This is a genomic window from Campylobacter aviculae (genome assembly GCF_005406215.1).
GTDB lineage: Bacteria > Campylobacterota > Campylobacteria > Campylobacterales > Campylobacteraceae > Campylobacter_D > Campylobacter_D aviculae.
In genome coordinates this window covers 57,672-161,920 of the sequence record NZ_NXMA01000003.1, presented here as the reverse complement: position 1 = coordinate 161,920, position 104,249 = coordinate 57,672, and the positions used below count along the sequence as shown (strand labels likewise).

Annotated in this window: 105 protein-coding genes, 3 tRNA genes, 1 other RNA gene and 3 pseudogenes (1 of these 112 only partly in view); 54 read left to right on the top strand and 58 right to left on the bottom strand. The window is 28.9% G+C overall.

The features are described 5' to 3' along the window. From CQA76_RS02535 to CQA76_RS02525, 3 genes are all read right to left on the bottom strand, one after another. The coding region (locus tag CQA76_RS02535; protein WP_137621879.1) for an ATP-grasp domain-containing protein at nt 1-625 on the bottom strand (625 nt) is incomplete at its 3' end. Nucleotides 626-661: 36 nt separating this feature from the next. Continuing rightward, nucleotides 662-1,153, bottom strand: a complete 492-nt coding sequence (locus CQA76_RS02530) for a hypothetical protein (protein WP_137621878.1) — start codon at nt 1,151-1,153, stop codon at nt 662-664. 43 nt (nt 1,154-1,196) lie between these two features. Continuing rightward, on the bottom strand, nt 1,197-2,378 hold the full coding sequence (locus tag CQA76_RS02525) for an ATP-grasp domain-containing protein (RefSeq protein WP_137621877.1): 1,182 nt from the start codon (nt 2,376-2,378) through the stop codon (nt 1,197-1,199). Between the two features lie 94 nt (nt 2,379-2,472). Between CQA76_RS02525 and pseA the strand changes: the two genes are divergently transcribed. Genes pseA through CQA76_RS02510 form a run of 3 tightly spaced genes read left to right on the top strand, consistent with a single transcriptional unit; the run spans nt 2,473 to nt 4,956 of the window. Continuing rightward, a complete protein-coding gene (gene pseA, locus CQA76_RS02520) occupies nt 2,473-3,609 on the top strand; it encodes a pseudaminic acid biosynthesis protein PseA (protein ID WP_137621876.1) in 1,137 nt (378 codons plus the stop codon). Continuing rightward, nucleotides 3,606-4,208, top strand: a complete 603-nt coding sequence (gene hisH, locus CQA76_RS02515; protein ID WP_137621875.1) for an imidazole glycerol phosphate synthase subunit HisH — start codon at nt 3,606-3,608, stop codon at nt 4,206-4,208. The genes pseA and hisH overlap by 4 nt, the downstream gene beginning before the upstream one ends. A 1-nt stretch (nt 4,209) precedes the next feature. Beyond that, entirely contained in the window at nt 4,210-4,956 is a 747-nt protein-coding gene (locus tag CQA76_RS02510) for a HisA/HisF-related TIM barrel protein (protein WP_137621874.1), read from the top strand. Between the two features lie 55 nt (nt 4,957-5,011). Here CQA76_RS02510 and pseH read toward each other — a convergent pair whose 3' ends face one another. The 7 genes from pseH to CQA76_RS02475 form a co-directional block, all read right to left on the bottom strand. After that, nucleotides 5,012-5,470 carry a UDP-4-amino-4,6-dideoxy-N-acetyl-beta-L-altrosamine N-acetyltransferase gene (gene pseH / locus CQA76_RS02505; protein ID WP_137621873.1) on the bottom strand — a complete coding sequence of 153 codons (459 nt, stop codon included), beginning with the start codon at nt 5,468-5,470 and terminating at the stop codon, nt 5,012-5,014. After that, a complete protein-coding gene (gene pseG, locus CQA76_RS02500) occupies nt 5,467-6,291 on the bottom strand; it encodes a UDP-2,4-diacetamido-2,4,6-trideoxy-beta-L-altropyranose hydrolase (RefSeq protein ID WP_137621872.1) in 825 nt (274 codons plus the stop codon). The genes pseH and pseG overlap by 4 nt, the downstream gene beginning before the upstream one ends. Beyond that, entirely contained in the window at nt 6,275-6,982 is a 708-nt protein-coding gene (locus tag CQA76_RS02495) for a WbqC family protein (protein WP_170999701.1), read from the bottom strand. The genes pseG and CQA76_RS02495 overlap by 17 nt, the downstream gene beginning before the upstream one ends. Then, the gene (locus CQA76_RS02490) at nt 6,979-7,650 is read right to left on the bottom strand and encodes a methyltransferase domain-containing protein (RefSeq protein WP_137621871.1); all 672 of its coding nucleotides are present in this window, start codon (nt 7,648-7,650) and stop codon (nt 6,979-6,981) included. Before CQA76_RS02490 ends, CQA76_RS02495 begins: the two co-directional genes overlap by 4 nt. 8 nt (nt 7,651-7,658) lie before the next feature. Next, a complete protein-coding gene (locus tag CQA76_RS02485) occupies nt 7,659-8,339 on the bottom strand; it encodes a methyltransferase domain-containing protein (RefSeq protein WP_232364882.1) in 681 nt (226 codons plus the stop codon). Beyond that, nucleotides 8,330-9,034 carry a pseudaminic acid cytidylyltransferase gene (gene pseF, locus CQA76_RS02480; protein WP_137621870.1) on the bottom strand — a complete coding sequence of 235 codons (705 nt, stop codon included), beginning with the start codon at nt 9,032-9,034 and terminating at the stop codon, nt 8,330-8,332. The genes CQA76_RS02485 and pseF overlap by 10 nt, the downstream gene beginning before the upstream one ends. 455 nt (nt 9,035-9,489) lie before the next feature. Beyond that, on the bottom strand, nt 9,490-10,350 hold the full coding sequence (locus tag CQA76_RS02475) for a 3-oxoacyl-ACP synthase (protein WP_137621869.1): 861 nt from the start codon (nt 10,348-10,350) through the stop codon (nt 9,490-9,492). Between the two features lie 153 nt (nt 10,351-10,503). Between CQA76_RS02475 and CQA76_RS02470 the strand changes: the two are divergent. Continuing rightward, nucleotides 10,504-11,546: pseudogene (locus tag CQA76_RS02470) on the top strand (acyl carrier protein). Nucleotides 11,547-11,565: 19 nt separating this feature from the next. Here CQA76_RS02470 and CQA76_RS02465 read toward each other — a convergent pair. The 7 genes from CQA76_RS02465 to CQA76_RS02435 all read right to left on the bottom strand — a co-directional run bounded on the left by CQA76_RS02465 (nt 11,566) and on the right by CQA76_RS02435 (nt 15,090). Next, on the bottom strand, nt 11,566-11,793 hold the full coding sequence (locus CQA76_RS02465; protein ID WP_137621868.1) for an acyl carrier protein: 228 nt from the start codon (nt 11,791-11,793) through the stop codon (nt 11,566-11,568). Next, nucleotides 11,780-12,508 (bottom strand): formyltransferase family protein, encoded by a 729-nt coding sequence (locus tag CQA76_RS02460; RefSeq protein ID WP_137621867.1) that lies wholly within the window; start codon nt 12,506-12,508, stop codon nt 11,780-11,782. The genes CQA76_RS02465 and CQA76_RS02460 overlap by 14 nt, the downstream gene beginning before the upstream one ends. Then, nucleotides 12,508-12,918, bottom strand: a complete 411-nt coding sequence (locus tag CQA76_RS02455) for a GNAT family N-acetyltransferase (RefSeq protein ID WP_137621866.1) — start codon at nt 12,916-12,918, stop codon at nt 12,508-12,510. Before CQA76_RS02455 ends, CQA76_RS02460 begins: the two co-directional genes overlap by 1 nt. Next, entirely contained in the window at nt 12,915-13,244 is a 330-nt protein-coding gene (locus CQA76_RS02450; protein ID WP_137621865.1) for a hypothetical protein, read from the bottom strand. The genes CQA76_RS02455 and CQA76_RS02450 overlap by 4 nt, the downstream gene beginning before the upstream one ends. Beyond that, nucleotides 13,231-14,745, bottom strand: coding sequence for an AMP-binding protein (locus tag CQA76_RS02445; protein ID WP_137621864.1), 1,515 nt, complete (start codon nt 14,743-14,745; stop codon nt 13,231-13,233). The genes CQA76_RS02450 and CQA76_RS02445 overlap by 14 nt, the downstream gene beginning before the upstream one ends. Nucleotides 14,746-14,927: 182 nt before the next feature. Beyond that, nucleotides 14,928-15,003, bottom strand: a tRNA-Met gene (locus tag CQA76_RS02440). Nucleotides 15,004-15,015: 12 nt separating this feature from the next. Then, nucleotides 15,016-15,090 (bottom strand) — tRNA-Gln (locus CQA76_RS02435). A 121-nt stretch (nt 15,091-15,211) separates the two neighbouring features. Here CQA76_RS02435 and CQA76_RS02430 point away from each other — a divergent pair. The 3 genes from CQA76_RS02430 (at nt 15,212) to lpxD (ending at nt 17,753) form a co-directional block, all read left to right on the top strand. Continuing rightward, nucleotides 15,212-16,231 (top strand): bifunctional 3,4-dihydroxy-2-butanone 4-phosphate synthase/GTP cyclohydrolase II, encoded by a 1,020-nt coding sequence (locus CQA76_RS02430; RefSeq protein WP_137621863.1) that lies wholly within the window; start codon nt 15,212-15,214, stop codon nt 16,229-16,231. A gap of 13 nt (nt 16,232-16,244) precedes the next feature. After that, a complete protein-coding gene (locus CQA76_RS02425; protein WP_137621862.1) occupies nt 16,245-16,688 on the top strand; it encodes a GatB/YqeY domain-containing protein in 444 nt (147 codons plus the stop codon). Between the two features lie 111 nt (nt 16,689-16,799). Next, the gene (gene lpxD / locus CQA76_RS02420; protein ID WP_137621861.1) at nt 16,800-17,753 is read left to right on the top strand and encodes a UDP-3-O-(3-hydroxymyristoyl)glucosamine N-acyltransferase; all 954 of its coding nucleotides are present in this window, start codon (nt 16,800-16,802) and stop codon (nt 17,751-17,753) included. Here the strand turns inward: lpxD and queA are convergent, their stop codons facing one another. The 3 genes and pseudogenes from queA to tatB all read right to left on the bottom strand — a co-directional run bounded on the left by queA (nt 17,754) and on the right by tatB (nt 19,915). Continuing rightward, entirely contained in the window at nt 17,754-18,782 is a 1,029-nt protein-coding gene (gene queA / locus CQA76_RS02415) for a tRNA preQ1(34) S-adenosylmethionine ribosyltransferase-isomerase QueA (protein ID WP_137621882.1), read from the bottom strand. Then, nucleotides 18,782-19,513: a twin-arginine translocase subunit TatC gene (gene tatC / locus CQA76_RS02410; protein WP_137621860.1), complete on the bottom strand. Its 732-nt coding sequence runs from the start codon at nt 19,511-19,513 to the stop codon at nt 18,782-18,784. The genes queA and tatC overlap by 1 nt, the downstream gene beginning before the upstream one ends. Next, a pseudogene (tatB, locus tag CQA76_RS02405) lies at nt 19,506-19,915 on the bottom strand (Sec-independent protein translocase protein TatB). Before tatB ends, tatC begins: the two are co-directional and overlap by 8 nt. 109 nt (nt 19,916-20,024) lie before the next feature. Here tatB and CQA76_RS02400 point away from each other — a divergent pair. After that, a complete protein-coding gene (locus CQA76_RS02400; protein ID WP_137621858.1) occupies nt 20,025-20,588 on the top strand; it encodes a GNAT family N-acetyltransferase in 564 nt (187 codons plus the stop codon). On the opposite strand, the gene hemW is transcribed toward CQA76_RS02400, so the two are convergent. Beyond that, the gene (hemW, locus tag CQA76_RS02395; protein ID WP_137621857.1) at nt 20,577-21,638 is read right to left on the bottom strand and encodes a radical SAM family heme chaperone HemW; all 1,062 of its coding nucleotides are present in this window, start codon (nt 21,636-21,638) and stop codon (nt 20,577-20,579) included. The two genes, CQA76_RS02400 and hemW, sit on opposite strands and share 12 nt — an antisense overlap. 100 nt (nt 21,639-21,738) lie before the next feature. Between hemW and CQA76_RS02390 the strand changes: the two genes are divergently transcribed. Genes CQA76_RS02390 through cmoA form a run of 10 tightly spaced genes read left to right on the top strand, consistent with a single transcriptional unit; the run spans nt 21,739 to nt 30,869 of the window. Beyond that, entirely contained in the window at nt 21,739-22,209 is a 471-nt protein-coding gene (locus tag CQA76_RS02390) for an RNA pyrophosphohydrolase (protein ID WP_137621856.1), read from the top strand. Further along, nucleotides 22,210-23,412, top strand: coding sequence for an aspartate kinase (locus tag CQA76_RS02385; protein WP_137621855.1), 1,203 nt, complete (start codon nt 22,210-22,212; stop codon nt 23,410-23,412). Continuing rightward, nucleotides 23,409-23,945 (top strand): HobA family DNA replication regulator, encoded by a 537-nt coding sequence (locus CQA76_RS02380; protein WP_137621854.1) that lies wholly within the window; start codon nt 23,409-23,411, stop codon nt 23,943-23,945. The genes CQA76_RS02385 and CQA76_RS02380 overlap by 4 nt, the downstream gene beginning before the upstream one ends. A 3-nt stretch (nt 23,946-23,948) precedes the next feature. Continuing rightward, a complete protein-coding gene (locus tag CQA76_RS02375) occupies nt 23,949-24,554 on the top strand; it encodes a DNA polymerase III subunit delta' (protein ID WP_137621853.1) in 606 nt (201 codons plus the stop codon). A 1-nt stretch (nt 24,555) separates the two neighbouring features. Continuing rightward, complete coding sequence (folP, locus tag CQA76_RS02370; protein WP_137621852.1) at nt 24,556-25,698, top strand: dihydropteroate synthase; 1,143 nt, start codon at nt 24,556-24,558, stop codon at nt 25,696-25,698. A gap of 1 nt (nt 25,699) precedes the next feature. Beyond that, nucleotides 25,700-27,640 (top strand): NAD-dependent DNA ligase LigA, encoded by a 1,941-nt coding sequence (gene ligA / locus CQA76_RS02365; protein ID WP_137621851.1) that lies wholly within the window; start codon nt 25,700-25,702, stop codon nt 27,638-27,640. Further along, nucleotides 27,637-28,611: a hypothetical protein gene (locus tag CQA76_RS02360; protein ID WP_137621850.1), complete on the top strand. Its 975-nt coding sequence runs from the start codon at nt 27,637-27,639 to the stop codon at nt 28,609-28,611. The genes ligA and CQA76_RS02360 overlap by 4 nt, the downstream gene beginning before the upstream one ends. Next, nucleotides 28,608-29,354, top strand: coding sequence for a 23S rRNA (cytidine-2'-O)-methyltransferase TlyA (tlyA, locus tag CQA76_RS02355; protein WP_137621849.1), 747 nt, complete (start codon nt 28,608-28,610; stop codon nt 29,352-29,354). Before CQA76_RS02360 ends, tlyA begins: the two co-directional genes overlap by 4 nt. After that, nucleotides 29,320-30,168, top strand: a complete 849-nt coding sequence (locus CQA76_RS02350) for a bifunctional riboflavin kinase/FAD synthetase (protein WP_137621848.1) — start codon at nt 29,320-29,322, stop codon at nt 30,166-30,168. Before tlyA ends, CQA76_RS02350 begins: the two co-directional genes overlap by 35 nt. Further along, nucleotides 30,165-30,869: a carboxy-S-adenosyl-L-methionine synthase CmoA gene (gene cmoA, locus CQA76_RS02345; protein WP_137621847.1), complete on the top strand. Its 705-nt coding sequence runs from the start codon at nt 30,165-30,167 to the stop codon at nt 30,867-30,869. Before CQA76_RS02350 ends, cmoA begins: the two co-directional genes overlap by 4 nt. Nucleotides 30,870-30,872: 3 nt before the next feature. Here cmoA and CQA76_RS02340 read toward each other — a convergent pair whose 3' ends face one another. The 4 genes from CQA76_RS02340 to nth all read right to left on the bottom strand — a co-directional run bounded on the left by CQA76_RS02340 (nt 30,873) and on the right by nth (nt 33,083). Next, complete coding sequence (locus tag CQA76_RS02340; RefSeq protein WP_137621881.1) at nt 30,873-31,079, bottom strand: EexN family lipoprotein; 207 nt, start codon at nt 31,077-31,079, stop codon at nt 30,873-30,875. An 88-nt stretch (nt 31,080-31,167) separates the two neighbouring features. Further along, nucleotides 31,168-31,800, bottom strand: coding sequence for a trimeric intracellular cation channel family protein (locus tag CQA76_RS02335; RefSeq protein WP_137621846.1), 633 nt, complete (start codon nt 31,798-31,800; stop codon nt 31,168-31,170). A gap of 9 nt (nt 31,801-31,809) precedes the next feature. After that, complete coding sequence (locus tag CQA76_RS02330) at nt 31,810-32,460, bottom strand: DNA/RNA non-specific endonuclease (RefSeq protein WP_137621845.1); 651 nt, start codon at nt 32,458-32,460, stop codon at nt 31,810-31,812. Further along, the gene (gene nth, locus CQA76_RS02325; RefSeq protein ID WP_137621844.1) at nt 32,457-33,083 is read right to left on the bottom strand and encodes an endonuclease III; all 627 of its coding nucleotides are present in this window, start codon (nt 33,081-33,083) and stop codon (nt 32,457-32,459) included. The genes CQA76_RS02330 and nth overlap by 4 nt, the downstream gene beginning before the upstream one ends. Before the next feature lie 86 nt (nt 33,084-33,169). Between nth and CQA76_RS02320 the strand changes: the two genes are divergently transcribed. The 5 genes from CQA76_RS02320 to CQA76_RS02300 all read left to right on the top strand — a co-directional run bounded on the left by CQA76_RS02320 (nt 33,170) and on the right by CQA76_RS02300 (nt 38,395). Next, nucleotides 33,170-33,991 (top strand): peptidylprolyl isomerase, encoded by an 822-nt coding sequence (locus tag CQA76_RS02320; RefSeq protein ID WP_137621843.1) that lies wholly within the window; start codon nt 33,170-33,172, stop codon nt 33,989-33,991. Next, on the top strand, nt 33,991-35,055 hold the full coding sequence (fbaA, locus tag CQA76_RS02315; protein ID WP_137621842.1) for a class II fructose-bisphosphate aldolase: 1,065 nt from the start codon (nt 33,991-33,993) through the stop codon (nt 35,053-35,055). Before CQA76_RS02320 ends, fbaA begins: the two co-directional genes overlap by 1 nt. 87 nt (nt 35,056-35,142) lie before the next feature. Further along, a complete protein-coding gene (locus CQA76_RS02310) occupies nt 35,143-36,573 on the top strand; it encodes a MotA/TolQ/ExbB proton channel family protein (RefSeq protein WP_137621841.1) in 1,431 nt (476 codons plus the stop codon). Then, entirely contained in the window at nt 36,570-37,523 is a 954-nt protein-coding gene (locus tag CQA76_RS02305) for an OmpA family protein (RefSeq protein ID WP_137621840.1), read from the top strand. Before CQA76_RS02310 ends, CQA76_RS02305 begins: the two co-directional genes overlap by 4 nt. A gap of 11 nt (nt 37,524-37,534) precedes the next feature. Next, nucleotides 37,535-38,395 carry a 1-aminocyclopropane-1-carboxylate deaminase/D-cysteine desulfhydrase gene (locus tag CQA76_RS02300; protein ID WP_137621839.1) on the top strand — a complete coding sequence of 287 codons (861 nt, stop codon included), beginning with the start codon at nt 37,535-37,537 and terminating at the stop codon, nt 38,393-38,395. 3 nt (nt 38,396-38,398) lie between these two features. On the opposite strand, the gene CQA76_RS02295 is transcribed toward CQA76_RS02300, so the two are convergent. Next, on the bottom strand, nt 38,399-38,854 hold the full coding sequence (locus CQA76_RS02295; RefSeq protein WP_137621838.1) for a low molecular weight protein-tyrosine-phosphatase: 456 nt from the start codon (nt 38,852-38,854) through the stop codon (nt 38,399-38,401). Nucleotides 38,855-38,910: 56 nt separating this feature from the next. On the opposite strand from CQA76_RS02295, the pseudogene CQA76_RS02290 reads away from it, so the two are divergent. Beyond that, nucleotides 38,911-40,096 (top strand): annotated as a pseudogene (locus tag CQA76_RS02290) (MFS transporter). Between the two features lie 16 nt (nt 40,097-40,112). Here CQA76_RS02290 and CQA76_RS02285 read toward each other — a convergent pair. The 6 genes from CQA76_RS02285 to CQA76_RS02260 all read right to left on the bottom strand — a co-directional run bounded on the left by CQA76_RS02285 (nt 40,113) and on the right by CQA76_RS02260 (nt 48,261). Beyond that, nucleotides 40,113-40,598 (bottom strand): DNA-deoxyinosine glycosylase, encoded by a 486-nt coding sequence (locus CQA76_RS02285; protein WP_137621837.1) that lies wholly within the window; start codon nt 40,596-40,598, stop codon nt 40,113-40,115. Continuing rightward, the gene (locus tag CQA76_RS02280) at nt 40,595-42,763 is read right to left on the bottom strand and encodes a polyribonucleotide nucleotidyltransferase (RefSeq protein WP_137621836.1); all 2,169 of its coding nucleotides are present in this window, start codon (nt 42,761-42,763) and stop codon (nt 40,595-40,597) included. The genes CQA76_RS02285 and CQA76_RS02280 overlap by 4 nt, the downstream gene beginning before the upstream one ends. 68 nt (nt 42,764-42,831) lie before the next feature. After that, complete coding sequence (locus CQA76_RS02275; protein WP_137621835.1) at nt 42,832-44,880, bottom strand: LPS-assembly protein LptD; 2,049 nt, start codon at nt 44,878-44,880, stop codon at nt 42,832-42,834. Next, on the bottom strand, nt 44,870-45,322 hold the full coding sequence (locus CQA76_RS02270) for an RDD family protein (protein WP_137621834.1): 453 nt from the start codon (nt 45,320-45,322) through the stop codon (nt 44,870-44,872). The genes CQA76_RS02275 and CQA76_RS02270 overlap by 11 nt, the downstream gene beginning before the upstream one ends. Continuing rightward, on the bottom strand, nt 45,319-46,569 hold the full coding sequence (gene purD / locus CQA76_RS02265) for a phosphoribosylamine--glycine ligase (protein ID WP_137621833.1): 1,251 nt from the start codon (nt 46,567-46,569) through the stop codon (nt 45,319-45,321). Before purD ends, CQA76_RS02270 begins: the two co-directional genes overlap by 4 nt. Before the next feature lie 231 nt (nt 46,570-46,800). Then, nucleotides 46,801-48,261 (bottom strand): coiled-coil domain-containing protein, encoded by a 1,461-nt coding sequence (locus CQA76_RS02260; protein ID WP_137621832.1) that lies wholly within the window; start codon nt 48,259-48,261, stop codon nt 46,801-46,803. 167 nt (nt 48,262-48,428) lie between these two features. Here CQA76_RS02260 and CQA76_RS02255 point away from each other — a divergent pair, with 167 nt between their 5' ends. After that, nucleotides 48,429-48,986, top strand: a complete 558-nt coding sequence (locus tag CQA76_RS02255; protein ID WP_137621831.1) for a class I SAM-dependent methyltransferase — start codon at nt 48,429-48,431, stop codon at nt 48,984-48,986. Here the strand turns inward: CQA76_RS02255 and guaA are convergent, their stop codons facing one another. Further along, complete coding sequence (guaA, locus tag CQA76_RS02250) at nt 48,987-50,522, bottom strand: glutamine-hydrolyzing GMP synthase (RefSeq protein ID WP_137621830.1); 1,536 nt, start codon at nt 50,520-50,522, stop codon at nt 48,987-48,989. It abuts the gene before it with no gap. Nucleotides 50,523-50,661: 139 nt separating this feature from the next. On the opposite strand from guaA, the gene CQA76_RS02245 reads away from it, so the two are divergent. Together CQA76_RS02245 and uvrC are read left to right on the top strand one after the other, a co-directional pair. Then, entirely contained in the window at nt 50,662-51,138 is a 477-nt protein-coding gene (locus CQA76_RS02245) for a hypothetical protein (protein WP_137621829.1), read from the top strand. Next, nucleotides 51,131-52,948: an excinuclease ABC subunit UvrC gene (uvrC, locus tag CQA76_RS02240; RefSeq protein WP_137621828.1), complete on the top strand. Its 1,818-nt coding sequence runs from the start codon at nt 51,131-51,133 to the stop codon at nt 52,946-52,948. The genes CQA76_RS02245 and uvrC overlap by 8 nt, the downstream gene beginning before the upstream one ends. 2 nt (nt 52,949-52,950) lie before the next feature. Here the strand turns inward: uvrC and CQA76_RS02235 are convergent, their stop codons facing one another. The 7 genes from CQA76_RS02235 to CQA76_RS02205 form a co-directional block, all read right to left on the bottom strand. Next, entirely contained in the window at nt 52,951-53,853 is a 903-nt protein-coding gene (locus tag CQA76_RS02235; RefSeq protein ID WP_137621827.1) for a radical SAM protein, read from the bottom strand. Then, the gene (hemE, locus tag CQA76_RS02230; RefSeq protein WP_137621826.1) at nt 53,850-54,872 is read right to left on the bottom strand and encodes a uroporphyrinogen decarboxylase; all 1,023 of its coding nucleotides are present in this window, start codon (nt 54,870-54,872) and stop codon (nt 53,850-53,852) included. Before hemE ends, CQA76_RS02235 begins: the two co-directional genes overlap by 4 nt. Nucleotides 54,873-54,936: 64 nt before the next feature. Then, nucleotides 54,937-55,446, bottom strand: a complete 510-nt coding sequence (locus CQA76_RS02225) for a hypothetical protein (RefSeq protein ID WP_137621825.1) — start codon at nt 55,444-55,446, stop codon at nt 54,937-54,939. 4 nt (nt 55,447-55,450) lie between these two features. After that, entirely contained in the window at nt 55,451-55,768 is a 318-nt protein-coding gene (ciaC, locus tag CQA76_RS02220; protein WP_137621824.1) for an invasion antigen CiaC, read from the bottom strand. Nucleotides 55,769-55,822: 54 nt separating this feature from the next. After that, nucleotides 55,823-57,013: an MFS transporter gene (locus CQA76_RS02215; protein ID WP_137621823.1), complete on the bottom strand. Its 1,191-nt coding sequence runs from the start codon at nt 57,011-57,013 to the stop codon at nt 55,823-55,825. Then, nucleotides 57,000-58,127 (bottom strand): 4-hydroxythreonine-4-phosphate dehydrogenase, encoded by a 1,128-nt coding sequence (gene pdxA, locus CQA76_RS02210; RefSeq protein ID WP_137621822.1) that lies wholly within the window; start codon nt 58,125-58,127, stop codon nt 57,000-57,002. Before pdxA ends, CQA76_RS02215 begins: the two co-directional genes overlap by 14 nt. Next, nucleotides 58,105-58,893, bottom strand: a complete 789-nt coding sequence (locus tag CQA76_RS02205; RefSeq protein WP_137621821.1) for a pyridoxine 5'-phosphate synthase — start codon at nt 58,891-58,893, stop codon at nt 58,105-58,107. Before CQA76_RS02205 ends, pdxA begins: the two co-directional genes overlap by 23 nt. 56 nt (nt 58,894-58,949) lie before the next feature. Between CQA76_RS02205 and CQA76_RS02200 the strand changes: the two genes are divergently transcribed. After that, nucleotides 58,950-59,909, top strand: a complete 960-nt coding sequence (locus CQA76_RS02200; protein ID WP_137621820.1) for a Ppx/GppA phosphatase family protein — start codon at nt 58,950-58,952, stop codon at nt 59,907-59,909. Here CQA76_RS02200 and CQA76_RS02195 read toward each other — a convergent pair. From CQA76_RS02195 to CQA76_RS02160, 8 genes are read right to left on the bottom strand one after another with little or no spacing between them, the layout of a single operon-like run. Further along, entirely contained in the window at nt 59,904-60,854 is a 951-nt protein-coding gene (locus tag CQA76_RS02195; protein ID WP_137621819.1) for an SAM-dependent methyltransferase, read from the bottom strand. The two genes, CQA76_RS02200 and CQA76_RS02195, sit on opposite strands and share 6 nt — an antisense overlap. Further along, the gene (gene pgp3 / locus CQA76_RS02190; protein WP_137621818.1) at nt 60,844-61,674 is read right to left on the bottom strand and encodes a peptidoglycan metallopeptidase Pgp3; all 831 of its coding nucleotides are present in this window, start codon (nt 61,672-61,674) and stop codon (nt 60,844-60,846) included. The genes CQA76_RS02195 and pgp3 overlap by 11 nt, the downstream gene beginning before the upstream one ends. After that, the gene (gene glyS / locus CQA76_RS02185; protein ID WP_137621817.1) at nt 61,671-63,662 is read right to left on the bottom strand and encodes a glycine--tRNA ligase subunit beta; all 1,992 of its coding nucleotides are present in this window, start codon (nt 63,660-63,662) and stop codon (nt 61,671-61,673) included. Before glyS ends, pgp3 begins: the two co-directional genes overlap by 4 nt. A 60-nt stretch (nt 63,663-63,722) precedes the next feature. Then, nucleotides 63,723-64,346: an HAD family hydrolase gene (locus CQA76_RS02180; protein ID WP_137621816.1), complete on the bottom strand. Its 624-nt coding sequence runs from the start codon at nt 64,344-64,346 to the stop codon at nt 63,723-63,725. After that, complete coding sequence (locus tag CQA76_RS02175; RefSeq protein ID WP_137621815.1) at nt 64,343-64,672, bottom strand: hypothetical protein; 330 nt, start codon at nt 64,670-64,672, stop codon at nt 64,343-64,345. The genes CQA76_RS02180 and CQA76_RS02175 overlap by 4 nt, the downstream gene beginning before the upstream one ends. Before the next feature lie 9 nt (nt 64,673-64,681). Next, complete coding sequence (locus tag CQA76_RS02170) at nt 64,682-66,307, bottom strand: cation:proton antiporter domain-containing protein (protein WP_137621814.1); 1,626 nt, start codon at nt 66,305-66,307, stop codon at nt 64,682-64,684. Between the two features lie 6 nt (nt 66,308-66,313). Beyond that, nucleotides 66,314-66,688, bottom strand: coding sequence for a heat shock protein transcriptional repressor HspR (locus CQA76_RS02165; protein ID WP_137621813.1), 375 nt, complete (start codon nt 66,686-66,688; stop codon nt 66,314-66,316). A 10-nt stretch (nt 66,689-66,698) separates the two neighbouring features. After that, nucleotides 66,699-67,583: a DnaJ C-terminal domain-containing protein gene (locus CQA76_RS02160; protein ID WP_137621812.1), complete on the bottom strand. Its 885-nt coding sequence runs from the start codon at nt 67,581-67,583 to the stop codon at nt 66,699-66,701. 258 nt (nt 67,584-67,841) lie between these two features. On the opposite strand from CQA76_RS02160, the gene htrA reads away from it, so the two are divergent. From htrA to dccS, 6 genes are all read left to right on the top strand, one after another. Then, nucleotides 67,842-69,260, top strand: coding sequence for a serine protease HtrA (htrA, locus tag CQA76_RS02155; protein ID WP_137621811.1), 1,419 nt, complete (start codon nt 67,842-67,844; stop codon nt 69,258-69,260). An 83-nt stretch (nt 69,261-69,343) separates the two neighbouring features. Then, nucleotides 69,344-70,018: a response regulator transcription factor gene (locus CQA76_RS02150; protein ID WP_137621810.1), complete on the top strand. Its 675-nt coding sequence runs from the start codon at nt 69,344-69,346 to the stop codon at nt 70,016-70,018. Beyond that, complete coding sequence (locus CQA76_RS02145) at nt 70,015-71,262, top strand: ArsS family sensor histidine kinase (protein ID WP_137621809.1); 1,248 nt, start codon at nt 70,015-70,017, stop codon at nt 71,260-71,262. Before CQA76_RS02150 ends, CQA76_RS02145 begins: the two co-directional genes overlap by 4 nt. 70 nt (nt 71,263-71,332) lie before the next feature. After that, nucleotides 71,333-71,407, top strand: a tRNA-Asn gene (locus CQA76_RS02140). Between the two features lie 130 nt (nt 71,408-71,537). Continuing rightward, entirely contained in the window at nt 71,538-72,203 is a 666-nt protein-coding gene (dccR, locus tag CQA76_RS02135) for a two-component system response regulator DccR (RefSeq protein ID WP_137621808.1), read from the top strand. Continuing rightward, the gene (dccS, locus tag CQA76_RS02130; protein WP_137621807.1) at nt 72,196-73,386 is read left to right on the top strand and encodes a two-component system sensor histidine kinase DccS; all 1,191 of its coding nucleotides are present in this window, start codon (nt 72,196-72,198) and stop codon (nt 73,384-73,386) included. The genes dccR and dccS overlap by 8 nt, the downstream gene beginning before the upstream one ends. 43 nt (nt 73,387-73,429) lie before the next feature. On the opposite strand, the gene groL is transcribed toward dccS, so the two are convergent. Together groL and groES are read right to left on the bottom strand one after the other, a co-directional pair. Further along, entirely contained in the window at nt 73,430-75,067 is a 1,638-nt protein-coding gene (gene groL, locus CQA76_RS02125) for a chaperonin GroEL (protein WP_137621806.1), read from the bottom strand. Between the two features lie 17 nt (nt 75,068-75,084). Next, nucleotides 75,085-75,345: a co-chaperone GroES gene (gene groES, locus CQA76_RS02120; protein ID WP_137621805.1), complete on the bottom strand. Its 261-nt coding sequence runs from the start codon at nt 75,343-75,345 to the stop codon at nt 75,085-75,087. A gap of 162 nt (nt 75,346-75,507) precedes the next feature. Between groES and CQA76_RS02115 the strand changes: the two genes are divergently transcribed. Genes CQA76_RS02115 through CQA76_RS02100 form a run of 4 tightly spaced genes read left to right on the top strand, consistent with a single transcriptional unit; the run spans nt 75,508 to nt 79,527 of the window. Then, on the top strand, nt 75,508-78,051 hold the full coding sequence (locus CQA76_RS02115) for a translocation/assembly module TamB domain-containing protein (RefSeq protein WP_137621804.1): 2,544 nt from the start codon (nt 75,508-75,510) through the stop codon (nt 78,049-78,051). A 9-nt stretch (nt 78,052-78,060) separates the two neighbouring features. Beyond that, a complete protein-coding gene (gene ribE, locus CQA76_RS02110; protein ID WP_137621803.1) occupies nt 78,061-78,675 on the top strand; it encodes a riboflavin synthase in 615 nt (204 codons plus the stop codon). After that, nucleotides 78,639-79,319, top strand: a complete 681-nt coding sequence (locus tag CQA76_RS02105) for a polyphenol oxidase family protein (RefSeq protein WP_137621802.1) — start codon at nt 78,639-78,641, stop codon at nt 79,317-79,319. Before ribE ends, CQA76_RS02105 begins: the two co-directional genes overlap by 37 nt. Nucleotides 79,320-79,323: 4 nt before the next feature. Continuing rightward, nucleotides 79,324-79,527, top strand: a complete 204-nt coding sequence (locus CQA76_RS02100) for a hypothetical protein (RefSeq protein WP_137621801.1) — start codon at nt 79,324-79,326, stop codon at nt 79,525-79,527. On the opposite strand, the gene pgp5 is transcribed toward CQA76_RS02100, so the two are convergent. Then, nucleotides 79,524-80,684, bottom strand: coding sequence for a peptidoglycan metallopeptidase Pgp5 (gene pgp5, locus CQA76_RS02095; RefSeq protein WP_137621800.1), 1,161 nt, complete (start codon nt 80,682-80,684; stop codon nt 79,524-79,526). The genes CQA76_RS02100 and pgp5 overlap by 4 nt on opposite strands. A gap of 118 nt (nt 80,685-80,802) precedes the next feature. On the opposite strand from pgp5, the gene CQA76_RS02090 reads away from it, so the two are divergent. Genes CQA76_RS02090 through CQA76_RS02080 form a run of 3 tightly spaced genes read left to right on the top strand, consistent with a single transcriptional unit; the run spans nt 80,803 to nt 83,735 of the window. Further along, entirely contained in the window at nt 80,803-81,537 is a 735-nt protein-coding gene (locus tag CQA76_RS02090) for a plasminogen-binding N-terminal domain-containing protein (RefSeq protein ID WP_137621799.1), read from the top strand. After that, the gene (locus tag CQA76_RS02085; RefSeq protein ID WP_137621798.1) at nt 81,534-82,916 is read left to right on the top strand and encodes an FAD-linked oxidase C-terminal domain-containing protein; all 1,383 of its coding nucleotides are present in this window, start codon (nt 81,534-81,536) and stop codon (nt 82,914-82,916) included. The genes CQA76_RS02090 and CQA76_RS02085 overlap by 4 nt, the downstream gene beginning before the upstream one ends. A gap of 12 nt (nt 82,917-82,928) precedes the next feature. After that, nucleotides 82,929-83,735, top strand: coding sequence for a YihY/virulence factor BrkB family protein (locus CQA76_RS02080; RefSeq protein ID WP_137621797.1), 807 nt, complete (start codon nt 82,929-82,931; stop codon nt 83,733-83,735). Here the strand turns inward: CQA76_RS02080 and CQA76_RS02075 are convergent. From CQA76_RS02075 to CQA76_RS02060, 4 genes are read right to left on the bottom strand one after another with little or no spacing between them, the layout of a single operon-like run. Continuing rightward, nucleotides 83,679-84,941, bottom strand: coding sequence for a ComEC/Rec2 family competence protein (locus CQA76_RS02075; protein ID WP_408608970.1), 1,263 nt, complete (start codon nt 84,939-84,941; stop codon nt 83,679-83,681). The two genes, CQA76_RS02080 and CQA76_RS02075, sit on opposite strands and share 57 nt — an antisense overlap. After that, on the bottom strand, nt 84,938-85,495 hold the full coding sequence (locus tag CQA76_RS02070; protein WP_137621795.1) for a DedA family protein: 558 nt from the start codon (nt 85,493-85,495) through the stop codon (nt 84,938-84,940). Before CQA76_RS02070 ends, CQA76_RS02075 begins: the two co-directional genes overlap by 4 nt. Nucleotides 85,496-85,504: 9 nt before the next feature. Continuing rightward, entirely contained in the window at nt 85,505-87,058 is a 1,554-nt protein-coding gene (rny, locus tag CQA76_RS02065) for a ribonuclease Y (protein WP_137621794.1), read from the bottom strand. Continuing rightward, a complete protein-coding gene (locus CQA76_RS02060; RefSeq protein WP_137621793.1) occupies nt 86,973-87,605 on the bottom strand; it encodes a 5-formyltetrahydrofolate cyclo-ligase in 633 nt (210 codons plus the stop codon). The genes rny and CQA76_RS02060 overlap by 86 nt, the downstream gene beginning before the upstream one ends. Nucleotides 87,606-87,664: 59 nt before the next feature. Here CQA76_RS02060 and CQA76_RS02055 point away from each other — a divergent pair, with 59 nt between their 5' ends. From CQA76_RS02055 to CQA76_RS02035, 5 genes are read left to right on the top strand one after another with little or no spacing between them, the layout of a single operon-like run. Continuing rightward, nucleotides 87,665-88,240, top strand: coding sequence for a TlpA family protein disulfide reductase (locus CQA76_RS02055; protein ID WP_408608968.1), 576 nt, complete (start codon nt 87,665-87,667; stop codon nt 88,238-88,240). Beyond that, nucleotides 88,240-89,106, top strand: coding sequence for a signal recognition particle-docking protein FtsY (gene ftsY / locus CQA76_RS02050; protein ID WP_137621791.1), 867 nt, complete (start codon nt 88,240-88,242; stop codon nt 89,104-89,106). Before CQA76_RS02055 ends, ftsY begins: the two co-directional genes overlap by 1 nt. Next, on the top strand, nt 89,107-90,447 hold the full coding sequence (gene radA / locus CQA76_RS02045) for a DNA repair protein RadA (RefSeq protein ID WP_137621790.1): 1,341 nt from the start codon (nt 89,107-89,109) through the stop codon (nt 90,445-90,447). Continuing rightward, nucleotides 90,447-90,893 carry a DUF2147 domain-containing protein gene (locus CQA76_RS02040; RefSeq protein WP_170999700.1) on the top strand — a complete coding sequence of 149 codons (447 nt, stop codon included), beginning with the start codon at nt 90,447-90,449 and terminating at the stop codon, nt 90,891-90,893. The genes radA and CQA76_RS02040 overlap by 1 nt, the downstream gene beginning before the upstream one ends. Then, nucleotides 90,886-92,406, top strand: coding sequence for a phytoene desaturase family protein (locus CQA76_RS02035; protein WP_137621788.1), 1,521 nt, complete (start codon nt 90,886-90,888; stop codon nt 92,404-92,406). Before CQA76_RS02040 ends, CQA76_RS02035 begins: the two co-directional genes overlap by 8 nt. Nucleotides 92,407-92,422: 16 nt before the next feature. Here CQA76_RS02035 and CQA76_RS02030 read toward each other — a convergent pair whose 3' ends face one another. Further along, nucleotides 92,423-93,316 carry an FHA domain-containing protein gene (locus CQA76_RS02030; protein WP_170999699.1) on the bottom strand — a complete coding sequence of 298 codons (894 nt, stop codon included), beginning with the start codon at nt 93,314-93,316 and terminating at the stop codon, nt 92,423-92,425. A gap of 2 nt (nt 93,317-93,318) precedes the next feature. Beyond that, a complete protein-coding gene (tssM, locus tag CQA76_RS02025) occupies nt 93,319-96,849 on the bottom strand; it encodes a type VI secretion system membrane subunit TssM (protein ID WP_137621786.1) in 3,531 nt (1,176 codons plus the stop codon). Between the two features lie 105 nt (nt 96,850-96,954). Between tssM and CQA76_RS02020 the strand changes: the two genes are divergently transcribed. Continuing rightward, complete coding sequence (locus tag CQA76_RS02020; RefSeq protein ID WP_137621785.1) at nt 96,955-97,470, top strand: Hcp family type VI secretion system effector; 516 nt, start codon at nt 96,955-96,957, stop codon at nt 97,468-97,470. A gap of 356 nt (nt 97,471-97,826) precedes the next feature. On the opposite strand, the gene rnpB is transcribed toward CQA76_RS02020, so the two are convergent. Further along, an RNA gene (gene rnpB, locus CQA76_RS02015) (RNase P RNA component class A) lies at nt 97,827-98,150 on the bottom strand. A 105-nt stretch (nt 98,151-98,255) separates the two neighbouring features. On the opposite strand from rnpB, the gene efp reads away from it, so the two are divergent. From efp to CQA76_RS01980, 7 genes are all read left to right on the top strand, one after another. Continuing rightward, complete coding sequence (efp, locus tag CQA76_RS02010; protein ID WP_137621784.1) at nt 98,256-98,825, top strand: elongation factor P; 570 nt, start codon at nt 98,256-98,258, stop codon at nt 98,823-98,825. Between the two features lie 95 nt (nt 98,826-98,920). After that, the gene (locus tag CQA76_RS02005; RefSeq protein WP_137621783.1) at nt 98,921-99,598 is read left to right on the top strand and encodes a DUF969 domain-containing protein; all 678 of its coding nucleotides are present in this window, start codon (nt 98,921-98,923) and stop codon (nt 99,596-99,598) included. 4 nt (nt 99,599-99,602) lie between these two features. Continuing rightward, nucleotides 99,603-100,556 carry a DUF979 domain-containing protein gene (locus CQA76_RS02000; RefSeq protein WP_137621782.1) on the top strand — a complete coding sequence of 318 codons (954 nt, stop codon included), beginning with the start codon at nt 99,603-99,605 and terminating at the stop codon, nt 100,554-100,556. 10 nt (nt 100,557-100,566) lie between these two features. Next, nucleotides 100,567-101,571, top strand: a complete 1,005-nt coding sequence (locus CQA76_RS01995) for a DUF2891 domain-containing protein (protein ID WP_137621781.1) — start codon at nt 100,567-100,569, stop codon at nt 101,569-101,571. A 119-nt stretch (nt 101,572-101,690) separates the two neighbouring features. Beyond that, nucleotides 101,691-102,986 carry an SLC13 family permease gene (locus CQA76_RS01990; RefSeq protein WP_137621780.1) on the top strand — a complete coding sequence of 432 codons (1,296 nt, stop codon included), beginning with the start codon at nt 101,691-101,693 and terminating at the stop codon, nt 102,984-102,986. Beyond that, nucleotides 102,987-103,784 (top strand): amidohydrolase family protein, encoded by a 798-nt coding sequence (locus CQA76_RS01985; RefSeq protein WP_137621779.1) that lies wholly within the window; start codon nt 102,987-102,989, stop codon nt 103,782-103,784. Nucleotides 103,785-103,876: 92 nt separating this feature from the next. Further along, nucleotides 103,877-104,249, top strand: partial view of an NAD(P)-binding domain-containing protein gene (locus CQA76_RS01980; RefSeq protein ID WP_137621778.1) — the start only. Its footprint extends 563 nt past the window's final position; only the first 373 of its 936 coding nucleotides appear in the window; its start codon is at nt 103,877-103,879; its stop codon lies off the right edge, out of view.

The window sequence follows — 104,249 nt, the reverse complement described above, 5'->3', positions numbered from 1 at the left end:
TTTCAGGATCCTCATCCTTTGAAATTTTCAAATAATAATAACCCTTAGAATCCATTAGTGATGAAGAATAAGAAAATTCTTCATCATTTTTAACATAAATTCTTTCTTTAACTATCATTTGAGGTTTTAAAGCTTTTAATTTCTTATAAAACTCATAATCTTCTTTGGTAAAAATCATTTTAACCAGACAAAAATTTTCAGCTTTTGTATTTACTTTTTTTAATTCTTGTTTTAAAGAACTTTGGATTAAAAGTTGTAAATAGTCAATGTTGTAAGAGTAATACACTAATACATCACGCCAACCTCCTACGCGGGTTGCGATCTCTATGACGGATAGCTTGCATTTTTCGAAATCCCCCCCCCCGTCAGTTTCAAATTTCACTTCTATGTGGGAGGCTCCAAAGTTGATATCAAAGGCATTTAAGACTTTTATAATCTCATTTTCAATAAAATCCTTTTCACAATTAGTTACTCTAGCAGGAACTAAATGTTGCGTCTCTAAAAAGTCATCTGCAAATTCACCCTCTCTTAAATATTCCTCTGTAATGGTTACGATTTGATGTTTGCCATGAGAACTTATCGTTTCTACGCTAAATTGTTTGCCTTTTAAAACCTCTTCAGCCAAAACGATTTTATTGTAAGATAGTTCCTTAGCTTCATCTTAACGCTTTTTTAAATTCTCTTTATCAAATACCTTTACCACTCCTCTTCCAGCACTTCTATCGCTTGGTTTTATGATAATAGGAAATTGAGTGATTTGCTCTAAATCTTTTTCATCTTTGAGTATGAAGTATTTGGCATGATTGATATTATGTTTTTCAAACACTTTTTTCATCAAGCTTTTATCGGTAGTATTTTTAGCACATTCGTAAGAATTAGTTCCAAGATTGAGTTTTTCTCCGATATAACACACCGTTAAATTTCCAAGTTCTGTAGCAGCAGTAGCAACGCCTACGATATTAAATTTTATAGCGAGTTCTAGAATTTTTTCTTTATCTGCAATGGAAATAGGGTGAAAATAATCTGCTAAGTCTTTACAAAAACAATTTTCATTATAGTCAAAAACGTGGGTGATAAAATCTTTTTTTACACTCAAAACTAAGTCTGCTTGTAAATCACCACCACCGATAATAAAAAAATGTTTGTTTTTCATGAATTCTCCTAAAAAAATCCGTTAAAAGATTTTTACTAGGAGTTTAGAAGCGAAGATCTCCTTTTATATAGTTTTCAGGATCCTCATCCTTTGAAATTTTCAAATAATAATAACCCTTAGAATCCATTAGTGATGAAGAATAAGAAAATTCTTCATCATTTTTAACATAAATTCTTTCTTTAACTATCATTTGAGGTTTTAAAGCTTTTAATTTCTTATAAAACTCATAATCTTCTTTGGTAAAAATCATTTTAACCAGACAAAAATTTTCAGCTTTTGTATTTACTTTTTTTAATTCTTGTTTTAAAGAACTTTGGATTAAAAGTTGTAAATAGTCAATGTTGTAAGAGTAATACACTAATACATCACGCCAACCTCCTACGCGGGTTGCGATCTCTATGACGGATAGCTTGCATTTTTCGAAATCCCCCCCCCCGTCAGTTTCAAATTTCACTTCTATGTGGGAGGCTCCAAAGTTGATATCAAAGGCATTTAAGACTTTTATAATCTCATTTTCAATAAAATCCTTTTCACAATTAGTTACTCTAGCAGGAACTAAATGTTGCGTCTCTAAAAAGTCATCTGCAAATTCACCCTCTCTTAAATATTCCTCTGTAATGGTTACGATTTGATGTTTGCCATGAGAACTTATCGTTTCTACGCTAAATTGTTTGCCTTTTAAAACCTCTTCAGCCAAAACGATTTTATTGTAAGATAGTTCCTTAGCTTCATGATAACGCTTTTTTAAATTCTCTTTATCAAATACCTTTACCACTCCTCTTCCAGCACTTCTATCGCTTGGTTTTATGATAATAGGAAATTGAGTGATTTGCTCTAAATCTTTTTCATCTTTGAGTATGAAGTATTTGGCATGATTGATATTATGTTTTTCAAACACTTTTTTCATCAAGCTTTTATCGGTAGTATTTTTAGCACATTCGTAAGAATTAGTTCCAAGATTGAGTTTTTCTCCGATATAACACACCGTTAAATTTCCAAGTTCTGTAGCAGCAGTAGCAACGCCTACGATATTAAATTTTATAGCGAGTTCTAGAATTTTTTCTTTATCTGCAATGGAAATAGGGTGAAAATAATCTGCTAAGTCTTTACAAAAACAATTTTCATTATAGTCAAAAACGTGGGTGATAAAATCTTTTTTTACACTCAAAACTAAGTCTGCTTGTAAATCACCACCACCGATAATAAAAAAATGTTTGTTTTTCATGAATTCTCTTAGATTAGTTTAGCTTTATTATAGCAAAATATTAATAAAATAAAAATATAGACGATATTTAAGAATAATTTTTTTAAGGAAAGTGATGAAATTTTGCAAAAAGTGTGTAATGCCAGATACTAAACCTGATTTACATTTCGATGAAGAAGGGGTTTGCGATGCCTGTCGTTCTCAAGAAAGTAAAAATAGGGAAATCAATTGGCAAGAAAGAGAAAAAGAATTTTTAGAACTCATTAAAAAATATAAAAAACATCCTATTTATGATTGTGTAATAGGAGTGAGCGGGGGTAAAGACTCTACTTTTCAAGTGATTAAAATGCTTGAGCTTGGGCTAAATCCTTTGTGTGTTTGTTTTGAGCCAAGCATTCCTACTAAAATAGGACGTAAAAATTTAAAAAATCTTAATAATTTAGGCGTTGATCTCATCCACATCAAAAGAAATCCAAAAGTCTATAAAAAGCTTGCAAGAGAGGCTTTTATAAGAACAGGGGACAATGAATGGCAAAACCATTTGGGAATTTTTACTTCTGTACCAAGAATCGCAGTTAATTTTGATATCCCTTTGATTATATGGGGTGAAAGTCCGCAAATTGAGTATGGAGGCCCTGCAAGTAGTAAGGATAAAAATGTTTTAGGAAGAGAGTGGCTTGAGGAATTTGGTGGACTTTTGGGCAATCGTGCTTCAGATATGTTAGGAGTGGGTGGTATCAATGAAAAAGATTTGTATCTTTATACTTATCCAAGCGATGAAGAGCTTAAAAGAGTTGGTGTTACAGGATTATTTTTAGGATATTATTTTAAATGGGATTATAAAAACAATCTTGTAATTTCTCAAAAAAATGGTTTTAAGACAAGTGTTAAACCGGTTGAAACTACTTATGAAAATTTTGAAAATTTGGATTGTTATTCTAATCATGTGCATGATTATTTAAAATACTGCAAATATGGCTTTGGAAGAGCAACGGACAATGCGTGTTTGGATATTCGCTTAGGGTATATTACCAGAGAAGAGGGTGTGAGACTTGTACAAAAATACGATGGAAAGCCACCTAAAAAAGCCATTAAAAAATACCTAGAATTTAGCGGTTTTAGTGAGGAAGAATTTCAAAAAATCGTGGATTCTTTTACCAATAAAAAAATTTTTAAACGTAATGAAAAAGGCGAGTTTTTAAGAGATATTGATGGTTCTTTGGTTAGAAAAGAAGAGTATATTTTAAAATGATAGGCGTGATTGATTATAAGGCAGGAAATTTAAATTCAGTTTTAAAGGCTTTAGAAAAAATAGGAGCTAAAAGTTTTTTAATCCAAAAAAAAGAAGATTTTTCTAAAGCACAAAAACTTATTTTGCCAGGCGTTGGATCTTTTAAAGAGGCGATGAGGCATTTAGAAAAAATGGAATTTATAGAGCTTTTAAAAGAGGAAGTTTTACAAGCAAAAAAGCCTATTTTAGGAATTTGTCTTGGTATGCAACTTTTTTTAGAGAAAGGTTATGAGGGTGGAATTTGCAATGGTTTTGGTTTTTTAGAAGGCGAGGTTGTTCCTTTTGAAAAAACTGATTTAAAAATTCCTCACATGGGTTGGAATGATTTGGAAATTTTAAAGCAAGAGCCTTTGTATCAAGATATTCCCTTGCAAAGTGATTTTTATTTTGTGCATTCTTTTTATGTCAAATGCGATGAAAAATTCATCAGCGCAAAAGCACAATATGGCCATCAATTTACAGCGAGTATCCAAAAGGACAATGTTTTTGGTGTGCAGTTTCACCCTGAAAAAAGTCAGAATTTAGGCTTAAAACTTTTAGAGAATTTTACAAGGCTTTAAAATGCTAAAAACTAGAATCATTCCTTGTGTTTTACTAAAAAATGGACAACTAGTAAAAAGCATAGGATTTAAAGATTTTCGCACCATTGGCCATCTAACTTCAACGATGCGAATTTATAATGCACGTAATGTTGATGAGTTGATTATCTTAGACATTGACGCTTCTAAAACTGGAGAAATAGATTTTGAAAGCTTAGAAGATCTCGCTAAAGAATGTTTTATGCCCTTAACTATAGGAGGTGGGATCAAAACCATTGAGGATATACAAAAGATTTTAAATCTTGGAGCGGATAAAATCGCTATCAATTCTAAGGCTTTGGAAGATCCTAGTTTTATTGTTAAGGCGGCAAATCGTTTTGGATCGCAATGTATCGTTTGTTCCATTGATGTTAAAAGAAAAGATGATCGCTTTTGTGTTTATAGTAAAGGAGAATTATTAGACATTGATCCTTTAAAATTTGCTTTAGAGTATGAAAAACAAGGGGCGGGCGAAATTTTACTCACTTCAATAGATTTTGAAGGAAAGGCACAAGGGTATGATTTAGAACTTTTAAATCTTTTTAAAGATAAACTTCAAATTCCACTCATCATCAATGGAGGATTAGGAAAACCAAGTGATGCAAGCAAGGCTTTAAATTTGGGTGCAGATGCCCTAGCAGGCGCTTATATCTTCCACTTTTCTCAATACACCCCAAAAGATATCAAAGAAGAATTAGCTAAAGAGGGTTTTGCTGTAAGGATGAATTAGAAATTTGTTGCTATAGTTTGGTAAGCGTATGGATTAAAAAGTTTTTTAAAAATTGCTAACTTATAGAATTTCTTAATATTATATAGAAAAAATTTTCATCCTCTTTGTCAATTTGAAAATCATTTTTAAAATAAAGTTTCAATGCTTTTTTGTTTTGTTTTAAAACACAAGCTTTTAGCTTTTCAACTTTTAAAATTTCAAAGGCATATTTTTTAACTTCATCCATTAGAACTTGACCCATTCCTTTTAAATCAGGTTTTGCATAAAGTCCAAAATAACAATCTTGTTGATTGATGTGGATAAAATCAATCACTCCTATAGCTTCTTCATCATTAAAAACTAAAAAATATTTTTTAGTTTTATCTTGCTTTAAACTTTGAATAAAATTTTTATGCTTCTTAAGATCAAAATTTTTAGTATGCATAAACTGATTGACTCTTTTATCGTTTCTCCATTGCCAAACCAGTATCATTTCTTCATCATTAAGTTCAGTAAAATTTTTTAATCTAATCAAAATTTATACTCCACTTCATAGCCTTTTTTTGCAAGCCAATCAGCGGTTGGCCTTTGATTTTCGATGTAGCAAATCGCTTTAAATTTAGCTTTTAAAAGCAATGCTTCATTGATCAAAGAACTTGCACTGATGATGAGTTTTTCACTTTCGTTCATAAGTTTAGCTATATTGTCATGATCAATAAAAAGTTTGATATTGGGGTTTTCCTCGATCAGCTTTTGAAGTTTTTTGATATTTTTATTGGACGAACTTGTAGCGATGGCGATTTTTTTATCCTTTGGCAGATCACTTGCGATCTCCATAGAAAGATTTTTTATATCTGTTCCTCCTAAACAAATGAAAAAATCCCAAATTTTCTCTCTTTTTTCTTTAGCTTCAATATAAAATTCATCCCTAATCAAAGCGTAAGAAAAACCACATCTTAACTCGCATTTAAAAGGAACTAAACCCTCATAATCACTTGCCTTTGCACAAGCATTGACATTGAGTAAGATATCGCAATGGTGAGGATTTACTGTATCATCAAAGCTTAAAATTTTAATTTTTGTTTCAAGTTTGATGAGTTTCTCATCATCAGCTGTAATATCATAATGATCGATCACAAGTAAGTCAAATTTATGCTCTTTGATAAGATAGATAAGCTCATAAATACTAGCGCTTTGTAGTTCAAAAACAGGATAGGGAATTTCATCGATTAAAGAGCCTTCTAAAGGCAAACAAGCAAAACTGACATCATCATATTGTTTTGCTAAAACAAGATCACGTTTTATGTGGCCAAAACCTATTTGAGTGGAACTATCACTTCTAAATAAGACTTTCATTTTTTTTAATCACTTCTTTAAATTTTAATATCGGATTTTTTTCATTAAACATAAAATCTAAAATACCTAGATAAGCAATGAAGGTATTTCCTTGTTGAAAATAAACAGGATGTACAAAATCAAAATATTCGATATTGATATTTTGCTCTTCAAATAATTTTTTGGCATTTTCAAGGTAGTTCTTAGAACCTTCAGGAGACAAATAGTAATTTGCTTTTAAATTTTTGCAAATATTAAGCAGTAGTTTTTCTTTTTTTTCTAGGGTTATATCCATAGAAGAAGCTCTGTAAATAGGTGTTTGTATGTTTAGATCTTTGCAAATTTTTAAAATTAAATTGATATTAAAATCAACCAATTTTTTTTCTTGATAAAGACTTTGTTCTAAAAAATGATAGTATTTTTTAAAATTTATGCTTTTAGAATAGGCATGATATAAAGTTTTTAAAAATTTTTCTTTCCATTTTTGATCATTTTCTAAGAATATATCCGCTAAAGAAGTTTTTTGGGATGCTTTTTTTATGATTAAATTCAGCATAAAAATTTGATTTTGGAGTTTAATTCTATTTCTATTTTGCCATGATCTTCTTTCAAATTGGACATTGTCTAAAAATACAAAAGCATCTACTTTGTGTATCATATATATATATCCTAGCCATGGATTAAAAGTGGGTTGCATGATGGCTATTTTCATTTAATTTTTCCATAAATTACTATATCGCTATCAAGAATATTGATATCATTTTTCATTATATTATTAGCCTCATAATTTAAAACTTTAAAATCATATAAATTTAAATATTCTTTAAGATATTCCACCAGTTCGTATTCTTGATATAGAGTATTAATACAACCCAATTCCCCAGTTGTATCATCATCGGTAATTTTAAATGTATTGTGGGCTATTTTTTCTCCAAAGCCGTATCTAAAATCTTTAATACTTCTAGTTCTTAAAAAGAATAGAGCATTATCTTTATATGCTTGATATTTTTTACAATCTTTTAAAAGATTTAAAAAATCCTCCCTTCTTAGATAATTTACAATATTGGGTATTAAAAAAATATCTGCTTGAATATTGGGGTTTTTTTGACAAAAATTCAAAATATTTTCTTCAAAAAATTGAAATTGTTTTGCTTGAATAACATTTTCAAAATTATAATAAGCATTTTTAATATTATCAGGGTTAAAATCTACCCCAATACACTCATAGTCATAGTTTGCAAACAAGGAAAGATTATTTCCGTTTGAGCAGCCGAATTCTAAAACTTTTTTATGTGAATTTTGATGTAAATTGTTTTTGAAAAAAAATTGAATAATAGCTAAATCTGGAAATTTTAAACCTTTTAAATCTCTAATATACATTTACTCTCCTAGCAAATTTTTCCATAAATTATAATATCACTATCTTTAATGCAAACTTGATTTTTCATATTGATATTTTCACTACTTATAACTTCAAAATCATATAAATTTAGATATTTTTTTAAATATTCTACCAATTCATATTCTTGATAACAAGTACAAAGACAATTTTTTTCTCCGCTAAATTCATCTTTATCTAAGATAAAACTACCATTTTCTAGAGCATATCCTAATTTATAGCGATGATCTCTAATGCTTCTTGCTCTTAAAAAGAAAAAAGAAAAATACCCCGCCCCATACTTATAAAGATGATTATCTCTGCTATTTTTAAGCAAATTTTTAAATTCCTCTCTAGTGATAAAATTGATTACATTAGGTATTAAAAAAACATTAGCACAAATATCTTTAAAATTTTTGGCAAAATTTAACATATTATCATTAAAAAATTGAAATTTTTTATATTTTAAAACATGATTAAAATTATATTGTGCATTTTGGTAATGAAGCTCACTAAGTTCTACTCCAATACATTCATAGTCATAGTTTGCAAACAAGGAAAGATTATTACCATTGTGTGAAGCAAATTCTAAAACTTTACCATCTTTTAAATCATTTAATTTATTTTTAAAAAACCATCTGACAAGTTCCATATCAGGATATTTAAACCCTTTTATTTCTTTTATAAACATTTTTTTTCCTTGTAATTTACCCTATAAAGTATCTTTGCAAATTCTAAATCTTGAGGTGTGTCTATATCGCAAACCAAATTTCTTGGCAGTAAAAATACACTAGAATGCGGTCTAAACATAAAATCATTTTCAAGCCAAGCTTTGCTAGTACCAAAATAAAAAGCTCCCGCATCATGATAAGCTTTAGTAAGATCTTGAGAGCGGCTTTGGTAGTATTTTTCATCAAACATATAAACTTGTTTTTTTTCATCCAAATAAAAAGCTCTTTGTATAGGATAGTAAAATTCACAAGCGCTAAATAAAAATTGGCTTTTATTTTGTATAAAATTTTCAAAGGCTTGTTTTAAGATATCAGCGCTGATAAGCGGTGCTGTAGCATAAAGACAACAGACATGATCATAATTTTGCCCTTGTTTTTGCAAAATTTGTATCACATCTTGTATCACAGCAGTGCTTGAAGCATAATCATCGCTTAAATGAGCGGATCTTTTAAAAGGTGTTTTTGCGCCAAATTTTAAAGCTGTTTCAATGATTTCTTCATCATCGCTTGAAACGATAACTTCATCAAAAATTTGCGAATTTAAAGCACTTTCTATACTATAAGAGATTAAAGGTTTTCCTAAAAAATCTATGATATTTTTTCTAGGAATTCTTTTTGACCCTCCGCGCGCAGGTATAATGCAAAGATTTTTCATTTTTTGCCTTGAATTGATTTTAGGGTTTATTTTACCAAATTTTAAGTATAATCATCTTTAAAAATCCCAAAAGGTTATTAATGATCGTTGATAAAACTTATGAAATACCTTCTTGTGATGATGTAAAGCTTAATACCATAGGTGTTTTAAGCAACTTAACTTTAATGTGAGTTTGAGGAGATAGATGTAAATTCATCAAAAATGCAGAATAGGGTTTAAAAATAACAGATGGAACTTAAAAAAAGAACTTCTCTTGATATTTGAAGCTAAATTAATATTTCAAAGAAAGATCTATTTCTTATTTTTGCAAAAACAAAGCTTTTGAATTTAAAGATAGTAAATAAATTTATATTGGAAATTCTTTAATTTCTATAAAAGTTTGTAGCATTTTAAAATCAATATGTAAAGCTATTATATTAAAGATAATTCCGGCTCCATAACTTGAAAGGATATATTTATTCCCCCCCCCCTTTTTTTTGTGAAGCTGTGCCTATTTTATCGTTTTGTTTGTAAAGACATAATTCTATAGGCAAATTGCTTATTTTACAATCCCCATATGTTCTAAATACCTGATGGAAGCATGGAAAATTATTTAAACATAAGTTTTCTAACATTTTTTGAAGAAAAAATTCATTTGGAGTGTGAAAAAAGAAGTTTGCTATTTGTGTTTTATCTATGTCAAAATATTCAAAAAAATCATCAAAAAATTCAGGATAATTTTTTGATGCAAAATCAAAAAATAAACCATTGTTGATATATAAATATTCATTAAAATTGGTATTATAAGCATTTAATGGCAATGTTTCTTCTAATGCATATTGGCTATATATATTTTGAGAGAAAAAAGTTTTTTGTGATGTGTCTTGAGATTTTTCGATTAAAATTGCACACGCACAATCACTATGTGTAAGGTAAGATATTTTATCATTTTTTATATCGATTTTTTTACTTTTTACAAGACTTGTAAGTATGACTATTTTGTGAATATTAGGATTATCTAACATCAGGAAAGCTTGCATCAGTGTTTGCAAAAAACCGGAACAAAATGCTGTTGTATCTATACATATAGTTTTTTTATTTAAATTCAATTTTTTATGTATAATGCTTGATGTTTGAGGTGCAAAAAAATCAGGAGTGTGTGTAGCAAGAAATATAACATCTAATTCTTCTTTTGATAACACATCATTTTTTAGCAATGTGTCTAAAGCTTCAATAGCTAAATCGCTAGCAAACGTATTTTCATTGGCTATATAGTGTGATGAAAAATTACAAGTTTTTTGAAAAAGATTAAATTTAGTTTGAGTTAATCCACACAATTGTAATTCTTCATCTATTAGATCGGTTATTCTTTGGAAAAATGACGCTGATAGCTTTGATAGTATGAGAATTTAACACTAGTTTCATATTTATAAAATCCTTAAATAATTTTATATTATAATAGCATAGATTTTTATTTTTTAAGGTAGAAAATGATAGCGTATTTACATATTGGCAATCCCAAAACAGGTAGTACTGCGATACAAAGTTTTTTTGCTCAAAATGAAAAAAAACTCTTAGAAAAAGGTTATATTTATCCAAAAAGCCTTAGAGTAGCAAATAGACACTAGATTTTAGTGGATATAGTTTTAGAATTGATCAATAAAGAAAAGTTAGACCAAGATATTCTAAAGGATTTAAGTGATGAAAAATTATTAGGTGCTATAGAAATTTTTAAAGCTGAAAGTGCTTTGCATAAAGATAAAAAATTCATTTTTTCAGCTGAAGGTATAGTTTGGGATTTTTCTACTAAAAAACATGTTGAAATTTTAGAAAAAATTATGAGAGAATTGGGCTTTACTCAAATTTATATTATCGTATATTTAAGAGATACTTTGGGGTATTTGAATTCGCATTGTTCTCAAGATCATAAAACAATATAGGTTATTATTCCGCTGATTTTACGCCTTTTAATCATCCTAGAAAGTATATTTTTGATTATAAATGGATTTGTCAAACTTACGCAGAGGTTTTTGGAGAGGAAAATTTGATCGTGAGGCTTTTAAATGAAGATTATGTTGGTGGAACTTTACTGAAGGATTTTGCGTATCACTTAGGGCTTGAGTGGGATGAGGATTTTATTTTAAAACAAACCAAGAATGAAAGTTTTAATCTTTTGGGAATGGAGCTTATGTCAAGGCTTAATCAAAAAGATTTACAGCAAGATAATTTAAATTCTTTGCTTTTTATGGCAAGAAGGAAATTTGAAGGTGCTCAAGAAAAAAGATTAAAATTTGCGGTTCAAAAAGATATAGCTAAGGCTTATGTGGATTATTTTTCACCCTCTTTAGAGTGGGTAAAGCAAAAATATTTTCCACACAAAAGCACTCTTTTTGCTCCTATAAATTGGGACGAATATCAAGAAAATTATACCTTAAGGGATATTAAAAAAGAAGATTGGGATAATATAGTCGATTTTATAGCTCAAATCATCGTTTCTAAAAATAAAATCATTCAATCTTTGAAAGAGAATTAAGACAAGTTTTTAACTTCTCTTAATCCTTCATAGCAAGTTCTAGCATTTTTTTGATGCTTTCAAAACTTTCAAAGTTTTCAGGAGTTATAAATTCAGCCTTCAAAGGTTTTTTATAATATTTTTCTATTTCGGCAACTAAGGCTATGATGTCTATACTATCAATAAGATCTCCACTGACTAAATTTGTCATCTTTTCATCTATATCAGTTCTTTCTATGTTTATAAAAAATTGTTTAACAATTTGCATTATTTTCCTTTGTAATTTTCAAAATCGTATTATCACTTAAATTTAAAATTAAGTCAAATTCATTGATTTGATAAAGTAAAATTTCTTTTTCTGTGCCAAGAATTTTGATTTTAGCCTTTGTCAATCCGCCACAATCTAAAGCTCTTAAAAAGCGATCAATTTTTTCTATATCCCAAGAGAGTTCCAAAAAGCACTCGTTGGGAAATTCCGATTTTTTGTGATACCCCCCCCCATAGCTAGTTTGAATTTTAAATCGTTTATTTTTTAAATTTTGCAAAGCTTTCTTAAAAGAATCAATGGCGAGTTCGTGTTGCTTTTGTAAAAGTTTAAGAGCTGTAAAATGACGCTCTATTTTTAATTTCTTTTGGATTAAAATGGCACCTGTGTCTATATTTTCATCCACTAAATGCCAAGAAATTCCACTCTCATCATCATTTTCCCAAATACTCCAAAGGTGTGCATTGCATCCTTTGTGTTTTGGCAATAAGGCGTTGTGATAGTTAATGATGGTATTGTTTAATACGCATTCTTTTTTAAAAATGTAAAAATTATTAGCACTTATTATAAGACAATCTTTTAAATGCTTGAAAAAATCATCTAAATTCTGATTATAGGGTATCAAAATGATCTCTTGATCAAAAAAATCCCAAGCGATTTTTTGGCACATTTTAGCAACCCTGCCTGTGCCTAAAATGTAAATGTTTGCATACTGCATTAAAAATTCCTGTAAAATTTTAAAATTGTATCATTGAAACTAAACCCAGATCTTTTATAAAATTTGATGGCTTTTTCATTTTTTTCATCTACGAAAAGTTTCAATAAGGGATGTTTTGAATTTGTTATGTAATTTAAAAGTAGAGCAAAGGCTATATTTTTATATTTTAAATCAGACTTTATGGCTAAAAATTCTAAAAAATTTACACTAAAAGAATCACGGTAAATCAAGGCACCACAAATTTTGTTCTGTTCTTTGTAGATGAATATATTTTGTTTTAAATTTTCTAATTCTTTAGCATCAAATAAAAATAAATAATTTGGATCAAAAAAATGCTTAAAAAAAGCTATGATTTCATCCATATCTTGTAACTTAGCTTGTGAAATAAAATCACAATTTATTTTTTTCAAAGTTCCAATCCCCCCCCCCTAGACATTTGCAAAAAATTTTGGTGAATTTTAAAATTATTTTTTTCTAAAAATTCTTGATATTTTATAAGGGTTCGATCGTTTTTGATGATTATCCCTGTATAGCTTGGCTTTAGATTGAATTTTTTATTGTTTTGGATGAAAAAATAAAGCTTTTGATTTTCATAAAAGAAAAAATTATTTTCATCTTTTTGAAGAAGCATTTTGCCATGGTTTAATTTTTTTTCTAAAGAGAAAATATCATCATAATAATTATGAAGCCAAAAGCCTTTTTGGTATTCTTGTTGAAAATTTTCAAACCAGTTCATTTAAATAACCCCTATCAATCTTACCATTTTGATTGAGTTTAAAACTATCTATTCTTTTAAAATGTTTAGGTATCATATAAAGAGGTAATTTATCTTTTAAAAACATTCTAAAATCAATTTCTTCTTTACTCTCATAAAAACAAATGATCTCTTCTTTAAAAATACAAGCAGAGTTTCTTACTTTATCATGAGAATTAATAATACTTTCTATTTCTCCTAGTTCTATTCTATGACCCATGTATTTGATCTGATTATCTGCTCTTCCATAACACAATAATTCTTCAAATTTATTATAAGCAACGATGTCTCCTGTTTTATAGACTAAGTCTAAATAATTATCATGTAAAGGATTTTGTAGAAAAGCTTTTTTAGTTTTTTCTTTATCATTGTAATATCCTAAAGATAAAGAAGTTCCTCTTATATATAATTCTCCTTTTTTGCCTATTTCTTTAGGACTTATAAAATTCATATCTTCATCAAAGACTAAAAGTTCTGTATTTTTACAAGCTTTACCTATAGGTAAGAGTTCATCATCTTTGAAAGGGCGGTTGATGATGTAGTAGGTGCAAACATCTGTGATTTCAGTAGGGCCATAAAGATTGGCAAATAAACTTTGAGGTAAATGCTTTCTCCAAAGGTTTAATTGTTTATTGGGCATGATTTCACCACAAAAGAGTATTTTTTTGAGCTTTTTCAAAGAAAAATCATCCAAAGCTTGAGTGTTTGCAAAATAAATCAACACTGAAGGCACCCAAAAGATCGTGCTTACTTTTTCTTGTTCTAAGTATTGTAATACTTTAGCAGGAAAAGCAAAAAGATGATTGGGGATGATGTGTAAGCTTGCGCCTACTTTTATACTTGAAAAAATATCTAAGATACTATTGTCAAAATAAAATGGAGCTTGATTGGCTAGAATTTCATTCTCATCAAAATGAAAGGTTTTGCATACCCAAAAGGTATAATCCACCACACTCTTATGAGCTATACTTACTCCTTTAGGAATTCCAGTGCTCCCACTGGTAAAAAGTACATAAAGTAAATTGGTATCGATATGGTTTTCTTTAGCTTTAGTGATTAGATTTTCATCGATATTAAAATTTTGAAAATCTTGTGTATGAAGAGTGGGTAAATTTAAGTCTAATTTTAATTCTTTAGAAGTGATTAGAAGTTTTGGTTTTAAAACTTCTATAACTTTTTCTATTCTTTCTTTAGGACTTTTTTCATCTAAGAGCGTATAAAAGTTTCCACTTAAGGCTACACCAAAAAAAGAAATCAAACAATCAATGCCTTTAGGTAATATAATAAGAATGGCTTTTTGTAAAGGTAGGGTATCATTATTTAAAGTTCTTAAAATTTCACTAGCAACTTTTTTAGAATAAAGATCAAATTCTTTATAAGTAATTTCCTTTCTTCCCTCTTTAGCAAAGGGTTCAACAAAGGCTATTTTTTCACTAAAGTTTTCAACACTTTTTTCTAAGAAGTCATAGATGTGGGTGAGCAAAAAAATCCTTTATGGTGAAATCAAAAAATGATTATACCCCCCCCCAGTTAATGTAGGCTTAAAAAACAATAATTTAGATTCACTAAGTATAATTAATATTGATAATTTAAATTAAGTTTAATTAGTTAGATTTACAATATAGAAGATATGATTTGGTATAATGTATAAAAAGAGTTTTTTAATGGTTGCGAAGGGAAGATTTGAACTTCCGACCTTCGGGTTATGAGCCCGACGAGCTAACCACTGCTCTACTTCGCGATAAGTAAATTATGGATGGGGTAAAGGGATTCGAACCCCTGAATGACAGGACCAAAACCTGTTGCCTTACCGCTTGGCGATACCCCAGTGTGCTTTGAATGTGTATTTTTATAAAGATTTTTAAGAAAGAGATTATATTAAAATTTAATTTATTTGTCAAGCAAATAAAGTTATAATTTTCGTAATTTTAATATTGTATGGAGAAAATATGAAATTTATAGACATCGAGCAAGCTATTGAGGACTTAAAACAAGGCAAAATGCTTGTAATGGTGGATGCAGAGGATAGGGAAAATGAAGGAGATTTAATTTTTCCTGCCCAATTTAGCACAAAAGAAAAAGTTAATTTTATGATTAAAGAGGCAAGAGGTGTTGTTTGTGTAGCACTTGGAGAAGAACTTGCAAAAAAATTTGAACTCCCTTTGATGGTGCCAAAAAATACTTCCAATCACGAAACAGCTTTTACAATAACCGTTGATGCAAAAAATGCTACAACTGGAGTGAGTGCTTATGAACGTGATATGACTATAAAAATTTTTGCTGATGAGAATGCAAAGGCAAGTGATTTTGTTCGTCCAGGACATATTAATCCTTTGATTGCTAAGAGCGGAGGGGTATTAGAAAGAACGGGTCATACAGAAGGAACGGTGGATCTTTGTCGTTTGGCAGGCCTTAAAGAAGCTTGTGTGATTTGTGAAATCGTTAAAGATGATGGAGATATGGCTAGAAGAAATGATTTGGAAGAATTTTGTCAAAAACACGATTTAAATATGATAGCGGTTTCTGATATTATAGAATATAGATTAAAGCATGAAAGTCTTATTAAGCTACAGGATAAAAGTGATAGTTTTTTGGCAGGTTTTAAGGCTCAAAAATTTATTTTTCTTGATCATAATAATACACAGCATGTTGTTTTTTCTTTTGGAGAAATTCAAAAATGCACCAATGTAAAATTTTACATTGGTGGAAATGATTTTGAGCTTTTAACTTCAGATAAATTTTCAAAACTTTTAGAACAAATTGAATTTTTATATAAAAATGGTGGAGTTATAATTTTTATGCAAGGCGAGAAAACGAGCGTGACTCAATTTAAAAATTATGGCATAGGGGCACAAATTTTAAGGTATTTTAAAATAGAAGAGATTAAGCTTTTATCTCAAAGTTGCGATAAAGATTATATAGGTTTAGAAGGTTTTGGTTTAAATCTTAAAGCTTGTAATTTCAATTAATTAAGGATAGAAAATGACACTTAAAGAACAAATTTTAAATGATATTAAAGAATCGATGAAACAAAAAGACGATTTCAAACGAGATGTTTTAAGGACTTTAAATGCTGCATTGAAACAAGTTGAAGTGGATGAAAGAATCATTCTTGATAATGAAAGAATTTATAAGATTATATTAAGCGAAATAAAAAAGAGAAAGGATGCGGCAGAACTTTATATTAAGGGCGGAAGAGAAGATTTGGCTCAAAAAGAAAATGATGAAATTGCTATTCTTGAAGTTTATTTACCAAAACAATTAAGTGATGAAGAATTAAAATCAGCATTAAAAAACTTGATTGAGAAACTAGGGGTAAGCTCTTTAAAAGATCAGGGACTTGTTATGAAAGAAGCAAAAGAGCAATTTGGAGCAAGGGTTGATGGGAAAAGATTGAATACAATTTTAAGGGAAATCTTGCATTGATTTTTAAGATTACATAGAAAAAGTTAATTTTTAGAAAGATTATCGTGATATGATTTTAATGATTGATTTATCTATAAAATTAAATTATTACAATTTTTTACGAGGAATAAAATGAAATTAAAAGAAATAGCGGAATTTTTAAGTTTAGAATATAACGGAGAAGATATTGAAATCACTGCTTTAAATTCTCTATTGAGGGCAAATTTTACAGAGCTCACATATTGTGATGGAGAAAAAAATGCTAAAGATATTCCTAATACTGGAGCCGCTGCGATATTAGTAACTAAAGAATATGAAAATTTGGTTCCAAAAGATACAAAAGTGTTGATCACTCAAAACCCACACTTAAGTTTTGCTTTTTTAAGTAAGCTTTTTGCAAAGCCTTTGTTTGAACAAGTTAAAGAAAAAAAGCAAAATATTGCTAAGAGTGCTAAAATTATGCCTAATGTTTATATAGGCAATAATGTTGATATTGGGGAAAATGTAGTCATTATGGCTGGTGCTTATATCGGGGATAATGTCAGCATTGGAGATGAGAGTATCATCCATCCTAATGTAGTGATTTATAATGATACTAAAATTGGAAAAAAATGCCATCTTTTAGCAAATTGTGTTATAGGAAGTGATGGTTTTGGTTATGCCCACAATAAAAACGGAGAACATTATAAAATTTATCACAATGGTAATGTTATTTTGGAAGATTTCGTAGAAATTGGAGCTTGTACGACAATCGATAGAGCGGTATTTGATAGTACAATTATTAAAGCAGGAACTAAAGTAGATAATCTTGTTCAAATAGGACATAATTGCGATATCGGACAAAATTGTATTATTGTGGCGCAAACTGGTATTTCAGGTTCAAGTCAATTAGGAAGAAATGTGGTTATGGGCGGTCAAAGTGCTACAAGTGGGCATTTGAAAATAGGGGATTTTAGCACAATAGCCGCACGAGGTGGAGTGAGTAAAAACCTTGAAGGAGGTAGAGTATATGGAGGTTTTCCTATCATGCTTCAAAAAGATTGGCTTAAGCTTCAAGCTAAAATTGCTATGAAATTTAAAGAGTAGCTATAAAATAAGCATAGCATCGCCATAAGAGTAAAATCGATATTTTTCTTTTATGGCTAATTCATAAAGTTTTAAGCATTGCTCTCTGCCTATAAAAGATGAAACAAGCATAATAAGAGTTGATTTAGGTAGGTGAAAATTAGTTAAAAGATAATTTTGTCTTATGGGTGGATTATTAGGATGTAAAAATAAATCACAAAATCCACTTTCTTTATGCGTTCTTGCATAGTATTCTATAGTTCTTGTAACGGTGGTTCCAATACCTAAAATAGGTTTTTTTGAGTCAATAATTTCACAAGCTTTTTTTGGAATATTAAAAAATTCGCTATGCATTTTATGTTCTTGTATATTTTCGCATTCTACATTTTTAAAAGTGCCTGCACCTACGTGTAAGGTTAGATGATAGATTTCGTGTTTTTTATTAAGATCATTAATCATATCTTCGCTAAAATGCAAACTTGCCGTAGGAGCTGCCACTGCGCCTAAATTTTTAGCAAATATGCTTTGATAATCCTTAATATCATCGGTATTATCTGTTCTTTTGATATAAGGAGGCAAGGGAATATGTCCTATTTGATCAAGAAGTTTGTAAAGTTTATTTGTATCTAAAATTTTATCATTTTGATAAAAACAAACTTTACGCATTCCATCTTCTAGAATTTCAATAATTTCTGCTGTTAAGTTTTTTTCAAAATATAAAATTTCATTGATTTTTACACGCCCTTTAATCTGAACCATAAAGTTTGGTTTTTCTGAATTTAAAAAAGGTTGATGTAAAAAAAGTTCTATTTTACCACCGCTTGATTTTTTTCCATAAATTCTTGCTTTAATCACCTTTGTATCATTAAAAAAGATAGCACAATCGGGTAAAATATCTTTTAAATTTGCAAAGGTTGTGTGAAAAATTTTTTGACTTTTTCTTTCATAAACTAAAAGTTTAGCATTTTCTTTAGGATTTACTGGATAATTTGCTATAAGTTCTTGTGGTAAAATATAATCATAGTATGAAAGAATAAGATCTTCATTTATCACTTTTCATCTTCTTTAGGAGCTGGATTGACTTTTTGAACGATTAAAATAGAAAGTCCATAGAGTCCGCAAAGTGGTCCTGCCATTAAAAATTGGGATAAAAAATCAGGTGGCGTCATAAAGGCAGAAAAAATAAAAATAACTAAAACAGCGATGCGAAAATGACGCTTTAAAAACGCATCATCAATCAAACCTATTTTAGCAAAGAAAAAAGCAATAACGGGCATTTCAAAAGCTAATCCAAAAGCGATGATAACTTTAATAAAAAAATCAACATAAGTCCCTAAAGTAATGACAGGATTAAAACCTTCATTAAGGCTAAAATTGATTAAAAATTTAAAAGCCAAAGGTACAACGATAAAATAACAAAAACAAGCACCCAAAGCAAACATAATACTTGCAAAACTTACAAAAGGAATTACAAGACGTTTTTCATTATCATAAAGTCCAGGGGAGACAAATTTCCAAAATTGCCAAAAGATAATAGGAATACCAAAAACAAAGGCAGCAAAAAAACTCACTTTAATAGTTGTAAATAAACCTTCTTGCATTTCTATAACGTTGATGTGTTTTGAAAATTCAGGTAAAACTTCCACAAGAGGGGTTTTTAAAATTTCTAAAATATAATTACGAAAGCCAAAACATATTAAAAATAATACGATAATAGCAACAACGCTGATAAAAAGACGTTTTCTAAGTTCTATTAAATGGGGTTTTAATTCTTCAAACATTTATTTTTCCGTTTTTTCTTCTAATGAAGTTAGATTAGGTTTTTCATTGGGGGTTAAATTTTGCCCACTAAGATTATTTGAGGAGCTATTTTCTCTACTATCAAAAGTTAAATCCACCTTAGTTTTTTCAAGTATATCTTTTTTTAAGTCATCAAATTCTTCAAAACTAAGTTTTTTACGTATATTTTCATTGCTTGAAGAAAATTCATCTTTATATTTTTTAGCTTCTTCTTTGAGTTCATTGATACGAATTTCTTTTTCTATGCTTGATTTTGCATCATCTATATTTTTCTTTAAAGCCTTTAAAATTTTAGCTATTTGCATAATAGCTTCAGGAAGTTTATCAGGACCTAAAACTAAAATTGCTACGATTAAAATGATTATAATTTCACCAAAACTCATTTATAACTTCTTTATTTTAAGGAATGAAAAAGAATTTTACATTAATTTTAATTACTTTAAAATTAATTGCGTTAAAATATTTAGAAAATAGAGTAAGGATTAAGAAAATATGATTATTTTAAGACCTTTTGAGTCTAAGGATTTACATCATTTGCATGATTTATTAAGCAATGAAAGAGTTAATAAATATTTACCTTGGTTTGTTTTTGAAAGTATGGAACAAACTCACAATCATTTGGAGCAATTTTATCTTAAAGCAGATAAGCAAAAATCCAAATATCGTCTCGCAATATGCTTAAAAGAAAATGATGAAATGTTAGGTTATATACACTTAAATCTTGAAAATCAAGCTAATGATCTAGGTTATGCCTTAAGAGAAAAATTTCATAAGCAAGGCATTGTAACTTCTGCTTGTAAAATGTTTTTAGAGTATCTGAAAAAAGAAGGTGAAATTGACTACATAACAGCTACGCATGATATAAATAATATTGCTAGCGGTAGGGTAATGCAGAAAATAGGTATGACTTATCAATACAGCTATCATGAGTTTTGGACTCCTAAAAATATAGAAGTGATTTTTAGAATGTATCAATTCAATTTTAAAGAAGGACAAAAAATTTACGAGGCTTATAAGGATAATCATAAGCATTTTTATGAAGATTTAAAAGTATAGAGCAAGTTCGTCGCTGATTAAAAAATTATGGTTATGGTATTTTCCTTTTTTAAATTCAAGTTTTTTTTCTTTTACAAGCAAATCAGCTTTTTGTTTTTGAGCTAAACTTAATTTTTTTTCTTCAATGCCTACTATACTTCTAAGTCCTAAAAATAGATGTTCTAAATTTAAATCTTGCGGACTTAGTTTTTCTATATTTCTAAAAGTAGGATTTTCTATATAGGATTTTAAATTTTTAGCCGTATAAAAACGTTGATTTTTATGAAATCCTACCGCACTCAAGCCACAGCCTATATAATCTTTACCTTTCCAGTAGCTAAGGTTGTGCTTGCACATTGAGTTTTTATTTTTAGAAAAATTACTGATTTCATATTGAAAAAAGCCAAGTTGTATTATTTCTTGAATAAAAAATTTCATTAGATTAGGGGCATTTTTTTTAAAATGTTCTTTTTTGGCAAAAGCAGTTTTTGATTCTATAGTGAGATTGTAAGCACTTAAATGGGTGATCAAGGGTTTTATTTTTTTTAAATTTAAAAGTTCAAATTCAAGCATTTTTTTATCATCCATTTTAGTATCATAGATCAGATCTAAATTAATATTGGTAAATCCTGCTTTATGCGAGTTTTCTAAAGCTTTAAAAATCATTTTTTGATCGTGAATTCTTCCAAGAAATTTTAATTTTTCAGAATGAAAGCTTTGTGCCCCAAAAGAAATGCGATTAACCCCTATATTTTTCATGGCTTTAAGCCAATTTAAGGTCGCTGAATTTGGATTAGCCTCACATGAAATTTCAGCATTTTTGGCTAAATAAGGATGTAAAATTTCAAAGATATATTCATAGTTGCTTGTATGGATACAACTTGGAGTTCCGCCACCTATAAACAGCGTTTTTATTTGATTGTGATGGATTTTAAATTTTTTAAGATGAAAATTTATGTCACGACTTAAAGCTTTAAAATAAGATTTTTCATAATTTTCTTTTTTTAAACTTGTAAAAGCGCAGTAATGACATTTGCTCTCACAAAATGGAATATGAATATAAAAATGCATAAAAACCTTAAAACATTTTGATTAAAATTAGTAAATTTTAATCAAAAATTGATTTGATTTTGGTTAAAATTATTTTCCTTGAGTAGGTTAAGGAAAGAAAGTGGAAAAAGAAAAAAAATATAGACCAAATGTAGCTGCTATCATTTTATCAAATACTTATCCTTTAAAATGTGAGCTTTTTATAGCAAAAAGAAGTGATATGGATAATATTTGGCAATTTCCACAAGGAGGTATTGATGAGGGTGAAGATACTAAAAGCGCTTTATTAAGAGAATTAAAAGAAGAAATTGGTACAGATGAGGTTGAAATCATCGCTGAATATCCAGAATGGTTAAGTTACGATTTTCCTGAAAGAGTTGCTAAGAAAATGTATCCTTACGATGGACAAATTCAAAAATATTTTTTAGTCCGCTTAAAGGATAATTCTAAGATTAATATACAAACAAAACATCCCGAATTCAGTGCTTATCAATTTGCTAGTGTAAAGCAAATTTTTGAAATGATCCATCATTTTAAAAGAAATATCTATATTAAAGTGATTAAGTATTTTAAAGAGAAAGGTTATATCTAGATGCTTATAGTTCAAAAATATGGTGGAACAAGTGTTGGTAGCTTAGAACGCATTGAAGCGGTTGCAAATCGTGTTATAGAAAGTGTAAAACAAGGACATAAGCTTGTTGTCATAGTTTCTGCAATGAGTGGAGTTACAAATACTTTAATAGAGCAAGCACAATACTTTAGCAAAAATCCAAATGGTAAAGATATGGATATGCTTTTAAGTAGTGGAGAACGTGTTACAAGTGCCTTACTTTCTATTGCTTTAAATGAAAAAGGATTTAATGCTGTTTCGTTTTCAGGAAGAAAAGCAGGCATTGTCACTGATAATATTTTTACCAAGGCAAAAATTTCTTATATTGATTCTAAAGCTATAAAAGAAGCCTTAAATGAAGGAAAAATTGTCGTTGTAGCAGGTTTTCAAGGAGTTGATGAGGAAGGAAATGTAACTACGCTAGGGCGCGGTGGAAGTGATTTGAGTGCTGTTGCAGTAGCTGGAGCTTTAAATGCGGATTTGTGTGAAATTTATACTGATGTTGATGGAGTATATACGACAGATCCGCGTATAGAACCTAAGGCTAAAAAGCTTGATAGAATTTCTTATGAGGAAATGCTTGAGCTTGCAAGCTTGGGTGCTAAGGTTTTACAAAATCGTTCAGTTGAACTTGCTAAGAAATTAAATGTAAATTTAGTCACTAGAAGTAGTTTTAATAACAATCAAGGAACAATCATTACAGAAGAGGATAAAATGGAACAAGCTTTAGTTAGCGGTATTGCTTTAGATAAAAATCAAGCAAGAATAACTTTAAGAAATGTAGAAGATAAACCAGGAATTGCAGCTGAAATTTTTTCTGTTTTAGCAGATGAAAATATCAATGTAGATATGATTATTCAAAATGTGGGAGTAGATGGAGCGACTAATTTGGGCTTTACTGTACCTCAAAATGAATTAGAATTGGCACAGAATGCTATGAAAAAAATTTTACACGCAGATACTATAGTAGAAAGCGATAGTGCTGTAGTAAAAGTATCTATAGTAGGTGTTGGAATGAAATCGCATTCCGGTGTGGCAAGTAAGGCTTTTAAAGCTTTAGCAGATGAAAATATCAATATAGGTATGATTTCTACAAGTGAAATTAAAATTTCTATGATAGTACATGAAAAATACGGTGAACTTGCTGTAAGAGCACTTCATGAGTGTTATGGACTTGATAAATGAGTGATTTTTTAAGTTTTACACTCGAAAATATCCGTAATGGCGGAACTTTTATGGCATGGATGGAGTCACGTCGTTTAGAATGGGCACCTTTGATGCAAGTAAAGCTTAAATATTTACTAGAAGGACGCACTTTTGTGTTGATGTGTGATGAACAAAGATCTTGGTATGAAGAATATTTTTTAAAAAACATTAATGCAAAAGCAAATCGTCCTATGTTGCCTTTTGTTTCTTTAAATGCTTTATGTAAAAAAAAGGTACAAAAAGTAGAAGAGATTGCTTTGCTTAATGATTTGCTTGATATCACTTTTCCTAATGGTTATGTTTATTTTTATATAGGTTCTACTATGGATGAAAAAGCTTTAATCGCTAAATCTAAAAATGATAGTTTATTATGGCTTTTTGATGAACAATTACAAAATAGCTTTTTTCTTAATTCTAAAGATAAAGATCTTGATGCTAAGCTGATTACTCTTTACAAACTCTTAGATTTAAGTTTGGATGCGATTTTATTTTCTAAGGTTCATTTAGGATAAATTTTGTTTGTCAGTAAAATTATAATCAGTGAAGATTTTGAGTCCATCAAAGAAGAAATGATAGAACAATATGGAAATAATAATCTAAGATTTATTCCAAAAATTCCTGTAAATGAATTTTTACTTGATGATGCAAGAGCGGTTGAAAAAGAGAGTTATATAGCTGAAACAAATGAAAAAATTATAGTATTAATGGCACAAAACTACAGGATAGAGGCGCAAAATTTTTTGTTAAAACTTCTTGAGGAGCCACCAAGCAATATAAAATTTGCAATCGTTGTCCCTTCTAAAAATTTGCTTTTACCCACGATAAAATCGCGTCTTATATGTGAAAAACGCAATATACAAAAGTCCAAAAATAGCTTAAATTTAAAACTAGATAAAATGGATTTGAAAATATTGTTTGAATTTTTACAAAAAAATGAAAATTTAGACAAAAATGAACTTATAGAAAAAATCACTCTTTTAGCAGAACAAATGATCAAAATAAAAGATTTTAATGCTAAAGAACTTGAATTTTTTTATGAAGCTTATGAGTTAGCAAAGCTTAATGCTAAAAGTTCTTTGATTTTAACCACTCTTTTGCTTAATTTTTATACAAAGAAATAAAATGAAATTTTATAAAATCAATCCTGATACAGATTTTAAGATAATTTGCTCTTTTATTAACCCTCATCAATTTGGGCAAAAAATCATGAGTCAAAAGACACGAATTCATTTTGTTTTGATAAAAAATTTAAGCACAGCAGCCGCAAATATCTTAAAACAAGATGCTTTAAGAGTGGGGGCGGAGTTAGTAACTCACAAAGAGGTTATTACAGCAAAAATAACTCATTCTAATGCTCTTTTAATGGCGACAAAAGAACAAATTCAAAAATTAATATCAAAAGAAAAACTGCAAGATTTTGGGCTTAAAAAATTAGCTCTTTTTTTAGAAAAAGACTTTTTAAAGCCTAAAAAAGTAGAACTTATGGCGGTTATGAATATCAATGAAGATAGCTTTCATGTCAATAGCCGCGTTAGTGAAGATGAGTTTGAAAAAAAACTCAATGAAATTTTAGCTTTAAATCCTGATTATATAGATATCGGTGCGGTAAGTTCAAGACCGGGGAGTTATTATTGTGGTAAAGAGGAAGAATTTAAAAGGCTTAAAAATATTCTTGATTTAATTCATACAAAAAAATATTATGAAAAAAGTATTTTTAGCTTGGATAGCTTTGATGAGTATTGTTTAAAATATGCCTTAGATAGAGGTTTTAGACTGATTAATGATATTACAGGCTTAAAAAATGAAAATTTAGCCAAACTTGCAAGTGAATATAAGGCAAAATATTGTTTGATGCATATACAAAAAGATCCAAGTATTATGCAGGATAATCCTTATTATGAAGATGTGCTTGATGAAATCAGTTTGTTTTTTGAGGAAAAGCTTGAAATTTTAGATAAATATGGAGTAAAAGAAAGCATTTTAGATGTGGGTATTGGTTTTGGAAAAAGTGCGGATCATAATATGATTTTAATCAAGCATTTGGAGCATTTTTTGCAATTTAAAAAACCTTTGCTGATAGGGGCAAGTCGAAAAAGTGTGATTAATGCTTATTTTACAAGTGAGATTAAGGATCGTTTAGCAGGGACTTTGTATTTACATTTAAAAGCTTTTGAAAATGGAGCAAGTATTATAAGAGTGCATGATCTGTATGAACATCAACAGCTTTTTGCCTTGGCAAATGCTATGAGAAATATAGGAGTTTAAGATGACTAAAGAAGAATATTTAAGAAAAGTAGCCTTGGCTAATGAGTGGATGAGGGCATATTATGAAAAAGATGAGCCTTTGGCAAGTGATGAGGAATATGATGCTTTGATTAGAGAATTAAGAGCTTTTGAAAGTCAAAATGAAAATGACATTTCACCTAATTCACCAACACAAAAAATAGCTCCTACTATACAGAGTGAGTTTAAAAAAATCACTCATTTAAGCCGCATGTGGTCTATGGAAGATGTTTTTGATGAGGAGGAATTAAGAGCTTGGGCAAAACGTGCAAAGTGTGAAAATAATTTTTTTATAGAGCCAAAATTTGATGGAGCGAGTTTAAATTTGCTTTATGAAAATGGTAAATTAATCAGTGGTGCTACAAGAGGTGATGGCGAGGTAGGCGAGGATATTACATTAAATGTTTTTGAGATTGATAATATTCCAAAAACCATTTCTTATAAAGAAAAAATCGAGATTCGTGGCGAAGTTGTGATTTTAAAAGATGATTTTGAAAAAATCAATGAAAAAAGAGCGCAGTTAAATCAAAGTTTATTTGCTAATCCAAGAAATGCGGCCAGCGGAAGCCTAAGACAACTTGATACAAGAATTACTAAAGAAAGGAATTTAAAATTTTATCCTTGGGGAGTTGGAGAAAATTCTTTAAATTTTAAAAAACATAGTGAAGTAATGAATTTTATCAGAGAGCTCGGTTTTTTAAAAGATGATTTTGTAAAACTTTGTAAAGACTTAGATGAGGTTTTATTATCCTATAAAGAGCTTTTATCTTTAAGAGATCAAAAACCTATGATGATGGATGGTATGGTAGTTAGAGTTGATGATCTAGCACTTTGTAAAGAGCTTGGTTATACGGTTAAATTTCCAAAATTTATGGTGGCTTTTAAATTTCCAGCGCTTGAAAAAACAACGCGTTTAATTGGGGTTAATTTACAAGTGGGAAGAAGTGGAGTGATCACTCCTGTTGCTGTTTTAGAACCTGTAAATTTAGATGGGGTTGTGGTAAAATCTGCTACTTTGCATAATTTTGATGAAATTGAAAGATTGGATGTAAAAATCAATGATTTTGTTAGCGTTATAAGAAGTGGAGATGTGATACCTAAAATCACTAAAGTGTTTAAGGAAAGACGCGATGGTTTAGAATTTGATATCTTGCGTCCTAAGTTTTGTCCTACCTGTCAAAGTGAGCTTTTAGATGAAGGAACGCTTATAAAATGTCAAAATATAGATTGCACCGATAGGCTTTTAAATTCAATCATACATTTTGTTTCTAAAAAGTGTTTAAATATAGATGGACTTGGTGAAAATATAGTTGAGCTTTTATATAAAAATAAAAAAATCAGTACAATTGAAAATATTTTTTCTTTAAAATACGAAGATTTTGAAGATTTAGAAGGTTTTAAGGAAAAGAAAATCAATAATATTTTAAATGCTATAGAAAATGCAAGAGAGTGTGAATTATTTCGTTTTATCACAGCTTTAGGAATTGAGCATATCGGAGAGGTAGCAGCTAAAAAACTAAGTTCGAGTTTTGGTCTAGATTGGCATAAGCAAAATTTTGAATCTTATGCGAATTTAGAGGGTTTTGGTGAGCAAATGGCGGCAAGTTTATGCGAGTTTACTCGTGTGAATGAAAGCCGAATTTGTGAGTTTTATCATATTTTAAAATTAAAAGTGGAGCGTTTAGAGATTAAAAGCGATAGTTCTATTTTAGGAAAAACTTTTGTAATTACTGGAACACTTTCTAAGCCAAGAGATCATTTTAAGACCTTAATAGAAAAATTAGGTGGAAAGGTCAGTGGTTCAGTTTCTAAAAAAACAGATTTTGTACTCTTTGGAGAAGAAGCAGGTTCTAAACTAAACAAAGCAAAGGAACTTGGTGTTAAATGTATCAATGAAAGTGATTTTCAAGAGTTGATAAAATGATCGCTTTATTGGCTTTATTTGCTTTTATTTTAACATGGCAGTTTTTTAGCTATGCTTTTATTTTTTTAATTTTTATTTTTTATGCCTTTTTAAAGGAATTTTTTGGTTTTTTAAATTTTAGAAAAAGTATCATAAAAGAGGCAGTATTGATTAAAAATAGTTTAGCCTATAAAATAACTTCTAGAAATTTATACATTTATATTGTGAGTTTTTTTGTAGCTTTATTTGCTATTTTTTCTTTATCTTTAAATTTATTAGCCTCTCAAAGACAAGATTATATTTTTTTATTTATAATCTTACCTTTATTGTTGGTTTTTTTCAAAAAAAAACTTTATTTTCAACTTGTCAATAATGCTTATACTGATTTTATTATCATCCTTATATCGAGTTTTTTTACGGCACTTTTTTATAGCATTTTTGATCTTTTTTTTAATGTTAAAACTATATTTAATTTATATGATTTTCATCAAAATATAGTTTATTATAAAAATTCAAGTTTTTTATTTTTTGACTTAATTTCTCAATTTTTAGCAATTATAAATGCTTTGAAAGAATACTTTTTATCTTATTTTGGAATTTTTTGGTTTAGAATTTTTAACTTTGTTTTTGATTTTTTTAATTTTTTTGTATTTTCTTTTTTTGTTGCTTATCTTTATAATTTTGCTTTTAAAAGAAACAAAATTTATATTTTTGCCAGTTCTTTTATAATTTTAATTGCTTTATTTCTTTCCAAAGAAAGTAAAAACCAAAACATAAAACCTTACCATAAAGAAATTTTAACGATGATGGATAATTTTTCTTTACTAAGGGAACAAAATTTAAGTACTTTAAAAGAAGATAAAATCAAATGGGATAAAAATTTAAAACAAGTCAGGGAAATTTTAAATAAAAATGCTTTTGAAATTGGCATATGGTGGTTTTCCAAAGAAAAAGAAGATTTGCAAAAGTCTCTCAATGAAAGCTTAAAATGAGATACGATCTTTTTGTAGCAAAGCGATTGAATATCAGTAGAAATAAAGCTTTAGAGCTTATAGAAAATGAAGAAATTTTGCTCAATTTTAAAAAATTTAAACCCTCTTTCGATGTCAAAAATTTGCTCAATCAAGAATTATCTCAAGAAGAAATTTTATTTTCTAAAGAATTGAATTTAGAACTTTTAAATAAAACTTATGTTTCAAGGGCTGCTTTTAAATTAAAGAGTTTTTTAGAGGATAAAGATATAAATATATCAAATAAAATTTGTTTAGACGTAGGTTCTAGCACGGGTGGATTTGTACAAATTTTATTAGAAAAACAAGCTTTAAAAATCGTTGCTTTGGATGTGGGGGATAATCAACTTCATCCAAGTTTGAGAAATAATGCTAAAATAAAAATCGTTGAAAATACGGATCTAAGAGTATTTAAAAGTGAAGAAAAATTTGAAATTATCACTTGTGATGTGAGTTTTATTTCTTTACATCACTTGATATTTTATATTGATCAGTTAGCCTTAAAGGATATAATCTTACTTTTTAAGCCTCAGTTTGAGGTTGGAAAGAATGCAAAAAGAAATAAAAAAGGTGTTGTTAAAGATGAAAAAGAAATTCAAAAAGCAAGAAAAGAATTTGAAAAAGCTTGTATTCGTTTGGGGTGGATTTTAAAAATTTGTGAAGAGTCTAAGATAAAAGGAAAAGAGGGCAATGTTGAATATTTTTACCACTATAGCAAAAAATAAAATCAAATCTTTAGCCATCGGTTCTTTTGATGGCTTACATTTGGGACATCAAAAGCTTATTAATTTATTGGACGACTTTGGTGCGATTTTAATCGTAGATAAATTTCAAGGTAGAAAACTTTGCACCCATAAAGAAAAGCAAATTCTATCAAATAAACAAATCATAGAGCTTGATTTTGAAAGTATTAAAAATTTAGATGGAAAAGAATTTTTAGATTTTTTAAAAAAAGAATTTGTTTCTTTAGAATGCATTATTGTTGGTTATGATTTTTGTTTTGGTAAAAATAAAGCTTATAAAGCCAAAGATATAGAAAATCTAAGCGGGATAAAAACGATCATAGTGGATGAGTTTTGTATCAATGGAATGAGTGTTCATACAAGCTTGATTAAGGAATTTTTAGCCAAAGGTGAAATTGAAAAAGCAAATCTTCTTTTAGGAAGAAATTATTCTATAAAAGGCAAACATGTTAAAGGGCAGGGGCTTGGATCAAAAGAGCTTTACGCAACTTTAAATTTACAATGCGATGATTATGTTTTACCCAAAGAAGGTGTTTATGCCACTTTCACCCAAATAAAAGATACAATTTATAAAAGTGTGAGTTTTTTAGGATTGCGTTCCAGTGATGGAAAATTTGCCATAGAAAGCCATATTTTAGAAAAATTTGATCAAGATATAAATTGCAAAGATATGATAGAAATTCAATTTATATCTTTTTTAAGAGAAAATTACAAATTTGAAGATTTGACACAATTAAAAAAGCAAATTTCTCAAGATATACAAATAGCTCAAGATCGTTTAAAGGATTTGAAATGAAAGATGAAATTTTTAAAGAAAGTCCAAAAAAACAGTTTGAATTTGATAAAAATGTAGCCAGTGTTTTTGATGATATGATTAATCGTTCTGTGCCTTTTTATAAAGAAAATTTAGAACTTTGTGCTAAGTTGATCGCTAAGATTGCAAATGATGGTGCTAAAGTTTGCGATTTGGGTTGTTCTAGTGCTAATTTTTTGATTTTTTTATCTAGCCTAAGAAAGGATTTTCGCTTTTTTGGAGTGGATAATTCTTTACCTATGCTTGAAATAGCAAAATCAAAAGCCAATGCATACGGCTTAAATATAGAATTTATTGAAGGTAATTTATGCGAATTTGATTTTTTTAATAACGATGTTTTTATTGCAAATTATACTTTACAATTTATAAGACCTCCAAAAAGACAAGAGCTTGTAAATCAAATTTATAAAAATTTGAATAAAAATGGTATTTTTATAATGAGTGAAAAAATACTTTTTGAGGATGCATTTTTATCTAAAAATGTGATTGAAATTTATGCTGATTATAAGCAAAGTCAAGGATATTCTAAATTTGAGATAGCTGCTAAAAGAGAGGCTTTAGAGAATGTTTTGATCCCTTATAGCGAGAAAGAAAATATTTCTATGCTTGAAAATGCTGGATTTGAAAAAATAGAAAGTATTTTTAAATGGGCAAATTTTGAAAGCTTTATAGCTTTTAAATAAAATTTAATTTTTCAAGCTTTCATTATCCTCCCAATCCTCTTTAGGAATAGCCACGCTAAAAGCATTGACACAATCTTGACTGATGATGGATTTAAGCCTGCATTCATCACTTCTTTCTTTAGCTTCTTGTGGATGAGTTTTATAGTATTCCACGCTTTTTGTTTGCTCGCAAGCACTAAATATCATACCTATAGTTAATAAAAATAGCATTTGATTAAAAAATTTCATTGTTAAACCTATATTTTTTATTCATTATATAAAAATAAAACTAAAATTTTTAATATTTTTTGTTTTATTTTTATCCTTTTTCGTTATAAGAAAATATTGGTAAAGACCATTGGAATTTTATAGCTAAAAGTCTCATTAAAACACCTATAAATAGGGTAACTAAGGTACAAATTAAAATATGAATTTCCAACCAAATTGCTGAAATGTAATAGATTGCACCTGCTATAATTGCAACACCTGCATAAATTTCTTTTTGAAATACAAGAGGAATTCTCATACATAAAATATCTCTTAAAATTCCGCCAAAAACACCTGTAATTACAGCTGCTGAAACAGCAATAATAAAGCCATAGTCTAATTTCATAGCAACTTGTGCTCCAAGTATGCTAAAGACGACAAGTCCTATAGCATCTAGGGTCAAAAATAGATGCTCTAATCTCGTAACTACCTTTGGAATTCTAGTAGCTACAAGGGCACAAAAGCAAATCAAAAGAACATATTCTGGATGTTTTACCCAAGTGAGCGGATAATGTCCTAAAACCACATCGCGTATACTTCCTCCACCAATAGCAGTAACCAAAGCGATAAATATCACTCCAAAGAGATCCATTTTATGTCTTCCTGCTGCTAAAGCTCCCGTCATACCTTCTGCTGAAATTCCTACAATATAAAGTACAGTGATTGTAAATTCACTCAGATCCATCTTTATCCTTTAAAATTGATCACAAGAAATTTTATAGCGATTGATTTTTTCATCTTCTACCTCATGATTTGGCACCTGATAGCATTCTTTAAATTTTGAGGTTTGGATGATTTTGATATAAGAACTAGGTATAGCAATATTATTTTTTATGCGTTTTGGATTTTTATCATAAAGAACAAGATTTAAAACCTCCACGCTTTGAAATTTTAAAGCCAACTTTCTTTCTCTTTGTTCGATTTCATTCCAAACTTTAGCATTGATCTGCTCATTTTGCGGAGTCATATTGCTCATTAAAAAAACCGAATTTTGAGCGGCTTTGCTAAAGCGAAATGAAGCATTAGACGCTGTATGGCCGCGAGTGTATCCACTGTGTTTGTAATCACTCCAAGTGGTGCGATATTTTTTAGGAATATTGGTATCATCTTCAAAACGCGGTCGTTTTTTAATTTGTTTCATTTTTAAATTGGAGGCTTCAACTTTGTAAGCAACTGCCTTTGTGCCCTTTAAAGAGTAATCATAGCAATTGATATAAAAAAATTTATTTAAAACTTGAGAACAATTAAAAGAATTAAAATAGGAGAAAAAATCTTTATTGGGTTTGTAACCTTCAAGGGCAAATATATTTAAAGAAAATAATAATAAAAAAGCCAAAAATTTCATATAATTTCCTTATCTTTACTTGTGCAAAGATGATTTAAAAAACATTCTTTACATAGGGGTTTTTTTGCTTTACAAGTATATCTTCCAAAAAGCACCATGGCTTGATGAAGATAGTTAAGATTGTCTTTAAAAATACGTGTTAAATCTTCTTCTGTAGCTTCGGGAGTTTTTGCTTTGCTGAGATTTAGGCGATGAGAAACTCTAAAAACGTGAGTATCTACAGCCATAAAATTAGCTCCGCACCATTCTATCAATACAACATGGGCAGTTTTTTGTCCCACACCTGCTAAGGATTTTAAATCTTTCTCGTTTAAAGGAATTTCGCCATCAAAATTTTCACAAACAGCTTTTGCCATTTTGATAAGATTTTGTGCTTTATTATTAAAAAAAGAACAGCTTTGAATATAACTTTTTAAACTTGATAAATTAGCTTTAGCAAGACTTTTAATATCTGGATAGGCTTTAAAAAGATCAGGAGTAATAAGATTAACCCTTTTGTCAGTGCATTGAGCTGAAAGCATCACGCAAACTATAAGCTCATAAAGATTTTTAAATTTTAATTCTGTTGTAGGTTTTTCAAAATTTTTTAAAAATAATTCTTTGATTTTTAAATTTCTTTTCATTTTTTTATTTTAGTTAATTTGCTTTAAACCAAGTTGAGATATAATTAATTTTGTATTAAAATATTTCAATTTATAAAGGAAAACCAATGAAAAAAATTTCTTTAGTTGCAGCAGCTTTAGTTTTTGGTGTAGCTTTAAATGTAAATGCGGCTACAATAGCTACCGTTAATGGAAAAAGTATTAGTGATACTGAAGTAAATGATTTTTTTGCTCCTATGCTTAGAGGGCAAGATTTTAAAACTTTACCAGAGAATCAAAAAAAAGTGCTTGTACAACAATATATCATTCAAGATCTAATTTTACAGGATGCTAAAAAACAGAATTTGGAAAAAGATCCACTTTATAAAAAAGAGCTTGATCGTGCGAAAGAAAATATATTAGTAAATGTATATCAAGAGAAAATTTTAAATTCGATTAAAGTTGATTCAGCTAAAGTAAAAGCTTTTTATGATCAAAATAAAGATAAGTATATAAGACCTGCATCAGTTCAAGCTAAACACATTTTAGTTTCTAGTGAAAAAGAAGCTAAAGAAATTATTAATGAATTAAAAAATTTAAAAGGTAAAGCTTTGGATAATAAATTCAGTGAAATTGCTAAAGCAAAATCTATAGATCCAGGTTCAAGAAATCAAGGTGGAGAACTTGGTTGGTTTGATCAATCAACTATGGTAAAACCTTTTACAGATGCAGCTTTCGCACTTAAAAATGGCACGATTACAACCACTCCAGTAAAAACAAATTTCGGCTATCACATTATTTTAAAAGAAAATTCTCGTGCGAGAGAACAAATTAAATTTAATGATGTTAAAAAAGGTATCGAGAATGGACTTAAATTTGAAGAGTTTAAGAAAATTATTAACCAAAAGGGTCAAGAACTTTTAAATAACGCTAAAGTGGAGTACAAATAATGGGTGTTTTAAATATCGTTAAACCCGGAGTTGTAAGCGGTGATGAGCTTAATAAGGTTTACGAATATGCTAAGACGGAGGGATTTGCAATCCCTGCTGTTAATGTTGTAGGAACAAATTCTATTAATGCTGTTTTGGAAACTGCTAAAAAAATAAATTCTCCTGTCATTATCCAATTTTCTAACGGCGGTGCAAAATTTTATGCCGGTAAAAACTGCCCTAATAGCGATGTTTTAGGAGCTGTTAGCGGTGCTCAACATGTGCATTTACTTGCTAAAGCTTATGGTATTCCAGTTATTTTACACACTGATCATGCTGCTAGAAAATTGTTACCTTGGATAGATGGCTTGATCGCAGCAAATGAAGAATTTAAGAAAAATCACGGACAAGCGTTATTTAGTTCTCACATGCTTGATCTTAGCGAAGAAAGTTTAGAGGAAAATTTAAGCACTTGTGAAGAATATCTGAAAAAACTTGATGCTTTAGGAATTTGCCTTGAACTTGAACTTGGATGTACGGGCGGGGAAGAAGATGGTGTTGATAATACAGGCATTGATAATGCTAAGCTTTATACTCAACCTGAAGATGTAGCTCTTGCCTATGAAAGACTTGGAAAAATCAGTGATAAATTTTCAATTGCAGCAAGTTTTGGGAATGTGCACGGAGTTTATAAACCTGGTAATGTGAGCTTACAACCTGAAATTTTAAAAAATTCTCAAAAATTTATAAAAGAAAAATTCGGACTAAGTAGTGATAAGCCTATTAATTTTGTTTTTCATGGCGGAAGCGGAAGTGAACTAAAAGATATTAAAGATGCGGTGAGTTATGGTGTGATTAAAATGAATATTGATACAGATACTCAATGGGCTTTTTGGGACGGAGTTCGTGAATATGAAGCTAAAAACCGTGCTTATTTGCAAGGACAAATTGGAAATCCAGAGGGGGATGATAAGCCAAATAAAAAATACTATGATCCGCGTGTATGGTTAAGAGCCGGAGAAGAAAGTATGATTAAGCGCTTAGAAACCGCTTTTGAAGATTTGAATTGTATTAATAAAAACTAAGCCTTGTGCTTAGTTTTTATTTTACTTTAAAGATTATTTTATTAATAATTTTTAAAGTGAAATTTTTATTTTTTAGGGATTGTTTACATGGAAGTAAAGTCAGAAGAGATTGCAGAACTTATTCTGCCAGAGAGTAAAGAAAGGAAAGGTTATTTAGTTTATTTAAAAATTATTTTTATTCCTGCTTTGCTTTATATTTTAATTTTGTTAGGCTATTTTAATATTATAAATTTCGAAGTTGAATTACATACCGTGATTATGACAGGTATTATTTTTTTTACAGCACTTATTTTTGCACGACATAATTCAGAATATGCTTATAGTATTTTTGAGCAACAAAAGGATGAATTTAAACAAGCTTTAAAAAGACATATTATGAAGCATTTTCTTGCAATAGGGAAAGAGACAAAATCCAATGCTAATTTCGATGATTTTGCTTATAGCTATATCAAAGAAACTAGAAATGAGAATTTTGCTAGTATAGGATCAGCGATTTTTCCTATGATGGGAATTTTAGGAACTTTTATTAGCATTGCAATCTCCATGCCTAATTTTAATTCCAATAATACAGCTGCTTTAGAGCAAGAAATTGCAAATTTATTAAGTGGAGTAGGAACTGCTTTTTATGTTTCAATTTATGGTATTTTTTTGGCTCTTTGGTGGATATTTTTTGAAAAATTTGGTAAGAGTAAAATTGAACGTTTGTTAAATCGCCAAAAAAATTCTACAAGTGGATTTTTTTGGACTAAAGAAGAGTTAGATCAGAGGTATTTAAAGGAAAGTTTGCAGCATTTTGAAAAAATTAGTGCAATTTTTAAGCAAGTAAGTAATCAGGATTTTTTTGCAGAGCTTGATCATGCTATCGATAGAAAATTTCAAATGTTTCAAGACATGCTTAATGTTGAGGAAAAAGCTATAAGATTAAGTGGAGAGCATATAAAGCAAACTATGGGAGAATTAAGCAGAGCTCAAAGAGATCATCGTGATCTTGGTAAAATGTATGGAGAAATGTTAAATGGAATAGGGGTATTAAATCAAAGTTTGAAAGAAATTAATACACGCATATCGGAGCAATATAATCGTTTATTGGATATTAGCAATGAAAAAATTCAGCATTTTGATAAAACATTAGACACTTTTAGTGATAAAGTAGAACGTTTTGGTCAAAATTTTGAGCTATATGAAAAAGCAATGCTTGAAAGTCAAGAAAAAGTCTTTGAAGGATTTAAGGCAAGTCTTTTTGAGGGTATGCATAAATTTAAAGAAGTTTATGAAGAAGAAAAAAATATAGATGAAAAAATTAAAATGATGGACGATTTAAAGCAGGAAATTAAAGATTTAAATAAAGAAACTGACAAAATGATAAAAAAAATAGGAAAAACAACTCAAGAAAAAACAGATTTTATAAATGAAAATGAGGATTCGCAAGATAAAGCAAATTATAAACAAGAGGTTGAAAAAAAGAAAGAAGATTCAGAGTTAAACAATTCAAATCTAAATGAAGAAAATAAATCATGAAAAATGATTCAAAAGAAGATAATAATTTTTGGATAGCTTATGCTGATTTGATGGCAGGCTTGCTTTTTGTTTTTATTTTGCTTATAGGTGCTATTGTGGTTAAGTATGTTTTAACTCAAAGCGATTTAAGAGAAATAAAAGATAATCTTAATAAACAAGAACAACGTTTGCAAGAAAGCAAAGAAGAGTTAAAAAATAAAGAAGCTATAGTTTTTAAATTGAGCTCAGATTTAAATAATGCTTCAAATGCCTTAAGTCTTGCAAATTTACAAAAAGCAGAACTTGAGGCAAATATGACTAGCTATAAACAATTAAGCAAAGATTTGAATTTAACTCTTGACAATAAAGACAAACAAATTCTTATTTTGCTTGGACAGCTTGAAAAAAAAGATGAAGAATTGACTAATTTGCAAGAAGAATTTAAAAAGGCTAAAGAAAAAATTCAAAATTTAGGACTTATACGTCAAAATTTAAGCAAAGAATTGCAAAAAAAACTTGATAGTAATATTACAATTAATGATAAAACGGGAGCAATTTCTTTACCTGCTGAAGTTTTATTTGATAAAGATTCTTATGTTTTAAAAAGCGAAGCAAAAGCAAGTTTGAGAAAAATTTTAAGCGAATATTTTAATGCAATCATGAATGATCCAAAAATTTTATCTAATATTGAAAATATTATTATTGAAGGACATACGGATAGCGATGGATCTTATATTTATAATTTGGATTTATCTCAAAAACGAGCTTATGAAGTGATGAATTTTATTTATAGTTTTTATAAGGATCCAAGACTTCAAAAACTTTTGATGGCTAGTGGACGTTCTTTTTCTGATCCTATTATGAGCAATGGAGTGGAAGATAAAGATAAGAGTCGTCGTATAGAAATAAAATTTAGCATTAAAAATGATAATGCCCTAAAAGATATAGAAAATTTTTTTGAATTTCATTAAAATTTTGCAAAATGCTAAAATCTACCATTGAAAAAGTCTGCTTTAAAGAATTTGAATTTTATGTAAAACGCGATGATTTACTAGGTGAGATTAATGGCAATAAGGCTAGAAAACTTGCTTTTTATTTTTCTCAAAATTATTCTAAAAATCAACGTTTTATAAGCTACGGCGGTGTGCAAAGTAATGCGCTTGGTTCGCTGAGTATTTTTTGCTTAAAAAAAAATATAAAATTTATTTTTATTTGTAAAAAAATTCCATCTTATCTTAAAGAAAATCCTTGTGGAAATTACGCTTTGGCTTTAAAAAATAAGGTTGAATTTTTAGAGGTAAATAATACGAGTTTAAAAGAATATGCGCTTTCCTTATGTTGTAAAGATGATATTTTTATCGAGCAAGGTATAGCAAATTTAAATGCAGAGCAAGGTTATAAAGAATTAGCAGATGAAATTAAAAAGCAAAGTATTAATTTAAATTTAGAATTTGATATTTTTTTACCATCTGGAACTGGAACTTCCGCTGCTTTTTTAGCTAGACATTCTAAATTCAAAGTTTTTACTTGCGCATGTGTTGGTGATGAGGATTATTTAAAAAAGCAAATCTTAGAATTAATACAAGATTATGATTTTAAAAATTTACAAATTTTACAAAAAAATCAAAAATATCATTTTGGAAAACCTTATAAAGAAATTCATCAACTTTATAAAGAATTAAAACAAGAATGTTTTATAGAATTTGACTTGCTTTATGATATGATAGGCCTAAGCGTTGCTTTAAAAAGAAAATGGGAGAAGCCTTTGCTTTATATACATCAAGGAGGCATTTTAGGTAATGCTTCCATGCTGCAAAGATATGCTTTTAAGGGTTTTAAATAATTTTTATTTTCTTAAATATGTTAAGAGGTTTTTACAAGCTAAAGAAATGATTTGATATGTTTCATCGAAATTTCCACTATACCAAGGATCAGGGACTTCATCATAGTCTAACTCAGAAGCAAAATCAGTCATTTTTAAAAGTTTATTTTGAGTATTATTAAATTTTTTTAAAACATTATTGAAATTAGAATTATCCATAGTGATTAAAAAATCACTTTCATCGCAAAGCTTTTGAGTGAGTTTTTTACTCTTGAAATTTCGATGTTCAATATTAAGATTTTCAAGTTTAGTTTTTGTGCCAAAATGCATTCCTTCGCCATCGTGTTCCCCTGATGTACCCGCACTAGTAACAAAAAAAAGTTTTTCTAGATTATTTTTTTTAATTAAATCTTTCATAACGAATTCAGCCATAGGAGAACGGCATATATTTCCTAAACATATAAAGGTTATTTTTTTCATAATTTTTATCCTTATATTTTAATCAAAAATTATAAAAAGTATCATACAATAAAACTATGGAAAATTTCAATAAAACTTTATGGATATGCTGGTTTGGAGTTTTTACGACAAGCATGGGACTCAGTCAGATTGCTCCTATTTTGCCCTTATATATAAAACAGCTAGGGCATATTAATCCTAATGAAATTGCATTTTATTCAGGACTTGCATTTGGTGTGACTCCATTAGCAATGGCTATTTTTTCACCTCTTTGGGCTTTTTTGGGTGCAAAATATGGTTATAAAAAGATGTTACTTCGTGCAAGTTTAGGAATGTCAATTTTAACCTTATGGCTTAGCTTTGCTCATAGCGCTACAGAAGTAGTTCTCATACGCGCTTTAACAGGTATAGTTTCTGGTTTTACTTCAGCAGCTGTTGTTTTTATAGCAGTGATTGCTCCTAAAGAAAAAATAGCTTACGCTCTAGGTACTCTTTCGACGGCTTCGGTGAGTGGTAGTTTGATAGGGCCTTTGTTTGGTGGATTTGTGGCAGAATTTTTTAAAATCAATGCTGTATTTGAATTTGTAGCATTTTTAATCGCTTGTTCTTTTGTGACGATTTATTTTTTTGTTCGTGAAGATAAAAAAAATAAAGAAGTTCAACAATATACTCATAATAAAAAAGAAAATAAAATTCTCATTATAGTTCTTTTTATTACAACTTTTATAATTCAATTTGGAACTTTTGGGGTTATGCCTATTTTAAGTATCTTTGTAGAAAAAATACATCAATATGGAAATTTAGCTCTTTGGTCTGGAATCGTTGTAGCTTCAAGTGGAATTAGTAATCTTTTTTTTTGCACCTAGAATTGGAAAATTTGCAGATAAAGTAGGCCCTAGTAAAATTATTTTTGTTTCTTTGTTATTTTGTGGAGCTTGTTTTTATTTACAATCTTTAGCTACAAATGTTTATATGCTAATCATTGTTCGTTTGCTCATAGGGATAGGACTTGGCGGTCTTTTGCCTTGTGTGAATGCTTTGCTTAAAAAAAGTGTTGATGCAAAGAATTTAAGCATTGTGTTTGGATTAAATCAAACTTGTCAGTTTTTAGGCAATTTTTGTGGATCTTTTGGAGGAGGAATTATTGCAGCTTATTTTAGAATAGAATTTGTTTTTGCTTTTGTATGTTTTGTTTTTGTAATCAATGCTTTATTTTTTTTAATATTTGAAAAAAAATATATTTTTTCAAATGCAGGTTTATAATTTAAAATAAAATTTTTTAATTGTGTAGAAAATTTTTAATTTTACTATATTCACATAAGAGTTGATCGAAAGAAAAATTTAAATTTGCCGGAGAAGTCGATGGTAAAGCAATAGCATCTAAATTAGGATAAAATTTCTTAAAAAAACGATGAGCACTTTTTCCTGTAGTAAAGATGTGTTCTATTCTAGCATGATTAAAGATAATGCTTAAATCATTTGCTTTAGCATAGCTGATGGTTTTATCATCTGAATTTTTTATTTTACAACTTTTAAGTATATCCCAAAGGGCAATTTGTTTTTCTTTTAAAAAGTTTTTTTGTTGTTCTATGTTGGATAGTTTTACAGAAAATAAGGTTTCGAAAATAAGCCAAAATCGATTTCTTGGATGCTGATAGTAAAATCCATCTTTTCTTGATTGAATCGACGGAAAAGAACCTAGAATTAGAATTTTGGAATCCTTATTAAAAAATGGGTTTAAGGGATGAGTGAGAATTTCACTCATTCACATAAGTCCACAGAGATTTTTCCATTCTTGATTTCACTTACTTTCACTCTTAAGATATCTTGTTCTTTGATATTTAAATGTTTGATTTTGGAATGATGAATCAAACCATCTATATTATTTTTAAGCTCCACAAAGGCTCCAAATTGAGTGATTTTTTTAACTACTCCTTCAAATTCTTGTCCTAGTTCAAAATCAGATAAATTTTTATCTTTTGAGAATTTTTTATGGTTTTTTTGTGAATTTGTAATGTTTTTGATATAATCTTTTGCAGCCATTATTTGTTCATTATTACAACCTGAAATTTTAACCTCACCTTTATCACGATCCAAATCGATAGATACATTAAATTTCTCTATAATTTCTTTGATGGTTTTACCCCCTTGACCTATAATATCTACAATTTTAGATGGATCAATATTAAACAATTCTATTTTTGGTAATATTTCTTCATTGACAATAATTTCTTTTGCTGCTTTTTCCATAATATCTAAAATATGGAGTCTTCCTTCTTTGGCTTGATAAAGAGCAATTTTTAATTTTTCTTGATCGATCCCACCGAGTTTAATATCCATTTGCAAGGCGGTGATACCTTTTTTACTTCCAGCAACTTTAAAATCCATATCTCCATCGTGATCTTCAAGTCCCATAATATCGGTTAAAACTGCAAATTGATCATTTTCAAAAATCAAACCCATTGCAACTCCAGCAATCAGATCTAGGCTAGGAACTCCGGCTGCACGTAAAGCTAAAGAGCCTCCACAAACTGTTGCCATAGAACTTGATCCATTACTTTCTAAAATTTCACTGACTAAGCGGATAACATAAGGATAATCTTGTGGCACACTTGGATATAGAGCTCTTTTTCCTAAATTTCCATGTCCTAATTCTCTTCTGCTTGGTGCTTTAATAGGGCTAGCTTCGCCTACTGAAAAACCTGGAAAATTATAATTTACCATAAAACGTTCGCTTACAGGATTTTTTTCATTGAGTAAATCTATCATTTGGGCGTCATTATCCCCGCCTAAAGTTGCTACAACTAAAGCTTGAGTTTGACCCCGTGTAAAAAGACAAGATCCATGGGCGTTAGGGAGTATATTTGTTTCTATGCTAATAGGTCTTACTTCTTTTAAACCTCTGCCATCAGCTCTTTTTCCCTCATTTAGAATTTGAGAGCGTATGATATTGCGTTTAATCTTGTTTAAAGTATCGAGTATGCTATCTTCATCCCATTCTTTAGCAATTTCTAGTTTTAAAATTTCTTTAGCAATTTTATTTAATTCGCTAGCTCTCTCACTTTTTGCCATTTGATTGATAGCTTGTTTAATATCATTATAAAAGTTATTTTCTACAAAGGTAAAAATTTCTGGATATTCAATTTCATTTTTTAATTCTACAGGATTATTTTTTTTGTGTTTTGTGAAAGTTTTTTCGTAGATACTCGATCCTTCTAAGATGGCTTTTTGGGCTAAGCTTAGAGCTTCTAAAGTTTCATCTTCGTTTAGCTCATTCATAGCTTGAGTATTTTCTGGTACGATTTGAATAGGTGGTTGATCATCTGGAAATTTGATTTCTATCATTGCAAATTCATCACTTGGTAAAGCTCTCATTTCTATCATTAAAAGTTCATCTTTTACTCCAGAAACATAAAGATCCAAAGTGCTTTTTTTAAGCTCTTCATTGGTAGGATTTAAGATAAAGTTACCATCTATGCGTCCGATACGAACTCCACAAACTGGAGCTTTTATAGGAATATCACTTAAATAAAGTGCTACACTAGCTGCGTTTAAACTCATTACTTGTAAATCTGTTTGAGGATCTACTGAAAGAACCATAACGACAATTTGAGTAGGATAAGCATAACCTTTTGGAAAGAGTGGACGTAAAGATCTATCTATAATTCTAGCCGTTAAAGTTTCAGCATCACTTGGTTTGGTTTCTCTTTTAACATAACCTCCTGGAATTTTACCTGCAGCGTAAGCTTTTTCTATATATTGAACAGTTAAAGGCAAAAAGTCTTCTTCAACGGGTTTCTCTTCTCTTGTAACCGTCGCTAATATAACGCTTTTTCCTTGTCTCATTAAAACAGCACCTGAGGCTTGTTTTGCCACTTTGTCGATATCAAAGATTTCTATATTTTTATTAATTTGTATTTCGTATTGCATAGTTTGTCCTTTTTTTCCAGATAATAAATGGGTTAGATTTTTAAAAATATTAAACAAATGTCCTTCCTTTAAATTTTATTTTCAGTCTCGGCTAGTGAAAAATCATATTTAATTCCACCTAGTGGATAAAAATTAAATACAAAATAAACTCCGCTTTGATTTTTAGCAGTGATCCCAGCGCTTGTGAGTTGTGGGTCAATTCTTTCTCTATACATTAAAGAATAATTCCAACATTTGCGTTGAAAAGTATAACCTAATTCCCACATATTTGCATGAGATCTTTGGGTATCAAACCAAATTCCTCCAAATAAATTATAATTTGGTGTTGCGATATAGTTTGCACGTGTGCCTATAAAATTATATTTACCGTATTCGTTATTTTGATAGGCGTGCGAAAAATTCCAATTGAAATTAGAATTTGTATTGAATTCTATTTGGTTGATTATATTTGTAAAATGTTGTTGGATATAAGAATAAATGATTTCGCTATTAAAATCAATATTTTCACTATAATAGTAAGTGAATAAATTTTTTAACTCATCAAAATTATTTTTTTCTTTTAAATATTCAAGATTAATTTTATGCTTTATTTTTTTTTGCCCGGAAGTATTATAAAAATATTGTGTAGTATAAAAATTAATATGATCATCTTTTTGGGTAGATTCTTCAAGATAATTTTCACTAATATTACCTGATTTTGCTCCAAGTAGTAAATATTCCAATCCGAAATTTAAAGTATGAAAAAAACTATCATATCTTTTAGAAAGATCTGTATAAAAATTAAAGCTATGAGTATTTTGAAAATAATGCTCGTGTTTTTTTTCTGGAACTTTGGTATAGTTTATAAAGGAAGCAAATAAATTTTCTGTAAAAGTAAAATGCAATAAATCTCCAAAAAAAGCATTATGATATGAAATAGGCAATTCTAAATTAATTTGATTTGCATAAGGACCTACCGGGCGATAAAAATTATGAAAAGATGCATCAAAAGAATAATGCAAACGTTCATCAAATAAATTATTTAAAAAATGATGATATTGAAAACTTGGATATTCTTGCAAGGTTGTATTATTATTTAATTTAGAGGTATCAATATAATATTTTGCGTAAGCACCATAGTAGTTGTTCTCATCAGCTAAAAAATAATTTACTCTAGAAGTGACTAGGGAATTTAAATCACGATAGTTATTGCTACTAAGATTAAAATAATCAATATCGTTAAGATAAGTTGCATCTATCCATAAGCCTTCTTGAAAATTATCATTAAGTAAAGATTTAATTAAATCATCTCTAGCATATTTTAATTCAGCACCTATATGTGTGTGGTTTTTTAGATTTTCTTTATGATAATAAGATGAATTGTCCTTAAATCCACCAAAATTAAGCTCACCCATAGAATAGGGTGAATCTACAAATCTTAAAGTAGAATAAAGTCCAAAACCTCTATCAGTTCTAATTTGAGGATTTAATTGCAAATCCCAATTTTCATCTGTTGCAAAGTAAATAGGTTGTTCATAATATAAGCCTTCATCTCTTTTTAAAACAATCTTAGGGATTAAAAGACCACTTTGTCGATGCGTGTCCGCACTAAAACCAAAATAGGGTAAATAAAAGATTGGAAAATCTTTTACGTATAATCTTGCATTATATAAATGAACAAAATTGTTTTTTCTATTAAGCCAACCTTTAGAAAATCGAATTTCCCAATCCGGATCTTCAACATTACAACTCGAAACTGAAGAAATTTTACTTTCAAAAATTTCATTATTTAAATAACTTGTTTTGCTCTGAAACCATACTTCTAGATTATTATTAGAAAAGAAAAAGTTATTAAAACTAGCTTCATTTAAATTGAGATTAATTTTTGCATAATTTGAATGAGAACGTTCATTTTGTCCTCTTAAAATGTTAACATCACCAAAAAGCTCTATATCTCCGCTTTTTTCATTATAGATGGCTTTATCGGCGGTGATAAAATAAAAATCTGAAAATATAACAACGTCATTATTTGCAGTAAGAATATCCCCTTCCTTTTTCGCATTAAGTGCATAAATATCAACTTGAGTTGCATTTAAAAAAACATTTATGCAAAGCAATAGGAAGAGTTTACGCCACATCAACTACTATCGTCCTTGCCAAATAATCTTCCCAAGTTTTACGTAAATCATTGCCTAATGCCCAGGCAAAACCTAACATAAATGCCATATCACTTAACTGCCTAATAGCTGATCTAATGCAACTTTGCATTAAATTGGGTTTATCTAAAAGACTTTCATCTAGAATGATAATTTTGCATACTATTTTTCCTAAACTAGCGCCATATAAATACGTAAAAATTGTTTGATAAGTAAAATGAAGTAAAATGAACCCTAGGTAAAAATTACCTAATATTTGCGTTGTTTCTAGTAAATTTTTTGATTGAAGCAATTGATCATAAAAAATCACACAGACAATTAAAGAAAGTATAAAATTATCTATAAAATAAGCCAACACTCTTTTCCCAAAACTAGCAATACTTAAATTTTCACGCTCTAGACGCGTCATTAAATCTTCATTCATTGAATAACCTGATGTGCAATATCTTTTCTAAATTGTTTGCCTGCAAACTCTATATTTTCACAAAGCTTATAAGCATTCGCTTGTGCCTCTTTTATATCTTTACCTATACCAACGCAAACTAAAATACGCCCTCCATCTGCCATTAATTTACCATTGTCTAGACTAACTCCGGCATAAGATATATGTGTATTTTCTGGAATATTTTTTATAGAAATTTCTGTTTTTTTAGAGTTTTTATATGGATAATTTTCACTAGCACAAACAACCCCTACGGCATATTCTTTTTTTATCTCAATTTTTGTGTTTTTTAAGCGTTTTTGGGTAGCTGCTAAAATAAGATCTAAAGGATTTTCAATTAAAGGCATTAAAACTTCACATTCTGGATCTCCAAATCTTACATTAAATTCTAAAACATAAGGTTCTTGCTCTACAACCATAATTCCTATAAACAAAACCCCACTAAATTCGCTGCCTTCTTTTTTCATTCCAGCTAAAGTAGGAATAATGATATCTTTTTTGATTTTTTCAAGTAAGTTTTCATTAGCCAAAGAACTTGGTGCATAAGCCCCCATCCCACCTGTGTTTGGACCTAGATCGTTGTCAAGTAGTTTTTTATGATCTTGTGCTGCAGGTAATAAAATGAAATCGTCTCCATCACAGACTGCAAAAACACTAAGTTCAAATCCATCTAAAAATTCTTCTATGACTATAAATTTTCCTGCATCCCCAAAACTTTCTCCGCTAAGCATTTTAGAAGCCGATTCTATAGCCTGTTCATGAGTTTGTGCTATAATTACACCTTTTCCAGCACATAATCCATCAGCTTTTACAACTATAGGTGGTATTAAATTTAAAATAAACTCTTTGGCTTTTTCTAGATCATTTGTATTTAAAAATTTAGCCGTTTTAATTTGGTATTTTTGAAGAAAATTTTTCATAAAAGATTTTGAAGTTTCAAGCATAGCCGCTGCTTTAGTAGGACCAAATATAGCAAGATTGTGTTGTTTAAAAATATCTACAATGCCTTGAGCTAAAAAATTTTCACTACCTACTATACAAAGATCAATTTCATTTTCTTTTGCGTAATTTGCTAATTCTAAAGGTTCTTTAAGATCAATATTGGTGCCAAGATTTTGAGTAGCACCATTTCCAGGCGAAAAATAGAATTTTAAATTTTCATTTGTATTTTTCAAAGCTAAAGCGATAGAATATTCGCGAGCACCGCTACCTAAAATCATTATTTTCATTCATTCTCCTCTTAAACCCAAGCAGTCGTTTGCAAAAGTTGACCCCAAAAAGTCAAAGGAAACCGTTAGGCAATTTTTAAAGGCTGCAACTTCTCATTTCTTTCGAAATTCAAACGATGCCACAGACACGGTAAATTGCACATCACAGTAAGAAAGTATGTGTTGGATCACTTAAAATACGTACCGCCTAGGCAAGTAATTATAGCCTTATTTAGCTTAAAATTCTATGTTTTAGATAAGCTTAAATTTGGTTTTTCCTGTTTTATCAAAATGTTTTCCTTGCAAGATTATATCTGCTACACTTTCCCAGACATGTTTTTCATCAATATAGACTATATCGAAAGTATTATCACGCATTAAAGATTGATAATTAACTTTTTTAGGGGCATATTTTACAAGATAATAAGGATTTTGGGCAAAATTTTCAATTTTTAGTTTGCAAAGTAAATCAAGATCAGAGGTCACAACTAAAAATTTCCTTCTTTGTTCCTTGGTAATTTTTTGAATATAAATGGAAAGCTTTTGATCAAAAGGATTTAAGGCAGATTTATTCAATCTGCTTAAATAATGTTCTGCAAATGAAAGAGAACAAAAGGAATTTTCTATATTACTCATTGTAAAGTATGAATTTTTAACGCCTGAAGATTTTAAAGATAGGTGCCAAATTTTAGTATCCATAATAGTAGCACATAAATTAAGCCCTGTTACAATTTTTTTAAAAAGTTTCTCGCGTGAAAGTTTAAAGGCATTTTCGAAAATATTATAATTTTTTTTATAAAAATCCTCTTGTAGGGCTCCAAGTCTTTTAAGAGTAGTTTTATAGTTTTCTGCTTCTTTTTGGAGTTTTTCTAATTTTTCCTGTTTAGCTTTGATTTTTTCCGGATCCACATTAGCTGCATTAGCTTTAAGATTGATTTCAGATTGTAAAGTTTTCATTTGTGCTTCAAGAGAGGCAAGTCTATTTTTTCTCGTATCTATAGTCGCTACAAGGGCTTGATAATGACATTGTAAAGATAAGAAAGTTTCATTAAAAATTTTAGTTATATTAGGTTTGCGATCTGCAACTATTTGTTTGTATGAATTTTCTAAGTGCATCATAATACTTTTTAAAGCATTAAATTGAGTTTGATCAATACTATTGTCCATAAAAATTAGAGTATCATAAGCTTTAAATAAAAATCTTTTAATGATAACATAATCTAAAACACATGGAATATCTTTTTCATCTTCTAAATTCGATTGTAAAGTTTCTACAGATAAAATTTCATGGGCAAAATATTTTTGTATAGCCTGAGGAATAGTAAGAGATAAAGGTATTTTTTCAATAGAATCAAAGTCTATAGTTCTATAAAGTTCTGCAACATAAGCACTTCTTCTAGAATTTTGCAAATCTTCTAATTCATCATCATTATCTGTTTTCCAAAAATCATTTTCTGTGATAAAATCACCTTCTTTAAATTCTTGAAATTTAGAAGGTCTTATACCAGTAATCGTTTTACTAACAGGAGCCTGAGATCCATCTTCATTTTTTGTTTCCACAGAAAGTGTTCTAAATTCTACAAGCATTCCAACTGTTGGCATACTTTTTTTATCATTCCAAATTTGACGATTAAAATCAAAAAAAGTATTTGCCGAATTTGTAACGGTTCCTCGTCCAGTAGAATCCATATAAATGGCTATTTTTCCGTGCATATTTCATCCTTGAAATGTTTTAAAAGAATAATTTTAACTTTATTTTTATAAAATTTTAATAATAGTTTTTAGTTTTTAGTTTTAAAATTCACATTGACTTCATTTAGTATTTTTATAATTATATTTTTTATAAAGATATTAAATCTTTAAAATTGAGGAAAAATGCTGTGTTTTTTTATTATTATTTAAAAAATCCTAAACAAGTAGGGGCTTTGTGTCCTAGTTCTAAAAAACTAAGAAAAACCATTACTCAAAATATAGGCTTAGAAAGTGTTAAAAATATAGTTGAAATAGGACCAGGAACAGGAGCATTTACAGAAGCTATACTTCAAAGAAAACATAAGGATGCTAAGTTTTTTGCGATAGAAATTAATGATCAAATGGCGCAGAAACTTTCTAAAAAATATGAAAATTTAGATTTACAAATTGGAAATGCTGAAAATCTAGAGCATTTTTTACATCAAAGAGCTATGCCAAATGTGGATATTATAGTTTCTGGAATTCCTTGGGCTTTACTTAAAAATAACGAACAAGAAAGACTTTTAACAGTAATTCATAAAAATTTGTCTAAAGGCGGATATTTTACAACCTTTGCTTATATACTTCCAAGCCCTTCTAGTAAAGCTTTTCGTTTAAAAATTTTTGAACTTTTTAGCGAGGTAAAAATTTCAAAAATAGTTTGGCAAAATATCCCACCGGCTATAGTGTATTATTGTAAGAAATAATCACTCCCATTCTATTGTTGCAGGTGGTTTGCTCGATATATCATACACTACGCGATTGATTCCTTTTACTTCATTGATGATGCGACGGCTGATATTTTCTAAAATTTCATAAGGTAGATGTGAAAAAGTTGCAGTCATTCCATCGCTTGCATCCACAACACGTATGCAAATGGTATTATCATACGTGCGATTATCTCCCATAACGCCGACACTTTTTACATTTAAGAGTACGCAAAATGCTTGCCAAGTTTTATCATACCAACCAGTACTTTTTAACTCTTCAAGTAAAATAACATCTGCTTGTCTGAGTAATTCCAAGCTAGGGCGATTCACTTCACCCATAATGCGTATAGCAAGGCCAGGTCCTGGAAAAGGATGACGATAAACAACTTCTTTGCTTAAGCCTAGTTCTAAACCCAAGACTCTCACTTCGTCTTTAAAAATTTCTTTTAAAGGCTCGATGAGTTTTAAATTCATTTTTTCAGGTAAGCCTCCGACGTTGTGATGACTTTTAATAGTCTTACTAGCGCCGATGACTGAACTTTCAATGATATCGGTATAAAGAGTGCCTTGAGCGAGATATTTAACATCGCTATGTTTTTTTGCTTCTTGTTCAAAAACTTCTATAAAGGTATTTCCTATGATTTTTCTTTTTTGTTCAGGATCGATCACTCCGGCTAAACGACTTAGAAAAATTTCACTCGCATCAATGCTTATAAGATCTGTTTTTAGTGTGTTTTTAAACATAAATTCGACCTGCTCGCGTTCGTTGGCACGTAACAAGCCATTATCTACAAAAACAACGATGACTTGTTTTTTAATCGCACTTGATAAAAGCGCTGCCACAACACTACTATCAACCCCACCACTTACAGCACATAAAACTTTATCACTTCCGACTTCTTCGCGAATTTTTTCTGTTTGAGTTTTAGCAAAAGAGCCCATATTCCAAACACTTTCGCAATTACAAGCGTATTTGGCAAAATTTTTCAAAATATTTTTACCAAATTCGCTGTGCTGAACTTCTGGGTGAAATTGCAAAGCAAAGAATTTTTTTTCTTCATTAGCAAAGACGCAAAAAGGACTATTTTCACTCGTTGCTAAAACTTCAAAGCCTTGAGGTAAATTTTCTACTTTATCAGAATGACTCATCCATACGGTTTGTTTTTTAGGTAAATTTTTAAACAATGCACTATCTTTTTGAATTTCTATAGTCGCTTTTCCATATTCTTTGTGTCCTGCTGGAGCAACACTAGCACTAAAATGATGCGCCATAAGTTGCATACCATAACAAATTCCAAGAATAGGCAAACCTAAATCAAAAACACCTTTGTCGCAAAAATAAGCATCTCTTGCATAAACACTTGCTGGACCACCACTTAATATAATTCCTTTAGGTTCTTTTGCCTTAATATCAGCTAAGCTTACATTAAAGGGTAAAATTTCCGCATAAACCCCTTGTTCTCTTAATCTTCTAGCGATTAATTGTGTGTATTGAGAGCCAAAATCTAAAACTAAAATATCTGCTTTTTTCATTATATCACCACCTATTGAGTTGTTCATATTTTTTAATGCTTTTTATTGAGCCATTTTGTTCATAAGTTGTGTATTGCGGATCGCCTTTATATCCACAAGAGCACAAAAAAATTAAGAAAAAAAATGATAAAATTATTTTATGATAAAAATTCAAAATCAAAAAATGATTAAAAATGTTAGTGCTATTGTTAATGATTTGATGAGTAAATCTCATTATAAACCTTTAAAAACTTTGTTTTTTTGTAAGGATTTTTTAAATTCTTTACCACCTACAAAGCAACGTTTAATAGCTAGGATTTATATAAAAAATGATATTTTAAATATCATTACTTCGCATCCTGCAGGCTTTCAAGAATTAAACCATGATAATAGCAAAATTTATATTAAAATTCTCATAAAAAAATACGCCCAAGTATATCCTTTAAGCGGTTTTTCAAATATTAAAGATATTAAAGTTTTTACGCAAAGATATAACTACGCCCAAAATAAGAATGAAAATTTCATAAGCAAAAAACCTTACATTGAGTTAAGTTTTGGTCGGTTTAAAAATACTTTTGAAAATAAAGTGTTAGCAAATAAATTTGAAGAATTAAGGCAAATTATAAAAAATGCTTGAAAAATCATCTAAAAATATTTTAGAAAAAGAATTGCAAACCTTACCTCAAAAAGCAGGCGTTTATCAGTATTTTGATCAAAATGGAAAACTTTTATATGTGGGCAAGGCGAAGAATTTAAAAAATAGAGTCAGGAGTTATTTCACTTTTCGTCCTAAATTGTGTGCAAATAGTAAAAATTCTTTAAGAATACAAAAAATGATAGAAGAGGCGGTGCATTTAGAATTTATCACAACCAATTCAGAAGCTGATGCTTTAATTTTGGAAAATTCTTTTATCAAGCAATTGCATCCAAAATACAATATACTTTTAAGAGATGATAAAACTTACCCTTATATCTATGTTGATTTTAATGAAGATTTTCCACGTTTTCAAAGCACAAGAAAACTTATAAAAAAAACCAAAATCAGATATTTTGGCCCTTTTTTTAAAGGAGCTAAAGAGCTTTTAAATGCTCTTTATTTGTATTATCCTTTGAAACAAAAAGCAAATTGTAAAAATCCTTGTATTTTTTATCAAATTCATCGTTGTTTAGCACCTTGTGATAATGGAGTTACTCAGGAAGAATATAAAAAAATCCTAGATAGTGCCATTAATGCACTTTTAAATCCTAGCATTTTAATTAAAAATTTAGAAAAACAAATGCTTAGTCTGGCTCAAAATGAAAATTATGAAGAAGCAGCTAAGGTAAGAGATCAAATTGCTACCATTAAAGATTTGGAGGTAAAAATTCAAATTGATATTGCTAAATTGGAGGATTTTGAGATTTTTGCGGTTGCTTTTAAAGATTCTATGCTTTCAACGATTCGTTTTGTGGTGCAAAATGGAAAGATTATCAGTGTAAATTCTAAAACAACCCTTTTAAAAAATGCTTTAAGTTTTGAAAAAAATGAAATTTATAAACAACTTATTTTAGAGAATTTTAATACCGATACGCCTTTAATAGCTAATACTATTTATACTTATGAAGAATTTGATGATAGAGAGCTTTTAGAGGAAATTTTAAGCAAACGCTTTGAGAAAAAAATCAGTATCAAGATGCCAAAAATAGGAGAAAAAAGAAAAATTTGTGATCTTGCTTTTGAAAATGCACTTTTAAATATAGAAAAAGAACAAAAAAATAGCAATTTTAAAATACAAAAAGAGATTCAAGAGTATTTTGAACTTGAAAATTTTCCAAATCATATTGAAATTTTTGATAATTCTCATTTACAAGGGATTGCAAATGTCGGAGCCATGGTGGTTTATAAATTTGGAGCATGGGATAAAAATTCATATAGAAAATTTCATCTTGAATATAAAAATGATTATGAGCAGATGCGAGAAGTTTTAACGCGTAGGGCTTTGGATTTTCAAAACAATACCCCGCCTGATTTATGGCTTATAGATGGTGGAAAAGCTTTATTGGAACTAGCAAAAGATATTGTTTTAAGTAGTGGTGCTAATATAGATATTTTAGCCATTTCTAAAGAAAAAATTGATGCAAAAGCGCATAGAGCTAAAGGAGGCGCTAAAGATAAAATTCATTCTTTTAGTGGCGAGTTTTCTTTGAGTGTGGATGATAAAAAATTGCAATTTTTGCAAAAATTAAGAGATGAAGCACATCGTTTTGCTATAAGTTTTCATCAAAAAACAAAGAAAAAACAAGATTTAGAAAGTTCCAAATTGGTTAAATTGGGTTTAAGTACAGGAGTAATACATAAACTTTTAGCTTATTATGGGAATTTTGAATCCATCTATGAAGCAAATTTTGATGAACTTTGCACTCTTGTAGGTAAAAAGGCGGCACAAAAATTAAAAGATATAAAATGAAATCAAGCTTTGTAAAATTGGATACCTGCAAGATCAATGATTTTTACTTCATTTTTTTGGATTAATTCTTGCAAAAGAATTTTAGAACTTTCATTAAAAGTGTGTTCTATATCGATTTGACTTTGCGCCCTTAAATGAAGAAATTTTAGCAATTCTTCTTTGTTTAAATCAAGTTTTTGTTCTTTATAGTTTCTTTTTGCTAAAAAAACTGGCGCGCAGGTGATTAATTTTGAAAGCTCATAAAGTTTTTCTTCGTCAATTGATTTGACTGGATAAGCCGGAGGTCGATCAATAGTGCTTAGGTCAATTCTTGTTGGCGATATTTTGGCTAAAGCGTTATTAAGGGCTATAAATTCTTCTTTATTGTCATTTAGATCTTTAACCACTAAAATTTCCATCACAAGATCGCCTTGAAATTTTGTTTTAAATTCTGCCATTTTTTGTATCATTAATTCTAAATTGATATTTTTTAAAGCTCTATCTATACGATAAAAAGTTTTAGAAATGGCGCTATCTAGGCTGAATTTAACCACATCAAGTTTCAATAAACTTTGAAATTTATTGTAATCAAGTACGGCCGTGCCGTTGCTTAAAATAAGAAGTTTTTTATTTTTAACGATTTGACGCAAAGAATTAATTAATTTATCTAAATGAGGATAAAGACTTGGTTCACCATTAGCAGTTAGTGTAAGAAAGTCAAATTCAATACCTTTATCAATAATCATTTGAACTTCTGAAATGATTTGTGCAACTTCTATAATTTCATCTTGTTTTTCTTGCACTTTTTTAGCTTCAAGTTCGCAATAGACGCAATCAAAATTACACTGTTTTTTACTCGGGCTTAAATCAATTCCTAAAGATCTTCCAAAGCGTCTAGAACTTACAGGTCCGAAAACAACTTTCATTTAGCCGAGCTTTCTTGAACGAGCTTGATAAAATATTTAGCATTTTCAACAGGGATATCCGGTAGAATTCCATGTCCTAAATTGAAAATATGGGCTTTATTTTTCATAATTTGCAGAATTTGATCCACACTTTCTTTAATAGAGTTTTTATTGTATAATCTGCAAGGTTCCATATTGCCTTGAAGAGTATATTTGTGTGATAATTTATCTCGTGCTAATTCTAAAGGAGTGCTCCAATCAACCCCAAAAACATCAAAATTTCCATCGATTTTATCTAAATAGCCACTGATTCCTTTGGGGAATAAAATGACAGGTATATTAGGATATTTATTTTTAATAAAATTAGAAATTTCAAGCATATATTTAAAAGAGAAATTAAAAAATTCACTATATTCTAAAGCGCTTGCCCAGCTATCAAAAATTTGCACAGCATTAGCTCCTGCTTTGATTTGTTCTTCTAAATATAGTTTTAAAACTTCTGTAAGATTTGATAAAATCAAATGCAAAAGTTCTGGGTTTTGATAAAGCATTTTTTTACATTTTGCGTAGTTTTTGCTTCCGCCACCTTCTATCATATAAGTGGCTATAGTCCAAGGACTTCCGCAAAATCCTATAAGTGCTTTATCTTTTGGAAGTTTTTCTCGAGTAAGTTTTAAGGCATCATAAACATAATTTAATTTTTGATGAGCTTTTTGAGTATCTAGTTTTTTTAAATCTTCTATGCTAGAAATTGGATCATCAAATACAGGTCCCTCTCCTTTTTCAAAATGCAAATTCATTCCCATTTCAAGAGGAACGACTAAAATATCTGAAAAAATAATCGCTGCATCCACTCCTAAAATTTCTACAGGTTGCAAACTCACTTCAGATGCTTTTTTGTAATCTTTGCATAAAGAAAGAAAATCTCCTGCTTGCTCACGGACTTGCATATACTCAGGTAAATAGCGTCCAGCTTGACGCATCATCCAAATAGGAGTATAGGGCGTTGGTTTTTTTAAACAAGCATCAATGAAAATCATAATTTTCCTTTATTTTTTGTAAAATTATAACAAAAATTATTGAAAAATTAAATCGCTAATTACTTTATACAGAAGATCCCGCAGGGGCTGAAAAAGTATTGAATAAATTTTTATTATTTTCTTCTTGTTTTTTGCTAAATATAGAATTATTGTTTGCGTAATATTTTTCTTGAGCTTGCATTTGCATGTAGCTTATATTTTCTTTGGTTTTGATATTTTGGTTGTTATTTATTGAGACTTGTTTTTCTAGTTCGGTACTAAGTTTTTGATTTATCTTTTCATTTACTTGAGTGCTTATTTTTTCTTTAGTTTGTTCTTCAAGTTTTAGCCTTAAATGTTTTTTGTATGCTTCTTCATCTAAAACCTTTTTCTTTTCATATTTTCCAGTTTTTTTATTTAAGACAAGCTCTTCTTTGTATTTTTTCATTTTAGAACCGACAAATTCTTCCACCTCTTTAAGTAAAGTTTTAAACGAAACGTCCCATAAAGAACTTTCATTTTGTTCGGTGGTTTTAGAATTTTGACGAGAATTATTGAAATTCTCGTTTATATAATTTGTTGAATTTATTTTCATAATTTTAAATCTTTTTACTCACAGCATTTCCTGCATCTATGGTTGCAAAAAGTTTATTGAGTAAAGTTTCCTCATTTTTTTTGTATTGATCCTCTCTCATTTTTTGCCATGCATAAGATCTAAAATCTTCTCTGATGGCTCCAAGATCTAAATCTTTATTATTTAATTCATTAGAACTTGTTTTTTCTTTATCTTCTTTTTTTTCTTTATTTTTCACTTCATTTAGACTGGCTTGAAATTCGTCTGCTGAACTTGTTTTTTCTTTAATTTTGGTGGTTGAACTAAAAGTAAAGTCGGATGTTTTTTTGTTTTCTATAGTCATTGTATTTCCTTAGTATTTGATTTATTAACTAAGAAAGCAAATTTCGTTCCACTTTTATTTTTTAATTCTTTTAAGATGCTTGAAACTGATTTTATCCTTTGCAAATATAAGTGAAAAAATCAAAGCAGGTAAGACAAAAAGTGATGAAAAAATAGCATTAAATTCTATACCTATATTTGTTAAAACAAGACCTCCTATAAAACTTGCCAAAGCTATGCCAACATTAAAAGCTGCCTCATTTACGCTAATGGTACTATCTATCATTTTTTGAGTATAACGTTTGGCTTTTGCAATGCTTAACATTTTTAGAGCCGGTATAGTGGAGAAAGAAAAAAAACCCATTAAGGCTATATTTAAAACAATTAAAATTTGAATGTGCATGGTGAATAAAAAGCTTAAAAATACTAAGATTTGAGTGCTTAAGATCAATCTTAATGAAAAAATAGCACCTTTTTTATCGACCATCTTTCCACCCCATAAGTTACCACAAATCGCACATATTCCATATAAAAGTAAGATATAAGCTGTGCTTTGCACCTTAAAACCACTGATATCTACAAGTAATTTTTGTAAATAAGTATAAAGAATAAATTGCGCACCGCAACTACAAAGAGTGATGGTATAAGTTTTAAGTAAATTTTGATGAGAAAATGCTGGAATAAGATTTTTAATATTTGTAGGATTTGGATATAAATTTTTGGGCATCATATGCCAAACTCCAAGAAAAGCAAACATTGTAATAATAAAAATCAGCAAAAAGATAAATTTAAAACCAAAATAATGCCCAACAAAAGTTCCTAAAGGAACACCTGTAACAAGAGCAACAGTAAGTCCTGTCACCATAATAGCTAAAGCAGTTGATTTTTTTTCATTGGGAACAATAGTAGAAACCGCAAGTGTAGCAATAACAAAAAATACACCGTGTTGAGTTCCAGCAATAAAACGAGCCAAGGCTGTGAGATAAAAATTATCACTGAAGAAGATGGTTAAATTAGCTAAAGCGAAAATTCCAAGATTGATTAAAAGCTGTATGTGTCTATAAAAATGACTTAATATAATAGTAATAAGAGGAGCTCCTATAACAACTCCTATAGCGTATAAGGTTGTAAGATAGCCAGCAGTTTTTGCATCAATTTTAAAATAATGTTGCACATCAATTAAAACTCCCGCCATAACAAATTCAGTTACTCCCATACAAAAAGCACTTAAGGCTAAAGCAAATAAAGCTTTTTTATAATTTTGCATTTTTAGACTCTTTATCAAATTTAATTTGGTGGTATCGTATGCTAAATCTAGCAGCTTCAAAGTAGCTTTGAGTGTTAATTTTCATATTTTTATAGGCTTTATCAAATGCGGTTCCATGATCAACACTAACACGAACGATGGGTAAATTCAAACTTACATTGATACTCTTTTCAAAATATAAAGCTTTTAAAGGAGCTAAGGCAAGATCGTGATACATGGCAATTAAACGATTGCATTTTTTTAAACTTGATCGAGTAAAAGCCGTATCGGCAACTAAAGGATAAGGTAGGTAGATTTCTTTTCCTTTAAAATTTTGAGTCAATTCTTTTTGTAATTTTTCATCTTTTAAAGCTTGATAAAAAAATTTCTCATCTCGTTTTGATTGTAAATAAGCATTGATAAAACTGATGGCTTTGATCATAATTTCTTCTTCTTTTCCACCTATAACTCCATAATCTCCAGCGTGAGGGTTAAAACCTAAAATTCCTATTTTCTTAAAATGAGTTTGTTCATAAAAATTCTTTAAAAAGATACTTAATTTTTTAAAAGTGATTTTTTGACTTACTTTTGCTAGTGGAATATGCTCAGTAAATAATCCCACAAAGAGTTTATCGCAACCTAACATCATAATAGCATCTTTTTTAAAAAAAGATCTTAAAGCGTCTGTGTGCCCTTTATAGTTTATTTTCGCTAATTCCCAAGCTTTTTTATGTATAGGTAGAGTTAGTAGAGTATGTGCATATTTTTTAAAGGTGAAATAACTTGCAGCTTTAAAACTTAAAAAGGAGTAGAGCCCACTTTTAGAATCAATCACTCCGGGTTTTATTGCAAAATCTTCATCAACTTTAAAACCTAAGGGCAAAGAAAAGCAATAAATTTTTAACCCATTTTGACTTTTAACTAACTCAAAACTGAATTCTTGACTTTCTTTAAAATAAACAATATTAGTATTTGAAATATTTAAATTGAGTAACTTTAAAGCTTGATATAATAATTTTTCATGGATAAAATAATAAGGTTCGCAAATTTTACACAGGCTTTCATGAGAGCGTATTAAAATTTCAGGACCTATTCCATTAAGATCGCCAATACTAATTGCAATTTTTGTTTTCATCAATAAGAGCTTTCATTTCTAAAATAGCCTTTTTGAGTCCTACAAATACAGATCTTGCTATGATGCTTTGGCCTATATTTAATTCACAAATTTCATTAATCTTTGCGATTTCTTTTACATTTTTATAATTAAGTCCATGTCCAGCGGCAACTTTTAAGCCAAGTTCCGCTCCTTTTTTAGCACAAAGTTTTAATTCTTTTAATTCTTCTTCTAAATGATTTTGAAGTTTTTTTCTATCCATTTGTAATTCTTTAAGCGCAAATGCTGTATGAGAGATATTGGTAAAAAGGGCATTATATAAATTCGCATAAAGTCCGGTATGAAGTTCTATAAAATCAGCATTTAATTCATAGGATTTTTCAATATCATTTAATTTTGGGTTGATAAAAAGAGAAACTTCTATATTTTCATTTTTGAGTCTTTGGATACTTTTTTTTAGATCAGGATGGTTTAAATTTAGGCCTCCCTCTGTGGTGAGTTCCTCTCTTTTTTCTGGAACTAAAGTAACGCGTGAGGGTTTTAGCGCGAGGGCTAAATTTAAAATTTCTTCATTGATAGCGCATTCTAGATTAATAGGGCTTTTGCAAAAACGGATGAGATTTTTTAAATCAAAATCTTGGGTATGGCGACGATCCTCTCTTACATGTAAAGTGATTTGATCTCCAAATTTTGCTACGATGAAAGCCGCTTCTAAAAGATCGGGATCATTAACCATTCTTGCTTGTCTTAAAACGGCAATATGATCGATATTTACACCCAAAAACATAATGATTCCTTTAATAAGTTTTTGTTATTATACTCCAAAATTTGCAAGGAAGAGTAATGTTAGGCATAGATTTAGGATCAAACACTTTAAGAGCGGTTGAAATGGATGAAAATTTTAAAAAAATAAAAGAATATGAATTTATTATAGGTGCGGCAAAAAATTTATCTAAAAGTGGGCAAATTTCAACCGAAGCTATAAAAAAAATCAAAGAAGCCTTAAATGTTTTATCTAAAGAACAAAATTTACACAAAGCAAGTGCTGCTGCAACGGCAGCTTTTAGAAAAGCAAGTAATACGGATGAAATTTTTAAAGATTTAAAAGAGCAATTTGGGGTTGATTTTAAAGTTATTGATGCTAAAACAGAGGCTAAAATTAGCGTTTTAGGGATGAAAAATGCCCTTGCTAATTTAGATATAAAAGGACGTTTTGCTTATTGTGATTTAGGAGGTGCTTCTTGTGAATTATCTTTTGATGATCATTTTCAAAGCTTTGATTTTGGGATTATAAGTTTTTATGAAAAATGTAATTTTAAAGATGATTTTTCTGCTTTTTCTTTTAAAAAAATATTGAAAAAACATCCTAATTTCTTTCATAAAATCAAAGATAAAAAATTAAAAATTCACTTATTAATTCAAGATAGAAATTTAAAAAATATAGCGTTTAAAGCTTTTGATGAGGTTAAAGAGCTTAAAAAAGTCTTTAAAAAAAGTAAAATAAAAAAAGTGGTTTTAAATTCAGGTGTCCCCACAGCCTTGGCTGCTTTAAAATGCGGTTTAGATTATGAAAGATATGACGCTAAAAAAATTAATGGCAAAATTTTACACACTCATGATTTTTTCAAATATGCATTAAAAATTTGGAATATGAGTGAAAAAGAGGCTAATTTTTATCTTGGAAAAACGCGTAAAAAATATTTAGCCGCAGGTTGTTTTTTGTTTTTTGCTATTTTTGATAAAGAAGAATTTATAGTTATCGATGAGGGTTTAAGAGAGGGGCTTTGCATAGCAAATTTATAATTTTGCAAATTCAAAAAAATGGAATTTTTCATCAAAATTAAAAAATAAAATTTTGCTTTGAGAGAGCAAATTTTCATAACTTTTTATATTTTTATTTTTAGTATATTCTAACAATTCTTCAAAACCAAAATCGATTAAAGCTTGACTTTGTTTTTTTAAATGTAAAAGTTTGAAATTTAAATTTTCAATAGTAGTTTTTAGATGATTAAAATTCACATTGTAAGTTATATCGCTTTTGCCAAAAAAATCTTTTAAAGAAATTTCAAAAGGATCAAAAACTTCGTGTTTTTGATAAATTCTTATACTGAAACGATCATTATCAAAAGTTCCATAATCAAAACCCGCAAAGATAAATTTTTCACTAACTTTATCAAGCTGTTTGAGGAAATTTTCAAGCTCTAAACTTAATTCTCCTTTTTTTAATCCAAGTTCTTGACATCTTTGCTGTAAACTTTCATCTATAGGTTTAAAAACGATTTGATAATCTTTCACATAAGCCATTGTATCATTGTCTATAAGTTCACAAGTAAAGCTATCAAAAAGTTCATTGCAAAAAAAGAAACCGTTTTTAAAATAACATTCTTCTAAATTATTTTTATGGATAAAATCTATACCCTTTAAGGTTTTCTTTTGTAAAATTTGCAATTTTTCATGAGGTTCTATGATAAAAAAAGAAATTTGAGAAAAAATTTCAGGCCTAAATTCAACTAAAGCAGATAAAAAATCGCGACTCAAATAGCCTTCATTGGCTCCAATTTCAACGATTTCTAAAGGAAGTTTTAATGCACCTTCATCAATGAGTTTTAAAAAATGTTTTGCCAGTAAGGTTCCAAAGAGATTTCCCACGCTTACTGCGGTGAAAAAATCCCCATTTTTACCTATTTTACTAACATTTTTATAGTAGTTTTCATGAAGCCAGATATTAAAAAATTGACTAAATTTCATCAAATAGTGCGTTAAATTTTTTTATAAAATCCAAAGGATCTACTTGTTTTTGTGCGACAAGTATTCCAAAATGCAAATGCGGTCCACTCACCCTTCCAGTAGCCCCGCTTAGTCCAATAAGCTCTCCTTTTTTAACCTTTTGTCCATTTTTTACATTGATCTTTGAAAGATGATAATATTGAGAATAAATTCCCAAACCATGATCAATAACCACGGAATTTCCTGCATAATATCTATTTTTAGCAATTTTTACTATACCTGAATTTGCAGCATAAATCGGAGTTCCGCTTAGGGCTCTAAAATCTGTCCCACTGTGATAACTTGCAACTTGGTTGTTAAATATTCTAGCTTTACCAAAATCGCTTGTGATAAAACTTGCAAGAGGTATTGCAAAAGTTCCATCGTATAAAGCTTTTGGAGTGTAGGAGGTATAGATTGCATTAGCTTCTTGAAATTCTTTTTTAATACGATCTTGAACGTTTTTAGGTGGAAAAACTTTATTTTTTGCTACCTGTATTTGTTCGCTTTTATAATTTCCTTCAGATGCATTGATGATGAATTCTTGCTGCTTGTTTTTATAAATAGCGATTAATTTTGTGCTCTTTGGAGGATTTTTATAGGGTAGGGCAAAAATGGCAAGGATTTTATTTTCGTTTTTTGGATGATTGAAGGTTGGAATTGTTTTATTTTGGTTTTTTAATTCTATAAAATTATTTTTATCAAGCTCCAAAAATACGGCTTGCCCTTTGATAAGTTTGATTTCTTGGGCTCCAAAAACGCAAGTAAAGAAACAAAAAAGTAAAATCAATATTTTTTTCATAAGCTAAGTTCCTTAATGTCTGCAATTTTAAGAAATTCTTGATAGATGCTAAATACTAAAGCTTGGCGATTATTCTTAAGTTTTTCATCTTTATCATTAATCATAACAGCTTCGAAAAAGGCATCAATTTCAGGTTTTAAAGCAAATAAATTATTTAATTTTTCTTTGATTGTATGTGCTTCCAAACTTTTTTTAAATGCCACATAAAGTTTTTTTTCAGCTTCTATAAATAAGCTTTCATCAATAGTATTTGTAGTTTTTTGAGCAATATTTGCAAGACGTTTAAAGGTACTAAAGTATTCAGCAAAATTATTTTTTTGACTGATTTGGGCTAGAGCTTTAATACTTTCATTGATAGAAATAATATCGGAATTTTTTGAAACAAGGACAGCTTTGATAAAGCTAGGATTTAGATCATAAAAAGTGTAAAGTCTTTCAAAAATGAAATCTTTTAAAATTTGCAAATTAAAATTTTGATAGTTTTTTGAAGCTTTTTCTAAAAATGTATCGATATCGAAATTTTTGTTTAAATGTAAAAGTATCTTTAATATCCCATTTGCAGCACGTCTTAACGCATAAGGATCTTTTGTTCCGTTTGGAATTTTTCCTATACTAAAAAGCCCTAAAAGTGTATCGAATTTATTAGCTAAAGCGACTATGCTTGAGAATTCGGTACTTGGAAGATCGGATTTTTCGGAATTTGGTAAGTATTGTTCTTTTATAGCTAAGCAAATTTCATAATCAAAACCCATTTTAGAAGCATAATAACTTCCTATAATTCCTTGCAGATCTGTAAATTCATAAACCATTTGAGTGGCTAAATCTGCTTTTGCGTAATGAATAGCTTTGGAAATATTTTCAATTTTATGATTTTGTAAAAATTCACATAAAATTTTTGCAAGTTCAATTTCTCTTAAACTTTTATCATTTACGGTTCCTAAATTTTCAAGATAGACTATTTTTTTAAGTTTTTCAGGCTCTAAACCTTTTTGCAAATCGTTTTTATAAAAAAACATTGCATCGCTTAATCTTGCCCGTAAAACCCTTTCATTACCATGTATGATTTTAGAATAGTCTTTACAAACTGCGTTGCTAACTACAATAAAATGGTTACTCAATCCTTTTTTATCAAAGACGGCAAAATAACGTTGATTTTCTCGCATTGAAGTGATGATGACTTCATTTGGGATCTCTAAAAAAATTTCTTCGAAACTTCCAAAAAGAGCTTTTGGGTATTCTGTAATTGCTACAACTTCAGCTAAAAGCTCTTCATCTTGTGCAATAGAAATTTGATGCTCACTTTCAAGTCTTGCAAATTCGCTTAAAATTTTTTCTTGACGTTTTTTTGGATCAAGAATAATATAATTATCTTCTAAAATTTGGAAATATTCTTTAGCATTTTTAAAATCGAAATAATCATAACTAATACTTCTATGAACAAAAGTTTTTTGGGAACTTTTTACCCCAAAGCTTTTAAATTCAACAAGTTTGTTATCTAAAATACAAGCTATACTTCTTATAGGACGGATAAATTCAAAAGGATTATCCCCCCAGCGCATACTTTTACCAAAGTTTAAGCTTTTTAGAAATTTATCAATCATTTCACCTAAAACTTCAGTACTATTTTTACCCTGTAAGGTTTTTTGATAATATAAAACTTCTTTTCCCTTGATTTCTTTAAATTCAAGTTCATTTTCTTTAATACCTGCTTTTTCTAAAAATGCCTTGCCCGCAGGAGTTAATTTACCCTCCTTAAAAGCTATGTTTTTAGGAGCTCCTATAAATTCAGCTGCAATATCTTCTTGTTTATCATGAAAATTTTTATGAAAAAATACCAAACGACGAGGAGTGTAATAAAATTCAAATTCACTCATTAAATGATATTCATCTAAAATATTTTGCCATTTTTTTTCTATATTTGGAAGTTCTTTTAATAAAGGTATAGCAGGTAATTCTTCTACGCCAATTTCAATCAATAACTCACTCATATTTTACTTTCTTTTAAATTATAGAATTTGCGTTATTTTAACTATATTTTTTTAAAAAACTCATAAATATTTTAATAAGTATTTTTTTAAAGTTTGTACATTGCCAAATTCGTTTTCTTTTAAATTATCTGTTTGATACCATTTGGCGTGATAGTATGGAATTTTTGCATTTTTAGCACATTCTTTATCTTTTTGACTATCACCTATAAAAATACTTGTTGGATAAGGAGCTTCATCTATAAGAAGATTAAGCATTTGGGGATTTGGTTTTGGTTCTATACCAACGCTTACACCTAAAATTTTATCAAAATATGGAATAATATTGTGTTTTTTAAGTATGCTAGAAAGAGAACTTTGTGGAGCATTTGTTGCGATAGCTAAAAAACAATTTTTACTTTTTAAAAAATCTAAAAGTTCTATAACTCCATCAAATAAAATTACACTTTGTTCATAATGTTTGATGAAATATTTTTCAAAACCGTCTTTAAAACTAGAATGATGAAAATTATCAATATTATAAAGTTCTTTAGCCCAATCTATGTTAGGCGTATTGATAATTGAAGTTATTTTTTCTTTTGAGAGAGAATCTAAATTTAAATCCGCTCGAATTTCATTAACGGCACAAGCGATTGCATTTGCACTATCAATTAAAGTTCCATCCATATCAAAAAATACATTAATCATTCATATTCCTTTAAATAGTTTTTGTGTTTTTCTTTTTTGTTTTGATTTTTAAGCTTATCTAAAGAGTTGGCAAGGCTTAAAAGCTTCTCTTTGTTTAAAGAAAAATCAAGGCAAGCATTGACAAAATTTTCCAAAGCCTTACTATAGGTCGAGTTTAAAACAACTGCTTGACATTTTTCTATAACTTTTTTATTTTTTTGCATTCTTTCTTGAAATTTTTCTATTTCAAAGTCTTCTCTTTTTAAGCAAGACCTTGCTATGTTGGAAAATTTCTCTAATGCTCTTAGATATTTTACTCTTAGATTTTTTTCATCGATTTTTCTCAAAACTATCCTTTAGGTATTTTTATGAATTCTACATTCTAACGCTTCTTGGACTAAATTTCGAGCTAAAATTTTTTCAGAATTTATAATACGAATATTTTCATCTATACTTGAAAACAGCATTCTTTCAAGATTTCCATTGACGTGAATAATGGTATCAATAGGTTTTGGATAAGATGATAAAAGCTGACAAAGCATTTCGAGCTTTGCTTCATTGGTGATGGTAATAACTGCGACTGCACACTCTTCTATATTAGCAATTTTTAGAGTTTCTTCTTGGGCCGCATTCGCAAAAATCACATTTTCTCCGCGACTATTTCCTAATTCAACTAAATTTAAATCACTTTCTAATACCAAATAAGGCACACCAGTATTTTTAATCCTTTGCACCATTTCTTGTCCTAAACGCCCATAACCAAAAATGACAAGATGATTTTTTAATTTGCTTTGTTGGATATTATTTTGTGTAGCGTTTGTATTTAAAGCTATATCTTCGACTACATTTGCAATTTTACGTATATTATTAAGTATAAAAGGTGTGATAATCATGGTTATAATTGATACTACGATTAAAATTTGAGAAGTTTCAATATCGAGCATTCCTTTAGCTTGTAAAATTGAAAAAATAGCTAGGGCAAATTCTCCAACTTGAGCAATAGAAAAGGCTGTTTTTAGAGCCACTCTTTTTTTTGTGTAAAGGAATAAAAATCCAAATATAATGCCAAATTTCATTGACATAATAAGTAGGGTTAAAATACAAATTAAAAACCAATTTGTGGCAATAATATCAAGTTGAATTTGCATTCCTACCGTCATAAAAAAAAGCCCTAAAAGTAAATCTCTAAAAGGAATTAAATCCGCTTCAATTTTATGCTTATACTTTGTTTCTGCTATCAATGCTCCTGCTATAAAAGCACCTAAAGAGTAAGAAAATCCAAAATAATTTGCTAAAAAACTTGCACCTATTACCATAAATAAAATTGTGGCTATAAAAATTTCTTGAGAGGAAGCGCGAATAATAAGTCTAAAAACTCTATCTACTAAGTATTTGCCTATAAAAAAAAGTAAAGCAATTAAAACAATTGCTGAAATAAGAGAAGTGAGTAATAATTGTCCTATATCTTGATTGTTAGATGAAAATATATCTACGAGCAAAAGTAAAGGAATAACGGCTATATCTTGAAAAAGTAATATTCCTAAAGCTTTTCTGCCGTATTGTTCATTAATATCTCCATTGTCATTTAACATTTTAAGTACAACGGCAGTAGAGGAAAGGGCTAGGGCAAAACCTGCTATTGTTGCACTTTTATCTCCAAGACCTAAAATTCCCATAACAATTAGAGTAAATACAAATCCACAAGTAAGCATTTGTAAAGAACCATTTAAAAAAACTTCTTGTTTCATAGCTATTAAATGTTTAAAAGAAAATTCAAGCCCAATAGTAAACATTAAAAAGACGATACCAAATTCAGCAATATGCGTTATTTCGCCTTTGCCACTTAAGTGATAAATTTCAGAAATAATTTCTCCAGCTGCTATATAACCAATAATAGTAGGAATTTCGAATTTTTTTAAAATAACATTTAAGATGATAGCTATTGCTGCTGCTATGAGAAAAATTTCTAAAAAATTATCCATTTTTTATCATTTTTTCTCATAGAAGATTAAGTCAAAGCTATTTTTATGCTTAACGACGGCTTTTGAAGCCGCATCCGGATTTTGCTGCTTACTAAGTTCTAAACGTAATTCATCAATCAAATTTTCAAATTCATGAATTTGATTTTTTAGCTTTAATATAACATCTACTCCAGCTAAATTCACACCCATATCACGAGTTAGACGTAGTATAAGTTTGATACGATCAATATCTCTTTGAGAATATAGTCTTATTTTACCATCAGTTCTGCTAGGCTCTACTAAACCTTCTCTTTCGTATTGTCTTAGGGTTTGAGGGTGTATACTCAATACTTTAGCAACGACACTTATCAAATATACGGGTTCGTCATAATGATGATCCATTATTTTCTCCTTATTCTGGAAGTTTTTCTTTTAAAAGTTCGATAAAATTTTTATCCAATGTTTCTGTATTGGGTAGAACAACATTTAAAATTAAATATAAATCTCCGTAAATATTATTTTTTCTATTTTGTACTCCATAGCCTTTTAAACGTATTTTTTGTCCATTTTTTGAATTTGGAGCTATAGAAATTGTGGCTTCTTTTTTGTCTTCCTTAAAAGTTTTAATTGTGATTTTTCCGCCAAATAAAGCGGTTTTAAGCGAAATATCTATTTTTTGATACAAATCATCGTCTTCTCTTTGGTATATTTTACTTTCTTCAATTTTTACTACAATGATGAGATCGCCGCGGGTTTTGTTATAGGCATTTTTTCCTTTTCCGCGAATTCTAAGTTTTTCACCTTCTTTGATGCCGTGTGGAATTTTAAATTTGATATTTTCTCCTTGAAAAGTAAAGGTATGTTCTCCTCCAACAACAGCTTTTTCAAAAGGAATGGTTAATTCTATAGTCAAATCTAAATTTTCTTCAAAGTTTCCAAATCCTCCAAATCCTTTAGAGGAAAATCCATTAAAACGATTGCCGCGTGAAGATCCGCCAAAACCTCCGCCAAATAAATCTTTTAAAATATCATCTAAATTAATTCCACCTGTATTTCTTGAAAAATCATGAAAACTTTGCCCTCCAAATATAGAATCACCATACTGATCATATTGGGCACGTTTTGTTTCATCGCTTAAGATTTCATAAGCGGCATTGATTTCTTTAAATTTTTCTTCAGCTCCTTTTTCTTTATTAATATCAGGGTGATATTGTCTTGCTAAGCGACGATAAGCTTTTTTTATTTCATCAGAGCTTGCATTTTTTGATACTCCAAGCGTTTCATATAAACTATTCATTCTTAATTTTCCTTGAGAATAAAAATTAATTTTTAATCTAAAAATCTTTATCAATGAATTTAATAAATAATCATAAATAAGTAATTATAGCAAAAACTTTAGTCTAAGTCAATCAAGTTTTATCAATTTTTATCACTCAAGTTTTTTTATTTACAATTTCGTAAATTTTTGATTTTATACTATATCTGTATGTAAAAAATATTTTTTACGAAGAAAATTATATTAGAACTTCTCAATTTTCTAATAGAAAGGAAAAAAATGAAAAAGATTATTTTATCACTAGGTTTAGCAAGTGCATTATTTGCAGCGAGTATTAACTTTAACGAGTCTGATATGTCGGCTAATCGTATTAATCCGGCAGATGGTGGGGTTATCTTAAGCTATCATGATTCTATTAAAGAAGTTAAAAAATCAGTTGTTAATATTTCAACTTCAAAAACTATAACACAGACAAATCGTTTCAGTCCTTTGGATGATTTTTTTAACGATCCTTATTTTAAGCAATTTTTTGACTTTGACTTTCCTCAAAGGAAAAGCAAAAATGATAAAGAAGTCATCAGTTCTTTAGGCTCAGGAGTGATTATTTCAAAGGATGGTTACATTGTTACTAATAATCACGTAGTAGATGATGCAGATACGATCACTGTAAATTTACCAGGTAGTGATACAGAATATAAAGCCAAATTAATAGGAAAAGATCCAAAAACAGATTTGGCTGTAATTAAAATAGATGCTAAAAATCTTTCAGCTATTACTTTTGCCAATTCAGATAATTTAATGGAAGGAGATGTAGTGTTTGCGCTAGGAAATCCTTTTGGGGTAGGTTTTAGTGTAACAAGTGGAATTATTTCAGCATTAAATAAAGATAATATTGGTCTTAATCAGTATGAAAATTTTATTCAAACAGATGCGTCTATTAATCCAGGAAATTCAGGCGGCGCTTTAGTGGATAGTCGCGGATTTTTAGTAGGAATTAATTCAGCTATACTTTCTCGAGGTGGTGGGAATAATGGTATAGGATTTGCAATTCCTTCAAATATGGTTAAAGATATAGCTAAAAAACTTATTGAAAAAGGCAAAATTGAAAGAGGTTTTCTAGGAGTAACTATTTCGGCTTTATATGGTGATACTAAAAAAGCCTATAAAAATCAAGAAGGTGCCTTAATTACAGATGTTCAAAAAGGTTCAAGTGCTGATGAAGCCGGACTAAAACGTGGAGATTTGGTTACTAAAGTTAATGATAAAATCATTAAAAATCCAATGGATTTAAAAAACTATATAGGAACTCTTGAAATCGGAGAAAAAATTACAATTAACTATGAAAGAGATGGGGATAATAAACAAACAACTTTTGTTCTTAAAGGAGAAAAAGATAGCTCTAAAGGAGTTCAAAGTAATTTAATTGACGGCTTAAGTTTGAGAAATTTAGATGTCAGATTAAAAGATCATCTGCAAATTCCAAAAGATGTAAATGGGGTTTTTGTCGAAAGCGTTAAAGATAAAAGTAAGGCTAGGGAATCAGGATTTAAAAAAGGGGATATTATTATAGGTGTAGGGCAGAGCGAAATTAAGAATTTAAAAGATTTAGATCAGGCTTTAAAACAAAATAATAAAAAAGAATTTATCAAGATCTGGGTATACCGCAATGGTTTTGCTACTTTGCTAGTATTAAAATAATTTTATAACAAAAGGAGGTTTTCCTTTTGTTATAAATTCTAGTTTAAAATTAAGTTTTTAAGATTAAATTAAAAAGGAATATCATGATTAATATTCTTATGATAGAAGATGATTTAGAATTAGCTGAAATTACCGCTGAATATTTGGAAAAATTTGAAATGAAAGTCGATATAGCTCATGAGCCTTATATCGGACTCTCAAAACTTGCCTTAAAAGAGTATCAGCTAATTATTTTAGATCTTTCCTTGCCGGGACTTGATGGACTTGAAGTGTGTGAAGAAATTCGTAAAAAATACGATACTCCTATTATTATTTCAAGTGCAAGACATGATATTACCGATAAAGTCAATGCTTTGGAACTTGGAGCGGATGATTATTTACCAAAACCTTATAATCCTAAAGAACTTCAAGCACGGATTAAAAGTCATTTAAGAAGAATTTCAAATACAAAAAGTACACTTGCTAAGAGTGTAAAAGATCTTGTTTATGATCAATATAAACATACGATTTCTATGAAGGGACAAGAACTCATTTTGACTAATGCTGAATTTGATATTTTAAGTTATTTGATCAAAAAAGAAGGTGGAGTTGTGAGCAGAGAAGAACTTGTGTATAATTGTTCTTCCATAAGTGAAGATTCTAGTAATAAAAGCATAGATGTTATTATCAGCAGAATTCGCCAAAAAATGGGTGATGATCCTAAAACTCCAAAATATATCCATTCTATCAGAGGGATAGGATATAAATTAACTCAATGAATCGATCTTCAATTTTTTATACCATTACCTTTATTTTTATTTTTGCTGGAGTCAGTGTTATTTTAGGGTTTTTATGGCTAATAGAATATGATCAGCAAAATTATACTAGAGAATTAAATACTAAATATTCTTTAATAGCCAATGCTAGACTTTTGTATTTTGCTGGAGTTATTAGTGAACAAGAATTTGAAGAACAGACTAAAAACTATAATAAAATGGAGCAAATAATAAAAGCTAAGCAAATCCGAAAAATTCTTTTTAATGGAGATGTATTAGCCAGGGTAGAAGTTAATAATGGTTTGATCGAAATCATTTCTTATGAAAATCAGGTTTATTTAAATATTATTTATGATGGTAAGGTAAATCTTTATAAAGATCAAGATTATCAAACTTATAGGTATTTTATCATAAAAGCTATCGCTGCTGCTTTTATTTTTATTCTTATTTTGCTTTATATTTTTATATTTAAAAAATTAAAACCTTTAAAGGCTTTAAAAAAGCAAATCGATAAATTTGCACAAGGAAAAATTAGCGACATAGAAGATGTTAGTACTGGGGTTGATGAAATTTCTCAAGTGAGTGAAGCTTTTTATCAAGCTATTTTACAAATTCGAAAACTCAATCAATCACGTCAATTTTTCTTAAGAAATATTATGCATGAGTTAAAAACTCCAATTACTAAAGGTCTTATAACACTTGAAATGCTAGAGGATAATAAATACAAAGAAAGATTGGATAGTATTTTTAATCGACTTGAAATTTTGATTAATGAATTTGCTGCCATAGAACAAATAACTTCAGGTGCTGCTTTTATCAATAGAAAAAAATATAATATTTTGGATGTTTTAGATGAAGCTAAAGAAATAGCTATGCGTGATGATAATAATATAAGAATTTTAATGAAGCAAAGTTTTTTTATAAATGTAGATTTTAAGCTTTTTACTACAGCAATTAAAAATATGATAGATAATGGTATTAAATATTCTCAAGATGGTTTTGTGCAAATTGATATAATGGATAATTCTATTTGTTTTAAAAATCATGGTCCAGAGCTTAATAATACCTTGGAATATTATACACAAGCTTTTACACAGGGCACAAAACAAAAATCTAGTTTTGGTTTAGGGCTTTATATAGTAAATACAATTTTAGAAGCACATGGAATGAAACTTGATTATGATTATAAGGATGGAGTAAATTATTTTTATTTTATTGATTTGAAAAATATTATAGTCAAGGAATAATTCTAAATTTTTTAGAAAAAATCTTGACAAAAATATCAATTTTAAATATAATTGCATTTTTAAATTTTATTCCGGATTAGCTCAGCGGTAGAGTAGTCGGCTGTTAACCGATTGGTCGTAGGTTCGAATCCTACATCCGGAGCCATTTAGCTTAGATTTATTCTACTATTCTTTTAAAAATAATCAAAATTATTAGTCTTTTTGTAAATGAGTTTTATAGCTTAGTTTTCTATATTTTGATACAATCACGCTAAGAAATATCTCAAGGAAAATTGATGGCAGCGAAAATTTTACTTTTAGAAGATGATTTAAGCTTAAGCGAAATTATAGAAGAGTATTTAATAGATCAAGGATACAAAGTTTATGTTTGTAGTAATGCACAAGAAGCTTTAGAATTAGCCTATGAAAAACATTTTGATTTATGGATTTTAGATGTTAAAGTCCCGCTAGGAGATGGTTTTTCTTTATTAAAAGAGTTAAGAGAATGTGGAAAACAAACCCCGGCTATTTTTATGACTTCTTTAAATACAGTCGATGATTTAAAAGAGGGTTTTGAGTCAGGTTGTGATGATTATATAAAAAAACCTTTTGAGCTTGCAGAACTTTCTATACGTATTCAGTCTTTACTTAAAAGAGCATTTTCTCACAAAAATGAAGATTATGAAGATTTAGGAAATGGTTTTAAATTCAGTTTTACATCCCAAATTCTTTATCATTTTGATAAAGCTTTATCTTTGCCAGGTAAAGAAATTAAATTATTATCTTTACTATTAAAAAATAAAAACAATTTTTTAAGCTCGGAACAGATTTTTGAAGAGCTTTGGGAGTATGGCGAAGAGCCAAGTGAGCTTAGTTTGAGAGCTTATGTTAAAAATTTAAGAAAATTACTAGGTAAGGAAAAAATCATTAATCAAAGAGGTAGAGGCTATCGTTATGAGTAAAAAGGTCATAAGGCAAATTTTACTGCTTTATCTTACCACTACAGGTTTTTTTCTAGCTTTCTTTTTTATCATTTGGTATCAAAAATTATATGAAGAATTAGTGATTTTAAAAAGCGGATCTTTAAGAGAAATTCATAGAAATATTGTTATAAATATTATCAATTCTCGTTTTACCCCTATGAATATAAGTGCTAAAAATATTGCAGAAAGTTCAAGACTTAATTTTGCTATTTTTGATAATAATCAAACCATTTTTGATAATTTGGATTTTAATTTTAGGAAAGCAAATATTATGTTTATGGGTAAAGGAATTTATCAAGGTAAAGTATTTTTAATTGCTCCAATGAGCACAGATTTATTTTTTTTACAATATACAAAAGAAGAAAATTTAGATGAAAAAGATGGCTTAAAAATTTTAATTCAAGGAGAAGATGTTAGTGAGGAGCTTTTTTGGATCAGAATAAAAGTTTTTAGTTTCGCTTTTATGGCTTTTTTTGTATTAGGTTTAATAGCTTATTTATTGGTAAAAATTGCCTTAAAACCTTTAGAAGAAAGAATAAACGTTTTAAATAGATTTATAAAAGATTCTACACACGAGTTAAATACCCCTTTAAGTGTTATTTTAATGAGTATAGAACAGCTTGAACAACAAAATTTAGATTATAATCTCAAATTTAAGAGAATTAAACTAGCAGCGAAAAGTTTATCTCAAGTGTATTCTGATTTGGTTTTTTATAATTTTCCAAGTACTTTAGAAAGTGAAAAACAAGAATTTGACTTAAAAATTCTACTTGAAGAAAGAATAGAATATTTTAAATTATTTTTTGAGCAAAAAAAAATCAATTTGAATCTTCAATTAAGTCAAGCAAATATTTTTGCTGCTAAAAATCAAATTTCAAAACTCTTAGATAATCTTTTAAGTAATGCAATCAAATACAATAAAAAAAATGGAACTATTTTTATAGAACTAAAAGACAATTTTTTAAGTATTGCCGATACAGGTTGTGGCATTTCAAAAGAGAATTTGAAATTTATTTTCGATCGCTATGCAAGATTTAACAAAGATCAAGGAGGATTTGGTATTGGTCTTTCTTTGGTAAAAAAAGTTTGTCATGATAATAATATAAAGATTGTTTGTGAATCCATAGAGAATGAAGGGAGTGTTTTTAAATTAAGTTGGTGAAAATCAAGCCAGAAAGCTGACTTGATTTTAGCTTAGGCGGAAATTACATCATTCCACCCATACCGCCCATTCCACCCATACCACTCATATCAGGCATAGCTGGTTTATCTTCTTTAATTTCGCTGATAGTTGCTTCAGTTGTTAAAAGCATACTTGCTACAGATACTGCATTAAGTAAAGCAACTCTTTCTACTTTAACCGGATCAATAATACCTGAAGCAAACATATCTACATATTCGCCTTTAGCAGCATCAAAACCTGTATTTTCGTCTTTTGTATTTTCTACAGTATTAACAACAACGCCTGCATCAAAACCAGCATTTTCAGCAATTTGTCTTAAAGGTGCTCTTAAAGCTCTTTCAACTATTGCAGCTCCGATAGCTTCATCACCTTTAAGATCTAGTTTGATTTTTGATTTTGCTTTGATAAGTGCAGCGCCACCACCAATCACTATACCTTCTTCAACAGCGGCCTTAGTTGCACTTAAAGCATCATCAACGCGATCTTTTTTCTCTTTCATTTCAGTTTCGGTTGCGGCTCCAACTTTGATTAAAGCAACACCACCGCTTAATTTTGCAAGTCTTTCTTGTAATTTTTCTTTATCATAATCACTTGTTGTTTCAGCAATTTGAGCTTTGATTTGGTTGATTCTTGCATCAATATTTGCTTTTTCGCCCACACCATTTACAATAGTTGTATTATCTTTGTCGATGATCACGCTTGATGCTTGTCCTAAATCTTGTAAAGTTGCACTTTCTAAGGTTCTTCCAAGCTCTTCAGAAATCACTTCTCCACCAGTTAAAATAGCAATATCTTCAAGCATAGCTTTTCTTCTATCACCAAAACCAGGTGCTTTTACAGCTGAAATATTTAAAACGCCTCTTAGTTTATTAACAACCAAAGTAGCAAGCGCTTCACCCTCAATATCTTCAGCAATGATTAAAAGTGGTTTTCCTGTTTTTTGAATTTGTTCTAAAATTGGCAATAGATCTTTTAAGCTTGAGATTTTTTTGTCATAAAGTAAAATGTAAGGATTTGAAAGTTCTACTAGCATTTTATCAGCATTTGTAATAAAATAAGGACTTAGATATCCTCTATCAAACTGCATACCTTCAACAACATTTAATTCATCATTGATTGACTTAGCTTCTTCAACGGTGATAACGCCGTCTTTGCCTACTTTTTCCATCGCATCAGCGATTAAATTTCCGATTTTTTCATCTGAATTTGCTGAAATTGTTGCAACTTGAGCAATTTCTTTTTTATCTTTTACTTCACGTGAGAGTTTTTTGAGTTCATCGACAATTGCTTCGCAAGCTTTATCCATGCCGCGTTTAACTTCGATAGGGTTAGCTCCGGCTGTGATATTTCTTAAGCCTTCTTTGAAAATCGCATGTGCCAAAACGGTTGCAGTTGTAGTTCCATCTCCTGCTTGATCGGCTGTTTTACTGGCAACTTCTCTTACTAAGGCAGCACCCATATTTTCTAAAGCATCTTTAAGTTCAACTTCTTTAGCAACACTCACACCATCTTTTGTAATGCTTGGAGCACCAAAACTTTTTTGAATTAATACATTACGTCCGCGTGGCCCCATAGTTACTTTTACGGCATCGTTTAATTTTTTAACGCCTTCATAAAGTTTATTTCTTGCTTCATCTGAAAAAAATATTTCTTTTGCCATTTTTTACTCCTTATAAATTATTTTAAAATTCCTAAAATATCATCTACGTTTAGTACTAAATATTCATCATTTTCAAGTTTGATTTCAGTTCCACCATATTTAGCAAACATAATTTTATCACCATTTGATATATCATTTATTTCTTTACTTACTGCAATTACTTCACCCATCAATGGTTTTTCTTTAGCATTATCTGGTATAATTATACCTGAAGATGTTGTTTTAGTTTCTTCTACGCGTTTAACTAAAACACGTTTTCCTAAAGGTTGAAAATTCATTTTGTCCATCCTTAAAAAATAATTTTTAGCACTCTTTAATTTTGAGTGATAAAACTATACAATAAAAAATGAATTTTGTCAATACTTTTAGTAAAAATATTTATATAACTTTAGTTAAATAAACTAAAGTTTTTTTATAAAAAACATATTAAGGATAAAACAATGAAAAAAATTTTTTATGCAGTTTTTATTTTAATTGCGGTATTTATAATGATTCTATATGGAATTTTATTTACAAGTTTTGGTAATAATATCGTTGCCAATATAGCTCAAAACAAGATTAAAGAAAGTTCTGGACTTGATGTAAATATTACACGTTTTGATTTACGCTTCTCTAGCATCAATCTCCAACTTAGCTTGGCAAATTTAATCGATCTTGATTTATATGGAAAATTAAATCTTTTTAGGCTAGGATTTGATCTTGATTATGCTATTAAATTTGATAAAAATAATGCTCAAAATTTAGGTTTAAACTTAAAAGAAAATTTAGCCTTTGGAGGGAAAATTCAAGGAAAAGCAAGTGATTTTATTGCTAATGGTAAGGGGTATTTGTTTGGTTCTAATATCTTATTAAATTCTCGTATTTATGACTATTCTCCTATAGCTTTAAATTTAAGCGCTCAAGATATACAAATTTCGGAATTATTAGGACTTTTTGGTCGATCAAATTTGGCAAAAGGAACTTTAGATATAGCGAGTAAAATCAGTGCAAAAGATTTAAAACCTGATGGGAGTATTATAATAAAACTTGATAATAGTTATATAAACTATGCCATGATTAAAAAAGAATTCGGATTAGACTTACCTGAAAATTCTAATCTAAAAGCTCAAATTCTAGCCAATATAAAAGAAGATAAAATTTATGCTATAAGTAAAATTTATAACGATTATCTAAATTTGCAAACTCAAAAAACCTTATATAATTTATCTAGTAACACTCTTTTTACAGATTTTGACTTGAAAATTCCTAGTCTAGCTAAGCTTGAAAAACTGACAAAGACAAAATTAAACGGTAATTTACAAACCATAGGAGATTTAAGCTTGAGTAACAATGCTTTGCAAAGCTTAAATGCTAACGTTATAGGACTTGGCGGAGAAATAAAAGCTAGTTTAAAAAATAATCAATTACTTGCAAATATCAATAATGCAGATTTGGGAAAAATCCTAGCTATTGCTGGATATGGTAGTTTGATTAATGGTAATTTGAATGCTAATTTAAACAGCACAGGGATTGATTTTGCAAATTTTAATGCTGAAGCAAAAATCAATAATGCTAAAGTTAATACCAATGAGCTTAAAAAAATTACTAATTTAGAACTCCCAAATACAACTTTTAGTTTTAATGCAAAGGCAACTGCTAAAAATAGCAATATTGCTTACAATGCTATTTTAGCTTCTAATTTATTAAATATCAAAAAATTATCTGGAACCTACAATTTAAAAAACAAAGAATTAAATACAGATTTAAATTCTTTTATTGATGATTTGTCTCAGTTTAACGCTATTGCAGGACAAAAATTACAAGGCAATGCAGAATTAAACGCAAAAGCTCATCTTATAGGATCTCAGATAAAAAACTTAAGCGCGGATGCAAATATTGCTAATGGAATTATAAAAGCAAATTCTAATGGCGAAAAATTGGATTTAGATATCAATAAGCTTGATCTTTCAAAACTATTAGTAATTGTAGGTATGCCAAATTATGCAGGTGGAATTATTAATGCTAAAGGACATTTAGATAGTGTTGATTTGAAAAATCTTAATGGAAATATAAATTTAAATGCAAAAGGTATTTTAAATTCTGCAATTTTGAGTAAAGTTTTAAATAAAAAATTTCCAAACAATACAAATTACGATTTAAATTCTAATGTAATTTTTAAAAATAATATTGCCCAATTTGATAATATTTTGAATTCTACTTTAGCTAATCTTACGCATTTAAAAGGTAGTTTTGATATCAATAAAATGAATTTAAAATCTAATTTTATTTTAGATATTAATGATTTTTCTAAATTAGGATTTTTACTAGATAGAAAACTTAAAGGATCGGCAAGTTTTAGCGGTGATATTAATTACAATAAAACTTTAAATTTTAATATCATGAGTAAAAATTTATTTAATGGAACTTTAAGTGCAATTTTAAAAGATAATATTATTAATGCTGATTTAAACAATGTAGATTTGGATACTTTAGCTCAAGGAATAGGTGTTATGGATGTTTATCAAGGCAAGGCTAATGTAAAAGCAAATTATGATATATTAAATGAGAAAGGTGAGGTTAATTTAGATATCAAAGAAGGAAAGCTTAAGCAAAATTCAATTACTGTCGCATTAAAAGTTTTAACTTTTAAAGATTTTACTCAAGAAGTTTTTCATACGGCAAATGCAAAAGCACTGATCAATAAAGAAAATATAAAGCTGAATTTAAATATGCAGGCTGATAATGCTAGTATTGTTATAAATTCAGGAGAGCTTAATTCTAAAAGCGGCTCTTTAAATCTTCCTTTTAATGCCAAAATTGACAAGGCTAATTTTAAAGGAAATATTACAGGAACGACTGATAATCCTAAAATAAAATTAGATGCAAGCAGTGTGGTTGATTCTGTAAAAAATATATTTGGCGTAAAGAATAATGATGCTAAAGATACAGACAAAAATAAAAAAGTGGATAAAGCAATTAATAAGATATTAAACAAGATATTTTAAGGAAATTTAATGTTTAACGGTCTTATAAGAGAAATTGCACAAGTTGTATCTTATCACAATAATATTTTAAGATTAAAAGCGCAATATAAACCTAGTTTGGGAGATAGTATAGCCGTTAATGGAGCTTGTTTAAGTGTAACAAAAATTCATCATGATGGTTTTGAGGTTGAGCTTTCTCATGAAAGTCGTTTGCATATAGCGGTGCAAAATTTAAAAGAAAATGTCCATATAGAGCCGGCTTTAAGGTTTGGAGATAGAATCGATGGGCATTTAATGCAAGGACATATTGACTTTATTGGGATACTTGAAAAAATTCACAAAGATGAAAATGGAGTAGATTTTTTTATCTCATTACCCAAAGATGCGATGAAATTTGTGGCTTCTAAAGGTAGTATAGGGATTGATGGAGTGAGCTTAACTGTTAATGAGGTTTTTGAAAATCAAATCAGATTGACTATTATCCCTATTACTTTTAGAGAAACTCTTTTTAAGGAATACAAAATAGGTAGAAAAATTAATATCGAAACTGATTTGCTTGCTAGGTATATTTATGCACAATTACAAGGTATTAAAAATAAGGAATTGTCATGGAACGAAATAGAGAAAATTTCTTATCTTTACTAGATAATGAAAAAGTGAGTATTTTTTGTGCTTATGATCAAGATTATAATATTTTTAGAGCCAACTCTTTTAAGCAAAATTTATTTTCTCATTTAGGTTTTGAGGGTATTTTAGAATGTGTTTTTATGGATCAAATTCATTCTGATTTGGTGCAAAACTATGATAAAAATTTAAAAAATCTAACTTGCGATGGTTTGTTTACTAAGAAAAAAAATATTGCACTTTGTGTTTTAAGTGCTGATTGCTTACCTTTATTATTGTATCATGAAGATGGTATTATAGCAGCTTTACATTCTGGCAGAAAGGGAAGTTTTGAAAATATTTTAAAAAAATGTGTAGATAAGATCATTTTAGAAAATCCAAATTTGGATAAAACCAAATTTCATCTTTTTATTATGCCAAGTATTTGTTGGAAAAATTATGAAATTAGCGGTGATGTTTTAGATTTTGCAAAGCAAAATTTTAAAGATTTTTTATTGGATAGCAAGCTTGATTTAAAGAGTTTGGTAAAATTTCAGGCTCAAAATTTAAGCATAGTTAATATTGTTGATTGCGAGATTTGCAGTTTTGAGAATAAAAATTTTTTTTCTTATCGTCGAGATAAAATACAAAAACGCTTTGTCAGTGTAATTTATTTAAAAGGTTAATCTTATGTATGAAAAAAAAGATTTAAGGGTTTTAAAGATCATTCAAAAGGCTAGAGAATTTGGTGATTTGGATTTATGTAATGAAATTTTAGTTCATCAGCTTGTTAATTCAGTTTTTAATGAAATAGAGCCTAAAGAAAAAGAAGAGCTGATCGCTCTTTTAAATTCTTTAATCGAGGTAAAAGATAAAGCATTGCTGAGTAATTAAAATTCTATATAATTTTCAAATTCTTCTTCTTTGGGTGGATTTGGCTGATGTGTTTCTAGGGCTTCTTTTACTATTTTTTCGTATTTTGCTATAGCGTGTTTAAATTTTTCCTTTTCTTTGCCTTTTAATTGGGATTTGGTGATTTTTACTACTGAGGCAGGATTAATGGCTTTATTATTTAGATACACCCCAAAATGCAAATGAGGACCCGTACTCATTCCCGTTGATCCTACGTAGGCAATAATTTGTCCTTGATTAACCCTTTGACCGCTTTTGATTTTTGCAAAACGACTTAAATGTGCATATAAAGTTGTATATCCTGCTTCATGTTTGATTTGAATAACATTTCCATACCCTCCTTTTGTGCCTACAAAAATAATCGTCCCTTTTCCTGCACTTTTTACAGGTGTTCCAGTAGGTGCAGCATAATCTATACCAAGATGGGCACGATATCTCTTAAGTATAGGATGATATCTTGCGGTACTAAACGGAGAGGAAATTCTTGTATAATTAACCGGTTTTATGAGTAAAAAATTTTCTAATTCTTTACCGTTTCGATCATAAAAAATATCATTATATGAGAAAACTTCTTGGATATTTTTATTGATTTCTACTGTAGCCATCTTCATTGTAATATCTCCCCAAAGTCTTCCCATGCGACGTTTTTGTTCGTAATAAAGCGTTATTTCATCTCCTTTTTGAATATTTCTAAAATTAATACTTCCTTTAAAGGCACGAACCATAGCACGAGCTAAAGTACTGCTACCACTTTCTTCATAGACGTCTTGATAGGCTGAATTTTTAACTGTTAGATGTAAAATTCGTTCATCTTTTTGATAAGAAATTGGAGTAAAGGTAAGTACGTATTGTTTATTTTTGTCCTTGTAAATATGAATTTGTAAATCATCACTGATAGGAATTAAAATTTGTTCTATATTATTATTCTCATCTTTTAAAATTTGATATTTTACTTTGTAAGCTATATCAGAAGCAAGTTCTTGATCTTCCTTATCAAGTTCATAATAAAGTGACATTGGAATGGAATTTCGTTGTAAGAATTTAAGCAAGGTATCTCCATTATCCCAAGTTAATTCTTCAACACTTAAAGTAGCAAAACTTTGGACAACCAATGCAAATAAAAGCAAGATTTTTTTCATAAAAAGCCTTATTTGAAAAGATTTTAAATTTAAAAGCTATATTTTACTTTATTTTTCTTACAATTGCTTAACAAAAAAGGAATATAATTCTAGCAAAATAATTTTTAAGGAGTAAAATTTGCTTAAATTTATAGCATTTTTTCTAACATTAAGTATTACTTTATTTGCTGCAAGTTTTGATTTAAAACCTATTAGAGCTGATCTTTTGAAGGTTGATGATGTTTATGGTTATATTAAAGATAGTCCAGAAATTAAAATTAATTCAGGTGGTATCGTTATACAGCAATTTAAAAGCTCTAAAAGTATTATTGCAAGAGCAAGTGTGATTGCTAAAGAAAATGGCCTTGCAAAATTAGAATTTAGTGTTTTTTCAGATTTAAAACAAGATGCCTTGCCTTTGCCAAATGTTTTGCCTAAAAGTGGTGATGAGGTGGTTTTAAATTTTCTTTATGATAGAGGGGTGATTATTGCTCCGGATGAAACAACTTATAATGATTTGGTGTCAGATTTTCCTCAAATTTATTTTACTCATATAGATATTTTTGGAGCACAATTGATTAGAACTTCGATTTTAGCTCCAAAACGTAGCGATTTTAGAAAGTTTTGTGCAGATAATGCAGTTGGAATTTTAATTTTTGCTTTAGAGAATAAGGCTAAAATTATTGATTGTCAAAATTTCAATGAACTTTATGAATTTCCTATTGAAAAAGCGTCTAGTGTACAAATTCCTTTTTATTCTCGTGTAAGTGGCTATAAGAGTAATTTTTTTGATTTCAATACTCAAGAGATAGGTAATTATTATAAGTATTATAACGCCTTAATTGATTTTTCTGGGATTAAAATGAATCAATGAAAGAAGAGTTTAAGCAATATTTTATCAAGATTTTAGGCAAAGAAAATGCCCATTTTGATCAAACGCACAAAATTGCTTATAGTTATGATGCAACTAAAAAGCATTATTTGCCAGATGGTGTGCTTTTTCCAAGAAATGAAGAAGATATTTCCGATATTTTAAAATTTTGCAATGATAGAGGTATCATCGTAGTCCCACGCGGTGCTGGAACCGGTATGAGTGGAGGTTCTTTGGCTGTTAATGGTGGTTTGATTTTAGCTTTTGAAAAGCATATGAATAAAATTTTAGAAATCGATTTGGATAATTTAGTTGCCGTTGTTCAACCAGGCGTTATAAATATGCATTTACAAAAAGAGGTTGCTAAATACGGACTTTTTTATCCACCTGATCCTGCTAGTATGGAGCATTCAAGTTTAGGTGGCAATGTTAGTGAAAATGCCGGTGGAATGCGTGCAACAAAATATGGAATTACAAAAGATTATGTTTTAGCTTTAAGAGCGGTTTTGCCTAATGGAGAGATAATTTCTGCAGGCAAACGGACTGTAAAAGATGTTGCAGGTTATAATTTAGCTGGAATTTTAATTGCTAGTGAGGGTTCTTTAGCGGTGTTTAGTGAGCTGACATTAAAATTAGCCGCTTTGCCTAAATTTAAAAAAACAGCTATGGGAATTTTTCCAAATGTAAAAAGTGCTATGAATGCCGTTTTTAAAACTCTAGCAAGCGGGGTAACACCTGCTTCAATGGAATTTTTAGATAATCTTAGTATTTGTGCAGTGGAAACTAAATTTAATATAGGATTGCCTATAAATGCTGGAGCGATTTTGGTTGTTGAGGTGGATGGCAATATTGAGGCGTCTATCGATGAGGATTTAAAAATGATAAAGCATTATTTTTTAGAAGAAAATGCAAGTGAATTTAAGATCGCTAGAGATGAAAAAGAGGCTAAAGATATATGGTTTGCTAGAAAAAATTGCTCTCAAAGTATTGCTATGTATGGAAAATTGAAACTAAATGAAGATATCACCGTTCCGCGATCAAAACTTCCTGATTTGTTAGAAGGTATTGCTGAAATTTCAAAAAAATATGGTTTTAAAATACCTTGTTTTGGTCACGCAGGTGATGGCAATGTACATACTAATATTATGGTTGAAGATAAAAATAATCAAGAGCAGGTTAAAAAGGGATATTTGGCTGTAGAAGAGCTTTTTAAACTCACGATCAAACTCGGTGGGACTTTAAGTGGAGAGCATGGCATAGGAATTTCAAAGGCGTCTTTTATGAATTTGGCATTTTCTGATGCTGAAATGAATTTGATGAGAAATATAAAAAAAGCTTTTGATCCAAATAACATACTTAACCCTTTTAAAATGGGACTTTAAAGGAATGAAAATTTGAAAAGAATTTTTAATATTTTATTGAGTATTCGTGATAAAGAAATTTTAAATTATGCTGCTGCACTTAGTTTTTATACTATATTGTCTTTAATTCCGATTTTATTTATATGTTTTTCTGTTTTTACTCAAATTTCAAGTTTTAAGATGTATTATGAAAAAGCTAAGCGTGTTATTTTTGCTTTTTTAATTCCCGCTCAACAAGATATAGTGGCCACTTATTTAGATACTTTTTTGAAAAATAGTGTTAATTTAGGTATAGTAGGTCTTATAGCGATGACTTTTACTTCCTTGGCGTTTTTCTCTGGTTATGATTTTGTTATCAATCGTATCACTAAAAGTGAGCCTAAAGGAATTTGGCAAAGTATTAGTTCTTATTGGACTTTATTGACTCTCGTTCCTTTAGGACTTGGGCTTAGTTTTTATATTTCAGGTTTTATTCAGCAAACTTTAGATGATTATAAAATAGGATTTAATTTTTTTGAAATTTTACCTTTTGTGATTGTTTGGGGTTTGTTTTTTATATCTTATTCAAGTTCTGTGCATAAAGGTTCTTTAAAAAGTTTATTTCTTGTGTCCTTTAGTGCAAGTGCTATTTGGTATATCGGAAAGAATTTATTTGTTTATTATATAGTTTATAATAAAACCTATGCAAGTGTTTATGGATCTTTTTCTACTATACTTTTTTTCTTTATTTGGATTTATATTTCTTGGATAATTTATCTTTTTGGACTTAAAATTTATTTCTTCCTAAATCACAATAATAATGAAGGGAAGAAGGTTAGAAAAAATACAAAAAAGAGCTAATAATTTAAAACGAATGGATAGGAGTGAAGCTACAATATAACTTATAAAGATCCAAAATGGAATTTGAACATTGATTGAGTAAAGTTTGAAGTTGAAAAATTCTTTCAATGCAAAATCAAATAGATCTCCAATTCCAATAAAATGTAAAATCAAACTTAAGGGATAAAATATTACAAAAATAGCACTTAAAAATATGGATAAAATTTGTTGATAGCTGATTAACGGAAAGAAATAAATAACGGGTAAAGTCATAGCAAAAAAAGTCCATATATTTAAAAAAAGCACATTGAAAAAAGCGTTAAAAGATTTTGAAAAATGATGCAAATATAAAAAAATATAAAAAACTCCCATGATGGAAAATAAAAATCCTATACTAAATAAAAGTTTAGGGTATAAGCAAATACATATAAAAATACTTGCAAAAAGTGTGAAAAAATTAAGCACTTTGATATTTTTACAAATAAGATAAAATCCAAAAATAGCCATAGTTAAAGAACGCATATAAGAAGGAACAAAGCCTATAAGATAGGTATAAGAAAAAAGCAAAATAAAAATTAAAATACTTAAATCAAAACGCAGATTTCTATAAGGAAAATATTTTTTTTGAAAAAAGCTATAAATTGGAGTTAGGATAAAAAATATCAAACTAAAAATAAGACCGATATGATATCCGCTAATGGCGATTAAATGGGCAATGCCATAGTGATTGACATCATTTCTTAAATCTTTAGATATAGGCAATGCAAAAAATAAAGCCCCGTAAAATTCGCGAATTTTTTCATTTGTATGTTGATTTAAAAAATAAGAAATAATAGCATTTTGTTCTTTTATTTTTAGCTTTTCAAGATCATAACTAGGCACATAAAAAATTTGACTAAGATAGTCTTTAAAACTAATATTTTCAGTAATGATTTTTAAATTTAAAAGTTGATTATTGCTTAAATTTAGATCTTTAAAACTTGTCGTGTAAAAAGTAAAATCCTTTGCTTGTATTTTTAAAATCCAATATTTTTTATTCTTTTTGTTGTATTTTGTATAATTTTGCAAAAGAATAGCATTTTCTATAAGATAATGTTTATTTTTTTTAAACAATGAAAAATTGTAATATTGTAAAGCTATATTAAAAGCAAAAATAATGATTCCAAACAAAAATACATAGCGAAATTCTTTTAAATTATTAAAAAAAGAATTGCGCCAAAGCATTATTTTTTAGAAAATTTAGCCAAATAAAACCAAATGATTCCAGCCAGTATCAGTAAAAAAAGAGGGGCAATATAAGGATACTCTCCTAATTGGGTAAAGATTTCTTCAATAATATGACCAAAAATATATGCTGCCAAGCCTAAAATAATTGACCAGATTAGACTCGCAAAAGCATTAATGAGTGTAAATTTTATGAAATTATATTTTGCTATTCCAGCTGCCATGGGTATAAAAGTTTTTAAACCATAAATAAATTTTTGGCTTATAAGTAGGATTATTCCATGCTGTTTGATTTTTAGAGTTGCTAATGCAAGTTTGCGTCGATGGTTTTTAAAATAAGGCATTATGTCTTTTTTATAGTATTTTCCAAGTATAAATAATAAAGTAGAACCCAAAGTATTACCTACAAAAGCTAAAAAAATACATAAGCTAATTTCCATTTTCCCTTGAGAGCTAAGTATGCCAGCGGCTAAAATTCCAACCATACCACCACCTAGGGAATAAAAAAATAGAACTATATAGCCATATCGAATTAAAGTATCAATCATATCTTGCATAAGCAAACCTTATTTAGCATATTCTATCGCTCTTATTTCTCGTATCACATTAACTTTAATTTCGCCAGGATATTGCATTTTTTTTTGGATTTCATTAGCAATTTCTTTAGCCAACAAGATACTTTCATCATCATTAATCAATCTTGCATTAGCAATGACGCGAATTTCTCTACCTGCATTGATAGCATAGGCATTTTTAATTCCTTCCTTGCTTTTGGCGATGTCTTCTAGTTCTGTAACTCTTTTTAAGAAAGCTTCTAAAACTTCTCGTCTTGCTCCAGGTCTTGCTGCACTCAGGGTATCAGCAGCACATACAGCGGCTGATTCTATACTTGTTGCTTCTTCATGTCCGTGATGAGCATAGATAGCATTAATCACCACAGGATGCTCTTGATAACGCTTACAAAGTTCTGCTCCTAGATCCACATGCGATCCTTCATAATCATGTGTTAAAGCTTTTCCAATATCGTGTAAAATTCCAGCTCGTCTTGCTAAATTTTCATCTCCTCCGCACTCAGCTGCAATAATCCCTGCTAAATGAGCTACTTCTAAGGAGTGAGCTAAAGCATTTTGTCCATAACTTGCACGATATTTAAGTTTGCCAATAAGTTTTACAATTTCTGGATGAATTTTACTTAATCCCAAATCCATAACTATAGTTTCACCTTCTTCTAAAATGGCACTATCGAATTCTTGGCATACCTTTTCATGCACTTCTTCTATGCGTGCAGGTTGAATTCTTCCATCTTCAACTAAAAGTTCTATAACTTTTGTAGCAATAGCACGACGATAAAGGTTAAAACAGCTAATTATAATAGCTCCAGGCGTATCATCAATGATAATATCAACCCCTAAAACCATTTCCAAAGTTTTAACATTACGTCCTTCTTTTCCTATAATACGACCTTTAAGTTCATCGTTTTTAATATTGACAACATTAATGAGTCTTTCAGCCGCAAATTCACCTGCAAAACGCGAAGTTGCTTGTGCTATAATGTAATTAGCTCTTCTTTTGGCTTCATTTTTAGCTTCTTCTTCATATTTTCTTACTATGTGTGCGATTTGATCACGAGAGTTTTCTTCAACTTTTTTTAAAATAAATTCTTGTGCTTCACTTTGAGTTAATCCTGAAGAGTATTCTAAAATGTTAAGTGCTTCGCTAAGTTTAGTTTGATATTGATTTTTTAATTTATCAGCATCCAGATATAATTCTTGAATTTCCTTTCTAGAATGTATAAGTTTTTCTTGATTTTCTTTTAAGTTTTCTTCTTGAAGTTGAAGTTTTTGTTCTTTTTTAGACAATTCATCTAATTTTTGACTAAAATCCCTTTGAAATTTATGGATTTTATCTTCATATCTTTTTTTAGCTTCGAGTTCGGCATTGAGAATAGAATTCTTCGCATCCTTTAAAATAAGTTCTGCTTCATATTCTATAGCTTTTGCCTTTGCTTTTGCCTGCTCAACAAAAATTTCATGCTTAGCATCGTTGATTTTTTTGGCAACTAAATATCCTATTCCAAGACCGATTATAGCGGCTATAAATGCAATTATTGGTTCTATCATTTTTGCTTTCTTTCCTATAATATTTTCTATAAGGATTGATATAAAATTCACCCGAAACATCGTGCTTTTGAGTGATTTTTCTCTCACTAAAAGCATGGATACTTTGAGTGAAAATTATATAAGGTTTATAATTTAAATTTCCAAAAAACCTATCATAAAAACCTTGCCCATGTCCTATTCTCTTTAAATCTCTATCTATACCTATAACAGGTATAATAGCTAAGTCAATTTTAGTTTTTAAAAAAGAGTCCATAGGTTCTAATATTCCAAACCTTTTTTTAACAAAAGGTAGTCTTAATTTTACAATTTTTAAACTTTTATCTTGCATAAACGGAACAAAAAGTGTGCATTTTTTACTAAATAAATGACGGAATTTTATTAAATTGGGTTCATAATCTAAAGGAATAAAAATTAAAATTTTTCTTGCTTTAAATTTCTTGATCAATTTGAAACATTCTTTAAATATTCTAAAATCCTGTTTAAAATAAAATTTTTTATGTTGTTTGAGTCGAATTTTTTGCAATTCTCTAAAATGAGTTTTTTGCATCGCTTACCTTCAATTAAAAACTTATTATCTTAACTATGGTATAATTTTAGCATTTTTTAATGTATAATGTAATTAGGATTTTATCAATGAAGAAAGTATTTTTATTTAGCATTTTTATCTATTTTTTTATAGCTTGCAGCGATAATGATAAAAAGGAACAAAATAGTACCGATGCAAACACACAATCGGCTTTAAGTCAAGGAGAAAACACACAATTTGATATTCACTTAATTGATGGAAATTCGGTTTTTGTTAAAAAAAGCGGCGAAAAGATAACTTTTGATATTAATAAAGCCACTTTGTTTGTTTTTTTTACCACATGGTGCACCCCTTGTATAGCAGAAATTCCTCATCTTAATAAACTTCAGGAAAAGTATAAAGATGATTTTAATATAGTGGGAATTTTGCTCGAAGATAAAAGCAATGAAGAAATTAAGTCTTTTAAGGATAAAAATAAAATTATATATGAAATAGCAAATGGAGAAAATAATTATCTTTTGGCAAAAATTTTAGGAGGGATTGATGGAATTCCCACTATGTTTTTATATGATAAAAATTCTCAATTAATTAATCAATATTTAGGTCTTATACCTGAAGAAATGTTAGAAATTGATATCCAAAAGGCTATATTTTAATGTTTGATTTTATCAAAAAAGGACTTTCAAAAACTCTTGAAGGGATCGTTGGTGTTAAGGGTGAGAATAAGAAGATAACAAAAGATTTGCTTGAAGAAATTCTACTTGAATCAGATGTAAATTATGAGATTGTTGAAGAAATTATTTATTATTTACCGCCTAGTAATGAAGTTAAAAAAGAAGATTTAAAACGTGTAATGAGTTCTTATTTTCTTTACGATAAGCCTGAAATTCCAAATTCTAAACCTTTTATAGAATTAATTTTAGGTGTGAATGGAGCCGGAAAAACAACAAGCATTGCTAAACTTGCAAATTTGTATAAAAATCAGGGGCAAAAGGTTATTTTAGGCGCTTGTGATACTTTTAGAGCTGGAGCAATTGAACAATTGCGTCTTTGGTCTGAAAAGATCGGTGTGGATATTGTGTTAACAAGCCAAGGGCATGATCCTTCAGCAGTTGCATTTGATACAATCAGTAAGGCTAAGGCTAAAAATTTTGACCAAGTTATCATTGATACAGCAGGTCGTTTGCAAAATCAAAAAAATTTAGCTAATGAGCTTGAAAAAATTGTAAGAATTTCAAACAAAGCTTTAGAGGGGGCCCCACATAGAAAAATTTTAGTTCTTGATGGTACTCAAGGAAATGCGGGAATTTTACAAGCTAAAGCTTTTAATGAAATTGTTAAGCTTGATGGGGTAATTATTACTAAACTCGATGGCACCGCTAAAGGAGGAGCACTTTTAGGCATAGCAAAAGAGCTTGAACTTCCTATTTTATATATAGGAGTGGGTGAAAAAATGGAAGATTTGATTGAATTTAATCCGGATAATTTTTTAGATATTTTATTAGATGGCGTTTTTGAATAAATGGCTAAAAATAAAATTCTTTTTGAGTGTCAAGCTTGTGGAAATCAGCAAAGCAAATGGCTTGGAAAATGTCCAGAATGTGGAGCTTGGGATAGCTTTATAGAATTAAAGTCTGATCAGATTAAGGTTTTAAAAGAAATTGCTAAGGCAAGTTCAAAGGCCAGTGAAGCTGTATGTATTGAAGATGTAGAACTTGAACATTTTTCAAGATCAAGTACAGGAGACGATGAGCTTGATTTGGTTTTAGGAGGAGGGCTTGTTGAAGGCTCCTTAATCCTTATTGGTGGAAGTCCAGGTGTAGGAAAATCAACGCTTTTACTAAAAATTGCTTCCAATTTAGCCAAAAAAGGTAAAAAAGTTCTTTATGTAAGTGGTGAAGAAAGCAAAGCACAGATTAAACTAAGGGCAGATAGACTTGAGGCAAATGCTTCAAATTTATTTTTACTGACTGAATTATGCCTTGAAAATATCTTAGAAGAATTGCATAAAAAAGATTATGAAATTTTAATCATTGATTCCATACAAACTTTGTATTCTAATAAAATTTCTTCTGCAGCAGGAAGTATTACTCAAGTGCGTGAGATCACTTTTGAACTTATGAGAGTAAGTAAAACTTTTAATATCAGCACTTTCATCATAGGCCATATCACTAAAGAAGGATCTATAGCGGGTCCTAGAGTTTTAGAACATATGGTGGATGTGGTTCTTTATTTTGAAGGAGATGCTACTAAAGAAATCAGACTTTTAAGAGGTTTTAAAAATCGTTTTGGTGGAACGAGTGAAGTAGGGATTTTTGAAATGACTTTTAAGGGATTGATGAGTACGAAAGATCTAGCCAATCGTTTTTTTACTCGCGGAAGATCAGTTTCAGGGAGTGCATTAGGCGTGGTGATGGAGGGTTCTCGTGCTTTAGTTTTGGAAGTGCAAGCTTTAGTTTGTGAAAGCGCTTATCCAAAACGCAGTGCTACAGGCTATGAAAAAAATCGTCTTGATATGCTTTTGGCCTTGCTTGAGAGAAAGCTTGAAATTCCATTAGGGCATTATGATGTGTTTGTGAATATCAGTGGTGGAGTTAGGGTAAGCGAAACTGCTGCTGATTTGGCTGTGGTTGCGGCTATAATTTCTAGTTTTAAAAATCGTCCTTTAAGTAAAGATAGTGTTTTTATCGGGGAGCTTAGTTTAAATGGTGAAATTAGAGAAGTATTTAGCCTTGATACTCGTTTAAAAGAAGCAAAAATGCAAAAATTTAAAAATGCTATTATTCCTTCAAAACCTATTGAAGATGTGGGTTTAAAATGTTTTGTAGCTAAAGAGTTGAGTCAAGTTTTAGAATGGATGTGATGAGAAATTTATTATTGTGTTTTATTATCAGTTTTTCTTATGCAAATATAAGCGGTTACTATATTTTAGAAAAAGATGAAAACAATAGAGAAGCTGTTGTAGAAATTCTTGAGTATAATCATAAATATTATGCTTATGGATTAGGATATACTGATAAAATTTTTAATGATGAGGGCAAAAACAAAAATCAAATTTTTATGTGGAATTTAGAAAAAGTTGATGAACATAATTTTAATAAAGGAAAACTATTAAACATTGAAAATAATAAAATTTATGATATTAAAGTTAAAGAAGATGGCAATAGTTTAAAAATAAAGATCAAAGTTCTTTTTGGACCTACTTTAAAATGGCGTAAAATTTCAGATGAAGAATTTAAAAAATATGGTTTTATAAAGCCTGATAGAAAATTAATTTTAGAAAATATTGAGAAGGATTTTAATGAGTAAATTTGATACGATTGTTATAGGATCAGGATTAGGTGGATTGAGTGCGGCGTCGTATTTGGCTAAAAACGGTAAAAAAGTTTTAGTTTTAGAGCAACATTCTTTAATTGGGGGATGTGCAACTTGTTTTAAACGAAAAGATATGTTAATTGATGCAGGGCTTCATGAAATGGATTGGGGAAATCCAAAAACTGATATGAAAGAGATAGTTTTTAAAAAATTAGGTTTAATGGAAAAAATAGAGCTTATTCCTTTACCTAGTGCTTGGAGTATTTTATCTAAAGATTTTCATTTACAAATTCCACATGGAGAAGAAGAGGTTAAAAAAACTTTAATTCGACTTTTTCCTCATGAAGAAAAAGGAATTGAAAAATACTTTAAGGCTATTAAACTTCAAGCCTATTCTGCACGTAGGTTTGCTTGGGATATGAACAAATTTGAGTTATTCTTTTTCCCTTTTACTACAGCATGGATTTTTTTAAAAAATAAATTACTGAATTTAAAGGTAAGTGATGTTTTAAATTCAATCATTAAGGACGACAAATTAAAAAAAATTTTAAATATAAATATAGGTTATTATCATCATGATCCTAAAAAATTTATTTGGAGTTTTCATGCAATTTCACAAAAGCATTATTATGACGGAGCTGTCTATGTTAAAGGAGGTTCAGGTGCTTTAAGTAAAACTTTTGAAGAGCTTGTTCGCGAAAATAATGGAGAAGTAAAATCAAAGTGTGATGTAGTAGAGATTTTAACTTCAAATTCTAAAGCAATTGGAGTGCGCTATAAGCAAAATAGGAAATTCTTTGAAGTATATGCTGATAATATTATAGCAAATTGTGATCCTGAAATTGTTTATAATGATCTTTTAAAAAATAAAAATTTAGATTTAACTTTGGATGTAAAAAAGATAGAAAATAAAAACAGAGCTTGCTCTTTGATCAGTGCTTATTTTATTTATGATCGAAACATATCTGAAATTTACCCAAATATGGACTATGCAAATTTTATTCTTGATAAAGAGTTTTTTGACGCTAGTTTTGATAATAGCAATACATTAGACTTTGAAATCTCAAAAAGAACATTAGCTTTTGTAAATTATTCAAAAATAGACAATGGATTAAGTCAGAGAGATGATAGATTTTTAGGCGTTGCGGCTATTTCTTCTCATTTTAAAGAGTGGGATTTAAATGAAAAAGAATATAGAGTCAAGAAAGAAGAAATTTTGCAAGCTATTATATCGAAGCTAGATGAATATTTTCCAAATTTAAGTTCTTATATGATACATTCAGAATTGGCTACACCTAAAAGCATTTTAAGATATACTCGTGCAAAAGAAGGTACCGCATACGGTTTTTCTCAAGATAAAGAAGGAAGGGCTTATCGATTGAATTATGTTTCCAAAACCGTTAAAAATCTATTTTTTGCTTCAGCTTTTACTTTTCCAGGAGGAGGTTTTACAGGCGCTATTTTGGGTGGATATTATACAGCAAGTAAAATGCTTTGTAAAAGTTAATAAAAAGCGATAAAAATTATTTTTTAAATTCCTTAATGTATTTTTCTAATGCTTTTATAGTTAAATTTTCAAAAAGAATTTTATCTTCTTTGATATTATTTTGTAAAGCAGATTCAAGATATTTGATAAACATATTTTCTTCCATCTCTTCAAATATTGGGCTATATAGTTCTTTAATAATCATACTTAGTGCTATCATATTAAGTAATTTTGTAGATTTAATTAAAGGAATATTTTCTATAATACTCTCTAATTCTTTGATATTAAGATGAGAATGATCGGTGTTTAATTTCGAGCTTTTTTGTTTGGTTTTTAAATCCTTAAAGATTTTCGTCAAGCTTATTAAAATATTTTCGTATTCAAATAAATTAGAGTCCTTTTGTGCAATTTGTTTTAGAAAATCATCTCCTGTTTTTTCTTCAATAAAATTATAATCATTTGATTTTATAGTATTTTGCAGCTCTTCTTTTTCGTTGAAATTAACGCTTGTTTGTCCCCTAGGCTTGATTTCAATTTCATCAAATTCATCATATTTTTCTATTTCGAATTGATTTTTATTTTCTTGAAAATTTTGTTCAATGTTTTTAGCTTCTACAAAGCGAAAATTTATATTACCTATTTTAAAGATATCGCCTTTGTTAACCATAGTATCATAACTATTGGACATTTTTGAAAAAGATCCATTATAATAAATTTCAGCATTTTCAATAGGAGTTATTGTAAAAGAATCTTCCTCATATGATATTTTAGCATGTATTTTTTTTATTTGTTTTAATTTATCTTGAATGCAAAATTTACACTCATCACCACTCCCTATAAATCCACCTTCTATATCAAATATGCAAGATCTAATTTTACTTTCACATTCTTCATAATTTTCTATAATAACTCCAATTTGTATTTTTTCCATATTTATTTATCCCTAACTTTTGTAATATTTTCTACTATTTTAAAATCATTTAAAATTTCAAGTATTTGATTTAAATCGTTTAACCCATTAATGATTTTAAAATCAAAATAAAGATTTTTATTATTGTTGAAAAATACGCTATAACCCCCAGTATCATTTTTGCTTTCTTTTATAAATTTATACCAAGCCCATTCACCTTTATAAGCTTTTTCATAATTTAAATTCGCGTTAGAATAGCTATAAGCAGTGAAATTTAAATTTGTTCCATTGTTAAATTCTTCAGCAATAATTTGCAAAGTTGGATTAAAAGTATGATCGTATTTTATATTTTTATTTTGATAACCTAAATTTATAAAGGAAAAATCGCCACTTAAATCAAGACTTTGTAAAGTAAATATGACTCTTATATTGTCATTGGCATTAAGCATTAAATTTGAGAGATTGGCAGCATTGGTAATAAAATCTATGAAATCTCTAGAGAAATTTAACTTAGAAGAAAATTTAGGATTAATAAAATAAGCATTCTTTCTTTTTACCAAGACATTGTTTAAATATTTTTTATAAAAATTATTTAAAATGCCATTTTTTCCAAAAAATGTTTTAAAATTATCCATGCTTAAATCTGTTGTACTTTCTTTATTGAAAGGATAAAATGGTGCAATATCATTGATAAATGGAATATAAACTTCATTAATCCAAGCATTATTAAATAAAGAAATACCATGATTTTCTATAAAATTCCAAGAATAGTTAGAAAGCTCATTATAATATCTTTCTAAATCATTAGGTAGTTTTTTAATATAAGTTTGGAATGTAATAAAGGCATCGTTAGTATCTTTATTTTCTCCTAAAGAGTATGAAATTTTTTCTCCAATGCTTTGGTTATTATTGCTACTAAAGTCTATTATTTTATTAACTAGATTATTTGTATTTATACTTAGATTATCTAGAATTTGCTCCTCATTAGAATTTTTTCCAAGTTCAATATTGCCAACACTTAAGATTGAATTTTTATTTGCAAGTTTATGATACGGCATAAATTTATTGGTAATGTTTGTAAAATTAGATTTAATTTCTGCAGCATTAAGACCTAAGTTGTATGCCTGAGTAAGTAATGCTGCATCATTTAAGTTTGTATTTAGACTAATAATTCTAATTAAAGAATATAAAGGATTATCTTTTTTGGATAAGATATTAAGTTCATTAAGCATTGCTTCTTTTGTTTTATATTGAACTGGATTTAGAGAAGAAAGTAATTTTTCCCAAGCATTTTGGTATGCATTTAAATATAATTTCAATATTCCCATGGTGATACTATTTTTATTTTCTTTTGAAGTATAGTCCAGCATCCAAGATTCAATATTAATAGTATTTTCAATTTGTTGATTGAGTGTATTTAAAAAATCTATCATTCCAACTTTTGTGTAAATTTTATCTATTGAATTTATTTCGGAATTATTGGAGAAAATATTATTAGCATTAAAACCTAACTCTTCTTTTATGATATATTTTTCTTTAGGTTTGTCACTATTTAAAAATTCAAGCAAAATATAAATTCTTTGAACTTTACTTATGATTTCAAGTTTTTTTATTGCCAAGCTAACGCTTTTTTCATCTTCTTTAAAATTTTCTAAATTAATTTGCTTGAGTTCGTCAATACCTAATAAAAAATTTTCTTTTGAAATTTTGTATTTTTCCAAATTAGACCAATTATCGTTAATCCATAATTTTAATAAATTTTTATTTAAATATTTTTGCTCAAATAAAGACTTATATATATACAAGGTTTTAATTAAATTGATTTTATTATAATCTGTTTGTAAAATATTTTCCATTTCTTTTAATAAAGTATTTTTTAGAACATCTTCATTAAGTTCGTAGTAAAATTTTCTAGCTTCTTTAAATCCTTTATAGGATATATTTAAATTAAAATATTGAAAAATACCCTCATTTTCCCAAAGTTCGGGATATATGTTTAAAATATTTTTCAATCTAGCAAGAAGTTCCGCTTTTTCTTCTATATTTAACTGGTTATAATTTTGATTTTTAAATAATGATTGCAATAAATTTAAAGTTTTGTTGCTTTTTTCAAATTCTGAATTATTTTTAGCAACAAAGTAAAAAGATATTGTATAAGTTCCTATGGTTATTAGCAAGATTAAACCTAAAAGAGATAAATTTCTTATATAAGTTCTCATTGTGGTTAAAGAATAATCTTTAAAAATAATATCTTCAAGCAATGACTTAACAAAATAACTTTGTTTATTATGAGTTAAATTAGTTTTTGCTAGAATTTTTTTACAATGATATTTATCACATATAGAATCAAGCAAGAAATTTCTGGGAATATTTTCTTGATAAGCACTTACAAAGTAAATACCTCTAAGGTATGAGTTATTTTTAAGTTTATTTTCCCTTTGTATATCTAATATAAAAGTTTTTATCAAAGAAAATAGATTATCTAATTGTTTTAGAAAAAGATAAGTTTTATTTTTATCTTCTAGGTTAAAAATAAAATTATTTTTATTCATAAAGGATTGCAATAATGAATTGCTAAGTTCTTTTAATTCTTGTTCTAAATATTCTTCATTTAAAGTTTGATTAAAAGATAAGCCTAAAACTTTATTGGCTATTTTTTCATTAAAAATATCAAAATATTCTTTCATTCCTTCTATTAAATCGAGTTTAGAAAATACAATATAAATAGGTAATTTTAAATTTAGAGAATTTTCACATTCATTTACCCTTTTAGTTAAATATCTGATAAGATTTTGAGAATATTCTTTAGGACTATTTAAAAAAAGAATAGTATCGATCACTAATACAATACCATTAAGCTTACTATGAAAAAAGTTTTTATTTAAAAAAGCTAGAAAATTTTTCCATACATTTTTTTTAATTAAAAAATCTTTATTTTTATCTAAGTCATCTTCAGGTAATTCATCACTATTAGAAGGCTTGAAGAATTCTTCTTGAGAAAAATAATTACCTTCTGTATCCAATAAAGCTCCATTTTTTGATATATAGAGTGCAAAATTTCGAGTCGATTTGTGGAGTTTTTTATAAGATTCTAAGCTATCACTCAATGGATATTCGATATTGGAATAATTAATAAAAGTGCTTTTACCCGCACCCTCATTCCCTATAATGATAATTAAGGGTAAGTTTTTTATTTTTATATCATTTTTCCAAGTTTCTTTTGCATCTTGCAATGAGAGAAAGAAATTCCTTTTTGCTTTAAAAATTGATTCATTAGCTTCTTTTTTAAGGGATTTTAATTGAATTCTTTTTTCATTCTTTAAAGAAAACATAAAATAAGTAATTGGTTTTAGCAAGAAAAAAAAGATTATAATCAACCAAAGCGTAAATATAATGATGAATCTTAAATAAGGATTACTAAAAATATAAACATCATTGAAAGCTATTAAAGATCCCCAAAACCAAAATAGAATGCTAAATATTAAATTGCAACAAAGTATAAGCAGAGTGATAAAAAATTTTGATTTTATAAATTCTAAAGCTTTTTTAAACATTATAGTACAATCCCTTAATTTTTATAAAAATATTTTTTAGTATATTGTACACAAATTAATCTAAAGTTGTTATAATACCTGAATAGTTTTTTAAGAGGAGAAAAAATGGCACAACCAGCTTATATAAAAATTGAAGGTTCAACTCAAGGATTAATATCAAGTGGAGCTTCAACTGAAGCTAGTATTGGAAACCGCTACCAATCAGGCCATGAAGATGAAATTATGGCTCAAGAGGTTTCTCATATTGTTACTGTTCCTGTAGATCAGCAGAGTGGACAACCATCAGGACAAAGAGTTCACAAACCCTTTTCTTTCACATGTTCATTAAATAAAGCAGTTCCCTTATTATATAATGCATTAACTAAAGGGGAAAGACTTCCAAATGTAGAAGTTCATTGGTTTAGAACATCAACAAGTGGAGGACAGGAACATTTTTTTACCACAAAATTAGAAGATGCAATTATTACAGATATAGATCTTATTATGCCAAATGCTCAAGATAAAGATAATCACGATAAAACAGAACTATTTAAAGTTTCATTAAATTATAGGAAAATCATTTGGGAACACATTGTTGCAGGAACAAGCGGAAGCGATGATTGGAGAGAGAGTAAAGCTTAGTATAAATTTTGTCAACATAATTTTGTTGACAAATTAATTTTTTTGGTGTGCCGTAATAAATTAAGCTTAATAATCAATCTCAATTTTTACAACACCAAAAATTCTAATTTTAAATGCGAAATTTTCTTTATATTATAAAACTTACATTAAAAGACTAAGAGATTTGTCCTGAGTATTTATTGTAAATTTGAATTTTTTAGAAATTAAAATTCAAGGTAAGAGCCTTGTTGCTTATTTACATAGATAAAATTGCTCAATTTTTTAAAAATAAGTCTTAACTATAACGCTAAATTTGTAAAAAATGAAATTCGGATAATTTTTGTAGATTATTTTGATTTTATAATACTATAATTACTTGAAAAAGCATAGCGATAAGCCGAGTTCTGTCTAGAATGCTCATTTATCTAGTTTTGTTTTTGCAAACAAAATCAAGCGAAGGGTTAAATAAAAGACTATAACCATCCCTTCTTGCTGCACATTGGGTTTACATAGCCGAAATTGTTGCCAAAATCGCTGGTAGGCTCTTACCCCACCGTTTCACCTTTTCCATAAATCTATGGTAGTTTTCTTTCTGTTGCACTATCCCTTAGGTTGCCCTAGCCATCTGTTAGATGGAATGTTTGTCTTTTGCAGCTCGGACTTTCCTCTTCTTTTTAGGAAGCGAGCATTTGCTATGCTTTATGTTAAATTCTAGCTAAAAATTACTTATTTTATTATCAATTTAATTATGATATCAAATAAATTTTGCTACAATGAAGACTTATTTTAATCTAAAAAGGAAAGTTATGGCATCTTATTCAATGGGTGATTTAAAAAAAGGATTAAAAATCGAAATTGATGGAATCCCTTTTAAAATAGTAGAATATCAGCATGTAAAGCCAGGCAAGGGTCCTGCTTTTGTTCGTATTAAAATTAAGTCTTTTATTGATGGTAAAGTTCTTGAAAAAACTTTTCACGCAGGAGATAAATGCGAAGCTCCGAATTTGGAAGATAAAAAAATGCAATATCTCTATGATGATGGAGAGAATTGTCAATTTATGGATACAGAGACTTATGAACAAGTTGCAATTAGCGATGAGGATGTTGGCGAGGCAAAGAAATGGATGCTTGATGGTATGATGGTAAATGTTCTTTTTCATAATGGTAAGGCCATTGGTGTGGAAGTTCCTCAGGTCGTGGAGCTTAAAATTGTTGAAACTGCTCCTAATTTTAAAGGAGATACTCAAGGATCAAACAAAAAGCCAGCTACACTTGAAACGGGCGCTGTAGTACAAATTCCTTTTCACGTTTTAGAAGGTGAAGTGATTCGCGTAGATACAGTACGTGGTGAATACATAGAAAAAGCAAATAAATAAAATTCTAATCAAAATTTTTCAATTTCTAATTTTGGTTTGTTACTAAAATTAGAAATTATATATTAGATTTTCTAGTTTTTAATAGTGGAGAAAATATGAATTGGCTATTACTTGCTTCAATTCCCTTGATTATTCTAGGTTTTGCCGTCAGATTAAATCCTTTTTTGGTTGTAACTTTTGTAGGAATTTATGCTGGAATTGTTGCTAAATTTGATTTTGTTAAAATTGTTAGCGACATCGGTCAATCCTTTGTAAATAATCGTTATGTAGCTATTATTTGGTTAATATTACCCTTACTTGCTGTCTTAGAGCGTAAGGGGTTAAAAGAGCAAGCAAAAAATTTAATTTCAAAAATTAAAACCGCTAGCACAGGGAAGATTTTAATTGCATATTTTATTTTTAGGCAAGTTACTGCAGCCTTAGGGCTCTTATCTTTAGGAGGGCATGCACAAATGATAAGACCTTTGATAGCTCCTATGGCAGAAGCTGCAGCTAAGCTCAAATTTAAAAACTTGACTCATAAAGATAATCAAAAAATAAAAGCCCATTCTGCAGCTACAGATAATGTTGCTGTATTTTTCGGAGAAGATATTTTTATAGCTGTGCATTCGATTTTATTCATTAAAGCTTTTTATGAAACTAGTGGCATTATAGTTGAGCCTATACATTTATCTCTTTGGGCCATTCCAAGTGGAATTTTGGCTTTGATTATACATTGTTCTAGGTTGTATTTGTTAGATAGAAAGCTAGAAAAAACATATAGAGGTAAATAACTTAATGATAACTCTCGATCTGCTTTACTATATAGTTGGAATTTTATTTTTGATTTTTGGAATTCTTAATTTTTTAAATCAAAATAAAAAATTAAAAGCCAGATTAAGTGGCGGAGTATTTTGGATAAGTTATAGTGTAACTTTTTTATTTGCAGGTATCTTGCCTAATTTTATTATTGGTTGTATTGTGATTTTTCTTGCTATAATTGCAGGACTTAATTGGTTAAAACCTGCAAAAATTGAAACTAGTCTTGAGGAAAAAGAATCCGAAATTCAAAGTGCTAGCATCCATAAAAATAAACTTTTTATTCCAGCATTGTTAGTGCCTTTCATAACTCTTATAGGGACTTTTTTACTTCCATATTGTAAATTTTTTGAAGCTAAAAATGCAACTTTAATTTCTTTAATTTTAGGTATTATATTTTCTTTTATTCTGGCTTGTTTTATATTTAAAGCTTCGCCTAAAAAAGCGATAAAAGATGCAACAAATACTATGGATCACATAAGTTGGGCAGCTTTATTGCCTCAAATTTTAGCCACACTTGGAGTTATTTTTGTCTCCACAGGAATGGGGAGTGAGGTTGAAAAGCTGTTGTCAAATTACATTTCCCTTAGTAATAATTTTGTAGCTGTAGCGGTTTATTGTATATGTATGGCACTTTTAACCATGGTTATGGGAAATGCTTTTGCAGCTTTTCCAGTTGCCAGTGCGGCAATTGCTGTTCCTATTTTGATTATGCAAATGCATGCAAATCCTGCTATTATAGGTGCTATAGGTATGCTTAGTGGATTTTGTGGCACTTTAATGACTCCTATGGCTGCTAATTTTAATATAGTCCCAGCCGCTCTTTTAAATTTGGATGATAAAAGTGGAGTAATCAAGGCACAATTTATGTCTGGGATTCTTTTATTAATAAGTAATATTTTTTTAATGTATTTTTTAGCTTTTAAATTTTAAGGAGATAATAATGAAAGAATTAATTAAACAATTTAGCTCTATAGCCTTAGAGAATATTTTTAGAGAGTTGCCAAATAAAATTACCCACTCTTTTAATAATCTTGATGATATAAAAACACCTAAGCAAATGTATCCTATATTTTATGGTTCTTATGATTGGCACTCTAGTGTACATTCTCATTGGCTTTTGGTTAAAATTTTAAGAAATTTTGCCGAATTTGCTCCGGTTGATGAGATTATAAAGGTTTTAAATTCTCAATTTAACAAAGAAAAAGCCGACGGAGAATTAAAATATTTAGAAAATCCAGCTCATAAAGGATTTGAAAGACCTTATGGATGGGGATGGTTTTTAAAGTTGGCTTTAGAGATTAATTTACTCGCTAAAGAAAATAAGGATGCACAAGTGTGGGCTAAAAATTTAGAAAGCATTGCAGATTTTTTTGTGAAAGAATTTAAAGAATTTTTACCCAAAATGGATTATCCAATCCGAGTAGGAACCCATTTTAATAGCTCTTTTGCATTGTATTTTGCTTTAGAATTTGCAAGATTTAAAAAAGATATAGAATTAGAACAATGTATTATAAAAAGTGCTAAAAAATGGTTTTTAAATGATAAAAACATGCAGGTTTTAGAGCCTTGCGGAGATGAGTTTTTATCTCCAGTTTTAATGGAAGCTGTACTTTTAAGTGCTATTTTACCTAAGGATGAATTTAGAAATTTTTTTAAAGAATATTTACCAAATTTAAATAAAAAAGAACCACAAACTCTTTTTAATCCCGCAAGAGTAAGTGATAGAAGTGATGGTAAAATCGCACATTTAGATGGGCTTAATTTGAGTCGTTCTTGGTGTTTAAAAATTCTATCTAATTTTTGTGATGAAGGATTGAAAAATATTTTAAGAGAAAATGCTGCTGAACATTTTAATGAAGCTATAGCACACATAGAAGAAGATTATCTTGGATCTCATTGGCTTGGAAGTTTTGCTTTGCTTGCCTTGGATGTAGAGTTAAAGTGAAATTTGGGTAAAATGGTTACGAAATTAGATATCTTTTAAATAAAGTTTTGTTTTTTATAGTCTAAAATTGATATTTTTGTTATTATTGGATTATATAGAATTTATCAAGGAAGACGGTATTGGTTCTTTTAATTGTTTTTTGTATCGCTTTAGCGATTATTTTAGGCTATATCACTAAATGTAATGTTGGAATTTTTGCAATTGTTTTTGCTTATATTATAGGGACTTTTTTAATGGATATGGATCCTAAAAAGATATTAGGATTTTGGCCTATATCTATCTTTTTTGTTATCCTTGCAGTGTCTTTATTTTATAATTTTGCCATAGTTAATGGAACTCTTGAAAAATTAGCCAACCACTTGATGTATCGATTTGTAAATTATCCCTATCTTCTTCCTTTTGTAGTTTTTATTTCAAGTGCGATTATAGCAGCTTTAGGAGCTGGATTTTATACGGTTTTAGCCTTTATGGCTCCTCTTACATTTTTGCTTTGTGATAAAGCGGGTTTAAGTAAAATTGCTGGTGCCATGGCAATTAATTATGGTGCTTTAGGAGGTGCTAATTTTATGACTTCTCAAAGTGGCATAATCTTTCGCACTCTTATGGAAAATTCTGGAGTACAAGCAAATGCTGCATTTTTAAATTCTGGAGTGATTTTTATCACAACTATCATCATACCTATATTTGTTTTATCGTTTTTTGTCTTGAGTGCCTTTAAAAATAAGATACAACTTAGTTCTATAGTCAAACCACAAGTTTTTGATAAAAAACAAAAAATAACTTTATTTTTGATGCTATTAATGATGTTTATTGTATTAATAGGTCCTATTTTGCATGTTGTTTTTCCTAAAAATATTTTAATCGATTACTTTAACAAAAAAATAGATATTGCTATGATTGCTATTATTTTTGTTGCAATTGCTTTATTTTTGAAACTTGCAGATGAGAAGAAGGTTATTGCTTTAATTCCATGGAATACTTTGATTATGATTTGTGGAGTGGGAATGCTTATCGGTGTAGCGATTGAAGCAAAAACTATTGACTTGCTTTCTAGTGCCGTAAGACATGATGTTTATATTATTTTTATTCCGATTATATTATGCATTGTAGCAGCATTTATGTCATTTTTTTCAAGTACTTTAGGAGTGGTAACTCCAGCACTTTTTCCTATAGTACCAAGCATTGCTTTAAGTAGTGGTTTAAATGAAACTTTACTATTTGTTTGTATAGTTGTAGGAGCACAGGCTTCAGCGATTTCTCCTTTTTCCTCCGGAGGAAGTTTGATTTTGGGTGCTTGTCCGCAAAATTATAAAGAAAAATTATTTAAAGATTTATTGATAAAGGCAATACCTTTAGGTTTTATAGCTGCTATTTTAGCCGCGATAATTTTGAGTTTCATTTTAAAAGGGAATTAAATGAAGATCGATACTCATGCACATATTTTTTTAAAAAAATTAAAAATGATCAAGAACGCTCGTTATAAACCTGATTATGATGCGAGTTTTAAAGATTATAAAAATAATTTAGATCGCTTTGGTTTTGATAAAGGCGTTTTAATACAACCTAGCTTTTTAGGAACTGATAATGAATTTTTACTTGATAGTATCGAACACGATAAAGATGTAAAAGCAGTGGTTGTAGTGGATGAAAATATCACTTTTGAAGAATTAAAAGAGTTAAAAAATAGAAAGGCTTGTGGAGTAAGATTAAACCTTATAGGTAAAAATTTAATAGATTTTGAAAATTCAACTTGGAGTAATTTTTTTGAAAATTTGTATAAACTAAAAATGCAGGTTGAAATTCAACAGGATTTAGATGAACATCTTGTGCAAACCGTTAAAACAATTTTATCTTTTGATTGTGATATAGTGATAGATCATTTATGTCGCTCAAGCATTGATAGGAAAAATTTTGAAGATCTTTTAAAGCTTAAAAATTCAAAGATTTTTTTTAAAGTCAGTGGATTTTATAGAGCTAAATTTGATAAGGCAAAAACTATAGAGGGTATTAAATTTGCAAAAATAATATATGAGAGTTTAAAAGAACATTTTTCTATTTCTAATTTTGTTTTTGGGAGCGATTGGCCTCATACGAATTTTGAAAAGGATATAGACTTTAAATTGGCATTTAATGCTTTTGAACAAATTGTTAGTTCCAAAAAGGAGCAAGAAAAAATTTTAGGAGAAAATGCTTGTAAATTATTTGATTTTTAATTTTTTATTTAAAAGAAATTTATATTTTTAATTTCTTATTTAAAATAAATTTGATAAACTATAAAAAATTATAGATAATGAAAGGTGAAAAAATGAAAAAAATAGATTTAATCATCGTTGGAGCAGGTCCAACAGGTATAGCTTGTGCAGTTGAAGCAAAGTTAAAAAATAAAGAAGTTTTAATCTTAGAAAAGACAAATAATATATGTCAAACTTTAGTACAATTTTATAAAGAAGGTAAAAGAGTAGATAAGGTTTATAAAGGATGCGAAGGTGTTAATTATGGAAACATTCCTTTTGAAGATGGTACAAAAGAAAGCACTATAGAATTATTTGAAAATGTTTTAAAACAATACAATATAGAAATAGAATTTGGCTCAGAAGTTGAGAGTGTAAAAAATGAAAATGGTGTTTTTGTAGTAAGTACAGGCAAAGGAACCTACGAGTGTAAAAATATCATTGTCG

What these genes read in the sequence shown, in the direction of transcription:
- CQA76_RS02530 (WP_137621878.1), bottom strand. Translation starts at nt 1,153, where the DNA reads ATGAAAAACAAACATTTTTTTATTATCGGTGGTGGTGATTTACAAGCA.
- CQA76_RS02525 (WP_137621877.1), bottom strand. Translation starts at nt 2,378, where the DNA reads ATGAAAAACAAACATTTTTTTATTATCGGTGGTGGTGATTTACAAGCA.
- pseA (WP_137621876.1), top strand. Translation starts at nt 2,473, where the DNA reads ATGAAATTTTGCAAAAAGTGTGTAATGCCAGATACTAAACCTGATTTA.
- hisH (WP_137621875.1), top strand. Translation starts at nt 3,606, where the DNA reads ATGATAGGCGTGATTGATTATAAGGCAGGAAATTTAAATTCAGTTTTA.
- CQA76_RS02510 (WP_137621874.1), top strand. Translation starts at nt 4,210, where the DNA reads ATGCTAAAAACTAGAATCATTCCTTGTGTTTTACTAAAAAATGGACAA.
- pseG (WP_137621872.1), bottom strand. Translation starts at nt 6,291, where the DNA reads ATGAAAGTCTTATTTAGAAGTGATAGTTCCACTCAAATAGGTTTTGGC.
- CQA76_RS02495 (WP_170999701.1), bottom strand. Translation starts at nt 6,982, where the DNA reads ATGAAAATAGCCATCATGCAACCCACTTTTAATCCATGGCTAGGATAT.
- CQA76_RS02490 (WP_137621871.1), bottom strand. Translation starts at nt 7,650, where the DNA reads ATGTATATTAGAGATTTAAAAGGTTTAAAATTTCCAGATTTAGCTATT.
- CQA76_RS02485 (WP_232364882.1), bottom strand. Translation starts at nt 8,339, where the DNA reads ATGTTTATAAAAGAAATAAAAGGGTTTAAATATCCTGATATGGAACTT.
- pseF (WP_137621870.1), bottom strand. Translation starts at nt 9,034, where the DNA reads ATGAAAAATCTTTGCATTATACCTGCGCGCGGAGGGTCAAAAAGAATT.
- CQA76_RS02465 (WP_137621868.1), bottom strand. Translation starts at nt 11,793, where the DNA reads ATGCAAATTGTTAAACAATTTTTTATAAACATAGAAAGAACTGATATA.
- CQA76_RS02460 (WP_137621867.1), bottom strand. Translation starts at nt 12,508, where the DNA reads ATGCAGTATGCAAACATTTACATTTTAGGCACAGGCAGGGTTGCTAAA.
- CQA76_RS02450 (WP_137621865.1), bottom strand. Translation starts at nt 13,244, where the DNA reads ATGAACTGGTTTGAAAATTTTCAACAAGAATACCAAAAAGGCTTTTGG.
- CQA76_RS02430 (WP_137621863.1), top strand. Translation starts at nt 15,212, where the DNA reads ATGAAATTTATAGACATCGAGCAAGCTATTGAGGACTTAAAACAAGGC.
- CQA76_RS02425 (WP_137621862.1), top strand. Translation starts at nt 16,245, where the DNA reads ATGACACTTAAAGAACAAATTTTAAATGATATTAAAGAATCGATGAAA.
- lpxD (WP_137621861.1), top strand. Translation starts at nt 16,800, where the DNA reads ATGAAATTAAAAGAAATAGCGGAATTTTTAAGTTTAGAATATAACGGA.
- tatC (WP_137621860.1), bottom strand. Translation starts at nt 19,513, where the DNA reads ATGTTTGAAGAATTAAAACCCCATTTAATAGAACTTAGAAAACGTCTT.
- CQA76_RS02400 (WP_137621858.1), top strand. Translation starts at nt 20,025, where the DNA reads ATGATTATTTTAAGACCTTTTGAGTCTAAGGATTTACATCATTTGCAT.
- hemW (WP_137621857.1), bottom strand. Translation starts at nt 21,638, where the DNA reads ATGCATTTTTATATTCATATTCCATTTTGTGAGAGCAAATGTCATTAC.
- CQA76_RS02385 (WP_137621855.1), top strand. Translation starts at nt 22,210, where the DNA reads ATGCTTATAGTTCAAAAATATGGTGGAACAAGTGTTGGTAGCTTAGAA.
- CQA76_RS02380 (WP_137621854.1), top strand. Translation starts at nt 23,409, where the DNA reads ATGAGTGATTTTTTAAGTTTTACACTCGAAAATATCCGTAATGGCGGA.
- folP (WP_137621852.1), top strand. Translation starts at nt 24,556, where the DNA reads ATGAAATTTTATAAAATCAATCCTGATACAGATTTTAAGATAATTTGC.
- ligA (WP_137621851.1), top strand. Translation starts at nt 25,700, where the DNA reads ATGACTAAAGAAGAATATTTAAGAAAAGTAGCCTTGGCTAATGAGTGG.
- CQA76_RS02360 (WP_137621850.1), top strand. Translation starts at nt 27,637, where the DNA reads ATGATCGCTTTATTGGCTTTATTTGCTTTTATTTTAACATGGCAGTTT.
- tlyA (WP_137621849.1), top strand. Translation starts at nt 28,608, where the DNA reads ATGAGATACGATCTTTTTGTAGCAAAGCGATTGAATATCAGTAGAAAT.
- CQA76_RS02350 (WP_137621848.1), top strand. Translation starts at nt 29,320, where the DNA reads ATGTTGAATATTTTTACCACTATAGCAAAAAATAAAATCAAATCTTTA.
- cmoA (WP_137621847.1), top strand. Translation starts at nt 30,165, where the DNA reads ATGAAAGATGAAATTTTTAAAGAAAGTCCAAAAAAACAGTTTGAATTT.
- CQA76_RS02340 (WP_137621881.1), bottom strand. Translation starts at nt 31,079, where the DNA reads ATGCTATTTTTATTAACTATAGGTATGATATTTAGTGCTTGCGAGCAA.
- CQA76_RS02335 (WP_137621846.1), bottom strand. Translation starts at nt 31,800, where the DNA reads ATGGATCTGAGTGAATTTACAATCACTGTACTTTATATTGTAGGAATT.
- CQA76_RS02330 (WP_137621845.1), bottom strand. Translation starts at nt 32,460, where the DNA reads ATGAAATTTTTGGCTTTTTTATTATTATTTTCTTTAAATATATTTGCC.
- nth (WP_137621844.1), bottom strand. Translation starts at nt 33,083, where the DNA reads ATGAAAAGAAATTTAAAAATCAAAGAATTATTTTTAAAAAATTTTGAA.
- CQA76_RS02320 (WP_137621843.1), top strand. Translation starts at nt 33,170, where the DNA reads ATGAAAAAAATTTCTTTAGTTGCAGCAGCTTTAGTTTTTGGTGTAGCT.
- fbaA (WP_137621842.1), top strand. Translation starts at nt 33,991, where the DNA reads ATGGGTGTTTTAAATATCGTTAAACCCGGAGTTGTAAGCGGTGATGAG.
- CQA76_RS02310 (WP_137621841.1), top strand. Translation starts at nt 35,143, where the DNA reads ATGGAAGTAAAGTCAGAAGAGATTGCAGAACTTATTCTGCCAGAGAGT.
- CQA76_RS02305 (WP_137621840.1), top strand. Translation starts at nt 36,570, where the DNA reads ATGAAAAATGATTCAAAAGAAGATAATAATTTTTGGATAGCTTATGCT.
- CQA76_RS02300 (WP_137621839.1), top strand. Translation starts at nt 37,535, where the DNA reads ATGCTAAAATCTACCATTGAAAAAGTCTGCTTTAAAGAATTTGAATTT.
- CQA76_RS02295 (WP_137621838.1), bottom strand. Translation starts at nt 38,854, where the DNA reads ATGAAAAAAATAACCTTTATATGTTTAGGAAATATATGCCGTTCTCCT.
- CQA76_RS02285 (WP_137621837.1), bottom strand. Translation starts at nt 40,598, where the DNA reads ATGAGTGAAATTCTCACTCATCCCTTAAACCCATTTTTTAATAAGGAT.
- CQA76_RS02280 (WP_137621836.1), bottom strand. Translation starts at nt 42,763, where the DNA reads ATGCAATACGAAATACAAATTAATAAAAATATAGAAATCTTTGATATC.
- CQA76_RS02275 (WP_137621835.1), bottom strand. Translation starts at nt 44,880, where the DNA reads ATGTGGCGTAAACTCTTCCTATTGCTTTGCATAAATGTTTTTTTAAAT.
- CQA76_RS02270 (WP_137621834.1), bottom strand. Translation starts at nt 45,322, where the DNA reads ATGAATGAAGATTTAATGACGCGTCTAGAGCGTGAAAATTTAAGTATT.
- purD (WP_137621833.1), bottom strand. Translation starts at nt 46,569, where the DNA reads ATGAAAATAATGATTTTAGGTAGCGGTGCTCGCGAATATTCTATCGCT.
- CQA76_RS02260 (WP_137621832.1), bottom strand. Translation starts at nt 48,261, where the DNA reads ATGCACGGAAAAATAGCCATTTATATGGATTCTACTGGACGAGGAACC.
- guaA (WP_137621830.1), bottom strand. Translation starts at nt 50,522, where the DNA reads ATGAAAAAAGCAGATATTTTAGTTTTAGATTTTGGCTCTCAATACACA.
- CQA76_RS02245 (WP_137621829.1), top strand. Translation starts at nt 50,662, where the DNA reads ATGATAAAAATTCAAAATCAAAAAATGATTAAAAATGTTAGTGCTATT.
- uvrC (WP_137621828.1), top strand. Translation starts at nt 51,131, where the DNA reads ATGCTTGAAAAATCATCTAAAAATATTTTAGAAAAAGAATTGCAAACC.
- CQA76_RS02235 (WP_137621827.1), bottom strand. Translation starts at nt 53,853, where the DNA reads ATGAAAGTTGTTTTCGGACCTGTAAGTTCTAGACGCTTTGGAAGATCT.
- hemE (WP_137621826.1), bottom strand. Translation starts at nt 54,872, where the DNA reads ATGATTTTCATTGATGCTTGTTTAAAAAAACCAACGCCCTATACTCCT.
- CQA76_RS02225 (WP_137621825.1), bottom strand. Translation starts at nt 55,446, where the DNA reads ATGAAAATAAATTCAACAAATTATATAAACGAGAATTTCAATAATTCT.
- ciaC (WP_137621824.1), bottom strand. Translation starts at nt 55,768, where the DNA reads ATGACTATAGAAAACAAAAAAACATCCGACTTTACTTTTAGTTCAACC.
- CQA76_RS02215 (WP_137621823.1), bottom strand. Translation starts at nt 57,013, where the DNA reads ATGCAAAATTATAAAAAAGCTTTATTTGCTTTAGCCTTAAGTGCTTTT.
- pdxA (WP_137621822.1), bottom strand. Translation starts at nt 58,127, where the DNA reads ATGAAAACAAAAATTGCAATTAGTATTGGCGATCTTAATGGAATAGGT.
- CQA76_RS02205 (WP_137621821.1), bottom strand. Translation starts at nt 58,893, where the DNA reads ATGTTTTTGGGTGTAAATATCGATCATATTGCCGTTTTAAGACAAGCA.
- CQA76_RS02200 (WP_137621820.1), top strand. Translation starts at nt 58,950, where the DNA reads ATGTTAGGCATAGATTTAGGATCAAACACTTTAAGAGCGGTTGAAATG.
- CQA76_RS02195 (WP_137621819.1), bottom strand. Translation starts at nt 60,854, where the DNA reads ATGAAATTTAGTCAATTTTTTAATATCTGGCTTCATGAAAACTACTAT.
- pgp3 (WP_137621818.1), bottom strand. Translation starts at nt 61,674, where the DNA reads ATGAAAAAAATATTGATTTTACTTTTTTGTTTCTTTACTTGCGTTTTT.
- glyS (WP_137621817.1), bottom strand. Translation starts at nt 63,662, where the DNA reads ATGAGTGAGTTATTGATTGAAATTGGCGTAGAAGAATTACCTGCTATA.
- CQA76_RS02180 (WP_137621816.1), bottom strand. Translation starts at nt 64,346, where the DNA reads ATGATTAATGTATTTTTTGATATGGATGGAACTTTAATTGATAGTGCA.
- CQA76_RS02170 (WP_137621814.1), bottom strand. Translation starts at nt 66,307, where the DNA reads ATGGATAATTTTTTAGAAATTTTTCTCATAGCAGCAGCAATAGCTATC.
- CQA76_RS02165 (WP_137621813.1), bottom strand. Translation starts at nt 66,688, where the DNA reads ATGGATCATCATTATGACGAACCCGTATATTTGATAAGTGTCGTTGCT.
- CQA76_RS02160 (WP_137621812.1), bottom strand. Translation starts at nt 67,583, where the DNA reads ATGAATAGTTTATATGAAACGCTTGGAGTATCAAAAAATGCAAGCTCT.
- htrA (WP_137621811.1), top strand. Translation starts at nt 67,842, where the DNA reads ATGAAAAAGATTATTTTATCACTAGGTTTAGCAAGTGCATTATTTGCA.
- CQA76_RS02150 (WP_137621810.1), top strand. Translation starts at nt 69,344, where the DNA reads ATGATTAATATTCTTATGATAGAAGATGATTTAGAATTAGCTGAAATT.
- CQA76_RS02145 (WP_137621809.1), top strand. Translation starts at nt 70,015, where the DNA reads ATGAATCGATCTTCAATTTTTTATACCATTACCTTTATTTTTATTTTT.
- dccR (WP_137621808.1), top strand. Translation starts at nt 71,538, where the DNA reads ATGGCAGCGAAAATTTTACTTTTAGAAGATGATTTAAGCTTAAGCGAA.
- dccS (WP_137621807.1), top strand. Translation starts at nt 72,196, where the DNA reads ATGAGTAAAAAGGTCATAAGGCAAATTTTACTGCTTTATCTTACCACT.
- groL (WP_137621806.1), bottom strand. Translation starts at nt 75,067, where the DNA reads ATGGCAAAAGAAATATTTTTTTCAGATGAAGCAAGAAATAAACTTTAT.
- groES (WP_137621805.1), bottom strand. Translation starts at nt 75,345, where the DNA reads ATGAATTTTCAACCTTTAGGAAAACGTGTTTTAGTTAAACGCGTAGAA.
- CQA76_RS02115 (WP_137621804.1), top strand. Translation starts at nt 75,508, where the DNA reads ATGAAAAAAATTTTTTATGCAGTTTTTATTTTAATTGCGGTATTTATA.
- ribE (WP_137621803.1), top strand. Translation starts at nt 78,061, where the DNA reads ATGTTTAACGGTCTTATAAGAGAAATTGCACAAGTTGTATCTTATCAC.
- CQA76_RS02105 (WP_137621802.1), top strand. Translation starts at nt 78,639, where the DNA reads ATGGAACGAAATAGAGAAAATTTCTTATCTTTACTAGATAATGAAAAA.
- CQA76_RS02100 (WP_137621801.1), top strand. Translation starts at nt 79,324, where the DNA reads ATGTATGAAAAAAAAGATTTAAGGGTTTTAAAGATCATTCAAAAGGCT.
- pgp5 (WP_137621800.1), bottom strand. Translation starts at nt 80,684, where the DNA reads ATGAAAAAAATCTTGCTTTTATTTGCATTGGTTGTCCAAAGTTTTGCT.
- CQA76_RS02085 (WP_137621798.1), top strand. Translation starts at nt 81,534, where the DNA reads ATGAAAGAAGAGTTTAAGCAATATTTTATCAAGATTTTAGGCAAAGAA.
- CQA76_RS02070 (WP_137621795.1), bottom strand. Translation starts at nt 85,495, where the DNA reads ATGCAAGATATGATTGATACTTTAATTCGATATGGCTATATAGTTCTA.
- rny (WP_137621794.1), bottom strand. Translation starts at nt 87,058, where the DNA reads ATGATAGAACCAATAATTGCATTTATAGCCGCTATAATCGGTCTTGGA.
- CQA76_RS02060 (WP_137621793.1), bottom strand. Translation starts at nt 87,605, where the DNA reads ATGCAAAAAACTCATTTTAGAGAATTGCAAAAAATTCGACTCAAACAA.
- CQA76_RS02055 (WP_408608968.1), top strand. Translation starts at nt 87,665, where the DNA reads ATGTATAATGTAATTAGGATTTTATCAATGAAGAAAGTATTTTTATTT.
- ftsY (WP_137621791.1), top strand. Translation starts at nt 88,240, where the DNA reads ATGTTTGATTTTATCAAAAAAGGACTTTCAAAAACTCTTGAAGGGATC.
- radA (WP_137621790.1), top strand. Translation starts at nt 89,107, where the DNA reads ATGGCTAAAAATAAAATTCTTTTTGAGTGTCAAGCTTGTGGAAATCAG.
- CQA76_RS02040 (WP_170999700.1), top strand. Translation starts at nt 90,447, where the DNA reads ATGAGAAATTTATTATTGTGTTTTATTATCAGTTTTTCTTATGCAAAT.
- CQA76_RS02035 (WP_137621788.1), top strand. Translation starts at nt 90,886, where the DNA reads ATGAGTAAATTTGATACGATTGTTATAGGATCAGGATTAGGTGGATTG.
- CQA76_RS02030 (WP_170999699.1), bottom strand. Translation starts at nt 93,316, where the DNA reads ATGGAAAAAATACAAATTGGAGTTATTATAGAAAATTATGAAGAATGT.
- tssM (WP_137621786.1), bottom strand. Translation starts at nt 96,849, where the DNA reads ATGTTTAAAAAAGCTTTAGAATTTATAAAATCAAAATTTTTTATCACT.
- CQA76_RS02020 (WP_137621785.1), top strand. Translation starts at nt 96,955, where the DNA reads ATGGCACAACCAGCTTATATAAAAATTGAAGGTTCAACTCAAGGATTA.
- efp (WP_137621784.1), top strand. Translation starts at nt 98,256, where the DNA reads ATGGCATCTTATTCAATGGGTGATTTAAAAAAAGGATTAAAAATCGAA.
- CQA76_RS02005 (WP_137621783.1), top strand. Translation starts at nt 98,921, where the DNA reads ATGAATTGGCTATTACTTGCTTCAATTCCCTTGATTATTCTAGGTTTT.
- CQA76_RS02000 (WP_137621782.1), top strand. Translation starts at nt 99,603, where the DNA reads ATGATAACTCTCGATCTGCTTTACTATATAGTTGGAATTTTATTTTTG.
- CQA76_RS01995 (WP_137621781.1), top strand. Translation starts at nt 100,567, where the DNA reads ATGAAAGAATTAATTAAACAATTTAGCTCTATAGCCTTAGAGAATATT.
- CQA76_RS01985 (WP_137621779.1), top strand. Translation starts at nt 102,987, where the DNA reads ATGAAGATCGATACTCATGCACATATTTTTTTAAAAAAATTAAAAATG.